This is a genomic window from Pseudomonas sp. TSO6 (assembly GCF_056098905.1).
Window position 1 is genome coordinate 1 of record NZ_JBLZWV010000065.1, and the last position, 92302, is coordinate 92302.

Sequence of the window (92302 nt, forward strand, 5' to 3'; positions counted from 1 at the left end):
TGATCTGCTTTTGATCTTCGCTACTTCAGGAGGCCGAACGCAGGCGTTGCGATGGGAGGTGACGGGCATCCATGCCCGTCACCTCCCTACGCAAGCCCTGCGCTCGGCCTCCTGAAGTCGCAATCTGCGTCGCCTGACCTATCGCGCGCTGAGAAGCAAGAGCAAGAGCCGGAGCCCTGGGCATTGTGGCAAGCCTGGGGCGAACCCTGCGCGCGCTGCGCGGTCTGCATGTGCTAAGCATACGCTTCATACCTTCGCAGGTGGGTTTTGCCCCCGCGCTTGTGTCATCATGCTCCGACCGCCGGTGAGTCCTCCTATAAGCCTTTCTATGAACAAACCATACGCATTGCTGCTTGCCTTCGCCCTGCTCCAGGGCTGCCAGAGCCTGGCCCCGCAAAAGGCCGAGCCTCCCGTCGCCGAAACCGGCAAGGGCGAGGCGGAAAAGCCCGTGGTGTATGGCTCGTTCAAGCAGGACACGCTGTATAGCCTGCTGGTCGCGGAACTGGCCGGCCAGCGCAACCGCTTCGACATTGCCCTGGCCAACTACACCGACCAGGCAGCAAAAACCCAGGACCCCGCGGTTTCCGAGCGCGCCTACCGCATCGCCGAATACCTCGGCGCCGACGAGCCGTCGCTGGACAACGCACTGGTCTGGGCCCGCAACGACCCGCAGAACCTCGACGCCCAGCGCGCCGCCGCCATCCAGCTGGCCCGCGCCGGCCGCTATGACGACTCCATGGCCTACATGGAAAAGGTACTGCAGGGCCAGGGCGACACCCACTTCGACTTCCTCGCCCTGTCCGCCGCCGAAACCGACCAGAGCACCCGCGACGGCCTGCTGCAAAGCTTCGAGCGCCTGCTGGTGAAATACCCGGACAACGGCCAGCTGGTGTTCGGCAAGGCCCTGCTGCTGAACCAGGACGGCAAGGCCGAAGAGGCGCTGGAGCTGCTCGAATCGCACCCGGCGCACAACGGCGAAATTGCCCCGATCCTGCTGCGCGCCCGCCTGTTGCAAGCCCTGGACCGCGGCTCCGAGGCACTGCCCCTGCTGCGCGGTGCAATTCGCGACAACCCGGATGACAAGCGCCTGCGCCTGACCTACGCCCGCACCCTGGTCGAGCAGGACCGCATCGCTGATGCCAAGGGCGAGTTCCTCAGCCTGGTCCAGCAATACCCGGACGATGACGAACTGCGCTATTCCCTGGCCCTGGTGTGCCTGGAGAACAAAGACTGGGATGAAGCCGAAGGCTACCTGCAGGAACTGGTCGAGCGTGACAGCAACGTCGACGCCGCGCACCTGAACCTGGGCCGCATCCGCGAGGAACGCCACGACCCCGCTGGCGCCCTGCGCGAATACGCCCTGGTCGGCCCTGGCCCCGACTACCTGCCGGCGCAGCTGCGCCAGGCCGACATCCTGATTGCCAACGGCCGCGGCACCGAGGCCTCGCGCCTGCTCGCCGAGGCCCGCGAAGCCCAGCCGGACTATGCCATCCAGCTGTTCCTGATCGAATCGGAGAGCTACAGCAACAACAACAAGGACGCCCAGGCCAGCCAGGTATTGCAACAAGCCATCCAGCGCTACCCCGACGACCTCAACTTGCTGTACACCCGCGCCATGCTGGCCGAAAAACGCGACGACATGGTGCAGCTGGAAAAAGACCTGCGCGCCATCATCGCCCGCGAACCGGAAAACGCCATGGCGTTGAACGCCCTGGGCTACACCCTGGCCGACCGCACCACGCGCTACGCCGAAGCCAAGGCGCTGATCGACAAGGCCCACCAGTTGACCCCGGACGACCCGGCGGTGCTCGACAGCCTGGGCTGGGTCAACTACCGCCTGGGCAACCTCGACGAGGCTGAAACCTACCTGCGCCAAGCCTTTGCCAACTTCCCCGACCACGAAGTGGCCGCCCATCTGGGCGAAGTGCTGTGGGCCAACGGCAAGCGCCGCGAAGCCCGCCAGGTATGGGCCAAGGGCTTCGAAGCCCAGGCCGACAGCCCCATCCTGCGCAAGACCCTCCTGCGCCTGACCGGATCCGAGACCCTTTAACGCCATGTTTTTGCGCCATTGCATCACCTTCACCCTGATCGCCCTGCTGGCCGGCTGTGCCGGCTTTGGTAGCCGCGAGGCCCTGCAAGGTCACGGCGACCCACAACAGTGGCGGGCCCATAAAGAGCAGCTGAGCAGCCTTGATGGCTGGCAGATCAACGGCAAGGTCGGGATCCGCGCCCCGCGCGACTCCGGCAGCGGCACGCTGTTCTGGCTGCAGCGCCAGGACTATTACGACATTCGCCTGGCTGGCCCGCTCGGCCGTGGTGCCGCACGCCTGACCGGCCGCCCCGGCGGCGTGGTGCTGGAAGTGGCCAACCAAGGCCGCTTCGAGGCCTCCAGCCCGGAAGCCCTGCTGGAAGAGCAGCTTGGCTGGCAGCTGCCCGTGTCACACCTGGTCTGGTGGGTGCGCGGCCTGCCCGCCCCCGACAGCAAGAGCAAGCTGACCCTGGACGGCGACAGCCGCCTGGCCAGCCTCGAGCAGGATGGCTGGCAGGTACAGTACCTGAGCTACACCGAGCAGAATGGCTACTGGTTGCCCGAGCGCCTGAAACTGCACGGCAAGGACCTGGACGTGACCCTTGTGGTCAAGGACTGGCAGCCGCGCCAGCTGGGGCACTGATCACATGCAGAAAATCACCCTGCCCGCCCCGGCCAAGCTCAACCTGTGGCTGCATATCATCGGCCGTCGCGCGGATGGTTATCACGAGCTGGAAACCGTGTTCCAGTTTCTCGACCATGGCGACGAACTGAGTTTCGCCGTTCGTGACGATGGCGTGATCCGCCTGCACACCGAGATCGAGGCCGTACCGCACGACAGCAACCTGATCGTGCGCGCCGCACGCAAGTTGCAGGAACAGTCCGGCAGCCCGCTGGGCGCCGACATCTGGCTGACCAAGGTGCTGCCCATGGGTGGCGGCATCGGCGGCGGCAGCTCGGATGCCGCTACCACCCTGCTGGCCCTGGCCCACCTGTGGCAACTGGACTGGGACGAAGACCGCCTGGCCGCACTGGGCCTGAGCCTGGGCGCCGATGTACCGGTATTCGTGCGCGGCCATGCGGCGTTCGCCCAGGGCGTGGGCGAGCAACTGACCCCGGTCGACCCGCACGAGCCTTGGTATGTCGTGCTGGTGCCGCAAGTGTCTGTCAGTACAGTAGAAATTTTTTCACATCCGCAGTTGACACGTGATTCCCTCCCCCTTAATATGCGCCCCGTTCCCGAGGGAAACAGTCGAAATGACTGCCAACCGGTGGTAGAGCAGAGTTATCCAGAAGTTCGCAATGCGTTGAATTCACTGGGTAAATTCACTGAGGCTCGACTAACCGGCACTGGAAGTTGTGTGTTTGGGGCCTTCCCAAACAAAGCCGAAGCTGATAAAGTTCTGGCCCTTCTTTCAGCGACCCAAACAGGGTTTGTGGCGAAAGGAAGCAATATTTCGATGTTGCATCGCAAGCTACAAAGTCTGGTCAAGAAGTCGAGCGCATAAGCGTTCGCAGCAACAGATACAGGGGCGTCGCCAAGCGGTAAGGCAGCAGGTTTTGATCCTGCCATGCGTTGGTTCGAATCCAGCCGCCCCTGCCATTTTCCTTATACTCATCCAGGTATACCCTCAGCCTTCAGGTACTGCGCGTGTCCAAGATGATGGTCTTTACGGGGAACGCTAACCCCGATCTGGCTCGGCGTGTCGTACGTCAGCTGCATATCCCTCTCGGTGACGTCTCTGTCGGTAAATTCTCCGACGGCGAGATCAGCACTGAGATCAATGAAAATGTTCGCGGTAAAGACGTTTTCATTATTCAGCCGACTTGTGCCCCGACCAACGATAACCTGATGGAACTGGTAGTGATGGCCGACGCCTTCCGCCGCTCCTCAGCATCCCGAATCACCGCCGTGATTCCTTACTTCGGATATGCCCGCCAGGACCGCCGTCCGCGTTCGGCACGTGTAGCCATCAGCGCCAAAGTTGTCGCTGACATGCTCACTGTCGTAGGTATCGACCGTGTACTCACCGTCGACCTGCACGCTGACCAGATCCAAGGCTTCTTCGATATCCCCGTCGACAACATCTACGGCTCGCCCGTACTTGTCGATGACATCGAAGACCAGCGTTTCGAGAACCTGATGATCGTCTCCCCGGACATTGGTGGTGTCGTGCGCGCACGTGCCGTTGCCAAGTCCCTGGGCGTCGACCTGGGTATCATCGACAAACGCCGCGAGAAGGCTAACCACTCCGAGGTTATGCACATCATCGGCGACGTCGAAGGGCGCACCTGCATCCTGGTAGACGACATGGTCGACACCGCCGGCACCCTGTGCCACGCGGCCAAAGCCCTGAAAGAGCACGGCGCTGCCAAGGTTTACGCCTACTGCACGCACCCTGTCCTGTCGGGCCGCGCGATCGAGAACATCGAGAAGTCGGTACTGGACGAGCTGGTGGTGACCAACACCGTTCCGCTGTCCGCCGCTGCTCAAGCCTGTGACCGTATCCGCCAGCTGGATATCGCACCGGTTGTGGCTGAAGCGGTCCGCCGCATCAGCAATGAAGAATCGATCAGCGCGATGTTCCGCTAAGCGGAACGCGTGTTGATGTGAAGCGCCCCGCCCCAACATGTGTTGGGGCGGGGCTTTTTTGCCATCCCCGTTGGCGCTGGTCGCAAACGCCTTCGGGGGGCTATTTTGGAGAAACAAAATGACTGATTTTATTCTGAACGCCCAAGCGCGTACTGACCTGGGGAAAGGTGCGAGCCGCCGCCTGCGTCATGCGCTGAGCATCCCGGCCGTTGTCTACGGTGGTGATAAAGAAGCTCAATCCCTGACCATCGTGGCCAAGGAAATCACCAAGCTGTTCGAAAACGAAGCTGCTTTCAGCCACGTTATCGAGCTGAATGTTGACGGCGTCAAGCAGAACGTCATCATCAAGGCTATGCAGCGCCACCCAGCCAAGCAGTTCATCATGCACGCCGACTTCGTTCGCGTTGTTGCTGGCCAGAAACTGACCGCTGTTGTTCCAGTGCACTTCATCAACGAAGAAGCACCGGCCAAGAAAGGCGGCGAGATCTCCCACGTTGTTGCCGAGATCGAAGTTTCCTGCGAAGCCAAAGACCTGCCTGAGTTCATCGAAGTTGACCTGGCCAACGCCGAAGTCGGCACCATCATCCACCTGTCGGACCTGAAAGCTCCGAAAGGCGTAGAGTTCGTAGCTCTGGCCCACGGTGATGACAAAGCTGTTGCCAACGTTCACGCTCCACGCGTTGCTCCAGAAGCAGAAGGCGCTGCCGAGTAATCCACTCGCACGCCGGCGTTGATCGGGTTACAGTGCCGCGCGCACTGTGACCCACCAACTCCAAGGAAGAGCCCCTGACGTGACCGCCATCCAGTTGATCGTCGGCCTGGGTAACCCCGGCCCCGAATACGAACAGACCCGGCATAACGCAGGGGCTCTTTTCGTTGAACGCATTGCCAGCGCCCAGCGTATTTCGCTTACCGCTGACAAAAAGTATTTCGGCCTGACGGCTAAATTCAGCCATCAGGGCAACGACGTTCGTTTGTTGATCCCCACCACCTACATGAACCGCAGCGGCCAGTCCGTAGCGGCCTTGGCCAATTTCTTCCGCATCAAGCCGGAAGCAATCCTGGTGGCACACGACGAACTCGACCTGCCTCCGGGCGTTGCCAAGCTCAAGCGCGGCGGCGGCCATGGTGGGCACAACGGCCTGCGCGACATCATCGCGCAGCTCGGCAACCAGAACGACTTCCACCGCCTGCGGCTTGGCATTGGCCACCCGGGCGACGCCAAACTGGTCTCCAACTTCGTCCTGGGCCGCGCGCCGCGCGCCGAGCAGGAGAAGCTCGACGCCAGCATCGATTTTGCCCTCGGCGTGCTGCCGGACGTGCTTGCCGGCGACTTTGCCAAGGCGATGCGCGAACTGCACAGCCAGAAGGCCTGATTTCCTTTAGAGAGGGGAATACCCATGGGTTTCAATTGCGGCATCGTCGGCCTGCCCAACGTCGGCAAGTCCACCCTGTTCAACGCCCTGACCAAGTCTGGCATCGCGGCGGAGAACTTCCCTTTCTGCACCATCGAGCCAAACAGCGGCATCGTGCCGATGCCCGACGCTCGTCTGGCTGCGCTGGCTGAGATCGTCAAGCCAAACCGCATCCTGCCGACCACCATGGAATTCGTCGACATCGCCGGCCTGGTTGCCGGTGCCTCGAAAGGCGAAGGCCTGGGTAACAAGTTCCTCGCCAACATCCGCGAGACCGACGCCATTGCCCACGTGGTGCGCTGCTTCGAAGACGAGAACGTGATTCACGTTTCCAATAGCGTCGACCCCAAGCGTGACATCGAGATCATCGACCTCGAACTGATCTTCGCCGACCTCGATAGCTGCGAGAAGCAACTGCAGAAGGTTACCCGCAACGCCAAAGGCGGCGACAAGGAAGCCTTGGCGCAAAAGGCCATTCTGGAAAAGCTGATCCCGCACTTCACCGAAGGCAAGCCTGCGCGCAGCCTTATGAAGAACATGGCTGAGGACGAAAAAGCCGTCATCCGTGGCTTCCACCTGCTGACCAGCAAGCCGGTGATGTACATCGCCAACGTCGCTGAAGACGGCTTCGACAACAACCCGCACCTGGACGTGGTCAAGGCCATTGCCGAGGAAGAAGGCGCGGTGGTTGTACCGGTGTGCAACAAGATCGAAGCAGAAATCGCCGAGCTGGACGACGGCGAAGAGAAGGACATGTTCCTCGAGGCCTTGGGCCTGGAAGAGCCTGGCCTGAACCGCGTGATCCGCGCCGGTTACGAGCTGCTGAACCTGCAGACCTACTTCACTGCCGGCGTGCAGGAAGTGCGTGCCTGGACCGTTCGCATCGGTGCCACCGCACCGCAAGCGGCCGGGGTTATCCACACCGACTTCGAAAAAGGCTTCATCCGCGCTGAAGTGGTGGCCTATGACGACTTCATCCAGTTCAAGGGTGAAAGCGGTGCCAAGGAAGCCGGTAAATGGCGCCTGGAAGGCAAGGACTACATCGTCAAAGACGGCGACGTGATGCACTTCCGCTTCAACGTCTGATGGGCGCCGTGGAACTCCACGGTACTTGAAAGACTTCAAAACCCCCGTAATCGCCAAGCGATACGGGGGTTTTGTGTTTAAGGGCCATCCATTTGCAGCACCGGCCGAGAAAAAGCCGGGGCCAGGGTGTTGCTTGGTCAGCGATGGGCCGCAAAGCGGCCCCTGATGTCAGCATCTAAGCTGTGATGGAGCACCCTCCTCCCCCAGAGCCCGCGCCATGCCCGAACCACCGCGCTTCCACTGGCAACGCTGGCTGCCCGGCCTGGTCACCCTGCTCCACTACCAACGCGCCTGGCTAGCCAAGGACATCGCCGCCGGCCTGGTGCTGACCACCATGCTGGTACCCGTGGGCATCGCCTACGCCGAAGCGTCCGGCGTACCCGGTATCTACGGCCTGTACGCCACCATCATCCCGTTGCTGGCCTACGCCCTGTTCGGCCCTAGCCGCATCCTTGTGCTGGGCCCGGACTCGGCACTGGCCGCGCCGATCCTGGCGGTGGTGGTGCAGTACGCTGCCAGCGACCCACAGCGGGCAATCGCCATCGCCAGCATGATGGCGATGGTCGCCGGGGCGTTCTGTGTGATTGCCGGGCTGCTGCGCCTGGGCTTCATCACCGAGTTGCTGTCCAAGCCGATCCGCTATGGCTACATGAACGGCATCGCCCTGACGGTGTTGATCAGCCAGCTGCCCAAACTGTTCGGTTTGTCCGTGGACAGCCAAGGCCCACTGCGGGATATCTGGAACCTGATTCAGGCCTTGCTCGCCGGCCAGGGGCATTGGCCAAGCTTCATGGTCGGTGGCGCCAGTTTGGCGCTGATCCTGCTGCTCAAGCCATTCAAGCGCCTGCCAGGCATCCTCATTGCCGTGGTACTGGCCACGCTGGCGGTGAGCCTGCTGGGGCTAGACCAGCAAGGCGTGAAAGTGCTCGGCAAGTTGCCGCAAGGGCTGCCCAGCTTTGCCTTGCCCTGGGTCAGCGATATCGACCTGGTGGAGGTGCTGCTTGGCGGCATCGCGGTGGCGCTGGTGTCGTTCGCCGATACCAGTGTGCTGTCACGTTCCTATGCCGCACGGCTGAAAATGCCGGTCAACCCGAACCAGGAAATGTTTGGCCTGGGCGTAGCCAACCTCGCCTCGGGGCTGTTTCAGGGCATCCCCATCAGCAGCAGCTCGTCGCGCACACCGGTGGCCGAAGCTGCCGGTTCGCAAACCCAGCTCACCGGCATTATCGGTGCACTGGCGGTCACCCTGTTGCTGCTGGTGGCGCCCAACCTGATGCAGCACCTGCCCAACAGCGCCCTGGCGGCTGTGGTGATTGCCGCAGCAGTGGGGCTGTTCGAGTTCGCCGACCTCAAACGTATATTTCGCATGCAGCAGTGGGAGTTCTGGCTGTCGTTCACCTGCTTCGTCGGCGTGGCGGTGTTTGGCGCCATTCCCGGTATCTGCATTGCGGTGGCAATAGCGGTGATCGAGTTTCTGTGGGACGGCTGGCGGCCGCACCATGCAGTGCTGGGCCGGGTGGATGGCACCCGGGGGTACCACGATGTGCAGCGTTATCCACAGGCCCGACGCATTCCGGGGCTGGTATTGCTGCGTTGGGACGCGCCGCTTTTCTTTGCCAATGCCGAGCAGTTCCAGAGCACAGTGATGGCGGCCGTGGACGAGTCGCCGACGCCGGTGCAGCGGCTGCTGATAGCGGCGGAACCGGTGACCAGTATCGACATCACCTCGGCGGACATGCTGGCCGAGCTGGACCGGGCACTGGAGGCACGCGGGGTGGAATTGCAATTTGCCGAGATGAAGGACCCGGTGAAGGACAAGATGCGGCGGTTCGGGTTGTTTCAGCATATGGGGGAGAAGGCCTTTCACCCCACGGTGGGTGCCGCTGTGGATGCCTATCTGGAAGAAAGTGGGGTTGATTGGCAGCCCTAGGTTCTCTGTGCTGGCTGCTTCGCGTACTCACCCGCGAAGCAGCGCACGCCGAACCCGAAGCCGGTCAATCCAGATCAACATGGCACTGGCATACACCGAGACCGCCAGAAACAAGGCCATGCGCACCGCAAAGGCCTTGTACACATCCTGCCCACCCGCACTGTCCTGCACCGACTGCCCCAGCAAGATCAGCAGGGTGGTCAGGCAACTGACCCAGTACGCCGGGCTCTGCCGGTTGGGCACCGCCTGATACAGCCGCCGCGCCTGCCACAGGACGAACAGCAGCACCCAGAGGAAGAACATCCACAGGTGCACGAACAGGCTCAACGCGCCCCACATCAGTATCGCCAGCAGGCCGGCAAGCAAGGTCGAACCAATCAGCTCTCGGCTGGCATGCCGTGCGCGGGTTTCCCCGGCCTGCTGCCCCAGGCTTACCGCCTTCATGATCAGCGGCATGTACTGGTCCGGGGCAATCAGCGCCAGCAGAAACGCAGGCATCACGATCAGCGTGGCGCGCAATGCCACCCAGCTGACATGCTCGCTGCCCAGCAGCGGTGGTACCGGTTGCGCCGGTGCTCCCGCAGGTTCGGGAAACAGCACATGCGCCAGCGCCGTGCCCAGCACTGCCAGCAGCATGCCTTTGGCCAGCGCTTCGACCACCGACAGCGCCAAGGTGAAGTCGCTGGTGCCGGCGGCGGCGATCATGGTCAGGCCGACCACCAGCAAGTTGGCCAGCAGGCCGTTGCCGCCCTCAAGGGCGTAGCGCAAGGTGAGAAAAACGCCTACGCCCACCAGCAACACCCCGCTCAGCGGTGCGTGGCGCAACAGCGGAATCAGCAACAGCCCGCTGCCACAGGCGAGCAGTACCAGCACCGCCAGGGCCGGCGCCGCTCGCAGGGGCAGTGGCTGGCTGCGCATGGCCAGCAACAGCACGGCGAACACCGGTGCCAGGATCGGCACCGGCAAGCCAATGCCAAAACTCACCGCCAGGCACAGCGCCACACCCCAGGCCAGGCGCAGGGCGCGCAGGCGGCGCAATTCAATAGGCATAGGACAACCAGCTCATCAGCCACATGAACAGCCGGCCCAGCAGGTTCAGCGGGTTACCTTCGCTGGGCAGCGCCATGACCTCGGCCTGCCCGCCTACCCGCAGCCCGCGCTTGTCCGGCAGCTGATCACGCTCCAGCTCGACAATCACCGGAAAGCGCTGGGCCGAACGCAGCCACTCGCGGCTGTTCTGCACGGTGGGCAATGTGCCCGGCGGGGTGCCCTGGCCCACGCTCACGCCGTAGCCGATGCTGCGAATACGCCCCTTCAACACGGTACCGGGCAATGCATCAAGCACCACCAGCACCGGGATGTCGGGGCGCAGGCGGCCGAGGTTGTTCTCGGTCATGTCGGCACTTATCCACACGTCATGGATACTGATCAGGGTCATCATCGGGCTACCCGCCCCGACATAGTGGCCAACGTCGGTGCGCAGGTCGGTGATGAGCCCGTTGGCATCGGCGCGCACCACGGTGCGAGCAAGGTCCAGGCGAGCCTTTTCCACGTTGGCTGCGGCACTGCGCAACTGGGCGTTGTCATCTTGCGCCCCGCCCTGCTGCTCGCGGGCGCGCTGCACTTCGGCACGGGCCGCCGCCACCTGGCTGATGGCTTGGTCGCGGGTAGCCTGGGCGCCTTCCAGGCGGCGCACCGATACCGTGCCGGGGTCCTCATCGATCAGGCGCTTGAGCCGCTCGGCATCCTGCCGCGCCTTGCGCTCGTTGGCCTGGGCTGCCACCAGCGCCGCCTGCGCCGAATCGATGCCGGCGGTACTGGCGCCGATCTGCCGGCGCACCGTATCGAGGTCTGCTTCGGCGCGGGCCAAGGCAATGCGGTACTGCTCCTGGTCGAGTTCGAACAGCACATCGCCCTGGCGCACTTCCTGGTTGTTGCCTACTGCCACGCGCTTGATCTGCCCTGCCACCTCGGCGGCCACCGGTACCACGTAGGCCTGCAGGCGGGCCTGCTGGGTGTATGGCGTGAAGCGGTCGGCCAACAGGTACCAGAGCAGGCTCACGGCGATCAGCAGCAGCACCCAGCGCATGCCGCGATCAGGGGCTGACGGGGGCGTGGCGTCGCTCATTGGCTTTCACCTTGTGCATGTGCGGTGGGGGCTGGCGGGTCGAGCAAGTCGCCCCAGTCGGTACGTTGTTGCATCTGCTGACGCGTGGCTGGGTCGATCGGTGCGCGGCTGGTGTCCCAGCCACCGCCCAAGGCCTTGTACAAGGTCACCAGGCTGCTGACGGCATTACCGCGGCTGACCAGGTAGCCGTCCTGTTGCTGCAATAGCAGTTGCTGGGCGTCGAGCACGCGCTGGAAGTCGGCGAAGCCTTCGCGGTACTGCGAGCTGGCCAGGTTCAGCGAGCGTTGCGCAGCCTGGGAGGCCTGGTCGCGAATGGCTGCACTCTGCAGCGAGCGCACCAGCCCGCTGGCAGCATCGTCGGCCTCGCGGGCGGCTTCGCGCACGCCCTGGTGGTACAGCTCGATCAGTTGCTGCAAGCGGGCATCCTCTACCCGCACCGCGTTCTTGCGCCGGCCGTAGTCGAACGGGTTCCAGATCAGGCTGGGCCCGGCGGCGATGTCGAAGGTATTGGGCAGGTGGCTGGCCGATAAAAAGGTCCAGCCGATACTGCCCAGCAGGCTCAGCTGTGGATAAAGATCAGCCTCGGCCACACCGACCAACGCCGACTGCGCCGCCACCGCCTGCTCGGCCGCGCGGATATCCGGGCGGCGCTGTAGCAGGCTGGCAGGTACGCCCTGCAGCACTGCGCGGTCTGGTAAAGGCAGCTGGCCATGGCCGGCCTCCAGCTGCGCCAGCGGCCCGGGTGGGCGGCCCAGCAATGAACACAGCACGTTGCGCAGGGCGTTGAGCTGGTTCTCGAATTCAGGGATGGTGGCCAGGGTCGCCAGGTATTGAGTGCGCGCTTGCTGCCAGTCGAGTTCGTCATTCTCGCCATGGCGGAACAGCCGTTCGGTAATCTCCAGGCTGCGCGCCTGGCGCTTGCCGTTCTCTTGCGCGATCGCCAGCCGTGCCTCGGCAGTACGCAGGGCAAAGTAGGTGTCGGCCACTTGTGCACGCAGCAACAGCATGGCATCGGCATAGTTGGCCTGAGAGGCGAAGTACAAGGCGTCGGCGCTTTCGATGGCGCGACTGAAGCGGCCCCAGAAGTCGATTTCCCAGCCAATGTCGAAGCCGACGCTGGATTGCCAGAACACCGAATCGCGCGCAGTGGCCGTGCCGGACTGGTTTTGCTTCAGGTACAGGCTCTGCGCACCCAGCTGCTGCAGCTGTGGATAACGCCCGGTCTGCACGATAGCCAGCTGGGCGCGGGCTTCAGCAATGCGCAGGCCAGCCACACGCAGGTTGGTGTTATTGGCGTCGGCCTCGGCAATCAGCGCGTCCAGCATCGGGTCGGCAAACACCGCCCACCACTGGCGCAGGTCGGGTGTTGCGGCGCTACGCCCTGCCTGTTCCAGCAATGGCGTGCTCCAGCCGTCCAGCCACGGCACCTGGGGCTTTTCGAAATCCGGGCCGACCTGGGTGCAGCCGGCCAGCACCATCAGCAGGCCCAGGCCACAGCGGCGGTTGGCCATGGCTCAGGCAGCAGGTGGTGCCGGTTGCTCCGGCACCTGCAGCGCAACCCATTGCCAGAACAACACGTAGGTCACGCCAAGGATCACCGGGCCGATGAACAAGCCGATGATGCCTTTGACCACCATGCCGCCCAGTGCCCCGATCAGCACCACCGGCATCGGTACGTCCACCCCGCGCCCCAGCAGGAGTGGTTTGAGCACGTTGTCGGCCAGCCCGGCGACAAAGGTGTAGATGGCGAAGATGACAGTCGCCACAGTGAAGCCTTCGACGTTGAACACGTAGATGATCACCGGCAGCGTGACCAGGGTGGCGGGGGCCTGGGCAATCCCCAGCATGAGGATGACGATGGCCAGCATGCCGGCCCCGGGCACCCCTTTGACCACAAAGCCAACGCCGATCAGCAGCATCTGGATGAAGGCGATACCGATCACGCCCTGCGCCACGGCGCGAATGGTGGCGGTACACAACTTGGCCAAGGGTTTGCCGCGCTCTTCGCCCGATACCCGCATGGCGATACGCTGCGCGGCGACTTCGCCGCGGTCACCGAAGGCCATGATGACTCCGGAAATGATGATGGCACCGATGAACAGAAAAAAGGCCGCACCGGCGCTGGCCGCAGCGCCTAACACCGTAAGCCCGGCACCCTTGATTTGCGGCATCCACTGATTCAGTACGCTGGCCATGTTTTCGGAGGCCGCTAACCATAGCGCGTGCACCTTCGGCCCGATCAGTGGCCAGGCGGCCACAGACTCAGGTGGCGTCGGCACGCTCCAGGCCCCGCTCTTGAGCAACGTCACCAGGCTGTCCACCGACTCGCCGATTGACATTACCACCAGGTAGATCGGCACCAGCAGCACCACCAATACCAGTAACACCACCAGCGTCGCCGCATAGCCATGCTTGAGCCCGGTACGGCGCTGAAGGCGGCAATGCAACGGGTACAAGGTAACAGCCAGGATCACCGCCCACAGCATCAGCTCAAGGAACGGCTGGAACACCTCGAACGCGAATATCACCAAGGCAGCCACCAGGCCAGCCTTGATCAACACATCGAGCAAGCCCCGCGACAGCGCACTGTCCAGCTTGATACCCGGTTGCATGCTGCACCTCCGAACATTCAGTTCGCGTGTGTCTCGATTCAGGGGTCCGTTTCCGGGGTTGCCTGCGCGGGGGGGACGTCGCGCAGCCGCCGCGCCAGGGCCATCATCACCAACGGCACCACGGCCATCGACAGGGTGATGGCCAGTACCAGCAAGTCATGCACCTGTGGTGACAACACCTGATGGTCCCGCGCCAGCTTGAACACCACGAAGGCAAACTCGCCCCCAGAGGCCAGCACCACGCCCAGGCACAGCGCCTGGGACGGGTTGAGGCCTCCGGCCATGCGCCCCAGGCCATACAGCAACGGCAGCTTGATACCCACCAGCAGCAGCGTCACCCCCAACACCGCCAGCGGCATGCCCAACAGCAGGTGCAGGTCGGCGCTCATCCCCACGCCCACGAAGAACAGCCCCAGCAGCAAGCCCTTGATCGGTTCGATCTGGGTTTCCAGTTCGTGGCGAAACGGCGACTCGGCCATCAGCACGCCGGCCAGAAATGCCCCTAGCGCCATCGATACGCCCACGTGCTCCATCAACCAGGCAGTGCCCAGCACCACCAGCAAAGCCGTGGCGGTCGACAGCTCGGGCAGGCCCGAACCCACCGTCCACTTGAAAACCGGGGTCAACAGATAGCGACCAAAGATAATCAGCACACCAATGCCCACAGCCACAGCCAGCAACGGCCAGGCCCCTTCGTCGGCGGTGCTGACATTGCCACCGAGCAGCGGCACCACGGCAATCAAAGGAATGGCTGCGATGTCCTGGAACAACAGGATGGCCACAGCCAAGCGGCCGTGGGGTTTGCCCAGGTCCTTGCGCTCGGCCAGTACCTGCAGGCCAAACGCGGTGGAAGACAGCGCCAGGCCCACGCCCAGCACGATGGCGGCCGGCCGCGACTGGTCGAACAGCCAATAGGCCAGGAGCCCAAGCACCACGGCGCTCAGCCCCACTTGCAGCGTACCCACACCGAACAGCGCCCGGCGCATGGTCCACAAGCGCCGGGGCGATAGCTCCAGGCCAATGACGAACAGCAGCATCACCACGCCCATCTCTGACAGACGCGCCACGTTATCGGGGTTGTTCAGCAGGCCGAGCACCGAGGGGCCGATGAGCATGCCGGCCAGCAGATACCCAGGCACAGCGCCCATCCGCAAACGCTGCGCCAGTGGCACCAGAAGCACCACGGCCAACAGGAACACCACTGTGGCCTGCAACAGGCTGCCGTCATGTGGCATGAGCTCTTACCCTCGCAGCTCCCCGCAGGGAGGGGTTCAGAAGCGTTCTTCGACGACCTTGAACGGGTAGGCCACAGCCTTGTACTTGCCGATCTTGCCGCGCTTGGGCAGCTTCACCACCTGGTCACGGGTGATGTCCTTGTACGGAATCCGGCTGAGCAGATGGCTGATGATGTTCAGGCGGGCGCGGCGTTTATCGTTGGAATGGGCCATGAACCACGGCGCCCAGGCGGTATCCGACGCGGCGAACATGTCGTCACGCGCCTGGGTGTAGTCATCCCAGCGGGTATACGACTTGAGGTCCATGGGCGAAAGCTTCCACAGCTTGCGGCCATCGTTGATGCGATCCTGCAGGCGGACGGTCTGCTCCTCGGCGCTGACCTCGAGCCAGTACTTGATGAGGATGATCCCCGACTCGACCATGACCTTTTCGAACACGGGCACACCGGTGAGGAACTTGTCGACGAGTTCGTCGGAGCAAAAGCCCATTACCCGCTCGACGCCCGCTCGGTTGTACCAGCTGCGGTCGAAGATCACCACCTCGCCCGCTGCGGGCAAATGCCCCAGGTAGCGCTGCAGGTACATCTGGGTTTTTTCCCGCTCGGTCGGTGCCGGCAGCGCCACCACGCGAAACACCCGCGGGCTGACGCGCTCGGTAATGGCCTTGATGGTGCCGCCCTTGCCGGCGCCATCGCGGCCTTCGAAGACGATGCATACCTTCAGCCCCTTGGCCACCACCCACTCCTGCAACTTCACCAGCTCCACATGCAGGTGCTTGAGCGCTTTCTCGTACGCCTTGCCGCCCAGTTTTTCTGGCTGTTCCTGGGTGGGTTTCTTCCTGGACGGCTTCGACATGACACTCTCCTGAAGGCGAATGAAGAGTCAGTATGGTCGATCCATGACGGTTTGCCGCTTCGCTTGCAGATTGGTGAAGGGCTGCCTCGCAGCCCCCACGAGGCGCTATTTGGCCAGCTTGTTGTAACTGGTCATCAGGTTGCGATAGTCCGGGATATGGTTGGAGAACAGGGTACCCAACCCCTCGACGTCGTTACGCCAGTCCCGGTGCAGCTCGCAGGCCACGCCGAACCAGGTCATCAGCTGCGCCCCGGCCGCCTCCATGCGCCGCCACGCCGAGTCACGGGTCAGTTCATTAAAGGTCCCAGAGGCGTCGGTGACGACGAACACCTCAAAGCCCTCCTCCAGCGCCGACAAGGCCGGGAAGGCCACGCACACCTCGGTGACCACACCAGCAATAAGCAGCTGCTTCTTGCCAGTGGCTTTTACCGCTTTTACGAAATCTTCGTTGTCCCAGGCGTTGATGTTGCCGGGGCGTGCGATGTAGGGGGCGTCGGGGAACTGCTCTTTCAGCTCCGGCACCAGCGGGCCGTTGGGGCCGGTCTCGAAGCTGGTGGTGAGAATGGTCGGCAGCTTGAAGTACTTGGCCAGGTCGGCCAGCGCCAGTACGTTGTTCTTGAAACGGTCGGGGTCGATGTCCCTTACCAGCGAGAGCAGACCGGCCTGGTGGTCGACCAGCAGGACGGCGGCGTTGTTCTTGTCCAGACGCTTGTATTGGAAGGTCACGGTGAACTCCTTGCTTCAGCGGGTTGGGAGTATCAGCGTAGGCAAGGATCAAGGGTGGGACAGACCGTCAGTCGGTTCGCTTGTTGCTGCCTGTACCGGCCTCATCGCCGGCAAGCCAGCTCCCACAAGGTACTTTGTCTTCCTTGGGCATCAGGCACGGGGAGATGGCAGAAATGTGGCTGAACATTCGCTGCTGTGAGATGACAGTTGGATAACTGAGGCAGATCTCAATGGGAGCGGGACGTAGCCTACTTGGCAACCCGACGATACTGCTGCTTGGGACTGCGAGGTGAATCGGGATCTGTCATTTCGATCAAGCCAGCAGCCAAGGCCGGGTGCAAATAACTCTTACGGAATGTGGCACGGTGCGAGAGACCCAGCTGATGCATGAGATCACTTGTCTTCAAAGCAACACCAGCGGGCAGCACCTTGAGAAGATTCGCTACTTGGTCGGTTACTTGGACGGTTACTTGGTCGCTCTCTTTGGCTTCTACAAGCGCACTTAGCAACGCTTCAAGCATGTACTCGACAAACGGGGTAGCTTCAGCAGCCTGGTCAGCCGCAGCCAGCGCTGCGTAGTAAGCGTCCTGCTGCTCACGGATAACGGTTTCGACCGGCAGGTAGGCCATCGCTGGTCGCCACCGGCTAAGCAGCAGGGTTTGCCATAGCCGTCCCATGCGCCCGTTGCCGTCAGCAAACGGGTGGATGAATTCGAATTCGTAGTGGAATACACAGCTGGTAATCAGCGGATGCCAATCGTTGTTCGAGAGCCAATCCAATAAATCGTGCACCAGTGTCGCCACCCGGCTGGCCGGTGGTGCCATATGTAGCAGGCGAGAACCCCAACAAATGCCCACACCACCGCGCCGGTAACGCCCAGCGTCGTCTATCAGGCCATGCATCAGCATCCCATGCGCGGCAAGCAGGTCGCTCGGGGACTCGGCACGCCAGTCAGGCATCGCATCGTAGGTAGCAAATGCATTGCGGACCTCCTGAATTTCACGCGGCAGACCTAGAACACGCTTGCCATCCAGCAGCGCGGTTACCTGCTCGACGCTCAGGGTGTTGTTTTCAATGGCAAGCGATGCCTGAATGGTACGAATCCGGTTCCCTCGCCGAAGTTGCGGCGTAAGCGCTGCATTGCGATAGGCAGTCAATAACCCCACTTGCTCACTGACTTCGGCAACCAGAGCCAGAATCCGGGGGGTCACCGTCAGCGGTGGTTGGTAATTGCTCATTGCCTGCAACCTGAAGGGGTGGTGAACGACGCCGGCCATGGAAGGGATCGTCCAAATGCGGGATGCCACAGCTGCAGACACCTTAATCGACACGTTACGCGAGGGTAAAGGAAGCATTGCCATCACTTCACAAATTCCTGAACTGATTATTTGCCTCCAGCGATTTGTCCCCTCTTCAACCACCACCAGAATCGCTTCACCATAATCACAAAAACCGTGAGGCCACTCCCGTGGACCAGACCCTTCAGGTGCGCCAAGCCGCCGCCGACCTCGTTGCGGCGTTTGCCAGCAACGACACCGCCCGCTATTTCGCCTGTTTCAGCGAAGACGCCACGTTCCTTTTCCACACCTTGCCGCAACCGCTGCTGTCGCGCCGTGCCTACGAAGACCTCTGGGCGCAGTGGCAGGCCGATGGTTTTGCCGTGCTTGCCTGCGAGTCGGGCAATGCCCAGGTGAGCCTGCAAGGTGATGTGGCGATCTTCATGCACGATGTGGCCACGCATATCCGCATCGCCGGCGAAGAACACCAGTTGAGCGAGCGCGAGACCATCGTCTTCCGCCGCAAGGGTGACCAGTGGCTGGCCTGCCACGAGCACCTGTCGGTCGTCTCGCCGGCCTGATCACCTTTTTACGCGGCCCTGCCGCCCTGCCATCGCACCCACAAGAAGGCCCGCGCACGCGCAGGCCCACAACAACCGCGCTGGAGCATCACCATGAGCCACTCGACCGGTATCGAGACCAACGGCGTCGAACAGATCCCCGACGATCAACGCGACGCCTCCCCGCTGGACCTGTTCCGCCTGATTTTCGGCGGCGCCAATACCTTCGCCACCGCCGTGCTGGGCAGCTTCTCCGTGCTTTTTGGCCTGTCCTTTCAGGCGGGCGTGTGGGCCATTCTGCTCGGCGTTGGCGTGGGCGCGCTGATTCTTGCGCCGATGGGGTTGTTCGGCGCGCTTAACGGCACCAACAACGCCGTGTCGTCGGGCGCGCACTTTGGTGTGCACGGGCGTATCGTCGGCTCGTTCCTGTCGCTGCTAACGGCGGTGGCGTTCTTCTCGCTGTCGGTGTGGAGCTCGGGCGATGCCCTGGTCGGCGGCGCCAAGCGCCTGGCCGGCCTGCCGGAAACCGACCTCACCCTGGGCCTGGCCTACGGCCTGTTCGCGGTGCTGGTGCTGGTGGTGTGCATCTTCGGCTTCCGCTTCATGCTGTGGGTCAACAAGATTGCCGTGTGGGCTTCAAGCCTGCTGTTCCTGCTGGGCATCGTTGCCTTTGCCGGGCCGTTCGACGCCAGCTACGCAGGTAGCGTCAACCACGGCCAGGCGGGCTTCTGGGCGGCGTTCGTCGGCGCGGCGATCCTGGCCATGAGCAACCCGGTGTCGTTCGGCGCCTTCCTGGGCGACTGGTCGCGCTATATCCCGCGTGCAACACCCAAGACGCGCATCATCCTGGCGGTGATTGCCGCCCAGGGCGCAACGCTGATTCCGTTCCTGTTCGGCCTGTGCACCGCCACCTTGGTCGCGACCCAGGCACCGGACTACATTGCCGCCAACAACTATGTGGGTGGCCTGCTGGCGGTGGCGCCAAGCTGGTTCTTCCTGCCGGTGTGCCTGATTGCGGTGATCGGCGGCATGTCCACCGGCACCACTGCGCTGTATGGCACCGGCTTGGACATGTCCAGCGTGTTCCCGCGCCTGCTCAGCCGCGCCGGCGCCACGCTGCTGATCGGCGTGCTGGCGATCGGCTTCATCTTCATCGGCCGTTTCACCTTCAACCTGGTGCAGAGCGTGTCGACCTTTGCGGTACTCATCATCACCTGCACCAGCCCGTGGATGGTGATCATGATCCTCGGCCTGATCACTCGCCGCGGCTTCTACCACGCCGATGACCTGCAGGTATTCACCCGCGGCCAGCGTGGCGGCCATTACTGGTTCCTGCATGGCTGGAACTGGCGCGGCATGGGGGCGTGGCTCCCCAGCGCGGCGGTCGGCCTGTGTTTCGTCAACCTGCCGGGGCAGTTCGTCGGCCCGCTGGGCGACCTGGCTGGCGGCATCGACCTGAGCCTGCCGGTCACCCTGGGGCTGGCCGGCGTGTTGTACCTGGTACTGCTCAACCTGTTCCCTGAACCTGCTGGCGTGTATGGCCCCCGGGGCCCGCGTTGGGTGCGTTGCAAAAGCACCGCGCACACGCCTGTGACCACTGCCGAAATGGCCTGACTGGAAACCGACCATGACCAATTCCCACTACATCGCCGGCCGCTGGGTCGAAGGCCAAGGCAGCGACTGCATCAGCGTCAACGACCCTGCGCTGGGGCAACCGTTCGCCGAGTTCATGGCTGCCAGCGTGGCCCAGGTCGACCAGGCCGTAACCGCTGCCCGCAGCGCCCTGCCCGCCTGGAAAACCACCAGCGCCAGCGAACGCGCGGCCTACCTGCGCGGCTTTGCCGAACAGCTCGGGCAACGCCGCGAAGCGTTGATCACCTTGCAGATGCGCAACAACGGCAAGCCGCGCCACGAAGCCGAGATCGACCTGGACGACGCCATCGCCACCTTCGGCTACTACGCCGAGCTGGCCGAGCAACTGCCTGCCAAGAATCGCGACGTGCCACTGGCCGCCCCAGGCTTCACCGCGCGCACTCGCCTTGAGCCGGTGGGTGTGGTCGGCCTGATCGTGCCGTGGAACTTCCCGCTGGTGACCAGCGCCTGGAAGCTAGCCCCGGCGCTGGCTGCCGGCTGCACCGTGGTGCTCAAGCCATCGGAAGTCACCCCGCTGATCGAACAGGCCTACGGCCAGATCGCCGACGCCCTGGGCCTGCCGGCCGGGGTGCTGAACATCGTCAACGGCAAGGCCGAGACCGGCGCCGCACTGAGCAACCACAACGGCCTGGACAAACTGTCGTTCACCGGCAGCAACAGCGTCGGCAGCCAGGTAATGCGCAGCGCGTCGGCACAGTGCCGGCCGGTGACGCTGGAGCTGGGCGGCAAGTCGGCCATCGTGGTGTTTGACGATTGCGATGTCGACCAGGCGGTCGAGTGGATTGTCGCCGGTATCAGCTGGAACGCGGGGCAGATGTGTTCGGCCACCTCGCGGCTGCTGGTGCAGGACGGTATTGCCGATGCGCTGCTGCCACGCTTGCAGGCGGCACTGGAAAACCTGCGGGTTGGCAACCCGCTGACCGAAGAGGTCGACATGGGCCCGCTGACCAGCCAGGCCCAGTGGCTGAAGGTGGCCAGCTACTTTGCCACGGCGCGGGAAGAAGGCTTGCAGTGCCTGGCCGGTGGCAAGGCGTTGGACCGCGACGGCTGGTTCGTCAGCCCTACGCTGTATACCGATGTGCCGAAACACAGCCGCCTGTGGACCGAGGAAATCTTTGGCCCGGTGCTGTGCGCACGCCGGTTTGCCAGTGAAGAGCAGGCGATTGCCGAGGCCAATGACAGCCGCTTCGGGCTGGTGGCGACCGTGTGCTCTGCCGATTTGCAACGCGCCGAGCGTGTGGCCGATGCGCTGGAGGTTGGCCATGTGTGGATCAACTCGGTGCAGGCGGTGTTCGTCGAAACCTCGTGGGGCGGTACCAAGGGTAGCGGCATCGGCCGTGAGCTGGGGCCTTGGGGGTTGTCGGCCTACCAATCGGTCAAGCATGTGACGCGGTGTTTGGGGTGATGGTCGCCAGGTGCCTGTCACAACATTTTCAGCGCCTGTGAAATCGAGCGCCGCCCGCGCGGCGCATCGCGACGCAAGGCCGCTCCCACATCTGTTTCGGGCCAATCACTCCTGTGGCATTGGCGCGCGCCCCCCCTTGTTTGTTCCATTCGATAGCGATAGGTGATCATTTGCTCTTCTGCTATCGCCAGCCATGCACCAAGGGTGCGCGCGCCAAAGGAGCAGGAGTAACTGGCCCGAAACAGATGTGGGAGCGGCCTTGCGTCGCGATGCGCCGCGCGGGCGGCGCTCGATCCAACAGGCGCTGAACTACTCATGGCGAACACATGGTGGCCCTCACCCAATCTCCCACAGGGGCCCTGCTAACTCGAAGAGTTATATACAGTCCTGTGAGAGCGGCGATCCAACTTACCCCGAGAGGCCCTTACGCCGATTCATCAGCGGGGCGCGTACCCTCTTGCACCAGCACCATGCTCTGCGGCGAAGACAGCGGAATGCCTTCATCACGCAGGCGACCAAGAATGGTGAACAGCAGGTCGCTACGGGTGCCTGACACCTGCCGCGGCCCCGCCACGTAACCACTGACACCGATCACCATGCCACTGGTAGTCAGGTCCTTGAACGACACCGAAGTGGCGGGCGCATCCAGAATCGCCTCATGCTCGTGGTACGCCGCCAACAACAGTTCGCGTACCCGGTTGGCATCGGTCTCCAAGGGCAAGGTCAGGGTAATGCCGACCACGCCCAGCGCATTGCCCATGGTCACGTTGCGCACGTTCTGCGAAATGAATTGCGAATTGGGCACGATCACCGTCGAGCGGTCGGACATCTGAATTTCAGTGGCGCGCACATTGATGCGGCGGATATCACCCTCGACACCCGCCAGGCTGACCCAGTCGCCCACCTTGACGGGGCGCTCGGTGAGCAGGATCAGGCCGGATATGAAGTTCTGCACGATCTGCTGCAAGCCAAAACCGATACCCACCGACAGCGCACTGACTACCCAGGTGAGGCTGGTGAGGTTGATGCGCAGGGTCGACATGACCAGCATGGCCAGGAACAGGAAGCCCAGGTAACCCACCAGGGTCACCAGCGAGGCCCGCATGCCGGCGTCCATGTCGGTTTCCGGCAGCAGGCGATCACTCAGCCAGCGCTTGACCACGCGAATGGCGAACAGCCCGCCGAAGAAAATCGCCAGCGCCAGCAGGATGTCCTGCGGCACGATGTTGAGGTTGCCAAGCAGCTTGCCGCCGGTGCCGTCCCAGTCGCCCAGGCTCATCAGCAGCTCGCTGGGGCTGGTGCCCGACGGCATCAGCGTCAGCAATAGTGCCAGGAACAGCACGATGGTACGGCCGATGCCGGCCAGGATGGTGCTGGCCTGCGCCTGGTGGCGAGGCGCCAGGCCCAAGGTTGAGGCCAGCGCCAAACCACCTGGCTGACGTGGCGACAGCAAGGTTTCGCACAGGTCACCGAAGAAGGTGGTCAGCAAGTACGCACAGGTGACCACCAGGCTGACCCATAGCAATTTGGCGGTGAGGAAGTAGGCGAGCGTCAGGTAGCCGGCGAGCAGAGCCAGCAAGATCAGCGTCAGCCAGATGACCATCACGAACGGGATAAGCCCGGCGAGGCCCGTGGGGCGCTCCAGGTCATGCTTGCGCAAGGTTCGGCGATAACGCAGCAGCGCGCCGGCAAAGATGAATGCCACGACCAGCGCGGTGAGGCCATTGACCGCCACGGTCAGCGCCAGACTGGCGCCGATGACGCTGTTGATGCGCTCCAGGGTCATCATCACCATCAGCGCCAAGGCCAGTACCTTGGGGAACCAACCGAGCGCACTGGCCACTTCGTCATGGATCGACGGCAGGCGCCAGGACGGACGCTGCAGCATCAGCATGGCGCGGCCCAAGCCGGTAATGAAGGCGCTGAACACCACCAGGGTGAGAATGTGGTTGGTGAGGCTGGCGATATCAGAACCTAGATCGGCACTGCTCTCCAGCCCCCAGCGCAGCAGCGATACAGAACCGGCAATGGTACCCAGGGTTGCCAGGCTGACGCCCAGGGCCAAGGCGCTGCGGCGCAAGCGGCCTTCGGGCAACCAGCCGACCATGGCACTGGCCAGCAAACGCTCGAGCACGCGCCGCACCAAGGTCCAGACCAGAATCGCCGCCACCAGGCTGGTAATGAACAGCCAGCGGTTTTCGGCGCTGAAGGCACTGCCGATGGCGTCGGCCGCCTCGCCGCGCAGGTCACGCAGACGCGCCACGTCGTCCTGGGTGGGGCGGATGATGCTCTGCCAGAACGCCGGGGTCAGTGGCGAGGCCGCACGGCTGGTGATTTGCGAGTTGAACTGGCTACGGCGCAGGTTGACGATTTGCGTGGAAAGGTCGCGGGCCGACTGATTCAGCTTGGTGGCCTGGTCCTGCTGGGCTACCAGCGCTTTTTTCTCGGCCTCCAGCGCTTTGCGCTGCTGGGTCAGGGTGGCGGCCTCGTCCGGCTGCACCGGGCCGATGACCTTGAGCTTGTCCTCAAGCTTTTCTATGTCGGCGGTGCGCTGTGCACTCAATGCATCCGCCTGGCGCTGAACCTGCATCGCCGCCAGGCGCAACTGCGACAGCAAGTCGTCGTTGGCCTCGCTGGTGACGCCCTGGCGGATCAGGTCCAGCCGGTCGCTCAGCTGTTCGATGCTGGCGTTTTCATCCAGCGCTGGCGCTTCGGCAGCCGCCAGATTGGACAATGGCGTGGCCGGCGCCGACCAGGCCGGGCTGGCAATGGCCAGCATCAGGGCCAGCAGGACCATCAGGCCTGGGCAATAACGGGCAAGGCTGACACGCCTCATCGAAGTATCCTCTTTACAACTCGATTTGGCGGGGGATTCTACGCGGCTTCAGGCAATCAGGAGAGTGCCGTCTCTCGCTTGAGCAGTTGCTGTTTGCGCTCGACACCCCAACGGTAGCCGCTGACGTCGCCGTCCCGACGCACCACCCTATGGCAGGGGATGGCCACGGCGATGTGGTTGGCCGCACAGGCCATGGCCACTGCGCGCACCGCTTTGGGCGCACCGATACGCTCGGCAATATCGGTGTAGCTGACCCGGCTGCCGGCCGGCACCTCGCGCAACGCCTGCCACACCCGCTCCTGAAACGCCGTACCTTGCACATCCAGCGGCAGCGCCAGGCCCAACGCCGGGGCTTCGACAAAGCCCACCACTTCGGCGACCAACTGTTCGTAGGCGCTATCGCCACCGATCAAGCGGGCCTTGGGGAACTGGTCCTGCAGGTCGTGCAGCAGGCCCTCAGGGTCGTCGCCCAGCAAAATCGCGCAAATGCCCTTCTCGCTCTGGGCCACCAGGATCGCCCCCAGCGAACACTGGCCGAGGGCAAAGTGGATGGTGGCCCCTGCGCCGCCGGCACGGTACTGCCGCGGGCGCATGCCCAGGCGCTGATCGGCGCTTTCGTAGAAGCGGCTGTTGGAGTTGAAGCCGGCATCGTAGATGGCGTCGGTGACTGAACGCTGGCCATCTTCCAGGTGCTCACGCAGGCGCCGGGCACGGAAGGCGGTGGCATAGGCCTTGGGGGTTACGCCGGTTTCGGCCTTGAACAGGCGGTGCAGGTGGAAGGGGCTTACGGCCAGTTGCGCACTGAGCTGGTCGAGGCTGGGCGCAGGGTCGATGGTTTCGATCAGGCGGCAGGCGCGGGTGACCAGTTGGCTATGGCGGGTGGTGCTGGCCTTGCTGATACAACGCTTGCAGGCACGGTAACCCGCCGCTTCGGCGGCAGCGGGGGTGTCGTAGAACTCGACATTGGTGCGCTTGGCCATGCGTGATTTGCAGCCGGGGTGGCAGTAGACGCCGGTGGTGCGTACGGCGTAGACAAAGTGCCCTGTGGCGGTGGAGTCCCGGGATTCCACGGCTTGCCAGCGTTGGTCGGGGGTGGTGTAGAGATTCATGGGTTAGCATCCAGATAAGTTGTCGCCTGTACCGGCCCTTTCGCGGGTAAACCCGCTCCCACAGGGACTGCGCAAGGCTCGAACCCGGCAGAGGTACCTGTGGGAGCGGGTTTACCCGCGAAAGGGCCAGTACAGGCGATGCAAAAACCTCAGGCCCGCCACAGGTACCAGGCCGCCACGGTTCGAAACGGCCGCCAGCCGCCGCCCAGCGAGCGCATCTGCGCAGGTGTCGGCGCCTTGTCCAGCCCCTTCAGCCGTCGGTAACCCTCGCGCACGCCAAAATCATCTACTGGCAGAATGTCCGAACGCTCCAGGCTATAGATCAGCAGCATCTCCACCGTCCATCGCCCTACCCCGCGCAAGGCTACCAGGCGTTCGATCAGTGCTTCGTCGGCCATGGCCAATGCCTCTTCCCGCGTCGGCACCAGGCCTTCCAGCCGTGCCTGGGCAATGCCTTGCACAGTGGCCATCTTGCTTGCCGAGAACCCACAGGCGCGCAGGGTTTCTGGGCTGACCGTCAATAGCTGCTGTGGCGTCGGAAACGCATCCTCCGGGAACAACGCCAGCAGCCGGCCAAGGATTGCTTCGGCAGCACGGGCATGCAGTTGCTGGTAGGCGATGGCCCGCACCAATGCCTCGTAGGGCTCACGCCCCGGCGTGGCCTGGTGCAGGCAAGGCCCGATTGCAGCAATGTGCCGCGACCAGTCCGGGTCGAGTGCTGCCAGGTATTCAGTGGCCTCGCAGTAGGCCTCGGGCGAAAGGTCGGCCAGAATCATGACGCCTCCAACAGGTTGAGTGCAGGGCCCAGCTTAGCTCAGCCGTTCATCGGGTAAACGCCGGTTCTTGCGCGGCGAATTCCTGGCATACCATTGCCCTGCGCCGCGTTCCCCGCATAGAATTGAGAACTATTCACAATCGCACAGTTCACAGGGCCGGGTCTTCGCTACGATGCAGATCAACGACACGCTCAAGCCGACCGAGGTCGCTCTGCTCTACCAGGCCCACCACAGCTGGCTGCGCGGCTGGTTGCGCAACCGGGTAGGTTGCAGCGAGCATGCCGCCGACCTGGCCCAGGATACCTTCGTGCGGCTGTTGCGGGCCCGCCAGGCTTCACCACTGAAAGAGCCACGCGCCTATCTCAGCAGCATCGCCCGTGGCCTGATGATCGACCAGTTCCGCCGTCGCGCACTGGAACACGCCTACCAGCAAAGCCTGGCCCACCTGCCCGAAGCCGAGGTACCCAGCGAAGAGCACCGCCTGGTCATTCTCGATGCCCTAGGCCGCCTCGACCGTGCCCTGCACCAGCTCAAGCCGCGTGTGCGCCAGGCGTTTCTGCTGGCTCAACTGGACGGCTTGAGCATCGTGCAGATTGCTCAGCAGCTGGAAGTGTCGCGGGCCACCGTCGAGCGCGACCTGGCCAAAGCCCTGGGCGTCTGCTACCGGTTACGTTATGCCGATGCATGAGCCCGCGCCAGCGCAGGCGCAGGTCGACCAAGCCATCGACTGGCTGGTGAAGCTGCGCTTCGACCGCCCCAGCCCACGTACCGAGCAGCAATTCCAGCACTGGCTGGCCAGCCACCCGCACAACCCGCTGGCCTGGCAACGGGTCAGCCAACTCGGCGACGAACTGGCCGGGCTGCCCAAGGACCTGAGCCGGCGCACCCTGGACGGCAGCCAGCGCCAGCGCAGCAGCCGCCGTGACCACCTCAAGTTACTGAGCCTGCTGGCCGTGGGCGGCAGCCTGGGCTGGGCCACGCGCGAACCTCTGGGCCTGCCGCAACTGCTGGCCGACAGCAGCACCGCCACGGGTGAACGGCGCCAGTGGCAAGTCAGCGATGGCAGCCACATACTGCTAAACACTGCCAGCGCCATCGACCTGCATTACAGCGCCGAGCAACGCCAGTTGGAACTGGTACGTGGCGAGGTCAGCCTGGACAGCAACCCCAACGATACCCGCCCGTTCTACATCGACACCCGCATCGGCCCGCTGACCACCCTTAACGGCCAGTTGCTGCTGCGTGAAAACAACCAAGGCCTGCTGCTGGCAGTGCGACGTGGTGAAGTTACGCTGTTTCCCACGTCGGCCTCACCGCGTCAGGTGCATTCGGGCGAAACGGTACAGGTTGGGGCCAATGGCAGTGTCCACGCGGTGGCGCTGCACAGCGACCCTTGGGGCTGGACCGACGGCGTGCTCAGCGTGCAGCAGATGCCACTGGGCGAGTTTGTCGCAGAGCTCGCCCGCTACCGCCCGGGCCTGTTGCGCTGCGCCCCTGAGGTGGCGAACTTGAAGGTGTCAGGCACCTATCAGTTGGCCGATACCGCTCAGATCCTGCAGTTGCTCACCCGCAGCCTGCCGGTGCGTGTCGACTACAAAACGCGCTACTGGGTAAGCATTGGCGCAGCCTGAAAAGCACATCACTCCGCCACGGCGCGCATCCGGCCCGCGCGTCGGTACGATTGCCGGGCAAAACACACGAACAACCCGGCCATCAGCGCCAGCGCCATGGGCAGGCCATGCGGGGCCACATCCATCGCCGCACCACTCACCAGCGGGCCGATCAAGCTACCAACGCCCCACAACAACCCCACGCTGGCATTGGCAGTGACCAGATCCTGGCCTTTGAAACGTTGCCCGATCAGCACCAACGCCAGGGTATAAATGCCCCCCGCAACCGCGCCCAGCACCACCAGCAGCGGCCACAGCAGCCAGGTCATGTTCAGCAGCCACGGCAGGCCGATGCCAATCGACATCGCCACCAACCCGCACACCAGGTGCAGCCCGGTGCGCTCCACGCGGTCGGCCAGCCAACCCAACGGCAGCTGGAACAGCATGTCGCCGGCAAACACCACCGTCACCATCAGCGCCGCCACGCCCACGGCAAAGCCATGGCTGGTGGCGTACACCGGCAACAGCGACAGCACCACGGCATCGAAGAAGGAGAAGAACAGCACCGCCACGCACAACGCCGGTGCCACGCGGAAGAAGCCGGCCAGGCCGAAGCTCTTGTCGCCCTCTTCATGCTCGACATGGTCATTGGGTACGGTCAGCACGATGCACAGCAACGCCAGGCCATAGCAGGCGGTGACCACACCGGTGATCCACGGGCTGTTGGCGCCCAGCAGCGCGAGCATGGCCGGGCCCAGCACCTGGAAGCCGGTAAAGCTGGTGGCATAAAGGGCCATGATCTTGCCGCGATTGTGCTCAGGGCACAGCTCGTTGACCCACGACTCGCCGAGGATGATGGCGATGCCCATACCCAGCCCCAGGCCCAGGCGCAGCAGGGCCAGCAACCACATCGAGCCGAAGGCCGATTCGAGCAGGGCGATGCTGACGGTGCACAGGCTGAAACTCAGCAGGTAGATGGTGCGCCGGGTAAGGTGACGGCAGCAAGCGTCGACCAGAAACGCCGAGAGCATCATGCCCGCAGCGGGGATGGCCGAGATGATGCCGATTTCCAGGGTGCTGGCGCCGGCCTCATGCAGGCGCAACGACACCAGCGGCAGGCTGGCCCCCAGGCTGAAACCCACGACAGAAACGGCGAACAACAGGCCCGCCAGCAAACGCATGTTCATGTACCACTCCTTGCAAACCAGAAAGACGTGCAGACACAGGCGCGCACGCCGGGGCGGCGAGCGACGCAAAAGCGCAGATCAGTTCAGGCGAGGTGTGGCGAGAAGGTGAAGGCGAACAGCACGCTGCGGCGACGCTTGAGTACCGTATCGCTCGGCCACGCACGACGCAGGGCCTGGAGGGCAGGCTGGCGGGCATGTGGGAGGGACGGGTTACGGCGCATTGCTTTGGCTACTACGCAGGTGGTGGGTAAAAAGAGGCGGCACTCTAGCCACCTGAAGGAGGGTAGTCAACCGCCCTGGGGCCTCTACGAGGCCCATTCGCAGCACAAGGCTGCTCCTACAACGAGCGCGTGCTGCCTGTAGGAGCAGCCTTGTACTGCGAATGAGCTGCAAAGCAGCCCCCAGCGATTTCAGCGTTTACCTGTAGACGGCAAGAACACCGCCAATAACCCGAACAACGGCAGGAACGAGCACAGCCCGTACACATACTCGATACCGCGCAGGTCCGCCACATACCCCAGCAGCGCCGCGCCAATGCCGCCAAAGCCGAACATCAGCCCGAAGAAGATGCCGGCGATCATGCCCACGCTACCCGGCACCAGTTCCTGCGCATACACCACGATCGCGGAAAACGCCGAGGCCAGGATAAAGCCGATCACCACGCTCAGCACGGTGGTCCAGAACAGGTCGGCATATGGCAGCGCCAAGGTGAACGGCGTCACCCCCAGGATCGAGAACCAGATCACGGCCTTGCGCCCGATGCGGTCCCCGATCGGGCCGCCAAAGAACGTGCCCGCCGCCACTGCACCCAGGAACAGGAACAGGTGCAACTGCGAGCTGGCCACCGACACATCGAACTTCTCGATCAGGTAGAAGGTGAAGTAGCTGGTGAAGCTGGCCATGTAGAAGTACTTGGAGAACACCAGCAGGCCCAGCACGATCAGCGCCGCGATCACCCGATTGCGTGAAATGCCATGGGTGGCCTGCACCACCTTGCGCGCCTTGGCCTGGTTGAGGTGTTCCTTGTACCAGCCGCGCAGCATCAGGGTTACACCAAGAAAGAACAACGCGGCCAGGCCGAACCAGGCCACATGGGTCTGGCCGAACGGAATGACGATCGCCGCCGCCAGCAGTGGGCCCAGTGCGGAGCCGGTGTTGCCGCCCACCTGGAAGGTCGACTGGGCCAGGCCGAAGCGCCCGCCAGAGGCCAGGCGCGCAATACGCGAGGTTTCCGGGTGGAACGTCGACGAGCCGATGCCCACCAGCGCCGAAGCCAGCAGAATCATCGGGAAGCTGCCGACGAAGGCCAGCATCACGATCCCCACCAGCGTGCACAGGGTGCCCATCGGCAACAGATTCGGCGCTGGCCGGCGGTCAGTAAAAAAGCCGACCCAGGGTTGCAGCAGCGAAGCGGTGATCTGGAACGTCAGGGTGATCAGGCCGATCTGGGCGAAGCTCAGGTCGTAATTGGCCTTGAGCATGGGGTAGATCGCCGGCAGCACCGACTGGATCAGGTCGTTGATCAAGTGCGCCAGGGCGCAGAAGCCGATGATGCGCATTACCAGCGGCGTCGCTTGGGTCGCCGCTGCGCTGGTGGACGCCGTGGAGGCGCTACTGGTGGCCATGTGCCTGAATCTCCGTCCGCAGTTTGGGATCCGATTATCGGGAAACAAATAGATACATAGCTACCTTTTTTATCCCTCCGTCGCAACGTACTTGAAAATGGTTCTCAATATAATTAGCATCCTCGACCCATACCCCTGTCATCGTTGGGCGAAACGGCCCCTATCGTGAGCAGACTGAACCCATGAGCCCGATGCCCGCCAAGCAGCTGCAGCAGCCCGACCCACAGCAGGAAGCGCTGGAATGGTTTTCGCTGTTGCGCCAGCCCGGTTGCGACGAAACCCAGCGCCAGGCATTCGCAGCCTGGTGCCAGGTACCCGAAAACGCCCACGCCTACGCCGAGCTGGAAACGTTCTGGCAACAGCTGCAACCACCACCCGCCCGCCCTCGCCCACGGCACGTCACGGTACGCCGCAGCCACCTGGGCAAATGGCTGGCGCTGGTGTTCCTGGTCGGGTTGGGCGCCGCAACCTACCTGTACTGGCCGCTGCTGCAACGCCTGGCCAGCGAGCTGCACACCGACGTGGGCGAGCGGCGCAGCACACGCCTGGCGGATGGCACGACCCTGAACCTGGACAGCGCCAGCGCAATGAACATCGACCTGCGTGGCCGCACCCGCCAACTGCATTTGGTGCAGGGCCAGGTGTACCTGGAAGTCGTGCTCGACGGCCGGGCCATGGAAGTGGACGTGGGCAACGCACGCATCCAGGTGTTCGGCACCCGCCTGCAGGTAGCCCGCCATGCCGGTCATGATGAACTTGTCGTACTCAGTGGCAAGGCCATGGTTACCCAGGGGGGTGAACAGCGCATGGTCTCTGCAGGCGAGCGGGTCACCTTCAATGACACACGCATCGACCCGGTGCAGAAGGCTGACCTGAAAACCGCAGACAGCTGGCGCAACGGCCGTCTGAAAGCCACCGACATGCCATTGGGCCAGGTGCTGGAGCGCCTGGCCAGCTACCAAGGGCAGCGCGTGTGGATGGTGGATGAACAAATGGCCCATCGGCGCGTGAGCGGTGATTTCAACCTTGACCGCCCTGGCGAAAGCCTGCAATCCCTGGCGGCGGCCCAGCATCTGCAGCTTCAGGGCGTGCTCGGGCACTGGCTTGTGGTGCACTGAAAGCACGCCCGGCCGCTAAGTTTTTGAAAGCGTGCAAATTTTTTTTGAAATGAGTGTTGACAGAGGGTCCGTTCAAGAGAATAATGCGCGCCATCGGCTACATAGCTCAGTTGGTTAGAGCATAGCATTCATAATGCTGGGGTCCGGGGTTCAAGTCCCTGTGTAGCCACCAAACAAGACGAAGGGCTTACCGCAAGGTAAGCCCTTTTTCTTTGCCTGCGTAAAAGCTGCACGCTTTCAATTTGAGCAAGCAGCTACCCCCAACATGCAATCGCCCCTCAACGAATCCCCGTCACCGCCACTGCCAGCCCAAGCCCGATCAAAGCCAGCCCGATGACGCGGTCCACCAGCACTTGCCGGTCGATCATCGCCTTGCGCAACGCAGTACTGGAGAAAAACACTGCAACCAGGCTGAACCACAGCCAATGGGCAAAGGACATGAACGCGCCGTAGGCGAAATCCAGCGCCAGCGGGCTGCCCGGCTGCACCACCTGGGTGAAAGCGCTGATAACGAACAACATGGTCTTGGGGTTCAGGGCATTGGTCAGAAAGCCCGTGCGCAGAGCGCTCAGCACGCTGGCGGCGGGTTGACTGCCGCCCTCGAGGTGGATGGGCTGAGTGTTGGTCAGCGACTTGTAGCCCAGGTAGATCAGGTAACCCGCACCGAGCACTTTCATGACCAGGAACAGCGCCGGGCTCTGGCTGATGATCACGGCAATGCCCAGCACCGTGTACAGCACGTGCACCTGCACCCCCAACGCGATGCCGATCGCGGCGGCCAGCCCGGCCTTGCGGCCTTGTGCATAACTGCTGCGGGTGACCATGGCGAAGTCGGCGCCAGGGCTGATGACGGCGAGCAAGGTGAACAGGGCGACGGCGATGATTTCGGTCATGGTGATGGCTCTCGATAGGCGATGAAAATGCACAGGCCTGGGGATTATCGAGGGCTTATGAACCAGGAAAAATCGATTTATAGTGAGGCATATCTGATAGTTTTACTCACAGATATTTAGACCCTGCACCGGCCTCTTCGCGGGTAAACCCGCTCCCACAGGTAATGTGCTTTTCTCAGGTGTGATGAGATCCCTGTGGGAGCGGGTTCACCCGCGAAGAGGCCGGCCCAGGCAAAAAGAGATGCCATGAAACTGCCGCCGCTCAACGCCTTCCGCTACTTCGACATCGCCGCCCAGACCGAGAGCTTCGTGCGCGCCGCCGAGCATCTGCACGTCACCCACGGCGCGGTCAGCCGCCAAATACGCCTGCTTGAAGAAAGCCTTGGCGTGGCGCTGTTCGAGCGCCGTAACCGGGCCATTTTCCTCACCTCCGCCGGCCGTGCCCTGCAAGGCACCACCCAGGCGATTTTCGAACAGCTCGAAGGCGCCGTGCAGCGCTTGCAACAACAGGCCCGCGACAATGTGCTGGTGCTGTCCTGCGAGCCGACCATCGCCATGCGCTGGCTGATCCCGCGCCTGCCCCGCTTCCATGCCGACCACCCCGACCTGCAGTTGCACCTGGTGGCCGCCGGCGGGCCGCTGGACTTCGCCCGCAGCGGTGTCGACCTGGCCATCCGCCGCGACGACTTCCACTGGGACAACCAGCTGTTCAATCAAAAAATCTGCGACGAATGGATCGGCCCGGTGTGCCACCCCACCTCCCCCACCCAGCTCGACGGCCAACGCCTGCTGCACAGCACCACCCGCCCCGCTGCCTGGCCCACCTGGCTGCGCCTCAGCGGCCAGCAGGCGCGGCACAACGAACGCAGCGACTACGAACACTTCTACCTGACGATCCAGGCCGCCAGCGCCGGCCTGGGCCTGGCCATGGCCTCAGCCCTGATGGTGCGCGACGAACTCGACAGCGGGCAGTTGCAGGCACCGTTCGGCTTTGTGCGCGATGGCTCGGCTTATCACCTGCTTAGCCCACAGCCCCTGGACGACAGCGGTAAGCGCCAGCGCTTCGCAGAGTGGGTAATGGGCGAATGCCAGCGCTGCCTGGCTCACTTGGGTTTGACGCAAAACGACGACCCCGCGCTGCCATCGCCGCCCCAGGTGCGATAGCCCGCGGTATCCAGATGGATGCGCCCCGACGGGTAGCGCCCCAGGCCCATGCTCCACGCCTGGCCATGCTGCTGCCAGAAACGGCACAGCGGGTTAGGGTCGGCCCAGGCCGGCAACAGAATATCGACGGCGAAGGCGCGGGTATGGGCACTGTTGGCAGCACCGCCTGCGCACGTATTCAGACGAGGGTCGCGATAGGCCGAAACCACCTCGAACTGGCGCAGGATGCCTTGGCCGTCGAGCACCTTGATAAGCGAGAGGGTCGAGCGTACAGCCGGCCAGTTGCTGACAGGCGGCACGGCGAAGGGAGACGCGTGGCACAGCTTCCAGTCCGAGGCCGAACGCAGCAGTTGGTGGATAGGCACTACACCGTAAAGACGGGCATCCACCAGCATTTCACGGAAGGGACGGGTTTGCTGGTCGCCGGCCCACTGGGCGAACATCCACAGGTCGCGTTGGTCGGCGTGGGCAATACCCGCTATCAGCAGGCCTGCCGCCAGAAGCAGTTTTTTCATTCTTTATCCATCCCTGCATAGAGAACAAACAAAGCTACGCGGTGGATGCCGCCGACTGTGCGAGGTCAGTCCTCAAGCAGCGTGCAGGCCATCACCAGGGCATCTTCACGGCCCCCGGCAATCGGATAATAGTCGCGACGGCGGCCGATTTCGTTGAAACCGTAGCGCTCGTACAAACGATAGGCCGACTGGTTGCTGGCGCGCACTTCCAGGAAGCATTCGCGGCCATTGAGCTGGTAAGCCCGGGCCATCAGGTGCTCCAGCAGGCGCAGGCCCAGGCCGCGCCCCTGGTTTTCCGGTTTGACGGTGATATTGAGCAGGTGCGCCTCGTCGATGATCACATTGATCACCCCATGGCCAACCTGCTGCTGGCCATCGAACATCAGCCAGACTTCGTAGGACTTGAGCGCATCCTGAAAGATCCCGCGGGTCCAGGGGTGACTGAACGCGGCATATTCGATCTTAAGTACGGCTTCCAGATCCGCCTCGTTCATCGGGCGGAAACTGATCGATTCACTCATTCAACGCTCTTCCAGCGCGCCATCAGCTGGCGCATGGCTTTCCAGACGTCCGCCTTGCGCTGCGGCTCGTCCATCAACAATTCAAGGCCCGGCAGCGCCCAGGCATCGCCCAGGCCGTCCAGCTCAAGGGTTTGGTAATAGGCCTCGGCATCGGCATTGGCGGCAAAGCGCAGTGCCGGCAAGCCGATCAGCCACAGGCAGGTACTCGGGGCGTCTTCCAGGCGCGCCTGGACAAAGCCCTGGACGAAGTCGCGCGCGGCTTCGGGGCCCTGGTCCATGTTGCCGCGTACCAGCAACGGCCAGCGCACCGGTTCGCCGATGATCTGCGGGGCGTCAGGCAGGCCGGCAGCGCGCAGCATGTCCTTGAGCAGCAGGTAGGACGGGTCGCGGCTCTGGAACGGCTGGCCAGTGGTCAGTTCGACCAGCAGCAGGCAGCTGCCAGCGCGCAGCAACTGCAACGAGAAGCGCGGTGGCGGCACCGGGGCCGGGCGTGGCGGTGCGGGCTGCCCCTCGGCCTCGACGGGCTTGGCGACAGGCTTGGGCGCACTACCCGGGCGCGGGATCTCGATTTTCGGCCACTCACCGGAGCGGGCCTGGGGGCTGGCGGGCGTTTCGTTTGCAGCCGGTGCCGGCCTGACCTCGAAATCGATGTCCTCGACCGGCCCCACCGGCAGCAGCAGCTCGGGCCGCGACGGTGCGGCGAACGGCAGTTCGGCGCGCGGCAGCCAGTGCACCACTTGCATGGCGGAAAGGTAGGCGCGGCGACGGGGTTCGGTCAGCAAGGGGCGGATATCCGAGGGGCTCAAGACAGTTGGGCATTCTAACGTGTACGCCGTGGCTTTTGCAGCGCCTATCAGACCGAGCGCCGCCCGCGCGGCGCATCGCGACGCAAGGCCGCTCCCACATTTGTTTCGGGCCAGTCATGCCTGTGCCTTTGGCGCGCGTACCCTGGGTGCACGATGCGATATCGAAGGGGACAAGCAAGGGACCGCGCGCCAATGGATCAGGATTGATTGGCCCGAAACAAATGTGGGAGCGGCCTTGCGTCGCGATGCGCCGCGCGGGCGGCGCTCGATCTCCACACCACCACAAAAACAACGCCATACACCCACAAACAAAAAGGTTATCTCTCATTACAGACCAAGGGGTGAAAACCTCCCCCCCGGATGCAGTACAATCGCCCCCTTTTTCTTGGCAACGAGTCGAAGCCAATGATCGAACCCAAGCGCGTCCTGCGCGCCCTAGCCGAACACTGGGCCCTGATCGAGCCGCTGTGCGAGCGTTTCGACCAGGGCACCCTGAGCCTGGTCGAGTTGCGCCAGCATGTGGCCCGCCAGCAGCTCGAAAGCACCCCGCAGGACATCACCCAGCTACTCGACGTGTGGATCCGCCTGGACATCCTGGTCCCGGTGGCCAAGAGCCCGAACCGCTTCGAGCTCAACGCGCAGATCCACGACTTCCTCGCCTACCTGCGCCGCGAACACCGGCTGGGCCTGTGCCTGGAGATCGAAGCCTACCTGCGCCACCTCGAACGCCTCGCCGGCCATATCCAGGACGCCTTCGACAACCGCGACAGCGACGACCTGGCGCGCCAGCTGCGCCTGCTCGACATGCGCGTGCGCGATGTACTGAAAAAGCTCGATAACGACGAACAGGCACTGGTAGCCGTGGCCGAGCGGGCCAAGACCAGCAACCGCCAGATCCCGTTGCGCCAGCGTTACGCCGAAGTACTGGCCACCTGGGACGAATACGTCGAGCCGATGATCCAGCTGGTGAACGCCGACGGCGCCTTCGAACAAGGCGTGCGCAAGGTCGAGACCGTGCTGCTGAAGCTGCTGGGCGAACAGGCCCGCCTGGGCCACCTGGTCGACGACGACATGCTGCTGCGCACCCACGCACGCATCCTGGAAATGCAGACCAGCGCCCAGCTGACCCTGCGCCACGCCCGTGAACTGCTGCTGCCGCTGCGCGAAGAAGCCCGCCGTCACAACGCCGTAACCCGTGGCGCCGCGCTGGCCCTGTCGGTGATCCGGCGCAAGGGCATCGACGCCGTGCCGCAGGCGGCCATGCCGATGTTCACCCGCCCGCAGAGCACCTTCCTCGGCAGTGCCAGCCAGGTCGAGGCCTATGTGTACGCCCTGGCGCGCTTCGAGCCCAAGCCGGCGCGCTTCCCCAAGGCCCACAAGACCCAGTCCGGCGCCCTGCCCCGTGCACCACGCACGGTCAAGGAAATGGCCGAACGCTGCGAACAGGCCCTGCCGCTGCCCGACCTGATGGTCTGGCTGCTGGAGCAGGAGCCCGAAGGCGCCACCGACGAACTGCTGTACTGGTTCTCACGCCTGTCGCGGGAAAAGCGCTTCAAGCGCGAACGCCTCGACCGCCGCGAATACACCACCCAGGAACACCTGGTCAGCCTGCGCTCGTACGCCCTGACCTCCAGCCGCGAAGACGCCACCAGCGCGCCTACCGAACCCAACGCGAGCCCAGCCCATGCATCTTGATCTTTCCGAACTGTCCCAGCTCGCGCCGATCTTCCGCGAGCTGTTCAAAGGCTTCCACGTCAGCCGCCGCGATCCCGAATTGTACGCGCAGCTGTCGAACTTCCAGGACCAGTACCGCACTTTGTTCAAGGCCCTGGGCTTCGAGCTGGTGTGCGACACCCGCGGTTTCTATTACTTCGTGCCGGACATGACCGCCGCGCAGGTCAACAAGACCGCGCAGCGCCTGTCGCTGTTCACCTTCATCCTGGTCGAGCACCTGGCCGACCAGGGCCGTGACCCGATGGCCGTGCTGGACGGCGGCAGCATCGGCCGCGACGAACTCCCCTCGCTGCTGGACAAGTACCGCGACCTGTTCCTGCAGGCCGAAGTGCAGACCGTGGACGAGCTGGAAGAAAAAATCCTGCGCCGCATGACCCAGCTCGGCTTCGCCCATGAAGAAGGCGGCATCTACCGCTTCCTGCCGCCGATGCACCGCTTCCTAGATGTGTGCCTTTCGGTGCAGCAGGACCGCGACTTGGCCGCCACCCTGCACAGCGTCCTGCCGCTGCCGACCCCGGTACTGGTCGAGGAAGAAAGCCCCGAAGAACTCAACCGCACCGACGATCCGCTCGACCTCACGCCCTTCGAGGGCGAGGAAAGCGAAGAGGACGCCCTGGCCCGGGCCATCCGCGAAGAGCAACAGGAGATTGACGCATGAGCCAGGAACGCTACGGCATCCGCCGCTTTGCATTGCTCAACACCGCCGGCTACAGCCTTGGCCTGTTCCCGCTGGAACACCCGCTGTCGGTCTACGGTGCCAACAACCTGGGTAAGTCGGCGTCGATCAACGCCCTGCAGTTCCCGATCCTGGCGCGTATGTCGGACATGAGTTTCGGCAAATACAGCCTCGAGCAGTCGCGCCGTTTCTACTTCGCCAGCGACACCTCGTACATTCTCTGCGAACTGAGCCTGCCCCACGGCCCGCACGTGATCGGTGTGGTCGGCCGCGGCCCGGGCGGCGGCTTCGGCCACCAGTTCTTCGCCTACAAAGGCGAACTGGACCTGGCCCATTACCAGAAGAACGACACCTGCCTGCGCCAGAAAGAGCTGTTCACCAACCTGGAGCGGCTGGGCATCAAAGCCTACGAGCTGAAGCCGGACGAACTGCGCCGCCTGCTGGTTGGCGGCCACACCTCGGTGCCACTGGACCTGACCATGATCCCGCTGCGCTCCACCAGCGAGCAAAGCCTGAAAACCTTCCGCGCGCTGTTCATCAACCTGCTGCACATGCGCGAAATCACCGCGGCCAAGCTCAAGCAGCTGTTCCTGGACGCCTTCGAGCACAGCCTGCGTTCGGGCAGCGTCGACTACATCGCCGCGTGCGAGGAAGCCTTCCGCGACGTGCGCCGCATGGAGCAGGACTACAACGCCCTGGTCGCCGCCGGCCCGCTGGTCGAGGCCCTGGCCGGTGGTGTAGCCCAGCGCGACATCCTGCGCGGCAAGCTGCACCGCATTTCGCCGGTGCTCGATACCCTGCTGGGCACCTGGCAGGAATACGCCATGGCGCGCAAGGAAGAGCTGGTCATCCAGTCCGAGCACTATCGCGGCGAGCAGGACCGCCTGCAGAACGACCAGCGCGGTGGCACTCAGGAGCTGATGCGCCTGGAGCGTGAAATCACCGGTATCCAGCGCTGGCTGGGCGAGCTGTCGGTGCTCAAGCACCGCTTTGCCCTGGTCGATGACGTCAAGGTACTGGAGCAGCAACTGCTGGCAGCCAAGGATGCCCACGACGAACTGGCCGGCGCCCTGGCGCAGTCGCGCCAGTTCAGTGCCGAAGACCTGGACGAGCGCGTACGCGACCTGGAAAAACGCCTGAAGCAGGTCAAGCAGCAGCTGGACCACGCTGACAACAACAGCTACGCCCGCCTGCGCGAAGAGTTCTCGCAGCAGGACGTCGACCGCCTGATGCGCCTGTTCAACGGTGCACTGTTCAGCCTGCCGCTGGGCGACCGTGGCATCGAGCTGGACGACAGCGCCCTGTGGGTAAAATCGCTGGAAGCGGTGCTGGACGGTTTCAAGGGCGAGCGTTTCGAAGCCCCGGGCCTGTCCATCGACCTCACCCACATCGACCCACCGGCGCTGCAGGCCCTGGCCGACCGCGCCGCCCTGCGCGACCAGAAAGAACGCCTGGAAAAAGAGCTGAAGCAGCTCAAGACCCAGCAGGCTGTAACCGCCGACCGCACCGCCTCCAAGGCGCAGACCGAAACCCTGTACCAGCAAGTGCTGGACGCGCAGAAGGCGCTGGAAGACTTCCGCCGCAGCGAAACCCTGGCCGCCGAAGAGCCCGAGAAGCTGGAACAGCTGTCGCAACTGGAAGCCGCCCAGGACGAACTCAAACGCTCCAGTGATGCCTTCACCGAGCGCGTCCAGCAGCTGTCGGCCAAGCTGCAGCTGGTGGGCCGCCAGATCGGCGACCTCGAATCCAAGCAGCGCACCCTGGAAGACGCCCTGCGCCGCCGCCAGCTGCTGCCGGCCGACCTGCCTTACGGCACCCCGTTCATGGAAGCCATCGACGACTCGATGGACAACCTGCTGCCCCTGCTCAACGACTATCAAGACAGCTGGCAGGGCCTGCAACGGGTAGATAACCAGATCGAGGCGCTGTACGCCCAGGTGCGCCTGAAAGGCGTGGCCAAGTTCGACAGCGAAGACGACATGGAGCGCCGCCTGCAGCTGCTGGTGAACGCCTATGCGCACCGTACCGAAGAAGCCCTGACCCTGGCCAAGGCACGCCGCGCCGCGGTCACCGACATCGCCCGGACCCTGCGCAACATCCGCAGTGACTACGACAGCCTCGAGCACCAGCTTGCCCTGTTCAACCGCGAGATCAACAAGCGCCAGGTTTCCAACCTGGAGAGCTTCCGCGTGGTGCTGGCGCCGAACAAGGAAGCGCTCAAGCACATCGACCAGATCATCCACAGCGCCGGCCAGTACGAAGAAGGCGAAACCCTGTCGGTGTTCGACCTGACCCAGAGCGCCGAACAGGACAACAAGAACGAAGAGGCCAAGGAGTACCTGGCGCGCCTGGTGGCGGCCAACCACAACCAGCTGGGCCTGAAAGACCTGTTCGAGCTGGCGTTCGAGATCACCAAGGTCAACGGCCAGCCGATCATCCACGCCGACATCGACGGCGCTGCGTCCAACGGCACCACCATGACCATCAAGGCGCTGACCAACATGTACTTGTTGCTGCACCTGATGGACCGCGACCTGGCCGGGCGCATTCGCCTGCCGTACTACCTGGACGAAGCAGCGGACATCGACGAACGCAACCAGGCCGCACTGCTTGAGACCAGTTTGCAGCTGGGCTTCGTACCGATTCTGGCGAGTGTGAAGCCACAGGTATCGGCGCACGTGGCGATCGACCTGGAAGGCGGCAGCGGGCCGAACGGCATCTACATCGACGAGGCGGACTGGAAGTTCATCAGCCGGCTGGATGAGGTGAAGGCGGTTGTGCGCGAGGATAAGGCCGAGGAACTGGCCTGACATTTGTGTATGGGGCCGCGTTGCGGCCCAATCGCCGGCAAGCCAGCTCCCACAAGTACCGCACAAGGCTCAAGGTCTGCGCAGTACCTGTGGGAGCTGGCTTGCCGGCGGTTGGAGGCCGTAGGCCTCCCGCGATTCAACGGGCTATCAATGAGCCCAAGGCAGGATCGGGATCGCGGTCACTGCGTTCTGCGGGCTGCCTTCGATCATGCGGTCGCTGTACACCAGGTACACCAGCGTATTGCGCTTCTTGTCCAGGAAGCGCACCACCTGCATGGTCTTGAACACCAGCGAGGTGCGTTCCTTGAACACTTCCTCGCCGTCTTTCAACTCACCCTTGAAGTTGATCGGCCCGACCTGACGGCAGGCAATCGACGCCTCCGCACGGTCCTCCGCCAGCCCCAGGCCACCCTTCATGCCGCCAGTCTTGGCCCGCGACAGGTAGCAGGTCACGCCCTCCACCTTGGGGTCGTCAAACGCTTCGACCACGATGCGGTCGTTCGGCCCCAGGAACTTGAAGACAGTGGACACCTGGCCGACTTCCTCGGCCCCGGCCAGCATTGGCAGCGCCAGCGCCACCACGGCAATCACTCGCTTGAACAGGCTCATACCAGCACCAGATTGTCACGGTGTACCAGCTCGGGCTCAGCGCTATAGCCGAGGATCGACTCGATACCATCGGACGACTGACCGATGATCTTCTGCGCCTCCAGGGCGCTGTAGTTGGCCAACCCGCGGGCCACTTCAACACCGTCCGGGCCAACGCACACCACCATCTCGCCACGGCGGAAGCTGCCCTGCACGGTCTTCACGCCAACCGGCAACAGGCTCTTGTTGGCCTGGCGCAGCGCCTGCACGGCACCGGCATCCAGCACCAGGGTGCCACGGGTTTGCAGGTGGCCAGCCAACCACTGCTTGCGCGCGGCCAGCATGCCGCGCTCTGGCGACAGCAAGGTGCCCAGGCGCTCACCTGCCTTGAGGCGGTCCAGCACGCGCTCGATACGGCCACCGATGATGATGGTGTGGGCACCGGAACGGGCGGCCAGGCGCGCGGCACGCAGCTTGGTCTGCATGCCGCCACGGCCCAGGGCACCACCGGTACCGCCGGCCACGGCATCCAGCGTCGGGTCGTCGGCACGGGCTTCGTAGATCAGCTGGGCTTCGGGGTTGTTGCGCGGGTCGGCGTCGAACATGCCATCGCGGTCGGTGAGGATCACCAGCAGGTCGGCCTCGACCAGGTTGGCCACCAACGCCGCGAGGGTGTCGTTGTCGCCGAAGCGGATTTCGTCGGTGACCACGGTGTCGTTTTCGTTGATCACCGGCACCACGCCCAGGTCGACCAAGGTGCGCAGGGTGCTGCGGGCGTTCAAGTAACGCTTGCGGTCGGACAGGTCGTCATGGGTCAGCAGGATTTGCGCGGTGTGCTTGCCGTGTTCGCCGAAGCTCGACTCCCAGGCCTGCACCAGGCGCATCTGGCCGAGCGCGGCAGCGGCCTGCAGCTCGTTCATCGCGCTCGGTCGCGAAGTCCAACCCAGCTGGCTCATGCCGGCAGCCACGGCCCCGGAGGAGACCAGTACCAACTCCACGCCTGCCTCACGCAGCGCGACCATCTGCTCGACCCAAACGGCCATGGCACCGCGGTCGAGGCCCTTGCCATCGGCGGTCAGCAGAGCACTGCCAATCTTCACGACCCAGCGCTTGGCGCCCGTCACCTTGCTTCGCATCTTCTTCCAACCTATGTCGAATCTGTAGATACCGTGGATACAAAAACGCCGCTCCAGAGAGCGGCGTTTAGTGTACTGCAACCGGTCAGTCGCGCACGTAAATGATTTCCGGACCGTCTTCGTCGTCCTCGAAATCATCATCCCAAGCGTCATCGTCACCGATGTCGTGCACGCTCTTGACGCCAGTACGGCGCAGGGTACGCGCGTCGTCCAGGGCCTGCAGCTGGGCACGGGCTTCGTCTTCGATGCGCTGGTCGAGGTCGGCCAGCTCGGCGGCGTAGGCCGGGTCGTTGGCCAGGCGGTCGGCGCGGTCTTCGAGGTAGCGCATCAGGTCGTGGCTGAGCTTGTCGGTACCCTGCTTGGAGATCGCCGAGATCACGTAGACCGGGCCTTCCCACTCCAGGCGATCGATCACCTCCTGAACACGCTCATCGCGCTCGTCGTCCATGACCATGTCCGACTTGTTCAGTACCAGCCAACGCTCACGCTCGGCCAGCGACGGGCTGAAGCGGGTCAGCTCGTTGACGATCACTTCGGCAGCATCGGCCGGGCTGCTTTCGTCCAGCGGCGCAATGTCCACCAGGTGCAGCAGCACGCGGGTGCGCGCCAGGTGCTTGAGGAAGCGGATACCCAGGCCGGCACCGTCGGAAGCGCCTTCGATCAGGCCGGGGATGTCGGCGATGACGAAGCTCTTCCAGCGGTCGACGCTGACCACGCCCAGGTTTGGCACCAGGGTGGTGAACGGGTAGTCGGCCACTTTCGGCTTGGCGGCCGAGACCGAGCGGATGAAGGTACTCTTGCCGGCGTTCGGCAGGCCCAGCAGGCCAACGTCAGCCAACACCTTCATTTCCATCTTCAGGTCGCGCTGGTCACCGGGCTTGCCTGGCGTGGTCTGGCGCGGTGCACGGTTGGTGCTGGACTTGAAACGGGTGTTGCCCAGGCCGTGCCAGCCGCCTTGGGCGACCATCAGCTTCTGGCCAGGGGTGACCAGGTCACCGATCACTTCCTGAGTGGAAGCGTCAATCACGGTAGTGCCGACCGGCACGCGCAGGAACAGGTCTTCACCCTTCTTGCCGGTGCAGTCGGTGCTGCCGCCATTGGAGCCGCGCTGGGCTTCGTGGTGACGGGTGTAGCGGTAGTCGACCAGGGTGTTCAGGTTTTCGTCGGCGACCATGTACACCGAGCCGCCGTCACCGCCGTCACCGCCGTTAGGGCCACCGTTCTCGATGAACTTCTCGCGACGGAAGCTCATGCAACCGTTGCCGCCGTCACCGGCTTTGACCCGAATCGATACTTCGTCAACAAACTTCATTAAAACCGCCTCTCGTCGGTAGACGAGTTGAATGAATCAAAAACATGAGGCTCTTGCAAAAATGAGCGCGGCGGCCCCGTACGACCGTAGAAACCAACGCCGGCAACCCAGACAAACAGCTTTGCAAGAGGCTCACCACAAACGAAAAAGCCCCGTCGCATGACGGGGCTTCTGGAGCGACGTCGCGATTAAGCGGCGACGATGCTCACGTAACGGCGCATGAACTCGCCTTTCTTCTCGAACTTGATCACGCCTTCGATCTTGGCGAACAAGGTGTGGTCCTTGCCCATGCCAACGCCGTAGCCAGCGTGGAATTCAGTGCCGCGCTGACGGACGATGATGTTGCCTGGCTTGATAACCTGGCCGCCATACATCTTCACGCCAAGGCGTTTAGATTCTGAGTCGCGACCGTTACGAGTACTACCACCAGCCTTCTTGTGAGCCATGGTTCAATTCTCCAAATAAATTCAGGGGATCTAGGGGATTAAGCCTGGATGCCGGTGATTTTGATCTCGGTGAACCACTGGCGGTGGCCCATACGCTTCATGTGGTGCTTACGACGACGGAACTTGATGATGCGAACCTTGTCGTGGCGGCCTTGCGAAACGACTTCGGCCACTACTTTAGCGCCAGCAACAACTGGAGCACCGATGGTGACTTCTTCACCGTTGGCGACCAGCAGAACGCGATCGAAAGTCACGGATTCGCCAGTGGCGACTTCCAGTTTTTCGATCTTGAGGAATTCACCTTCAGCGACTTTGTACTGCTTGCCGCCGGTAACGATTACTGCGTAAGACATGGTATTTCTCCGATAATCCTGCTCACCCAGCGCTTTATATGATGAGTATTGGCTGGCATGGCTGCACAAGGCTGGAACGGCCCGGCGCAATTGCGTAAGGCAGGTGCTGCCCAGGAAGTTAGGGTGCGCGATTGTACGCAACCCTGGTTTTGCTTGCAAGTGCCGCCCCCGGCCCGCTGGCACCGCGCCTTGACACACCGGTACCCGCGACCTAGCATGCCGCGCAACCTCACTGGAGCAGCCGATGCAACCCCAAACCTTCTACCGCGCGGTGGCTGATGATTTCAGCGCCGTCGACGAGATCATCAAGAAGCAGCTGACCTCGCGCGTGCCGCTGGTATCGAAGATCGGCGACTATATCACGTCGGCCGGTGGCAAGCGCCTGCGTCCCCTGCTGGTACTGCTGTGTGGCAAGGCCCTGGGCCGCGAAGGCGACGACCTGCGCCTGCTGGCTGCCACCATCGAATTCCTGCACACCGCCACCCTGCTGCACGACGACGTGGTCGACATGTCCGGCATGCGCCGTGGTCGCTCCACCGCCAACGCCCTGTGGGGCAACGCGCCGAGCGTGCTGGTGGGCGACTTCCTTTATTCGCGCTCGTTCGAAATGATGGTCGAACTGGGTTCGATGCCGGTCATGCAGATCCTGTCCAAGGCCACCCGTGTGATTGCCGAAGGTGAAGTGCTGCAGTTGTCGCGGGTACGCGATGCCAGCACCACCGAGGAAATCTACATGGAGGTGATCCGCGGCAAGACCGCGATGCTGTTCGAAGCCTCGACCCACAGCGCCGCCGCGCTGGCCGAAGCCACCGACGAGCAGCGCGAAGCCCTGCGCACCTTCGGTGACCACCTGGGCGTGGCCTTCCAGCTCGTCGACGACCTGCTGGACTACAAGGGCGACTCGCAAACCCTGGGCAAGAACGTCGGTGACGACCTGGCCGAGGGCAAGCCTACCCTGCCGCTGATCTACACCATGCGCGAAGGCACTGCCGAGCAGGCTGCGCTGGTACGCCAGGCGATCCAGAAGGGCGGCCTTGAGGATCTGGAACAGATCCGCGTGGCGGTCGAAGCGTCGGGCGCGCTGAAGTACACCGCAGAGCTGGCGCGCGACTATGTGAAGCGCGCCATTGCATGCCTCGAAGTGCTGCCTGCCAGTGAGTACCGGGATGCCCTGGTTGAGCTGAGCGAGTTTGCGGTCGCGCGAACGCACTGACAGAACGAGTCGCCTTCATTCGCGGGCAAGCCCGCTCCTACAGGATTGCGTCGCCTGTAGGAGCGGGCTTGCCCGCGATGCGTTTTGTCCGGACATAATCACTTCTGGGAAAATACCTTTTACAATGTGGGTTTTTAACCGCCCGTCTGTTTGTTTGAGGAACCGAAGTGAGCACTCTGCCAGCCTGCCCAAAATGCAATTCCGAGTACACCTATGAGGATGGCACTCAGCTGATCTGCCCTGAATGCGCCCACGAGTGGTCTGCCAGTGGCGACGCCGAAGCGGCCAGCGACGAGGCGGTGAAGAAGGACTCGGTTGGCAATATCCTGCAGGACGGCGACACCGTCACCGTGATCAAGGACCTCAAGGTCAAGGGTTCGTCCCTGGTGGTCAAGGTCGGCACCAAGGTCAAGAACATCCGCCTGTGCGACGGCGACCACGATATCGACTGCAAGATCGACGGCATCGGCGCCATGAAGCTGAAGTCCGAGTTCGTTCGCAAAGTCTGATTACACAAAAAAAAGCCAATTGGCGCTTGCTATTCTGATAATAAGAATTATTCTCATTGGGACTGGTATCCAAGGAGAATAGCCATGACTTATCTGATTGACGCTTGGCTTGACCGCCCTCACCCCTACCTGCGCATTCTTCATCGCGAAACCGGCGAAGTGTGCGCGGTGCTTGAAGAAGAAGCGCTCGACGAACTGCGTGACCAAGGCGACCTGGACATGAGCGGGCTGAATTCGAGTGAACCGGGGGTGCTCAAGGAACTGGTGCGCAACCTGTTTCTGTTCTGCTATGCGCGGGCATTGCGCCCGATGGGAACAGACTGGAACTGAGGGCCCTGGCGAGGGCTTCGCCCTCGATCGCGGCGCAAGGCCGCTCCTACAGGGAACGCATCCCGCAGAGGGATCGCATATTCCTGCAGGAGCGGCCTTGTGCCGCGAATGGGCCGCAACGCGGCCCAAGCGGTATTACAGAACGTCGAGCAGCTCGACGTCGAACACCAGCACGCTGTGCGGCGGGATGCTGCCAACGCCTTGGGCGCCGTAGGCCAGCTCGCTCGGCACGTACAGGCGCCATTTGCTGCCGGCATTCATCAGCTGCAGGGCTTCGGTCCAGCCAGCAATCACGCCACCAACCGGGAATTCAGCCGGCTGGCCACGCTCGTAGGAGCTGTCGAACACGGTGCCGTCGATCAGGGTGCCGTGGTAGTGCGTACGCACGTTGTCTTCGCGAGTCGGCTTGGCGCCTTCACCTGCGGTCAGTACTTCGAACTGCAGGCCCGAAGCCAGGGTGGTGATGCCATCACGCTTGGCGTTTTCAGCAAGGAATTCCTTGCCAGCGCCAGCAGCGGCTTCAGCCTTGGCAGCCGCTTCGGCTTGCATGATGTCGCGGATCACTTTGAAGCTGGCCGACAGGTCGGCTTCGCTGACGCGGCTGTCGGCGCCGTTGAAGGCGTCGGTCAGGCCGGCCAGGATGGCTTCCAGGCTAACACCTGGTGGCGGGTTGTCGCGCAGCTGGCCGCCCAGCTGACGGCCGATACCGTAGCTTACGCGCGTTTCGTCGGTAGACAGATTGAGTTCGGACATTGTCGTGCTCCACTGCAGGGCGCAGTGCAGCCGCGCCCTTGATGAAAAGGGCGAGCAGCCTAGCACACTGATGAGCTGCGAGCAGCTACCAGGCCGAACGCTGGGAAATCGGCACCTTAAGGTCTTCTTCGGGGTGCGAACCCATGCCGCACATTTCATCCTGCACCGACCAGTGCACCAGGTTCATCGAGACCATGGGGATGGTTTGCAGCAACTTGCGGGCATCCTCCACCGAGTGCACGCGCAAGCGCTCGCCACGGGTGTCAGACAGCGGGTGGGCGCGGCCTTTGAGCCGGGCTTCAATGAGGTAATCGCCGCCTTCGATGGCGATCAGGTTCACTTCGTCGACATGGCCAGCCCTGGCCTCGAGATTGAGCTGATGCAGGTTCATGTAAGCACCTCGCGATGAGAACCACGCATGAGTGCTCATTTTTCGTACAGGCGAGCCTAAAGCACAAGCCAGAAACGACACCGCCCGTCCGTTTTGCAACAGACGGGCGGTGCAGGCAACAACCGGGCTCAGTGCTTGGTCAGCTTGTCCAGGTAGCCCATGCAGAACGCCGAAACCACAAAGGTCATGTGGATGATCACGTACCACATCAGGTAGTCGGTGGAGATGTTCTGCGCATCCATGAACACCCGCAGCAGGTGAATGGACGAAATCGCCACGATCGACGCAGCCACCTTCATCTTCAGCGACGAGGAGTCCATCTTGCCCAGCCAGTTGAGCTTTTCCTTGCTGTCGTCGATGTCCAGTTGCGAGACGAAGTTCTCGTAGCCGGAGATCATCACCATCACCAGCAGGCCACCCACCAGCGACATGTCGATCAGCGAGAGGATCACCAGGATCAGGTCAGCTTCGCTCAGGGCAAAGACGTTGGGCAGGACGTGGACCACTTCCTGGAAGAATTTCAGCGCCAGGGCCAGCAGGCCGAGGGACAGGCCGAAGTAGATGGGGGCGAGCAGCCAGCGCGAGGCATACATCGCGTTTTCGAGAATACGTTCCATGGAGGGTTTGGGACTCGTCAGGTGACTAAAAAAACGACAGCGAGTATAGCCAGCCACCTGTTACAGCAAAAGCCCGGTGAATGGGGGCTGCTTTGCAGCCCATTCGCAGCACAAGGCTGCTCCTACAACCGACCGCGATCTCCTGTAGGAGCAGCCTTGTGCTGCGAATGGGCCGCAAAGCGGCCCCCGGCATCAATCAGGTCTCAGGATGAAACTGATAATCCCCCAGATTCCGGCACCGCTCGCCATTGATCCGCCGCAACTGGGCCTGCAGGTGCAAGCACCAGATCTGCGGGTCTTCGGATACCTGGTAGCCATGCAAGGTCAGGCTGTCGACAATGGCGTTAAGCACCGATTCGGCCACCAACGGCCCATGAAACGGCCCTTGGGCCTTGATCGCGGAAGGTTGCTCACCGGCCATGCCGGCGGCGAACAGCAGCGTCCACATGCCGTTATCCCCGGCCAGTGGGCGAATGCTGCATTCGATGCGGGTCACCAGGCCCAGGCACTGGCGTGTGAGGCTGAGGTTGCGCATGGCCGCGTCCCCTCCAATAAGCCTTGTTCAGCCTGAACACCAGGCTGTTTCCATCCTGAACGCTGATGCTGTCCTTAAGTTCCAGCATAGAATAACAGCACAGAAAGATGGAAAACCGGCGCTGAACGGTAGCACATCGCCGCCAGCGCCGGTTTATTGACTCAGGCCGGTTTAGCCTGGGCAATCACCTCTTCCAGGCGTTCTTTTTCTGCCTTCTCGATGTCTTCCTCGCTGATCATTTCGGCGATTTCACGCAGGCGCTCCACCACCCGGGCGTTGACGCTGCCCTCGGTAAACAGGCCCTGGTCATCAAGCACCCCGGCCTCCTCGCCCACCAGCAGGCTCAGCGCCTCATCGGCCTGGCTGACCGCGTAAACGTGGAACATGCCGTTCTCCACAGCCTGCAGCACGCGCTCGTCGAGCATCAGCGTGGCGACATTGGCACGCGGAATGATCACCCCCTGCTCGCCGGTCAGGCCACGCGCCTCGCACAGGCGGAAGAAGCCCTCGATCTTCTCGTTGACCCCACCCACGGCCTGCACCTCACCAAACTGGTTGATGGAACCGGTGATGGCAAAGCACTGCTTGAGCGGCGTGCGCGACAAGGCCGAGATCAGCGTACAGGCTTCGCCCAGCGAGGCGCTGTCACCGTCCACATAGCCGTAGGACTGCTCCAGGGCGATACTCGCGGAAATCGCCAGCGGGAACTCCTGGGCATAGCGGCTGCCCAGGTATCCGGTGAGGATCATCACACCCTTGGAGTGGATCGGCTGGCCAAGGTTGACCTCGCGCTCGATGTCGACAATGCCGCTGCCGCCCGGGTACACCGTGGCAGAGATACGCGCCGGCATACCGAACGCCGAGTCGCCCACTTCCAGCACGGTCAGGCCGTTGCACTTGCCGATGGCCGCCCCTTCGGTATCGATCAGGATGATGCCGGCCAGCATGTCGTCCAGCACCCGCTGCGAAACACGCCCGGTGCGGGTGGCCTTGGCCTTGAGCGCACGTTCGATGTGCCCAGCGTCGGTCATTTCGTCACTGGCCAGCTGACGGATGAAATCGGCTTCGCTGACCAGCTGGAACAGGTCGCCGATACGCGCCGACAGGCGTGACTGGTTCTCTGCCAGGCGGGCGCTGTAGGTGGCCAGGCGTGCTACCGCGTCACTGGTCAGCGGCGCCATGCCCTCTTCGTTGGTACGGGTACGCAACAGCTGGGCGAACTGCTCCAGGTTCTCGTCGACCATGGGCATGTCTTCGTCGAAGTCCACCAGCACGCGGAACATCTCCTGGAAGTCCGGGTCGTGGTCCTGCAATGCGTAGTACAGCTGGCGCGAGCCGATAATCACCAGCTTCACGTTCAGCGGAATCATCTGCGGCTGAAGGCTGACGCTGGCCACACGGCCGAGTTCACCGATGGGTGACTCCATCTTCAGCTTGCGCGACTGCAGCGCACGCTTGAGCGCATCCCACACGAACGGCTCGCCGAGCATTTTCTCGGCTTCAAGAATCAGGAAGCCGCCGTTGGCACGGTGCAACGCGCCTGGGCGCAGCTGGCGGTACGAGGTGTACAGCGCGCCCTGGTCGGTGCTGTATTCGATGCGGCCGAACAGGTTGTCGTAAGTCGGGTGCGGCTCAAACACCACTGGCGCGCCACCGGCGGCATGGTGGCCGACCACCAGGCTTGGGGCGTACTGCTCTTCCAGCAGCTTGCGCGCGGCGGCGTCGGTCTTGCTGTCGTCGACCAGTTGCTCGACCACGGTGCGCAGCAGGTTGAGTTGCACCGACTGCAGGTAGGCGCACACCGCGGCGTTCTCGGCGTACTTTTCCGACAGCGGTGCCAGCAACGGCTGCAAGGCCAGGGTGATGGTTTCTTCGTTGAGCTGGCGCAGCTGGTTGTTCGACTCGCGCTTCCACTGCGGCAGGCTGGCCAGCTCTTCGTTCAGCTGTTCCTCGAGCGAGGCAATGTCTTCGTGGAACTGCTCGCGCACCGCTTCCGGCAACTGGGCGAACTCGGCTTCGTCCAGCGCCTTGCCGTCAGCCATCGGGGTGAAGGCGACGTTGCTGGCGTCGCGGTACAAGGCCACGTCCTTTTCCAGCGAGGCCCGCTCGATCACATCCAGGGCGCGGTCATAGCGCTGGTTGAAGGCACGGTCGATGGCGCCTTTCTTCTGTTGGTACGACGGGTGCTCGAACACTGCCGGGAAGGTGGACAGCAGGTTGTCGATCAATCCGCCCATGTCGCTGATGAACTCGGCGGCGCTGCCAGACGGCAGCTCCAGGGCGCGGGGCTCGCGGGTGTCATCGAAGTGGTTGACGTAGACCCAGTCGGCCGGGGTCTGCTGGCGCTTGCCCTCAGCCTTGAGGTAGCGCTTGACGAACGAGAAGCGCCCGGTGCCGGGCTCGCCCATCACGTATACGTTGTAACCGGGGCGGGGCATGGCCACGCCGAACTGCAGGGCCTCGACAGCACGTTCCTGGCCCAGGACTCCGCGAAACGGCTCCAGATCGTCGGTATGGGTAAAGGCAAACTGCTCGGGGGAGAAACGCCGGGTCAGGGCTTCAGGCGCGAGACGCAGGCGCGCAGCGACAGGATCGGGCATTGGGTTTCCTTACTTCGGCGGGGCAGATGAGCAGCATTCTGGCGCTGCCTCAGCGCGCCTTGCAAGGCTCTACGGGACTTTATATCGCGGCAGCTCGCAGCCCGTGCAGGTCATGTAACAGCAAATTTTTCGCAATCAACAACGCAACCTTTAGATCGTGCCTAAACTCCAAGCTGCGCGGGTGGGTGAAAAGCTTTCCCGACCTGGCAACCGAGTTGCCAGAAACCCTGACCCTTGGTTAAGACAAAGAGAACAAATGCTATGAAACGGATTCTTCTGGGTACTCTGTTCACCGTGGTCTCGCTCAACGCCATGGCCGAAGCGCCTGGCGGCCCGAACTGCGGCTGGGGCAACATGCTGTTCGAAGGCCAGCGCGGCACTCCGGCACACTTCCTGGCTTCAACCACCAACGGCACTTCCGGTAACGCCACCTTCGGCATGACCTCCGGCACCAACGGCTGCTCGACCAAGGCTTCGCTGACCTACGGCGGCAAGTCCTGGTTTGCCATGAACGGCATGATGAACGAGCTGTCCGAAGACATGGCCATGGGCCAGGGCGAAGCACTGACCACCTATGCTGTAGTGCTTGGCGTGGCCCCGGAAGACCGCGTCTACTTCAACTCGGTTACCCACCAGCACTTCAACCAGATCTTCAGCAGCGCCGATGTCACTGCCGAAACTGTCCACACCAACACCTTGGCCGTTCTGAAGAGCGACCCACGCCTGGCCAAATACGCTTCCGAGGCCTAAGCACTGCTGTTCCCGCCCCCCCACGGGGGCGGGTTTCGCCTTTTTCGGCATCGTGAAGAAGTAGTTGCCTGATATGCTCAAACGCCTCGCTTCCCTGGCGCTGTGTGCCTGCGCCCCTGTTCATGCCGCGCCCGTGCTGGATCAAGGCCGTCTCCAGCAACTGGCAAATACCCCTTACTGGCTCGCCATTGGTCACTACGAAACCGCCAAGCTTGGTGGCTGGCGCAGCTATGTGGACGATGACGCCTTCTTCCTCGCCGAGGACGGTGCGCACCACCCCGACCAAGAGCTGCAAGCCACGGTCAAAGCGCTGTATGCCCCGGCCAGCCTCGGCGACAAGCACGCCCAATGCGTATTCCCCGCCCGCACCCGCTGGCTGCGCGAACAGCTTGACCTGCAAGGCTTGCCGCAACCGGACTGCCAGGAGTTCAAGACCTGGTACAAGTCGATCGACCCGCACAGCGCCGCGTTGATCTTTCCGGCGGCCTACCTGAACAGCCCGTCGTCGATGTTCGGCCACACCCTGCTGCGCATCGACCAGTCCAGCACCCGCAGCGACGACACCACGCTGCTGAGCTACGCGATCAACTTCGGCGCCTACATCGAAGGCAGCGACAACAGCATCCTGTACGCCTGGAAGGGCCTGATGGGCGGCTACCCAGGGCTGTTCGCGCTGATGCCCTACCAGGAAAAACTGTCCGAATACCGCAGCCTGGAAAACCGCGACCTGTGGGAATACCAGCTGGACCTCACCCCCGAAGAAACCGGGCGCATGGTCGAGCATGTGTGGGAACTCAAGCAGATCCAGTTCGACTACTTCTTCTTCGACGAAAACTGCTCGTATCGCCTGCTGGAGCTGCTGCAAGTGGCCCGGCCGAGCCTGGACCTGACCTCGCAGTTCCCGCTGACCGCCATCCCGACCGATACGGTCAAGGCCGTAAAACAGTCCGGCCTGGTCGCCAGCGAGGTGTACCGCCCTTCCCGCGAACGTGAATTGCTGGCCCGGGCGGAGCCGCTTGACCACAACGAAAAGCGTCAGGTGCTGGCCGTGAGTGCCAACACCGCACAACTGCAAAGCACCGAATTCAAGGCCCTGCCCCGGGAACGCCAGGCGTTGGTACAAGACGCCGCCTATCGCCTGGAGCGCTACCGGGCCAATGGCCAGGAACGCGACCCCGGGCAGGCGAAACGCAGCTTCGAGCTGCTGCGGGCGATCAACAGCAACCCGCCGCCGCCCTTGCAGATCGAGCGCCCCGGCCTGCCCGAGGATGGCCATGACTCACGCACCTGGCAACTGGGCGTGGGCACCCGTGAAGACCGCGCCTACGCCGAGTACGGCCTGCGCATGGCCTACCACGACCTGAACGACAATGCCTACGGCTTCCCGCTGGGGGCACAAATCGAGATCCTGCAGCTGAAGGTGCGCCAGTACGAGGGTAATGACTGGCAGGTGCAGCGCCTGGACCTGGCCACCATTCGCTCGCTGACACCCCGTAACGAGCTGCTCAAACCCTGGTCGTGGCAGGTGGCCGGCGGCCTGGAGCGGGTGCCGGGCAAGCATGATGACGAGGTGCTGGTAAGCCACGTGAACGGCGGCGCCGGTGGCACCTGGCAACTGGCCGACGGGTTGCTGGGTTTTGCCCTGGGCACGGTGCGGGTCGAGCATCACAACGACTTCGCCCAGTTCATCGCCCCGGCGGCAGGGTTCAATGGCGGCCTGCTGTGGCGCAACGGCTTGGGCAACATGACGCTGGAGGCCAAGGGTGATTACTTCACCAACGGCGAAGTGCGGCGCAGCGTGAGCCTGAACCAGCAGTGGGAGCTCAGCCAGAACCTGGGGCTGCGGTTGAGTGCCTCGCGCGAGTTCAGCCACCTGGCTACCGCACAGAACGAGGTAATGCTCGAATTGAAGTGGTACCACTACTGAGCGATCCAATCGACTCTTTGACACTGTTTTGACAGCTCCTCGACAAATGGCCGCCTAGACTTTCCACTATCTACGGGAGGGTCTGGTGGTCATGTCGCGGTACTGGTTCGGCGTGTGCATTGCGTTGTTGCTGTCAGGTTGCGAAACCACTCACGAGCAGATGCTCAACCATGGTTATCCCCCTGCCTATGCCGATGGCTTTGAGGATGGCTGCAGCAGCGGCCGGCAGGCGGCCGGGCTGATGGTGGGCGGCTTCAGCAAGAACGTGCCGCGCTACCTGCACGAGCGCCAGTACGAAACCGGCTGGGACGACGGCTTCCGCCAGTGCCACGCCATGCAGAACAGTGAAGAACAGCGCGAGTACCACGAACGCTTCTGGGACCAGCGCGACCGCGATTGGGAACAGGAAAAGGACCGTGGCGCCGCCAAGGCTTATCGCCACAACTGAGTCGCAAACGGACATTCCTTGAAACCGGCGGCCTGACATGATGGTCTCCTGCACATAGGAGGCCCTACATGAGCCGAGCATTCGTCAACGAAGACCAGGCTGCCGCCCAGGCCGACCAGCCGGTCGAGCGTCGTGTCAGCGAACAACCCAACTACCTCACCGCCAACGGCCTGCGCCAGCTCCAGGCCCGCGTGGCCGAGCTGAATGCCTTGCGCAGCGAACTGCAGGCGCAGGGCGAACGTGGCGACAAGCAGCGGCTGGCCGATACCGAGCGGGACCTGCGTTACTTCAGTGCGCGAGTGCAGAGTGCCCAGGTGGTGCCCGCAGCCACCTCACACAGCAAGGTGCAGATTGGTAGCCGGGTGCGGTTTGTCGATGCGCAGGACCAGGAGCAGGTGGTGCAGCTGGTGGGCGAGGATGAAGCGAATGCCGGGCGGGGGTTGATCAACTGGGGTTCGCCACTGGGGCGGGCGTTGCTGGGCGCGGGGCCTGGGGATGAAGTGGTTTGGCGGCGACCGGTGGGGGATCAGGTGATTGAAGTGGTCGGGATCGAGGGTGAGCCCTGAGGAGGCCGCCGTGCGGCCCATCGCCGGCAAGCCAGCTCCCACAGGGACATCACAGCCCTCGAGCCCTGTGATGACCCTGTGGGAGCTGGCTTGCCGGCGATGGGCTGCAAAGCAGCCCCAAAAAACTTCAGGTCAGACTACGCCTTGGGCCAGCATCGCATCAGCCACTTTCACAAAGCCTGCGATGTTCGCACCTTTGACGTAGTTGATACGGCCATCCGCTTCTTCACCGTAGTGCACGCAAGCATGGTGAATCGACTGCATGATGTTGTGCAGCTTGCTGTCCACTTCACCGGCAGTCCACAGCAGGCGCATGGCGTTCTGCGACATCTCCAGGCCCGAAACGGCCACGCCGCCGGCGTTGGAGGCTTTGCCCGGGGCATACAGGAGGCCGGCGTCCAGGAAGATATCCACAGCTTCGAGGGTGGTCGGCATGTTGGCGCCTTCGGCCACGCAGATGCAGCCATTGCGCAGCAGCGTACGGGCGTCTTCGGCGCCCAGCTCGTTCTGCGTGGCGCACGGCAGGGCGATGTCGCACGGCAGGCTCCACGGGGTCTGGCCCTTGCGGAACTCCAGGCCGTACTGCCCGGCCAGTTCGCTCAGGCGGCCACGCTTGACGTTCTTCAGCTCCATCAAGGCGTCCCACTGGGCATCGGTCAGGCCGGCTTCGACGTACAGGGTGCCTTCGGAGTCGGACAGCGAGATCACCTTGCCGCCCAGGTCCATCACTTTACGCGCCGCATACTGGGCCACGTTGCCCGAGCCGGAAACTGCCACGCGGCGGCCGTCGATACGCTTGCCCTGGCGCTTGAGCATTTCTTCGGCGAAGTACACGCAGCCGAAGCCGGTGGCTTCCGGGCGGATCAGGCTGCCGCCGTAGGTCATGCCTTTACCGGTCAGCACCGACGTGAACTGGTTGGCCAGGCGCTTGTACTGGCCAAACATGAAGCCGATTTCGCGGGCACCCACGCCGATGTCGCCGGCCGGTACGTCGCAGTCAGCCCCGATGTGGCGGTACAGCTCGCTCATGAACGCCTGGCAGAAGCGCATCACTTCGGCGTCGCTCTTGCCTTTCGGGTCGAAGTCCGAGCCGCCCTTGCCGCCGCCCATGGGCAGCGAGGTCAGGGAGTTCTTGAAAACCTGCTCGAAAGCCAGGAACTTCAGCACGCTGAGGTTTACCGACGGGTGGAAGCGCAGGCCGCCCTTGTACGGGCCGATGGCGCTGCTCATCTGGATGCGGTAGCCGCGGTTGACCTGCACCTTGCCTTGGTCATCGACCCAGGAAACGCGGAACAGCACCGCGCGCTCAGGCTCGACCATACGCTCGAGAATGCCCGATTGCAGGTAGTGGGGGTTGGCTTCAAGGAACGGCCACAGGGTGCGCAGCACTTCTTCCACCGCCTGGTGGAATTCCGGTTGGCCGGGGTCACGCTGTTGCAGGCGTGCAAGGAAATGGTCGACAGATTCGATCATGGTAGACATCTCACCAAGAGGATTGGACTTATTGGTTTTTTTTCGAATGTACCAAGAAGCAATCGCACTGGAATAGGGCGAAATGTCGTTTTTTTGAAATTATTTGGTGCGTTTTATATAAGTGTATACAAAACACGCGCTTGATCAGCTGTTTTCCCGCTTGAGCCAGGCACAAAAATGGGGCCACCAAGGGCCCCATTCTTGTGCATCAGAAAACCGGCTTACTGGGCCAGTTTCTTGTGCCGTACACGGTGCGGCTGGGCAGCAGCATCGCCCAGGCGCTTCTTGCGGTCGGCTTCATACTCGGTGTAGTTGCCTTCGAAGAACACCACGTTCGAGTCGTCTTCGTACGCCAGGATGTGGGTAGCCACGCGGTCCAGGAACCAACGGTCGTGGGAAATCACGATCGCAGCGCCCGGGAAGTCCAGCAGGGCTTCTTCCAGCGAACGCAGGGTTTCGACGTCGAGGTCGTTGGACGGTTCGTCGAGCAGCAGGACGTTACCGCCCTCCTTCAGGGTCAGGGCCAGGTGCAGGCGGCCACGCTCACCACCGGACAGGTCCTTGACGAACTTCTGCTGGTCGCCACCCTTGAAGTTGAAGCGGCCAACGTAGGTACGCGACGGGATCTCGTAGTTGCCGATGCGGATCTGGTCGGAACCGTCGGAAATCTGCTGGAACACGGTCTTGGCGCCGTCCAGGTCTTCGCGGCTCTGGTCCACGCAGGCCAGTTGCACGGTTTCACCGATCTCGATGCTGCCCGAGTCCGGCTGTTCCTTGCCCATCAGCATGCGGAACAGGGTCGACTTACCGGCACCGTTACCACCGATCACGCCGACGATGGCGCCTTTAGGCATGGCGAACGACAGGTTGTCGATCAGCACGCGGTCGCCGTAGCCTTTGGAGACGTTCTTGAACTCGATGACCTTGTCGCCCAGGCGCGGGCCAGCCGGGATGTAGATCTCGTTGGTCTCGCTGCGTTTCTGGAATTCCTGCGACTGCATTTCTTCGAAGCGCTGCAGACGGGCCTTGGATTTGGACTGGCGAGCCTTGGCGCCTTTGCGCACCCACTCCAGTTCCTCTTTCATGGCCTTCTCGTGGGCGCTCTGCTGCTTGGACTCCTGCGCCAGACGGTCCGACTTGGCTTCCAGCCAGCCCGAGTAGTTGCCTTCGTACGGGATGCCGGCGCCGCGGTCCAGTTCCAGGATCCAGCCAGCGACGTTGTCGAGGAAGTAACGGTCGTGGGTAATGGCTACCACGGTGCCAGGGAAGTCGTGCAGGAAGCGCTCAAGCCACGCCACCGAATCGGCATCCAGGTGGTTGGTCGGTTCGTCGAGCAGCAGCATGTCGGGGGCCGACAGCAGCAGGCGGCACAGGGCCACACGGCGCTTTTCACCACCGGACAGGTGCTCGATTTTTGCGTCCCAGGCCGGCAGGCGCAGGGCGTCGGCGGCGACGTCCAGCTGACGCTCCAGGTTGTGGCCATCGGCGGCCTGCAGGATGGCTTCCAGCTTGGCCTGCTCGGCGGCCAGCTTGTCGAAGTCGGCATCCGGGTCGGCGTAGGCGGCGTAGACCTCGTCCAGGCGGGCCTGGGCGTCCTTGATCACGCTGACCGCTTCCTCGACCACTTCACGCACGGTCTTGGTCGGGTCCAGTTGTGGCTCCTGCGGCAGGTAGCCAACGTTGATGTCGGGCATCGGACGGGCTTCGCCGTCGAATTCCTTGTCGACGCCCGCCATGATCCGCAGCAGGGTCGATTTACCGGCACCGTTCAGGCCGAGCACGCCAATCTTGGCGCCCGGGAAGAACGACAGGGAAATGTTCTTGAGAATTTCCCGCTTCGGCGGCACGACCTTGCTCAGCCGATGCATGGTGTAGACGTATTGAGCCAAAACCAAGCCCTCTAATTCAGATAGGTAAAGACATCGACGATCGCCCAGGCAGCATGGCCAGGGGGATGCGTGTTCGGGTGTCATTGAACAAAGTCGACCATTCTACGCCAACGCGCGGCGTTGCATAGGAGGGGTCGAGAGTGGGGTGGGATCGGTGTTGTCCCTGGGGGGAATTTGTTGCCTTTGCCGGCCTCTTCGCGGCTAAAGCCGCTCCCACAGGTACTGCATTGCCCTTGAAGGCGGTGATATCCCTGTGGGAGCGGCTTTAGCCGCGAAGAGGCCGGCACAGCAGCCGAGATGGCTCAGACGTGGTGCTGTTTGGCCTTGCCCCGCGGCAACCGGCAACGGTCGCCCTGCCCGGCCAGGCGCGCGGCCCAGGCGGACTTCACGCTGAAGCCGCCGCTGCGGGCTGGTTGCTGCTCGGCCACATTGGCCGGTTTGGCCGGTTTGCCAGCCGCAGGCGCAGTGCTGACCAGCTTGGCAGCAGGCTTGACCGCCGCCTCTGCCGGCGCTGGCGCTGCCGCCTTGGCGGTCTTGCGCAGTTCAGCCAGCGATGGCGCTTTGCTCTTGGCGCTGGCGGCAGCGTCAGGTTTGACCAGCGAGCGCTGGCAAGACTTGCAGGATACGTCCTCGGTCACGGCAGTGCTGACAAGGGTCTGACTGCTGCGCCCACAGGCGGAATCGAGGCCATTGGAGGAAAAGTGAGTAACCAAAACCGAACATCTCCGATGCGTTGTCATGTATAGCGGGCGCTATTCTCGCACAGGTTGCAGGGGCTTGCCGAACCACCGGGCCGGCACCATCGGTCAACATGGCTGGCACTTTGCCATAATCCTAGGCATGCTAGCCGGTTTCGGGTGTCCGGCCTTATAGTGCGCCACCGTTGTGCGCCACCAGACACCGGCATACACCGTGCATGATGCTTCCCTGCCATCGCCAGCCCAATCGCAGGATCAACGCTTGACCAACCTTACTCATCCTTCGACATTGCGTACCGCGCCACAGGCGCCCGCCGCTACCCTGCGCGGGTCGGTCAAGGGTGCGCTGGCGATGCTTGCCTTGATCCTGCTGGGCCTGCTGCTGTGGCAGCTTTTCGCCCAGTTCAACCACACCCAGGCCGACCTGCGCAAACAAAGCCTGGACGCCACCGCGGAACTGGCCGACCACCTGAGCCTGAACATGGCGTTCAAGGCGCAGCAGGCGGTAAATGTGGTGCAGCCTTACGTCACTCCGCCGACGCCCGACGCCCTGCCGGGCCTTGTGCATACCTTGCGCGAGCGCCTGCCTGCCCTGCAGAGCGTGGCCTGGCTGGACAGCGCAGGGCAACTGCGCGGCGACAGCCTGGCCGGCAGCCCTGACCGGAAGTTGCTTGACGAGTTGCTGAAGCTGAACCAGGGCCGCCCCTACTTCTTCACCAATTCAGCCGACAACCGCACCCTCTACCTGCTGCTGCGCCAGTCCACCGAGCAGGACCGTGGCTACTGGCTGCTGCGCCTGTCGCCGGACTACTACAGCACCCTCACCGTCCACCTCGATGGCGCCGGCCACCCCCTGTGGCTGCTGGAAAACAGCCGCAGCGGCGAGGTACTGCAACGCCACGCGCCGGCCGACACCGGCAGCGAGCCGCTACAGAGCGTGATGCTGGCCTTTATCGACAACAGCACCTGGCAGCTGCGCGGCCTGTTCGACGCTCAGCTGACCCAGCAGAAACTGCTGCCGGCACTGATCGGCAAATGCCTGCTGGTGCTGTTCTGCGCCCTGCTGCCAGTGCTGGCCCTGATCAACATGCGCCGCCGCCAGCGCGCGCTGCAGGAAGACCGCCGGCGCTACCAGGAAATTTTCGAAGGCACCGGCGTGGCCTTGTGTGTGCTCGACCTGTCCAGCCTGCCCGGCCAGCTCGACCGCTACCACCTGCGCAACCGCGCCGCGCTCAAACACAGCCTGGCCCTGGACCCGAACCTGCGCCGCTCGCTGCTGCTGGAGCTGAAAATCACCGAGGTCAACCAGGTTGCCCGCCAGCTGCTGAACATCAACTGCCACGAAGGTGCCTGGCAGCGGCTGATCGACGGCACGGGCGATGGCCGCGACAGCATTGGCATGCAACTGATCGACGCGCTGATCGAACACCGCCCGCTGCTGGAGCTGGAAGTACGCCTGCCGGCGCCGCTGGGCGGCGAGCTGCACCTGTGGCTGATGGCACGCCTGCCGCAGCAGCGCAGCGACTACCAGGCGGTCATTCTCAGCATCAGCGACATCACCAGCCGCAAGCAGGTGGAGCTGTCGTTGCTGGAGCGCGAAAGCTTCTGGTCGGACGTGGTGCGCACCGTCCCCGACCAGTTGTACGTGCAGGACGTGCTCAGCCAGCGGATGATCTTCAGCAACCGCCACCTTGGCCAGACCCTGGGTTACGACCGCACCGAGCTCGCGCAAATGGGCGACCGCTTCTGGGAGCTGCTGCTGCACCCCGAAGATGCCGCGCACTATCAGGCCCTGCGCCAGCAACAGCGCGACAGCGGCCATGACCACCCGCTGCACTGCCAGTTACGCTTCCGCCACCGTGATGGCGGCTGGCGCTGCTATGACATCCGCGAGCAGGTGCTGACCCGTGACGCCGAAGGCCTGGTAACGCGCATCATCGGCGTGGGCAAGGACGTGACGGTGCAGATAGAGGCCAGCCAGTCGCTGCGCGACAGCGAACAGCGCTACCGCATGCTCGCCGAAAGCATCAGCGACGTGATCTTCTCCACCGACAGCCTGCTCAAGCTCAACTACGTCAGCCCTTCGGTGCAGAGCGTGCTGGGTTACCAGGCCGACTGGATCTTCGCCAACGGCTGGCAGTCGATCATCGCCAACCCGGCCCAGCTCACCGGCATCTACAGCCTGATGGAACGCGTCAGCAAGGCCATGGGCGACCCGGTCCAGCTGGCCCAACTGCGCAGCCAGCTGCCGACCCAGCTGTTCCTGTTCGACTGCCTGCGTGGCGATGGCCGCAAGATCCCCATCGAACTGCGCCTGGTGCTGGTGTGGGACGATGACCAGCGCTTTGAAGGCGTGCTTGGGGTGGGCCGTGACATCAGCCAGCAACGCCGCGCGGAAAAAGACCTGCGCATGGCCGCGACGGTATTCGAGCATTCCACTTCGGCCATTCTCATCACCGACCCGGCCGGCTATATCGTGCAGGCCAACGAGGCGTTCAGCCGTGTCAGTGGTTATGCCGTGAGTGAAGTGCTCGACCAATTGCCGGGCATGCTCACCGTCGACGAACAGCAGGAAGGCCACCTGCGCTATGTGGTCAAGCAACTGCACCAGCGCGGCAGCTGGGAAGGCGAGGTGTGGCTCAAGCGCCGTGACGGCGACCACTACCCGGCCTGGGTCGGCATTACTGCGGTACTGGACGACGAAGGCGACCTGGCCAGCTACGTGTGCTTTTTCACCGACATCAGCGAGCGCAAGGCCAGCGAACAGCGCATCCACCGCCTGGCCTACTACGACGCCCTCACCCACCTGCCCAACCGCACGCTGTTCCAGGACCGCCTGTACAACGCCCTGCAGCAGGCCGAGCGGCAGAAGGCGTGGGTAGTGTTGATGTTCCTCGACCTCGACCGTTTCAAGCCGATCAACGATTCCCTCGGCCATGCCGCCGGCGACCGCATGCTCAAAGACATGGCCCTGCGCCTGCTGGCCTGCGTGGATGACGACGATACTGTGGCGCGCATGGGCGGCGACGAGTTCACCCTGTTGCTGCAACCGCGCGCCAGCCGCGAACTGGCGCTGAACCGCGCCATCCACGTGGCCGAGAACATCCTCGGCAGCCTGGTGCGGCCGTTCGTGCTGGAAAACCGCGAGTTCTTCGTTACTGCCAGTATCGGCATCGCCCTCAGCCCGCAGGACGGCAGTGAGCTGAGCCAGCTGATGAAAAACGCCGACACCGCCATGTACCACGCCAAGGAACGCGGCAAGAACAACTTCCAGTTCTACCAGGCCGAGATGAACGCCAGCGCCCTGGAGCGCCTGGAGCTGGAAAGCGACCTGCGCCACGCCATGGAGCAGAACGAGTTCATCCTTTACTATCAGCCGCAGTTCAGCGGCGACGGCAAGCGCCTGACCGGCGCCGAAGCACTGCTGCGCTGGCGCCACCCCACCCGTGGCCTGGTGCCGCCGGGCGACTTCATCCCGGTGATCGAGGAACTGGGCCTGGTGGTGGACGTGGGCGACTGGGTGCTGCGCGAGGCCAGCCGCCAGCTCAAGGCCTGGCACAAGGCCAAGGTGCGGGTGCCGAAGGTGTCGGTGAACATTTCGGCACGGCAGTTCTCCGACGGCCAGCTGGGCACGCGGATTGCCAACATTCTTGAAGAAAGCGGCCTGCCACCGGCCTGCCTGGAGCTGGAGCTGACCGAAAGTATCCTGATGCGCGAGGTGAACGAGGCGCTGCAGATTCTGGCCAGCCTGAAAAACCTCGGCCTGAGCATTGCGGTGGATGACTTCGGCACCGGCTACTCATCGCTCAACTACCTCAAGCAGTTCCCCATCGACGTACTGAAGATCGACCGCACCTTCGTCGACGGCCTGCCCGAAGGCGAGCAGGACGCACAGATTGCCCGGGCGATCATCGCCATGGCCCACAGCCTCAACCTGGCGGTAATCGCAGAGGGCGTGGAAACCCACGAGCAGCTGGAGTTCCTGCGCGAGCATGGCTGCGACGAAGTGCAGGGCTACCTGTTCGGCCGACCGATGCCGGCACACCAGTTCGAGGCGCAGTTCTCCAACGAAACGCTGTTCATGTTCCATTGATGCGGTACCTGCACTGGCCTCATCGCCGGCCAGCCCGCTCCCACAAGTGATGCATCAGCCTCAAGGCCAGCGCCAATCCTGTGGGAGCTGGCTTGCCGGCGATGGGGCCATATGCGCCCCAAAAAATGGACCTGAGAGTCAGCTCCGGAACCCACCCAGCCCAGACACGGCGCGGGATGCAACATGAGCCCCATTGGTCCGCGACTTGATGCCACTTCATATGCCAGCCGCGAATCAATCGGTTAGAATGCCCACCCAAACTACCCCGATCCTTGAGGACCGCCATGTTCAGCCGTGATTTGACCATTGCCAAGTACGACGCCGAGCTCTTCGAAGCCATGCAGCAAGAAGCCCTGCGCCAGGAAGAGCATATCGAGCTGATCGCTTCGGAAAACTACACCAGCCCGGCAGTCATGGAAGCTCAGGGCTCGGTCCTGACCAACAAGTACGCCGAAGGCTACCCGGGCAAGCGTTACTACGGTGGTTGCGAGTACGTCGACATCGTCGAGCAGCTGGCCATCGACCGTGCCAAGGAACTGTTCGGCGCCGATTACGCCAACGTCCAGCCGCACGCTGGCTCCCAGGCCAACGCCGCTGTTTACCTGGCCCTGCTGTCGGCCGGTGACACCATCCTGGGCATGAGCCTGGCCCACGGTGGCCACCTGACCCACGGTGCTTCGGTAAGCTCGTCGGGCAAGCTGTACAACGCCATCCAGTACGGCATCGACGGCAACGGCCTGATCGACTATGACGAAGTCGAGCGCCTGGCTGTCGAGCACAAGCCGAAAATGATCGTTGCCGGCTTCTCGGCCTACTCGCAGGTTCTGGACTTCGCCCGCTTCCGCGCCATCGCCGACAAGGTCGGTGCCTACCTGTTCGTCGACATGGCCCACGTTGCCGGCCTGGTTGCCGCTGGCGTATACCCGAACCCTGTTCCGTTCGCCGACGTGGTCACCACCACCACCCACAAGACCCTGCGCGGTCCACGTGGCGGCCTGATCCTGGCCCGTGCCAACGCCGACATCGAGAAGAAGCTGAACTCCGCTGTCTTCCCAGGCGCCCAAGGCGGCCCGCTGGAGCACGTCATCGCCGCCAAGGCCATCTGCTTCAAGGAAGCCCTGCAGCCTGAGTTCAAGACTTACCAGCAGCAAGTCGTGAAAAACGCCCAGGCCATGGCCAGCGTATTCATCGAGCGTGGCTTCGACGTGGTGTCCGGTGGCACCCAGAACCACCTGTTCCTGCTGTCGCTGATCAAGCAGGAAATCTCCGGTAAGGACGCTGACGCCGCTTTGGGCAAGGCCTTCATCACCGTCAACAAGAACTCGGTACCGAACGACCCACGTTCGCCGTTCGTCACCTCGGGCCTGCGTTTCGGCACCCCAGCCGTCACCACCCGTGGTTTCAAGGAAGCCGAGTGCAAGGAACTGGCTGGCTGGATCTGCGACATCCTGGCTGACCTGAACAACGAAGCGGTGATCGACGCCGTACGTGAGAAGGTCAAGGCTATCTGCAAGAAGCTGCCGGTTTACGGCAACTGACTGGCGCCAGCCTGAAGTGAAAAAGCCCGGCCCAGTGCCGGGCTTTTTCGTGAGCGGACCATGAAACACGTTCGCAGGCCTGATACACATCCTGTGGGAGCGGGCGTGCCCGCGAAGAAAGCTACGCGGTGGATGGCACCGGCTGCGCCGGTGTTCGCGGGCACGCCCGCTCCCACAGGGAATGATTTCGAGCAGCCACGTGCCATCACGTATTACCCTGTTTGACACCACCTACCACAGGCCACACCTTGACCAGAGAACAACTCGAGACCCACCAGATCCCGATCTACTTCGCTGCCGTGCTCGCAGCCGTTGCCTTCGGCTTGATGGCCAGCGACAGCGCGCGACACCTGGAAGCCCTGGTCACCCCTGCCATCGCCGTGTTGATGTACGCGATGTTTCTGCAAATCCCTTTCCTCGACCTGCGCCAGGGCCTGGGTAATCGCCGTTTCATGGGCGCCCTGCTGCTCGCCAACTTCATTCTTGTGCCGCTGTTGGTCTGGGCGATCACCCGCGGGTTAGTCGAGCACCCGGCGATCCTTGTCGGCGCCCTGCTGGTACTGCTTACACCCTGCATCGACTACGTGGTGGTGTTCACCCACATCGGCAAAGGCGACTCGCGCCTGACCCTGGCCGCCACCCCCGTGCTATTGCTGGTGCAATTGGCACTGCTGCCGATCTACCTGGCCCTGATGCTGGGAGACAGCAACAACGTGGCCATTTCCATCACCCCGTTCGTGGAAGCCTTCTTACTGCTGATCGTGGTGCCCATGCTGCTTGCGGTGCTGACCAGCGCCGGTGCCCGCCACTCGCGCACAGTCGCGACCTGGAACGACGCCTGGGCGTGGTTGCCCGTGCCGGCGATGGCCTTGGTGCTGGTGGTTGTGATCGCTTCGCAGATTGCCACGGTACTGCGTGGTTTCGACCGCTTGCTGCCGGTGATTCCGGTGTACATCGGCTTCATGCTGCTGGCGCCAGCGCTCGGCTTCATCGCGGCGCGGCTGCTACGCCTGCCGGCCACCGCAGCACGCTCGGTAACTTTCAGCGCCGCCACGCGTAATTCGCTGGTGGTGTTGCCGCTGGCGTTAGCTTTGCCGGAGGACATTCGCGGCCTGGCCGCAGCGGCAGTGATTACCCAGACGCTGGTGGAACTGTTGAGTGAGCTGGTTTATGTGCGCGTAGTCCCCGCATTAGTGCGAGGCTGATGAATAAAGGCAGATTGAGGGAAGCTGAACCTTTTGCTTGTACGCGCGCGAACCTATCCTGATAGAATGCGATGAATTCTCATTAACATTCATTCTATCCCGTGCAATCTAGTAAACCGCCCCCAGCATCAGGCCATCGACCAACTCTACAGCCACCATCACAGTTGGCTGCAGAGTTGGTTGCGCAAGCGCTTGGGCAGTGCCGCCGATGCCGCAGACCTGGCCCAGGACACGTTCGTGCGGCTTCTCTGCAGTGCGGCTGGCGAACCGCTGAACTGCTCGGCTCCACGCGCCTATCTGGCCACCATTGCCAATCGCCTGACCATCAACTTCTATCGCCGCCGGTCACTGGAGCAAGCCTATCTGGCCGCGCTGGCGGAAACACCGGAAGCACTGGCACCGTCGTTGGAACATCAGGCGCTGGTGCTCGAAGCCCTCGACGAAGTTGACCAGGTACTTGCGCTGCTGCCAGCCCAAAGCCGGCAAGCGTTTCTGATGGCGCAGCTTGAAGGTTATACCCAAGAAGAGATCGCCAGCCGCCTCAAGCTCAGCGTACGCACGGTACAACGTCACCTTGCGCGGGCGTTTGAGGAATGCATAGTGCTCGCCAGCCTGTGCGTGCAACATGAGTAATACGCCCATCGACCGGCGCATTGCCCGTGAAGCGGCCAGTTGGTTCGTGCGCTTGCAGAACAGCAGCGCCGGCGCCGCAGAGCATGCGGCCGGTGCCGAGTGGCGAGCGCGGCACACTGACCACGAACGCGCCTGGCAACTGGCCGAGCGCTTCAGCAGCCGGGCCCAGCAGCTTTCCGGTGAACCCGCACGGGCGGCCCTGGAGCGCCCGCGCAGCCTGGAACGCCGGAATGCGCTCAAAACCCTTGCGCTGCTGATCGCCGCCGCTCCGCTTGGCCTCGCCGCCTACCGAGGGCTGCCGTGGCGCGAATGGCGGGCGGACGCGCGTACCGCCGTCGGGGAGCTACGCACCGTGCACCTGCCGGATGGCGGGCAGATTCGTCTGAATACCGGCAGCGCCGTCGATATCGCCTACGGCGACAGTGCTCGCCGCGTGCACCTTATCACCGGTGAGATGCTGGTCGAGGTGCTGAGCGAGCCTGCAAGGCGCCCATTCATCGTCGATACCGCCGAAGCGCAAATCACCACGCTCGGTAGCCGTTTGCTAGTGCGTCATTACCCAGGCAGCACGTTCCTCGCCGCACTGGAGGGCGCTGTCGAGGTGCGCCCGCGGTTGTCACCGGGTGATGATGGCCTGGTGCGCCTGGCTGCCGGCCAGCAAACCCATGTCAGCATCCAGGCTGCACAGCCCCCCATGCCGCTGGCCCAGAATCATCTCGACTGGCTCAGCCATGTGCTGCGGGTAGAAAAGACGCGCCTGGATGACTTCATCAGCGAGCTGGGGCGCTATCGACCCGGCCTGTTGCGATGCGATCCGGCCGTGGCCGGGCTGCTGATTTCCGGCACCTTCCAGTTGCGCGACACCGATCAGATTCTGCGCGCCCTGAGCCAGACATTGCCGGTGGATGTCCACTACCGGACGCCTTACTGGGTCACCCTCACCGCGCGTGCCAACGCGTAGAAAAAATCGTTGTCGTGTTTTCCTCAAGCTGCGTGTCCCTTCCGTAAGCACATCACTTTCACAGGGCGGGGACGAACACATGGCGACGACACAGGGCATGCAACCATTGGCGCGGGCAGTGCATGCTGCTGCACTGGGCCTGATCATCTCAGGTGGCAGCCTGGCGGCAGTTGGGGCGCAAGCCGCCGGGCAGACCGCGCAGCAGAGCCGTACCTTTCAGGTACCAGCCGGTAACCTGAGCAGCGTCCTCGCCGAGTTCGCCAGCCAGGCGGATATCACCCTTCCCATCGAACCGGGGCTGGTGGAAGGTTTGCGCAGCCCTGGCCTGGACGCCGCCATCAGCGTGCAAGACGGCCTGCACCAACTGCTGCAGGGCACAGGCCTGCAAGCTTCACCACAAGGCAATGGTCTGTACCTGCTGACACCGCAGGTTACAGGCACAGGCATGGAGCTGGGCGCTACCAGCATTACCGGGCAGGGCCTGTCGGCAACTACCGAAAACAGCGGTTCCTACACCACCGGCACGATGCAGACTGCCACCAAGCTGCCCCTGAGCCTGCGCGAAACGCCGCAGTCGGTCAGCGTGGTTACGCGCAAGCGCATGGACGACAAGGCCATGACGACTATCAGCGACGTGGTCAAAAGTGCGCCGGGGATTTTTCTCAGTAACTCCGGTGGCGCTGGGCGGCCTTCTTTCAGCGCCCGCGGTTTTGACGTCGACAACATCATGTACGACGGGTTTCCCACCAGCTTTCTGACCTACCTGCCCAGTGGGGAAGCAAACCTGGCCATGTATGACCGGGTGGAGATCGTACGCGGGGCCACCGGGCTGGCCCAAGGCGCCGGCAACCCCGGTGGTGCAATCAACCTGGTTCGCAAGCGCCCCACCCATGAATTTCAGGGCACGCTCACCGGCAGTGCTGGTAGTTGGGACGATTACACCGGCACGCTGGATGTCGGCGGCCCGCTCAATGAAAACGACACCCTGCGTGCCCGTACCGTGGTATCGCGGCAGGACGCCAAAAGCTTCCGTGATTCGGTAGAGAGTGGCCACGACCTGTTCTACGGCGTGGTCGACGCCGACCTGAGCGAAAGCACCACCCTGACCCTGGGGGCCTACCGTCAGAAGAACCATACCAACTACATCTGGGGCGGGTTGCCCATGGCCCGGGGCGGCGGTCACCTCGGGCTGCCGCGCGACACCTTCCTGGGCCATGACTGGGAATATTCGGACAATCGCACCACCGGCTATTTCGCCACCCTGGAGCATGCCTTCGCCAACGACTGGTCGCTTCGCCTGGCGGCCATGCAGACGAAAACCGACACCGACGTATTGGCCTCCTCGGTATGGGAATACGATCGCCACTATCTATGGACAGAAGCCATGGAGCAAAAGGAAAAAGGCTACGACCTGGCACTCAGCGGCCCCTTCCAGTTGCTCGGCCAGACACATGACCTGACCCTGGGCGTCAGCAAGCGCCAGCTGGACTATCGCTCTGGCAAGGCCTGGAGCGACTACATCGACACGGGTAGCAACCCCTTCGAATGGAACCCCCGTGGTCATGCCAAACCGGATTACGTTACCGGCCCTGACGGCCTGCCCGAGACCACCACGCAGGACAGCGTTTATGCCAGCAGCCGCCTGCGCCTGACTGAACCACTGTCGCTGATTCTGGGTGGCCGTCTCGACTGGTATGAATTCGATGACAGCGAAAACAGTGAAGGCAACTACAAGATCACGCGTAACCTGACCCGCTATGCCGGCCTGATCTACGACCTGGACTCCCATCACTCGGTCTATGTCAGCTACACAGATATTTTCAAGCCGCAGACCAGCAAGGGCATGGACAGAAAAGTGCTCGACCCTGTGGTGGGTGAGAACTACGAGGTGGGCATCAAGGGCGAATACTTTGGTGGCGCACTGAACGCCAGCCTGGCTGTTTTTCAAATTGACCAGAAGAACCGCGCCCAGGAGTTACCTGACAACAAGGGTTGCGGTTCAGGCGCCGCCAGCGCCTGCTACGAGGCGGCCGGCCTGGTACGCAGCAAGGGCATCGACCTGGAAATTCAAGGCGCCCTGACCGACAACTGGCAGCTGGCTGCCGGCTACACCTACACCCAGACCAAGTACGTCAGCGACGCCAACAAGGCCCGCGAAGGCGAAGACTTCGACCGCGCCAAACCGCGCCAGCTATTCAAGCTGTCCACGATCTACAACCTGCCCGGCGAGCTGCAGCGCTGGCGCATTGGCGGTGATATCTACCAACAGAGCCGCATCCGTACCTCTGGGGGCGCCGGTGCTACTGCATGGCAAAACCAGCAGGGCTCGTACACGGTGGTCGGCCTGGTGGCAGGCTACAAGGCCAGCGAGCAGCTAGACATGCAGGTGAACGTCAACAACCTGTTCGACCGTACCTACTACAGTAGCGTGGCCAACGGTGGGTGGAGCCCATACGACATCTACGGTGACCCACGTAACGTGAAACTGACTGCCCGGTACAGTTTCTAGTAGCCGGTTAATCGCCGCCGCCCGCGTGGGCGGCGCTTGATCGCATAGGCGCCAAAAACGTTGTGGCGGACGCGTTGAGACCGCGCCCTCTCACTTACAACGCCTTCATCTCGGCAATATCCCGCGCCACCTGATCCGCAGAATGGTCGAACATCGCCTGCTCCTGCGCATCCAGCGGCAACTCGATCACCCGCGCCAGCCCTTGGTCTGCCAGTACACAGGGCACGCCCATGGCAATGTCCGTGCGCCCGTATTCACCCTCCAGAATCGCCACCGCCGGCAAGATGCGGTTCCGGCCATTGGCGATGGCATCCACCATCTGCGCAATGGCCACGCCCGGCGCATCGCAGGCGCTGCCCAGCTTCTTCAAGCCCAGAATCTCGCCGCCACCCTTGCGTGTGCGCTCGACAATCTGCTCGATCTGTTCACTGGACAGGAAGTGCGACAGCGGCACCGAGCCGATCTGGCAGTAGCGCATCAGCGGCACCATGCTGTCGCCATGGCCGCCCAGCACCAGCGCGGTGATATCCCGGGCAGAAAACCCGGTTTGTTCGGCGATGAAACACTTCATGCGCGCGGTATCCAGCACCCCCGCCTGCCCGAACACCTTGTCGCGCCCAAGGCCGCTGACGCTCCAGGCGCGGTAGGTGAGCACGTCGACCGGGTTGGACACCACCAGCACCGTGGCTGCCGGCGCATGGTGCCTGATGTCGGCCATGATGCTGTCGAGGATTGGCAGGTTGATGCTCAGTACATCCTGGCGCGACTGGCCGGGCTTGCGCGGCACGCCTGCGGTAATTACCACCAGCTCGGAGCCGTCCAGCATGTCGGCTTTGCCCCCGCCGTAAACACGGGTATCGGAGCCTGATTCCACGGCTGCCTGCCACACATCCAGCGCCTTGCCCTGCGCCAGCTCACCCTGCACGTCCATCAGCACCAGCTCACGGCACAACTCGTCCCGGGCGATGATCTGCGCCGCCGCCTCGCCGACCAAGCCGGCACCCACGATTGTTAGCTTGTTCACCTGACACCTCCCAGCGGCGCGTGCCACCAGGAACACGCCTGCGTATACAGGGAAGTATTGACCGCTGAAGCGAAAAGACCACCCAAGATGATGCCTGGCTGAATCCGAGCCTCAACCTGGCTTTGCTGGCCTTGTCCTTCACCATCCCGAAGCCGCGGAACCCGTTCCGGATGGGCGCACCATTCAGGTCAGCTTAGGCTGTCCGTCTTGCTCACCAACCGGAAAACACCATGGCCGATCACAAGAACCTGTCATTCACCGCAATCCTGCAAATTGCCGGCAGCCCCCTGAATACCCTGGACAGCATGTGCACAGGGCCCATTATTCTCAGCAGTCCCATCCACGGTTTGGGTCCTGTGATGGATGGCGGCCGTGCCATTGGCATGCTCAATTGCTCAGATGAAGACTGGCACCTAGGTAGGGACAGCGGGCTGATTACCTTTGACAGGGGTGCCAGTGCGCAATCGCTGCTGCTGTATTTCCGCCATTTTGATGGCGGCTATCGGCTTTACCTACGCAGCGGCGAGCATCTGGGCGAAGGCGTGTTCACCAATGCCAATGGCTTGATAACTGTGCAGCCCATAACAGCCAGTGATCCTTCCCTATGGAGCATTATCGATGCCCAAACCGGTCAACCTTTCGACCTGACGCAGTGCGAAGGCACTGATTGTGATATCAAGCTGACAAGCGCCGACGGGCACCCAGTCGAAGGTCATTACCTGTACCCAGTCGGCGCATTCCTGGCTTGTTACTCCGCCGCCCATCAAAGTGACCTGAGCTTGATCATTCAGGAGCGGGAAGTCGACTGGCTCAACGCAGACTGACAAGCCTCGGCCAGTATCCAAGCGGGCCCCATTCCAGGCCCAGACATACTACCCTGTGCCCTTTCCAACAACCGGTAGATCCTGCTCTACTTCACTGGTCACGGCAGGGGTGGCCCACTGCCATCCCTACCCTACGGATTCCTTCTGCATTTCTACTTACATGCCTGGGCTCATGGCCGCCCCCGCTTAATCGACCAGAGCGTCCGCCGCTTCGATTTCAACGTAGTTTGACTCCCCACCACCCTGTGCCCCCGACAACCAACCCCATACAAAATGGAGCGTAGTACGCCCCGCATCATCGACCCCCACCCTGCCACGTGACCAACCGGCGAGCATTTCGCCGTCGTTAGTGATGCAGTGGTAAAGCAGCTCGATGGTATCGGGGCCAGTTGCTCGACCCACCTGATGGCCGGTCCGAATCCGGCCACCCTGGTAGGTGCTGGTGATCGCAACACCATCGACCTGGTAATGGAAAACCGTGCCAGTGCCAGACAGGCCCTGGGAATTGTTGGCGACTGCAAAACGACGATTGTGCAGCCGGTCTTCGACTTGGGCGAAAGTGCTTTCCATAGCGATGTATTCTCGATGTTGGATGGAACTGGGAGCAGCTAGCTGCCGGTAAATCAACGGAGCAAGCTACGAACCACAACAAACAGTACTACCAGGCCCACAAGCCCAGAAGCAACCAGCCACCCGGTCGAGGCCATTGCCTGGAAAAACCCCGGGAAGAAAGGAACCCTCCCAAGCTTGACCAGCGCCAGGCAAAGCCATGGCATCAGGAGGATGTAAAGCAGCGGGATATAAACGATTGCCTGAAGGACTAGCGTCAGTCCGCCGGCCCAGTCATTCCAGTGGTGGTTGGACATGGTGATTTCCTTATCTTGAACGTGATGGGGAATCGTCCGCCTCTTGGTACCGCATACCGCCGGTAGTACACAAGGCATGAGGTCGATGCGGCCGGTGTGGGAGCTGGCTTGCCTGCGATGGGCTGCGCAGCAGCCCCATACCCCGGCCTGGCAGGATTAACCCACCATCGGCCTTCAACAGAAGGAGCCAGCTGCAACCCCCGACACCTGGCCCCCACTCATCAACGACCTCCCCTATCCCTCCAACTCATGGCCGTTCCGCTCCATCACCTTCCCACACTGCTCACTGGCCAACCGGCTGATAATCCGAATCGCCTGATGGATACCGGCCGTGTTGCGAAAGCTCAATTGCGGGTTGTGTTCGCACTCCAGCATTTCATCGTGCTGGACCAAGGCCTCGCCTAGTAGTTCGAGGGTCCAGGCATAGCTTTGGATGGTGGAGAGGCGTTCTTGGTCAGTCATGGCGTGCCTCCGATTGGGCGGAGACGGAGCTGGATTTGCTGACGGTGAAGTAGCCGGGGACTGTCGAGGTACGACGGTGGAGAACGAATGCGAGGATCATGGATGGACTTGCGGTTGACATGCATGCGGTCCTTTTCGATTGAAGCACCACGCTAACCGTCGCCAAACGATTAGGGTGGCAGCTGTACGCAGGTTGGCGAACCGAGGAAAAGGAACTCGGCAGACCCGAAGGTCTCCCACGCACAGCCGCCATTACACGAAACTGCGGACGCAAAAAAAGCGCCTGCAATCGTGGTCGGGGGCGCCGATGCGCCTTTTCGTTCGGGTCGCCAAACCCGGTCGCGGAATTGGCCGCGACTTGAGTACGGTATCGCTACTGGGGTTAGAGTTCAAGGTTCGGGGCTATGCGAATGGCCGCTGAGTGTCGTAGGAAAAGTCAGGGAGCATGGCGTCTGATGTCACGCAGCAGAACCAAGTTCAGCAGACGGAGATCGTGATGAGAAGATGTGGCCATCTAAAGATTATCTGTAATCGGCAAACGCACTATCTCTAAATTTTCTGAAAAACACCCTGTAATCATTGGACTAAATGCAGTTAGCAGCTAAGCACTATCTCAAAAACCGTGCATCCCTAAGTGGAAATTCGCTTACAGCCAAGTCGAAAAAGTCACGGTAAGTGATTGGATGGAGGGCGTAGCTGCGAATGAAGCAGAAACAAAAATGCCCGCGCTGGGCGGGCATTTTTGGGGAGGGCAGTATGCAACCAAAGCTGCATCAAACCTGCTGAACTGGTGCCGGAGACAGGAATCGAAACATGGCCTATATGACCAATAAAACCTGGACCATGCAACCTACCTAAACGCCACGTATCCCTAAACGTATCCCAAAATCACAATCCACCCTCCCAGATTAACTTCGTGCCGTGCACTGCACGCCTGCCTAACAACCTCCAATCTAGACATCATGCGCTACCCACAGTCGAAAAAAGCTGAGCAACTACAGCAAATGACTCAATGTGTTAAGTAGCTACGCCGCAGCAGAGTCCGGGCAGTCACTAAAACCAGGTGCAGCCTGAAGGTGCAATGGTCCTCATCCGATAGCCCAGGGTGAGCCCCCTCAGAGTGGAGCATCCTGAATAGTCCTCCTACGAAGCTTTTTCCATCCGGCGCCCATTCACCCCGGCTCTGTGACAAGTAACCCTTACTACCAAGCAGTTGAAGTCGATTGTTTAGATTGCTCAGTGCACTGTTTTCAGTCCCGTAATGCAGACTAGCAACGTCGTCAACAAGCTGTTCAAGGAACGTTCTGTACTGAGCATTGGCGGCCGCCCAGTGCCCTCGGGCGTGAGCATCTATGGCCTGATCCAGATGTCGGCTTGCGGTATTGAACCCGAAATGTGCCAACAATCGATGGACCTCATCATCATTCTGAGGCATGTGAATGCTGGTTGGCATGGAGCGCCTAAGCCAAGGTGGAGAACCGGCACCGCAGTTCCCTTCTTCCCAGGAAACCGAAAATCCATCAGCGGCCAAACTGCGCCGGAAAATCTCCTGAGGTTCGTCAACTCGGTGCTCGCTCATCACCGCGACAGCCTCACGGACCAACGCTTCACCTAACGGCATCAGCCCGTCTTTTGCTTGCACCAGGAGCTGCGGTTGAAGCAAAACCTGCGTGCTTAAAACCACCACCTTCTTAGGCACACTGACCTGGTCCCCCTGAGTAACGACGTGGTTCAGCCCTAGGCGCAGGACCATTTGGTCAAACTTAGCCCCTGTCAGGCGCTCCAGTAGGACAGCGGCAGCAAGCATGGTTTGGCGAGTGAAGTGCAATTCAGCGGTCATGTTGATTCCCTTCCTAACGTTTCACGACGATATCAGAAGTAGCGGGAGGCGGCAGAGGATTGAGAAGACCTACCAGAAACAAGAGTCGACCAGACCGGTAGGTCTTTGAAAAAGGCTGCATAGCGTGTGTCATTACGCCAACGGTAACAAACGGGCTCTGTGTCCAAGAAACTGCACAGTTCACCGGGGTTCACACTGTTCACCAGTTCACTAAGGTGGAGGAGTAGCCGCTAACAAAGAACCGCGGGTTCCCTGCCCCGTATCTGGCCACATCTCTCAGGGTCCCCGGCGGCTCCTAGATCCGGGACGTGGGAAATGCCTCAGCCGCTGAGGGCACGACCAGATAGGGGGCATGGGGTCGCTAGATGACTACGAATCCAAAGCGGTGTAACAGGTGTAATGGGTGTAACGAATACGCACAAGCCATTGTTATTAAAGGAAAAAATATCGTTACACTTTCATGCCTTCGCTTTGCCCTAGCAGTGTAACAACAGATCCGGTGTAACCATGGTAGGCCCCTATCGACCCATTGCTGACCTTCGTGGAGAGGCAGCTAACGGCCAGAAGCGGACGGTCACCCAGTAAATAAATCTGTCCCCTTTTCCGTCCAATGGGTCGAACGCGGCGAGTCGTGGGCGACTGCTAACGACCCAAAGCTGCCGATGACCACAAGCACAGATCTGCCGAGGCCGGGCAGTGCTCGGCTCTAGCGTTACAACAACGCCATGGGAGTGGAAAGGAGACACCAAACTGCAGAATCGCTTCTATCTTTTCTAGCCCCCCTCAACACCTCTGTGGATGAGAGGGGACACAATCAGAGGCAATATTTGCCTTATGAACCAATTGTCGCAAATGTGTTTACAATTATTCTATTGGCTGCTTAGCCAAGTTTTCGAGGTTTGCTCGTATAATACCAGTGGCTTGTTTTAAACCTCGCTCCCAGAGCAAGGTTGGCTCGTGAATGATTGCCTTCCATGTAATAGACGAATACTCCCATTTTATTTCGCTATTCTCCAAAGTTTTCTTGCCCCATCCTTTCTGGGTAAGAGATGCAGTAGCAGTTAGAATCATAGCCTCGGTATTAGAGTGTATTACTCCTATATAGGTTCGATAGGAAGGTAGCGAAGGGTTGTTTGCATTCAATGCAATTTCAATGGCTTCGACTGGTAGGGCTTCAGTTGACAATATATATGCAGGGCGTGTTTTCTCTATGGTGTGTTCCCTAGCAGAACCAAAACCTAAAACAGAAAGCGGATTAGGAGCGTTATAGGTTTCTTCTTGAATGTCAATAAAATACTTTTTTGCCCACCCCTGATTGCTTCCGAACTCAGCAAAGCTACGAGCGCGTGGTAATCCACTTAGCTTTAAATCGGAGTTTACCGATTTTTTATAAAATTCGCTAACCAATGAGTCTTGGATACTTGCTTCGTTTAGCAGTTGTATACTCTTATTCAGAGTGTCGGCAACCTTTTCAAGCTCAACAAACTGCGAATCGTTTTTTGATATCTGTTGCCTGAGAATTTCGCTAATGCTTTTTTCCGACTTTTGTTCAGGATTACTGCTTCTAGCAGCGTGCAGGGATACCATCTCTTCTGTGACTATGCTGAATACTTCAAGGGCAGATCCCTGATTTACAAAAAAGGGTGTCTGACCTGGAGATGATGAAAACGTATCCGCGAGTGAAGCTTGTATGTCTCTATACAAGATGCTACCGGTTGTTTTGGAAAGCGCGGCATCAACCCAAGCAGCAGTGAAATGACTAGTTAAGTTAGAGGCGTAGGAATATTGGTCGTGTTGGCTGGATGCCATGCAAATAAAAGAGGATAGCCGACTTGTTTTAATTGATTTTAAAAACCCACTGTCTACGTCTTTTATGTAGGGGGCTCCAGACTGGCAGGCATCAATAACTTTTACGGCGACTTTTGGGCCGGCACTTCTCAGCAAATCGTCAAGTTCTGCATTACTTATTGAAGTCGTTGCCGCACGCTTTGCGTCAAAATCGGCGCAGCAAAATAATGCATCATCTTGAAAGGCTCCGTGGCCAGAGAAATAAACGAAGATTTCTTCAATATTGGGTGTGTTGTTATGACTTGCAAAAAAGTTGCGGAGCTTTTCCTTAGCGCTTTCGGCGCTAGCGTTAGCAATTAACTCAATGTGATGGTACTTACTGGTGGCTTTCAAGGTCTGGTGCATGATCGCTAAATCATTTGCGCATGCAGGAAGAGCCGGTAGGCGGTCGTACGTATCAATACCAATCAGAAGCGCTAAGTTCATTCGTCCCTCGATAATTGCGCTTGGAAGGCCTGATAGAGTAGCGTTGTGCTGCCGTCCTTCCAAGGGGGTATTGAAAGACTATAACTGATCGCCAGAGGGCATCTGTGTAGTCAGGGAGAAATGCCTCCAGGTTCGTCCCTTCAAGCGCAGACTAAGCTTATTCTGTGGCCCAAAGGGGGGCTACTGCGCCAAAGCATTGCTTGGGACCGGCTGCTTTCGGCCCGAAGCGGACGTTTGCGAATTGCTGCTTCACGATAGATGAGCTAGTCGAAACGCTTAACGTAACTTGACTCCCTCCAAACATCTCACCGGATAAGCATCCGCATACAAAGTGAAGCGTCGTGCGCCCATGATGGTCTTGGCCTGTCTTGCCACGCGACCAGCTGCACGGATCCCGCCATGGCCCGGGAAGGCTCGATCCCGGAGTGATGGATTGGGACGCACTCATCTCAAGGTCTTTGATTTCAATGACCTTTTAGCCCTACAAGACCGGCTACTACAGTTTTCGTATTAGCGACCTCGGCTTACACCAAGATGGATGGAGCGCAATGCGCCAGCCACTTGAGACACGGCAGCAAGTGTGGCAAATTGACAGCAGTCATCACTGTCTCAGGGAAAGACATGAGAACGATACTTAAGGAAATTACCTTCGACGGCTTCCAAGCTGAAAATCGACGTGCTTCTGTTGAGTTGTCCGGTTTGCAAACATCCATTTTGTTTGGGGACAATGGTTGCGGCAAGACCACCTTCCTCAAACTAATGCACGCCGTGCTTAGTAAAAACAGTGCCGCACTTGTAAAAAACAACGTTTACTCTGTATCAATAGTATATGTAAGCGCTGACGACTTAGAGAAAACAGTCACGGTATCAAGATACACATTGGCGACGGAAGATGAGTCTCCAGAATTTCTAGAAGATTTTGATTGGACAGAATTTGACGAGTCCCCACTAAATGATATTTCGTCTCTTTCCCTAGGGGTAGAGCGCGGTGTGCCTACCCAAACTCTCTCTATCGAAACTTTTGATGTGGTTCGCTTTTTTAGCACGCACAACGACACTATCAAAATGCCTAGGCAGGCAATGCAAGATTTGTCCGAACGCTTAGCGCTATATTTAAATCGCCAGAGCGCAATGCGAAGTAAACAGTCATTCCTGCGATCGAAGAGCAGAAATAGCGAGTTGCAGCTAGAGCAGCAGCACTCGATGCTGCAAAACATAAATATAGCAAATATTGAAGGCCTTCTTTTAGATCGCTATCGGATTGCCAAAAGCTACGCATCCGAAAAAATTCAGAATGCTTTATTTGATACTTTGGCGTTAGCTATCGATACACGCGGAGATGCTAACTCACTATCCTCAATCCCGGACGATCTCGATACGCAAATTATCGCCGGCAAAGAGCGAATAATTGAAGCGCTAATTGATGGCCCGGAAAACAATTTCAAGCAAAGGATTATCAATATATTAAGCAGCATCTCGAACAAAGATGACGTCAAGCAAATAACTAATAACAACATGCTTTGTCAGTTGATCTGGAATATGCTTAAGGAGCTCAAGCTCGAAAAGCAGCTGCTCAACTCCATCAATATTTTCACCGATACATTCAATGACTTCCTAGGCCCAGAAAAAGAGCTCAGCATTACACAAGATGGGGTGCGGGTAAGTACTTATGGTGTATCACACGACCTTGAGTCAATGTCCAGTGGCGAGCGGCATTTGTTCACCTTCCTCGCCCTCGTCGTCATTGTGGCTCGTGAGCGAGACCTGCTTATAATCGACGAGCCGGAGATCTCACTTAATCCCACATGGCAAAGAAATCTGATCTCACTTTTGGAAGATCTAGCTCCTGAAACGCAAATCATCGTCGCATCTCATAGCCCGATGCTTGCTAAAGGGAGACCAAAACTTTTGGTAAAACTGAGCCCGACCCGACTCTGTAAAATGGACTGAGCCATGAGTCAAACGCCATTAGAATACGCTGCAGACGAACTCTTAAGTCTTTCCATTATCATGGGGTCACCAATCATTATCGTTGAGGGCTTCGATGACGTGCCAATCTACGAGCGCCTTTCAGACAGCATTTCGCTGAACTGTGAGGTGTACGCGAGCGAAAATATACTTTGCAATGAAGCAGGCTGCGCCGGCGTTATAAAAAACATTGAAATAATCCGTGAGTCTTCTGATGATCTGCCGGTGGAGAAATACATCTTAGGCATTATTGACAGAGATGCGCGCTTCTATCGCGGCGAGGTGCCAGCCGACCCGGCTATCCTGATGCTCGCACATTATTCAATTGAGAGTCATTACACGTCAGCTGAGGTTGTCCGATACCTGCTACCTCAGTTTACCCGCGCCACGAACCGACTAATCTCGCCCGAGCTTCCTGAAGAAATATTCAATCGAGTTCGCTCCTCGATAATGTGGATGTATTTAACTTCGCTAGAGGCTCTGCGCAACGCTTGCGAGAGCGACTATGAAGCACTATTCGGATACGGAGCCTCGATAAAATCAATTCTTCAACAGAATTTTCACCAAGCGTTGGAGGACAAAAAAGAATCACTGGAAGACTTCGGTAGCTCTCTTGGGCTCAACGAGTGCTGGAATGATCTTCTAAGGATTTGCAAGGGGAAGTGGTTGCTGGAGATCTTCTGTGAAGAGGTAATCAAAGAGCTTGGGGAGCTACCTAATTTGTGTGCCGCCAGGGCTATCCCGCAGTGCCAATTCTGCACAAACCATGAGCCTGGCAAGTGCTTATACAAGAAGCCTACATTTTTGAATCACAGTATACTGGCCTACAGTGCTTCATTGGAAACCTCCTTCTCAAGTCTAGACTATATTAAAGAACGCATGACTACTCTTCTCCATTAGCAACCAACAGTTTACATCATAACCTACACTGGGCTACACGAGCGACGAGCCCTTGCGCACTCCGATTGTGCTGGAGTAGTAACGAAAAAACGCCCAAGCCCTATATGCAAATGGCTTGGGCGCTTTTTGTGTCTGCGGGTAAGGCACAAGTTTGACAACTAACCCCACAAAAATCATCGCGTTTCGCTACCAATGGGCGACATTAGATCACTTGTTAATACGGTGAACCGCGCAACTGTGTGCTGACGCTCAAGGGTAGTTTCTGACGGATCAAGTTAGGCGCAGGCCCTGCGGGGTCCGTGTCAGGTTCGCTGGGATGACCCTGCTCAGGATCGGGGAGGCCTCAACGGGTCCGTTCGCAAGTGGTTTCGTAGATACTCGACAGCAATTGGCCGAGAGCGGTCCGTCGTGGCTGGCTGTTCTCGAACCCTATTTGACATCCGCGAGCTTGGCCAAGCTGATTTATGACGTGATCAACGTAAGCATAGCAATAACAAACAGCCCGCATCTGCGGGCTGTTTCGGGGTTACGCTTCGATCAGGTCTATTAGGGTGATGCCTTTAGCTCCCTTTAGCACGTCGTCGCGGTCGAGCCCACTGGCTGAGGGGCCGAAGAGCGGGATCAACAGATCTGACAACATCATGCCCCCGCTACCTCGATGATGGTCTGCGGCGAGAATTCGAGAGCCCACAGCGACAAGTTGCTTGGCCAAGCGATTCCATTCATCGCCGAGGGCCAAAGCAGCTGCGCATAGGGCGCTGTCCTGAGCTTGGCTAGACTCCTGTTTAGCCTTGGAGATTTGAGCATCGAGCGCCTCAATTTCCGCCTGCAATGCAGCGACAATCAGTTCTTGGCGCCTTGCATGTTCATAAGCCTCAATGAGCAAGATGCTAGCTCTCTCCATCGCGGTGCTTGCAGCCTTTTCACCCTCACTGTCACCGATAGCAACGTTGCGGGCGTAGAGGTTCGCAGCCTCAATCTCAGCTTGCTGCGCCTTCTCGATGGCTAGATTTGATTCTTTTTGGATCGCTTGCAGGCGCTCAAGAATAAGCGTGCGAGTGCTCTCCAGTGAAGTTACCGTGTCAACTGAATCTGACATGACTTGACGAGCCTTTGCCTTGGCCTGCTTCGTATTCGCCAAACTTTCCTGATAGCTGATCTCGCGTTCAATTCGCTCAATAGCACCAGGAATACTGCGCAAACGAGCTTCTGCGCTGGAAAGCTTATTCATAGCCGCCGTTCCTTCAGGGCTGCCAATGCAATTGCCATGATGGTTCCAGTTACTCGGTATTGCCTTCCACGCGGCTCGAAGGTCCGGAATACTGTCTTCAAGAGAGTCACGCTCTGCAATCAATTCGTCGCGCTGCTTTTTCAGTTCTTTCATGATCAACACCTAATGATTGGAAGTGGTTATGTGCGCGGCTGGCAAGGCCATATGTTGCCGACACTACCTCGTGGTTTAAGAGGTAGTGGTTCAGGCGGCCTGTGCTTCGTTCTCAGCCGATTCAGGGATCGTCACGACGACGTAACAGCGCTGAAGTCCGAGGCCGGGCAGGCGCACAGAGGTGGAGGCCTTGCCATCTTTGCCTGGCTCTAATACCCGACGCCTCAGCAGCTCTTTGTTCACGGCATTGAGGTTCATGCCTCGGAAGATTTCAGAGCGCCAAGCTTCGGGGAGTACGTAATAGGTCGTCGTCGTGTGCGACGTGTCACCCATGCCGTGCTCCATCGACTTGCGAAAGCCGAGCCGGTCAATAGTGCGGGGGCCGTGTTCATCTACCTTGGCAGCGGTCGATTCCCAGCGTGTAAAGCGGCTCTCTCCAAAACGCTCAATCACCTGGCGCAGGCGTGCGAGAATCGCATCGCCTTCCATGTTTCCAGCGCCACCCCGCTCAGCCAACCAGGCATTCAGGCATACGCGAGCGGAGTCGAGCGCCAAACCATCCGGCCACCCCGTAACGCCCAGGGCGGTGGCCAGCTCTCCCGCAGCCGCTGCCAAACCGAAGCGGGTTGCGGCCCGCTGGGCCTGGCCGCTAGCACTGGCAGGGAGCGCTTCAGCAGTGAAACGCTCCACAGTGCTGCGTACCATGGCTGTATAGGCGCGCAACTTGGTCGGGTCGCAGAGGGCCGACAGGAAGGCAAGGGCAGGCGAGCCGTAAAACTTGGTCACCCGAGCCTTGAGCGCGTCTGACAGAGCGGCGGCATCGTCGAAGCCATGCAGTTCCTCGAACAGTCCAAGCCCTTTGCTGGCATCAGCAGGGACAGCAAGCAGACGTACCTCCATACCTGCTTTCAGATCCTTATTTGCCTCGGCCATGTGCTGAGCAAGGGTCTTTTCTCCGGTGGAGAGAAACAGCAAGCGCCACTCTTGAACTTGGCGCCCGCTCATGCCCCGATCATTGGCCCTCGCCTTGCCGGTGCCGTTGCCGAGCATGTAGACCGTTTCACCGATGATTCGTGGGTCGCACATCCCAATCTCATCGAGCACCAGCAACCCGTCCGAGTGCGCCGCCGCGATACTTTCCAGGGCGTTGTCCGTAGAGCGCCAGGAGCGCACCAAACGCGGCCCACCCCAAACCGAGGCCGCCACCTGCAAATGGGTGGTCTTTCCGCCCGAGCTATCACCGTACAGGTGGAAACCGCCCGATTCATGCCCAAGCAGGTGCAGTACCGCTCCAGCAAAAGCCACGCACACGACGAACGCCAAGCGGTTGTTCCCAACGCACAACGTGCCAATTTGCTGCTGCCACTGCTCGAGTGTTCCAGCTTGGGTAATGGGCGGGAGCTGGGCGCCAGCTTCGTAGAAGTGCAGGTATTCAGTGCTGGCACCAATTTGCCGATCCGGCACTAGATAAGCATCCCCATGCCAGCCCAGACGAGTGACCAATCGGGCACGCTCGGAGCCGTCGTAGCCTTGTAGGTAGCTCTGTAGGTCGTTGCGCGAATTGCGAGCAGTGCGCACAGGCGCCAGGCGCAGCCCCATATCGACGAGTGGCGCGAGCACTTCTTTGCCAAAGTCGCCCGCCATCGCCCTGGCCGGAATGTTGAGGCGCTTGCTTGCCCCATCCGGATCATCGAACTCCACAAGCAGGCCCCAGCCATGGCCCTTTTCGTCACGGGTGCGAGCCAATATCTCTAGCCGTGAACAAACTGGGCGTGCTTCGCCATCCTCACCGGCATAGAACACCCCATCCTTTGTGAGACGGAAACCGCTGGGGGCCGGGGCGGTTTTCTTCTCGGGTTGCGGCTTGGCCTGGGCAATGGCCTTGCTCTGCTTGATGGGGGTGTGGGTGACTGCAGATGCGAGGGTGAGGCAGAACAGTTCCCCGGTGCGTTGCAGCTCTGCCAAGTGTTGGGCAGTCCACCCTTTGGATTGGGCGTCAGCCGCATCGTCACCTTCGCGCCACTCGCCGCCTGGGGCGAAGATGGGATGCCCACCATCCATACGAGGGAGTTGCCCGAACGCCGTCAAGGCTACCGTCTGCACCGTGGCAGCTCCGAGCTTCCGCAGATGGTCGGCCAAGGCATTCATGCACTTCAAGCCTGGAACATCGTTGTCAGGCCACAGCAGCACGTCACGCCCGACTAGTGCCGCGAAATCAGCCTTTTGCCAAGAGTTCGTCCCGTTGGGCCAGCAGGTGGCAACATGTTCGGGCAACAGCTCGGCAGCCGCATCGGCGGCCTTCTCACCTTCACACAGCACTACTGGTGCCGCTGGGCGTTTAGCCAGCTCATCAAGATTCAATAGCGGACGTAGTTCAGGTAAGCCCTGCCAGCGCCAAGCAAGCGAGCCATTGCCCGAGTGTTTGCACCAGGTAAGTGGCGCAAACACTTTGCGCGCCGAGCCGGTCTCATCCGGCACCAAGTCGAAGCGATACAGCACCATGAGGGGCTGACCACTGGCATCGCGGTAGATCCAGACTTTTGAGGGCTTACCGTGCTGACTGTGCGTATGCATTACCTTCTGCATCGCCTGCTCAGGAATGGGAAGCACTGGGGTCCAGTCCTGTTTCGTGACTTTTGTACTGGGCGGCTTGGTGCTTGTGCTGCCTGGCTCGATGCAGAGAAAGGCCGCAAGTTTGTTGCAGGCGTCTATGTCAGTGACGCGATCCAGGTAGCGGACCAGGTCAATCAGATCGCCGCCTTTGTCACCCGTGGCAAAGTCACACCAAGTGCCTTTAGCCAAGTTGACCTTTAGCGAACCTGCGTGCTTGTCAGTTCGCGTAGGGTTTGGAGCGGTGTACTCCTTACCGCCATCCACCCGTTTACCGCCTGGCAACCAGTTAGAAAGGACTTGCTCGATTGACCTGAGGGAAGCGTGTTTGACTTCGGAAAAGCTGGGGCGCTTGCTCATTGGCGATCCCCTTGCACTAGGTGATAAGTGGACTTGTCGCCGTGCAAGGCCAATGACCGAATCAGTGCTACGGTGCCTTGGACGTCCCAAATAACATTCGCTATTACTGAGTCAGACAGCCTCTCAACATCCGGACCAGAATTGAACTGTGCCATGAGCAAGTGCAAAACGGCGTCGACGCGGGAACAAGCCGCAGTGATGGCATCAATTGGCACACCGACAGCATTTGTGGCGCATACGGATAGAAGGTCTTCGGGGAGACGCCCCTCAAGTCCCTTGGATTCAGATTTCATTGCACTCCCCCGACGTTTTCCAGGGAACGGGCAATGCTCATATGTCGGTTGTAGCGTGCGAGGCGGGTAGCAAGGCTGGAGTTTGCGTGTAGAGCGGCGAGAGCCATTGCCCGGTGGGCGGCGGCGCGGATTTTGGACGGATTGAGGGCGGGCATGTGTGGTACTCCAAGTTAGCTGGAGCTGCCACTGATCGTCGCCAAACGATTTTGGGTGGCAGCTGTGCGCAGGTTGGCGAACCGGGAACTTGGAACCCGGCAGGCCCGAAGGCCTCCCACGCACAGCCGCCATAACACGAAACGGCAGACACAAAAAAAGCGCCTGCTGTCGGATGGGGCGCCTATGCGCCAAGTATATCGGGTCGCCAAACCCGGTCACTGAATTTGCAGCGACGGACGGAGCATAGCGTCTCGATTTGATAAGAGCAATACGCGAGGCTTGCGCGATCACGCATGTCGTCATAGATTGAGGGGGCATACGAATGTACCTCTAACGCCTCCGGTTGCAGCCGGGGGCGTTTTCGTTAGTGCTTAGCGACGACGGGGCGGACCAGAGACAGCCAACTTAGATGCTGGCCATTGCGAGACTCTGAACGCATGTGCTCCAAGGCAGCGGGATTGGCCAGCAGATTGGGTATTAGTTGCCGCGCGTCTTCGATTACTACGCCCGATGGCACTTCGACGGCCAGCATCACCCATTCCAGCGACGGCCAGGCCAAGAGCAAAACGTGCGCGCCCTCAGAAATGGCACGATCACGCAAGGCGCGTAGGCGATCACGCCCCATGGCCACTGCAGGCCGGGCGCCTTCAAGTACTCCGACCGCGTCAAGGACGGTGTGTGGCAGGAAGATTGGAGTCATGCCGCCACCTTGTCGCGAGCGGCAATGCGGGCGCGGGTCCAGTCCAAAACTTCAGACAAGACCCAAGCGACAGGCGCACCGCGAGCGGTGCTATCCGTAAGTTTGACTGGCTGGGGAAAACCGCTTTCAGGCTGGCTCATCAGCTTATAGATCGTCGGACGCGCAAGACCTACCAGGGCGACCACATCTGTTATCCGGATCAGTCGTGTTGCTGGATCAAAACCGAGTGGGTTCGTGTCACCGAGGTCAGCTCTTGGAATTGACGGTGCAAGAGGGGTGGCGCTTGAATTGCTACGTGTAGTCATAGCTAGTTCCCTGTATTGGTATGAACAGGGCCAACTATTTATGCCGATTCACTGGGGAAAGAAACAGAGAAATTTCTAGCCGACTGGAGTTATCCCCATTTCGCTTCTTCGTAGCACCTTCGTCACATCTATACGACATTCGACCCCGACGAACGGTAGTAGTCGTCTACAACCCGCTGCACAGTGGTAAGGGGGTCAATTGCCCCCTTGATCGAGCCAGCTAGCCAAGTCATGAAGGTATACCACCCGTTGCATGCGTCCGCCCCACTCACCCTTCACTACGCGCAACGATATCCTCCCTTTACCAAACTCCCTGAGAAGCGCCGGCATCCCCATGTGCGAAAGATAGTGCTGTCGCACGAGCTCAAGCGGTAAGCACGTGCTGCCGTAACGTTTCAAAAGCATGTCGTATGTTTGGCTATCAATCATTTGCCCCCCCCCCCCGCGCCCCATGGCTGTGGGCTGAATTCCGCGCCGTTTAGATGTTTTGTGTCCGAACGAAAGAGCGACCGGCAGGAAAAGCTGGGCATTCCGGCTGTTACACTTTCTCGCTGTGTTACACCCGGGTGTAAGCCGACACCGCATAAGGTGTAAACACGTTTTCCTCAATAATTTCAATACGTTGCACCCTAGCGTTACACTGGTTACACCTGATACACCGGCCTTGAGGAGGCTGAGCATCTCCAACCAGATTTACCCAAATGTCCCTGTTCGATATTTCCCACCCAATCTGCTTCATGAATGAGGCAACCGCCCATGGGCAAAATCGTAGGGGGTGATCGCCTCCTTGCGATTAGCATCCAAGTAATCAGCCCACCACTGCACCATGAGCCTACGCTCTTGTATGTGCTCAGCCTTGTGGATGTAGGCAGCACGCACCGTGTTTCTCTCCTGGTGGCTCATTTGCCGTTCGACAGCGTCCTTACTCCAAAGCCCAGACTCAACCAGTGCAGAGCAGGCCATAGTCCGAAAACCATGGCCGCATACCTCTGCTTTGGTGTCATACCCCATACGCCGCAGCGATTTGTTCACGGTGTTCTCGCTCATGGGCTTCCAGTGATTGTGGTCACCCGCAAACACCAGATCGAAACGACCAGTGAGGTTACGAATTCTCTCCAGCATCTCTACAGCCTGTCGGCTGAGCGGCACCAGGTGTGGCGTGCTCATCTTGGAGCCTCGATGGGAGTTCTTCACACCCTCAATAGCCACTCTTTCGCCAGGGATTTCCCACATGAGCCTCCCCATGTCTATCTCTCCCCAGCGAGCGAAGCGGAGCTCGCTGGAGCGGATGAACACCAACATGGTCAGTTGCACCGCGAGCTTGGTCAGGCCGCGCCCGCTGTCGGCATCTATCCGCTGGAGAAGCTCAGGTAAGCGCTCGAATGGCAAAGCAGGCCGGTGCGCTGTTTTGCGGGTAGCCGTGGCGCCTTGCAGATCGATCGCAGGGTTGAAATCTAGATGGCCATGCTGAACCGCCATACGGAGGATGCCCGTCATGTATTGGCGTAGGCGTGCAGCCGTATCCAAGGTATCCCGTTTTTCCGCTGCTTTCAGCGGAACAAGCAGATCCCGTGTTTTGAGCTCCGCGACCGGACGATCACCGAGAGTGGGCAACAGGTGGGATTCAATGCGTCGCCACACGGTGGAAGCATGACCAGGTGTCCACTTACGAGCGCAAGCCGCATGCCATTCCTGAGCAAGCAAACGGAATGTATTCGACCGGGCGTTTACCGCTTCCTGTTTGTCCAAGCGCGCCTGCTCGATGGGGTCTTTCCCAGCAGCAAGAAGCTCAAGCGCCTGGGCGCGTCGCTCCCTGGCCGCTTTCAAGCCGAGCGCCGGATAGTTGCCAAACGTGGCTAAACCATCACGGCCATCAGGTTTGGTGTACTTCATACGCCAGGTCTTGACCCCTGACGGCTTCACCAGCAGATAGAGGCCTTTGCCATCGAACAGCTTGTAATCCTTCTCCCGAGGCTTGGCCGCATCACATTTGGGATCGGTGAGAGGCACCACTGTACGCGCCATAGGGATACGTTTCCTTGTCGAACCGAAATATCCCTAACCATATCCCTAAATCGCGTAGATGCCCAGAGACAAAACGAGACAAGCAGAAACAACAAAGCCCGCGCTAGGCGGGCTTTTCTGGGTGTTCCGTAGACAGTCATAGACTTCTGGAAACTAGTCTCTGGTGCCGGAGACAGGAATCGAACCTGCGACCTTCGCGTTACGAGTGCGCTGCTCTACCGACTGAGCTACACCGGCGTGTAGCGCAACGTACCACTGCTCACACCCGCAACGCAAACCCCTGTTTCCGCTGGTTTATTGCCCTACCCTCAAGCCCCCTTGCACCCCTTGGGCGCCAGGTCTTCCTCGATGTCGGTGGTGCACGCCCAGCCGCTGGCCGATCGGGTCAGGGTCAGCGCCTTGCCCAGCACGTTGGCCGGCGCATCCACCAGCGTGCAAGCAATGCTGGCGCTGCCATCCGCCGCCTTGCCACTAGCGGTGATCGCACAATGAGCGGTTGCCGGCTGGCCACCCAGTTCGGCCACGGCCGCTACGTCTTTCCCGTCATTCAACCGCAGGTCCATCGCCGTCTTCAGCGCGCTGATTTCCAGCAGGCCGGCCGCGGCCTTGGAGCGTGCCTGGTGGTTGGTGTACATCGGTAAGGCGATGGTCGCCAGAATGCCGATGATCGCGACAACGATCATCAGTTCGATCAGGGTGATACCGCGTTGCCCTTTCATGAACATCTTTCCTTTTTGATTCGCTTACACATTGAGGTGGGTTGCGCCCCAACCGGCAGCGGCGCAGTAGGCCTGAACAGACACCTTTTGTCACCCCTGCCCGCTTGGGCGTCATCTTCGCCGAACTACTCTAGTGAGCATCACGGACGCGCGCCCTTGCATGGACGCGGCAAGCTGTTTCCAGGCTTGTCGCGGGGGCAGAAAAAGGACCTTTGCATGACTTCAACTTCACTGCTTTACAGCTGGCACGGCATCGACGCCAACGGCACGCCGGTCAGCGGCCAAACGCCTGGGCGCAGCCCGGCTTATGTACGCGCCGGGCTGATTCGCCAGGGCATCACGGTGGCCAGTTTGCGGCCGGCCAGCGGGCTGGCGTTCAGTTTTCCGAAGCCGCGGGCGAAGGCGGACCCGGCGGGGTTCAGCCGGCAGTTGGCGACCTTGCTCAAGGCCGGGGTGCCGCTATTGCAGGCGTTCGAGGTGATGGGGCGCAGTGGTTGCGATGCGGCGCAGGCGGCGTTGCTGAGTAGGTTGAAACAGGATGTGGCCTCGGGCCTGGGGCTGGCGGATGCGTTGCAGCGTCACCCGGGATGGTTTGATGCGTTGTACTGCAACCTGGTGCGGGTAGGTGAGCAGTCCGGCACGCTGGACCGGCAGCTGGAGCAACTGGCGGGCATGCTGGAACAGCACCGGGCGCTGCACAAGAAGGTGCGCAAGGCGATGGTCTATCCGCTGCTGCTGTTGCTGACGGGGCTGGGGGTGTCGGCGATCTTGTTGCTGGAGGTGATCCCGAAATTCGAAAGCATGTTCTCGGGCATGGGCGCGGCGTTGCCGGCATTTACCCAATGGGTGATCGACTTGTCCACAGGGCTGAGCCGGTTTGCGCCGCTGTTGCTGGTGATAGGGGTGGTGCTGGGTTTGGCCGTGCGCCAGCTGTATCGCCAGCATGCGCCAGCGCGCCTGTGGATATCTCGGCGGGTGCTGGGCTTGCCGGTGTTCGGCAAGTTGCTGAGGGAGGCGGCGCTGGCGCGGTTTGCGCGTAGCCTGGCAACGTCGTACGGCGCCGGGGTGCCGTTGCTGGATGCGCTGGGCACGGTGGCCAGGGTGACGGGGGGCGAGCTGCATGAGCAGGCGGTGTTGCGGCTGCGCCAAGGCATGGCCAATGGGCAGGGGCTGAACCAGGCGATGGCGGGCGAGTTGCTGTTTCCACCGCTGCTGGTACAGCTGACGGCCATTGGTGAGTCCAGCGGCACGCTGGACCAGATGCTGGAAAAAGCCGCCAGCCATTACGAGGAACAGGTCAGCCAGGCGCTGGACCAGTTGACCAGCCTGCTGGAGCCGGCCATCGTGCTGATCCTGGGCCTGCTGGTGGGTGGCCTGGTGGTGGCGATGTACCTGCCAATCTTCCAGTTGGGTAGCCTGATCTGAACATGACTTTATGGACTTTGCTGGCTGAGCAGCCGGCGTACTTCCTCACCCTGGCCACGGTGCTCGGCTTGCTGGTGGGCAGCTTTCTCAACGTGCTGGTGTATCGCCTGCCGATCATGCTGGAGCGGCAATGGCAACGTGAGGCGCAAGAAGTATTAGGGCTGCCGCTTGCGCAACACGAACGATTCGACCTGTGCCTGCCGGCATCCCGCTGCCCGCACTGCGCGCATCAGATTCGCGCGTGGGAGAATATTCCGGTGCTCAGCTACCTGGCCTTGCGCGGGCGGTGCTCAGCCTGCCAAACGCGTATCAGCCCGCGCTACCCGCTGGTCGAGATAGCCAGCGCGCTGCTGTCGCTGGTGGTGGCCTGGCGTTTTGGCGCTTCGGTCGAGGCGTTGCTGGCACTGCCGCTCACGTGGTGCCTGTTGGCCCTGAGCCTGATCGATGCGGACCACCAATTGCTGCCGGATGTGCTGGTGCTGCCGATGCTGTGGCTTGGGCTGATCGTGAACGCCTTTGGCCTGTATGTGCCACTGGCCGACGCGTTGTGGGGCGCAGTGGCCGGGTACCTCAGCCTGTGGACGGTGTACTGGGTGTTCAAGCTGGTCACCGGCAAGGAAGGCATGGGCTACGGCGACTTCAAGCTGATGGCGCTGATCGGGGCCTGGGGCGGTTGGCAGGTGCTGCCGTTGACGCTGCTGCTGTCGTCGGTGGTGGGGGCGCTGGTTGGCCTGTGCCTGCTGCGTTTGCGCCGGTATGCGATGGGCACGGCGATACCGTTTGGCCCTTATCTGGCGATTGCGGGGTGGATTGCTGTGCTCTGGGGTGATGAAATATACGCCTCTTACATGCAACTGCTTGGATACTGATGGCCACTGCAGCCTTTACCCCCTGGATTCTCGGCCTGACCGGCGGCATTGGTAGCGGCAAGAGCGCTGCTGCCGAGCGCTTCGTCGAGCTTGGCGTGCACCTGGTCGACGCCGACCAGGCGGCACGCTGGGTTGTCGAACCTGGCCGCCCGGCCCTGGCCAGCATCGTCGAGCGCTTCGGCCCGGGTGTGTTGCAGGCGGACGGCCAGCTTGATCGCGGCGCCTTGCGCCAGCTGATCTTCGCCGACCCGGCGCAGCGCAAATGGCTGGAGCAACTGCTGCACCCGCTGATCGGGCAAGAGATTTTCAGCTACCTGGCCAAGGCGCAGTCGCCGTATGCGGTGTACGTGTCGCCGCTGCTGATCGAATCGGGGCAGTACCAAAAGACCCAGCGCGTGCTGGTGATCGATGCGCCGCAGGAGCTGCAAATAGCCCGTACCCTGGCGCGGGACAACACCAGTGCCGAACAGGTGCAGGCGATTCTGCAGGCCCAGCTGGCCCGTGAGGAACGCCTGCGCCATGCCGATGATGTGGTGGTCAACGACGGCGACCTGGCCGCGCTGCATGAGCAGATTGACCGCCTGCACCACTTTTACCTGACTTTGAAAGGAGGCCAGCCATGAGCCAGCCGTTGACCGTCGATTGCCCTACTTGTGGCGCACCTGTGGAATGGGCCGAGAAAAGCGCGTTCCGGCCGTTTTGTTCGGACCGCTGCAAACTGATCGACCTGGGGGCCTGGGCAGCAGAGGAGCACAAGATTGCGGGGTCGGAAGAGTCCGAAGATGAGCTGTACTCGGGGGACCTGGAGCCGCGGCACTGAGCTGATTGCAAGGCGGCTGTGCCGGCCTGTGGGAGCGGCCTTGTGTCGCGAAAGGGCTGTGAAGCAGCCCCAGATTCGGTGGTAACTCAAAAAATGCCGGGGCTGCTTCGCAGCCCTGTCG

General features: G+C 61.5%; 82 protein-coding genes and 3 tRNA genes. 40 read left to right on the plus strand and 45 right to left on the minus strand.

The features are described from left to right. Positions 1 to 328: 328 nt before the first annotated feature. The 9 genes from ACN6NG_RS25380 to ACN6NG_RS25420 all read left to right on the plus strand — a co-directional run bounded on the left by ACN6NG_RS25380 (position 329) and on the right by ACN6NG_RS25420 (position 9053). On the plus strand, positions 329 to 2050 hold the full coding sequence (locus ACN6NG_RS25380) for a tetratricopeptide repeat protein (protein WP_063423721.1): 1722 nt from the start codon (positions 329 to 331) through the stop codon (positions 2048 to 2050). Between the two features lie 4 nt (positions 2051 to 2054). After that, on the plus strand, positions 2055 to 2672 hold the full coding sequence (gene lolB, locus ACN6NG_RS25385) for a lipoprotein insertase outer membrane protein LolB (RefSeq protein WP_016501508.1): 618 nt from the start codon (positions 2055 to 2057) through the stop codon (positions 2670 to 2672). A 4-nt stretch (positions 2673 to 2676) separates the two neighbouring features. Then, positions 2677 to 3537: a 4-(cytidine 5'-diphospho)-2-C-methyl-D-erythritol kinase gene (gene ispE / locus ACN6NG_RS25390; protein WP_016501509.1), complete on the plus strand. Its 861-nt coding sequence runs from the start codon at positions 2677 to 2679 to the stop codon at positions 3535 to 3537. A gap of 20 nt (positions 3538 to 3557) precedes the next feature. Then, positions 3558 to 3632: transfer RNA gene (locus tag ACN6NG_RS25395), tRNA-Gln, on the plus strand. A gap of 48 nt (positions 3633 to 3680) precedes the next feature. Beyond that, on the plus strand, positions 3681 to 4622 hold the full coding sequence (locus ACN6NG_RS25400; RefSeq protein WP_003247410.1) for a ribose-phosphate pyrophosphokinase: 942 nt from the start codon (positions 3681 to 3683) through the stop codon (positions 4620 to 4622). Between the two features lie 118 nt (positions 4623 to 4740). Beyond that, complete coding sequence (locus ACN6NG_RS25405) at positions 4741 to 5334, plus strand: 50S ribosomal protein L25/general stress protein Ctc (RefSeq protein WP_063423720.1); 594 nt, start codon at positions 4741 to 4743, stop codon at positions 5332 to 5334. A 79-nt stretch (positions 5335 to 5413) separates the two neighbouring features. Continuing rightward, the gene (gene pth / locus ACN6NG_RS25410) at positions 5414 to 5998 is read left to right on the plus strand and encodes an aminoacyl-tRNA hydrolase (protein ID WP_016501511.1); all 585 of its coding nucleotides are present in this window, start codon (positions 5414 to 5416) and stop codon (positions 5996 to 5998) included. A gap of 24 nt (positions 5999 to 6022) precedes the next feature. Beyond that, on the plus strand, positions 6023 to 7123 hold the full coding sequence (gene ychF, locus ACN6NG_RS25415) for a redox-regulated ATPase YchF (protein ID WP_063423719.1): 1101 nt from the start codon (positions 6023 to 6025) through the stop codon (positions 7121 to 7123). A gap of 217 nt (positions 7124 to 7340) precedes the next feature. Further along, on the plus strand, positions 7341 to 9053 hold the full coding sequence (locus tag ACN6NG_RS25420; protein WP_474316799.1) for a SulP family inorganic anion transporter: 1713 nt from the start codon (positions 7341 to 7343) through the stop codon (positions 9051 to 9053). 27 nt (positions 9054 to 9080) lie between these two features. Here ACN6NG_RS25420 and ACN6NG_RS25425 read toward each other — a convergent pair whose 3' ends face one another. The 8 genes from ACN6NG_RS25425 to ACN6NG_RS25460 form a co-directional block, all read right to left on the minus strand. Beyond that, on the minus strand, positions 9081 to 10103 hold the full coding sequence (locus ACN6NG_RS25425; RefSeq protein ID WP_063423717.1) for a DUF2955 domain-containing protein: 1023 nt from the start codon (positions 10101 to 10103) through the stop codon (positions 9081 to 9083). Then, positions 10093 to 11181 carry an HlyD family secretion protein gene (locus tag ACN6NG_RS25430; protein ID WP_063423716.1) on the minus strand — a complete coding sequence of 363 codons (1089 nt, stop codon included), beginning with the start codon at positions 11179 to 11181 and terminating at the stop codon, positions 10093 to 10095. The genes ACN6NG_RS25425 and ACN6NG_RS25430 overlap by 11 nt, the downstream gene beginning before the upstream one ends. Further along, on the minus strand, positions 11178 to 12692 hold the full coding sequence (locus tag ACN6NG_RS25435; RefSeq protein WP_063423715.1) for an efflux transporter outer membrane subunit: 1515 nt from the start codon (positions 12690 to 12692) through the stop codon (positions 11178 to 11180). Before ACN6NG_RS25435 ends, ACN6NG_RS25430 begins: the two co-directional genes overlap by 4 nt. A gap of 3 nt (positions 12693 to 12695) precedes the next feature. Continuing rightward, positions 12696 to 13793 carry an AI-2E family transporter gene (locus ACN6NG_RS25440; protein WP_063423714.1) on the minus strand — a complete coding sequence of 366 codons (1098 nt, stop codon included), beginning with the start codon at positions 13791 to 13793 and terminating at the stop codon, positions 12696 to 12698. A gap of 38 nt (positions 13794 to 13831) precedes the next feature. Continuing rightward, positions 13832 to 15028: a monovalent cation:proton antiporter-2 (CPA2) family protein gene (locus ACN6NG_RS25445; protein ID WP_063423713.1), complete on the minus strand. Its 1197-nt coding sequence runs from the start codon at positions 15026 to 15028 to the stop codon at positions 13832 to 13834. Between the two features lie 36 nt (positions 15029 to 15064). Continuing rightward, the gene (ppk2, locus tag ACN6NG_RS25450; RefSeq protein ID WP_063423712.1) at positions 15065 to 15883 is read right to left on the minus strand and encodes a polyphosphate kinase 2; all 819 of its coding nucleotides are present in this window, start codon (positions 15881 to 15883) and stop codon (positions 15065 to 15067) included. A gap of 105 nt (positions 15884 to 15988) precedes the next feature. Further along, entirely contained in the window at positions 15989 to 16609 is a 621-nt protein-coding gene (gene ycaC, locus ACN6NG_RS25455; RefSeq protein WP_016484856.1) for an isochorismate family cysteine hydrolase YcaC, read from the minus strand. A gap of 248 nt (positions 16610 to 16857) precedes the next feature. Next, positions 16858 to 17847, minus strand: a complete 990-nt coding sequence (locus ACN6NG_RS25460) for a Fic family protein (RefSeq protein ID WP_474316804.1) — start codon at positions 17845 to 17847, stop codon at positions 16858 to 16860. Positions 17848 to 18077: 230 nt separating this feature from the next. On the opposite strand from ACN6NG_RS25460, the gene ACN6NG_RS25465 reads away from it, so the two are divergent. The 3 genes from ACN6NG_RS25465 to ACN6NG_RS25475 all read left to right on the plus strand — a co-directional run bounded on the left by ACN6NG_RS25465 (position 18078) and on the right by ACN6NG_RS25475 (position 21504). Beyond that, positions 18078 to 18467, plus strand: a complete 390-nt coding sequence (locus ACN6NG_RS25465) for a YybH family protein (protein ID WP_474316807.1) — start codon at positions 18078 to 18080, stop codon at positions 18465 to 18467. 93 nt (positions 18468 to 18560) lie between these two features. Beyond that, a complete protein-coding gene (locus ACN6NG_RS25470) occupies positions 18561 to 20060 on the plus strand; it encodes a purine-cytosine permease family protein (RefSeq protein WP_474316810.1) in 1500 nt (499 codons plus the stop codon). Positions 20061 to 20073: 13 nt separating this feature from the next. Next, the gene (locus ACN6NG_RS25475; RefSeq protein WP_197864628.1) at positions 20074 to 21504 is read left to right on the plus strand and encodes an aldehyde dehydrogenase family protein; all 1431 of its coding nucleotides are present in this window, start codon (positions 20074 to 20076) and stop codon (positions 21502 to 21504) included. A gap of 424 nt (positions 21505 to 21928) precedes the next feature. On the opposite strand, the gene ACN6NG_RS25480 is transcribed toward ACN6NG_RS25475, so the two are convergent. The 3 genes from ACN6NG_RS25480 to ACN6NG_RS25490 form a co-directional block, all read right to left on the minus strand. Further along, on the minus strand, positions 21929 to 24340 hold the full coding sequence (locus tag ACN6NG_RS25480) for a DUF3772 domain-containing protein (RefSeq protein WP_063423708.1): 2412 nt from the start codon (positions 24338 to 24340) through the stop codon (positions 21929 to 21931). 56 nt (positions 24341 to 24396) lie between these two features. Continuing rightward, positions 24397 to 25449: a bifunctional DNA-binding transcriptional regulator/O6-methylguanine-DNA methyltransferase Ada gene (gene ada, locus ACN6NG_RS25485; RefSeq protein WP_063423707.1), complete on the minus strand. Its 1053-nt coding sequence runs from the start codon at positions 25447 to 25449 to the stop codon at positions 24397 to 24399. A gap of 149 nt (positions 25450 to 25598) precedes the next feature. Further along, a complete protein-coding gene (locus tag ACN6NG_RS25490; RefSeq protein ID WP_019471005.1) occupies positions 25599 to 26225 on the minus strand; it encodes a DNA-3-methyladenine glycosylase family protein in 627 nt (208 codons plus the stop codon). A gap of 172 nt (positions 26226 to 26397) precedes the next feature. Here ACN6NG_RS25490 and ACN6NG_RS25495 point away from each other — a divergent pair, with 172 nt between their 5' ends. Continuing rightward, positions 26398 to 26913: a sigma-70 family RNA polymerase sigma factor gene (locus ACN6NG_RS25495; protein ID WP_019471006.1), complete on the plus strand. Its 516-nt coding sequence runs from the start codon at positions 26398 to 26400 to the stop codon at positions 26911 to 26913. Beyond that, the gene (locus ACN6NG_RS25500) at positions 26900 to 27856 is read left to right on the plus strand and encodes a FecR domain-containing protein (protein ID WP_063423706.1); all 957 of its coding nucleotides are present in this window, start codon (positions 26900 to 26902) and stop codon (positions 27854 to 27856) included. The genes ACN6NG_RS25495 and ACN6NG_RS25500 overlap by 14 nt, the downstream gene beginning before the upstream one ends. An 8-nt stretch (positions 27857 to 27864) precedes the next feature. Here the strand turns inward: ACN6NG_RS25500 and ACN6NG_RS25505 are convergent, their stop codons facing one another. The 3 genes from ACN6NG_RS25505 to ACN6NG_RS25515 all read right to left on the minus strand — a co-directional run bounded on the left by ACN6NG_RS25505 (position 27865) and on the right by ACN6NG_RS25515 (position 30647). After that, the gene (locus ACN6NG_RS25505; protein ID WP_019471008.1) at positions 27865 to 29022 is read right to left on the minus strand and encodes an MFS transporter; all 1158 of its coding nucleotides are present in this window, start codon (positions 29020 to 29022) and stop codon (positions 27865 to 27867) included. 83 nt (positions 29023 to 29105) lie between these two features. Then, a complete protein-coding gene (locus tag ACN6NG_RS25510) occupies positions 29106 to 29243 on the minus strand; it encodes a hypothetical protein (protein WP_016484845.1) in 138 nt (45 codons plus the stop codon). A 189-nt stretch (positions 29244 to 29432) separates the two neighbouring features. Continuing rightward, complete coding sequence (locus ACN6NG_RS25515) at positions 29433 to 30647, minus strand: MFS transporter (RefSeq protein WP_474316815.1); 1215 nt, start codon at positions 30645 to 30647, stop codon at positions 29433 to 29435. Between the two features lie 191 nt (positions 30648 to 30838). Here ACN6NG_RS25515 and ACN6NG_RS25520 point away from each other — a divergent pair, with 191 nt between their 5' ends. Together ACN6NG_RS25520 and ACN6NG_RS25525 are read left to right on the plus strand one after the other, a co-directional pair. Beyond that, a complete protein-coding gene (locus ACN6NG_RS25520; protein ID WP_059396026.1) occupies positions 30839 to 31765 on the plus strand; it encodes a FecR family protein in 927 nt (308 codons plus the stop codon). A gap of 95 nt (positions 31766 to 31860) precedes the next feature. After that, positions 31861 to 31937, plus strand: a tRNA-Met gene (locus ACN6NG_RS25525). A gap of 106 nt (positions 31938 to 32043) precedes the next feature. Here the strand turns inward: ACN6NG_RS25525 and ACN6NG_RS25530 are convergent. Next, positions 32044 to 32658, minus strand: coding sequence for a LysE family translocator (locus ACN6NG_RS25530; RefSeq protein ID WP_063423704.1), 615 nt, complete (start codon positions 32656 to 32658; stop codon positions 32044 to 32046). Positions 32659 to 32904: 246 nt separating this feature from the next. Here ACN6NG_RS25530 and ACN6NG_RS25535 point away from each other — a divergent pair, with 246 nt between their 5' ends. Beyond that, positions 32905 to 33822, plus strand: a complete 918-nt coding sequence (locus ACN6NG_RS25535; protein ID WP_063423703.1) for a LysR substrate-binding domain-containing protein — start codon at positions 32905 to 32907, stop codon at positions 33820 to 33822. On the opposite strand, the gene ACN6NG_RS25540 is transcribed toward ACN6NG_RS25535, so the two are convergent. The 3 genes from ACN6NG_RS25540 to ACN6NG_RS25550 all read right to left on the minus strand — a co-directional run bounded on the left by ACN6NG_RS25540 (position 33762) and on the right by ACN6NG_RS25550 (position 35640). Further along, positions 33762 to 34337 carry a D-Ala-D-Ala carboxypeptidase family metallohydrolase gene (locus ACN6NG_RS25540; RefSeq protein WP_353456529.1) on the minus strand — a complete coding sequence of 192 codons (576 nt, stop codon included), beginning with the start codon at positions 34335 to 34337 and terminating at the stop codon, positions 33762 to 33764. The two genes, ACN6NG_RS25535 and ACN6NG_RS25540, sit on opposite strands and share 61 nt — an antisense overlap. A gap of 65 nt (positions 34338 to 34402) precedes the next feature. Then, positions 34403 to 34858, minus strand: a complete 456-nt coding sequence (gene rimI, locus ACN6NG_RS25545; protein WP_016501536.1) for a ribosomal protein S18-alanine N-acetyltransferase — start codon at positions 34856 to 34858, stop codon at positions 34403 to 34405. After that, positions 34855 to 35640: an energy transducer TonB gene (locus ACN6NG_RS25550; RefSeq protein ID WP_474316821.1), complete on the minus strand. Its 786-nt coding sequence runs from the start codon at positions 35638 to 35640 to the stop codon at positions 34855 to 34857. Before ACN6NG_RS25550 ends, rimI begins: the two co-directional genes overlap by 4 nt. A 429-nt stretch (positions 35641 to 36069) precedes the next feature. On the opposite strand from ACN6NG_RS25550, the gene mksB reads away from it, so the two are divergent. The 3 genes from mksB to mksF are packed head-to-tail and all read left to right on the plus strand — an operon-like array spanning position 36070 to position 40884. Beyond that, positions 36070 to 37359: an Mks condensin complex protein MksB gene (mksB, locus tag ACN6NG_RS25555; protein ID WP_063423700.1), complete on the plus strand. Its 1290-nt coding sequence runs from the start codon at positions 36070 to 36072 to the stop codon at positions 37357 to 37359. Further along, positions 37349 to 38056 (plus strand): Mks condensin complex protein MksE, encoded by a 708-nt coding sequence (mksE, locus tag ACN6NG_RS25560; RefSeq protein ID WP_016484836.1) that lies wholly within the window; start codon positions 37349 to 37351, stop codon positions 38054 to 38056. Before mksB ends, mksE begins: the two co-directional genes overlap by 11 nt. Beyond that, positions 38053 to 40884 (plus strand): Mks condensin complex protein MksF, encoded by a 2832-nt coding sequence (mksF, locus tag ACN6NG_RS25565; protein WP_341797523.1) that lies wholly within the window; start codon positions 38053 to 38055, stop codon positions 40882 to 40884. Before mksE ends, mksF begins: the two co-directional genes overlap by 4 nt. Positions 40885 to 41031: 147 nt before the next feature. Here mksF and ACN6NG_RS25570 read toward each other — a convergent pair whose 3' ends face one another. From ACN6NG_RS25570 to rplU, 5 genes are all read right to left on the minus strand, one after another. Beyond that, positions 41032 to 41493: a CreA family protein gene (locus tag ACN6NG_RS25570; protein ID WP_049278050.1), complete on the minus strand. Its 462-nt coding sequence runs from the start codon at positions 41491 to 41493 to the stop codon at positions 41032 to 41034. Continuing rightward, positions 41490 to 42608 (minus strand): glutamate 5-kinase, encoded by a 1119-nt coding sequence (gene proB, locus ACN6NG_RS25575; RefSeq protein ID WP_016501542.1) that lies wholly within the window; start codon positions 42606 to 42608, stop codon positions 41490 to 41492. The genes ACN6NG_RS25570 and proB overlap by 4 nt, the downstream gene beginning before the upstream one ends. An 85-nt stretch (positions 42609 to 42693) precedes the next feature. Further along, positions 42694 to 43920: an Obg family GTPase CgtA gene (cgtA, locus tag ACN6NG_RS25580; protein ID WP_016501543.1), complete on the minus strand. Its 1227-nt coding sequence runs from the start codon at positions 43918 to 43920 to the stop codon at positions 42694 to 42696. Positions 43921 to 44108: 188 nt separating this feature from the next. Beyond that, entirely contained in the window at positions 44109 to 44366 is a 258-nt protein-coding gene (gene rpmA / locus ACN6NG_RS25585) for a 50S ribosomal protein L27 (protein ID WP_003247464.1), read from the minus strand. 38 nt (positions 44367 to 44404) lie between these two features. Continuing rightward, on the minus strand, positions 44405 to 44719 hold the full coding sequence (gene rplU, locus ACN6NG_RS25590) for a 50S ribosomal protein L21 (RefSeq protein ID WP_003247466.1): 315 nt from the start codon (positions 44717 to 44719) through the stop codon (positions 44405 to 44407). 244 nt (positions 44720 to 44963) lie between these two features. Between rplU and ACN6NG_RS25595 the strand changes: the two genes are divergently transcribed. The 3 genes from ACN6NG_RS25595 to ACN6NG_RS25605 all read left to right on the plus strand — a co-directional run bounded on the left by ACN6NG_RS25595 (position 44964) and on the right by ACN6NG_RS25605 (position 46771). After that, complete coding sequence (locus ACN6NG_RS25595; RefSeq protein ID WP_016501544.1) at positions 44964 to 45932, plus strand: polyprenyl synthetase family protein; 969 nt, start codon at positions 44964 to 44966, stop codon at positions 45930 to 45932. Between the two features lie 167 nt (positions 45933 to 46099). Continuing rightward, on the plus strand, positions 46100 to 46441 hold the full coding sequence (locus tag ACN6NG_RS25600) for a zinc ribbon domain-containing protein YjdM (RefSeq protein ID WP_043198767.1): 342 nt from the start codon (positions 46100 to 46102) through the stop codon (positions 46439 to 46441). A gap of 84 nt (positions 46442 to 46525) precedes the next feature. Then, the gene (locus ACN6NG_RS25605; protein ID WP_016484829.1) at positions 46526 to 46771 is read left to right on the plus strand and encodes a PA4570 family protein; all 246 of its coding nucleotides are present in this window, start codon (positions 46526 to 46528) and stop codon (positions 46769 to 46771) included. A gap of 135 nt (positions 46772 to 46906) precedes the next feature. Here the strand turns inward: ACN6NG_RS25605 and ACN6NG_RS25610 are convergent, their stop codons facing one another. The 5 genes from ACN6NG_RS25610 to ACN6NG_RS25630 all read right to left on the minus strand — a co-directional run bounded on the left by ACN6NG_RS25610 (position 46907) and on the right by ACN6NG_RS25630 (position 51667). Then, positions 46907 to 47524, minus strand: coding sequence for an FKBP-type peptidyl-prolyl cis-trans isomerase (locus tag ACN6NG_RS25610; RefSeq protein WP_016484828.1), 618 nt, complete (start codon positions 47522 to 47524; stop codon positions 46907 to 46909). A gap of 85 nt (positions 47525 to 47609) precedes the next feature. Further along, complete coding sequence (locus ACN6NG_RS25615) at positions 47610 to 47915, minus strand: DUF6482 family protein (RefSeq protein ID WP_016501545.1); 306 nt, start codon at positions 47913 to 47915, stop codon at positions 47610 to 47612. Positions 47916 to 48043: 128 nt separating this feature from the next. Continuing rightward, positions 48044 to 48532, minus strand: a complete 489-nt coding sequence (locus tag ACN6NG_RS25620) for a TIGR00645 family protein (protein WP_016501546.1) — start codon at positions 48530 to 48532, stop codon at positions 48044 to 48046. A gap of 196 nt (positions 48533 to 48728) precedes the next feature. Continuing rightward, positions 48729 to 49067, minus strand: coding sequence for a PA4575 family protein (locus ACN6NG_RS25625; protein WP_016484826.1), 339 nt, complete (start codon positions 49065 to 49067; stop codon positions 48729 to 48731). 161 nt (positions 49068 to 49228) lie between these two features. After that, positions 49229 to 51667: a Lon protease family protein gene (locus tag ACN6NG_RS25630; protein WP_197863234.1), complete on the minus strand. Its 2439-nt coding sequence runs from the start codon at positions 51665 to 51667 to the stop codon at positions 49229 to 49231. Positions 51668 to 51928: 261 nt separating this feature from the next. Between ACN6NG_RS25630 and ACN6NG_RS25635 the strand changes: the two genes are divergently transcribed. The 4 genes from ACN6NG_RS25635 (at position 51929) to ACN6NG_RS25650 (ending at position 55358) form a co-directional block, all read left to right on the plus strand. Next, positions 51929 to 52417: a DUF3015 domain-containing protein gene (locus tag ACN6NG_RS25635; RefSeq protein ID WP_086978232.1), complete on the plus strand. Its 489-nt coding sequence runs from the start codon at positions 51929 to 51931 to the stop codon at positions 52415 to 52417. A 73-nt stretch (positions 52418 to 52490) separates the two neighbouring features. Then, positions 52491 to 54344: an Lnb N-terminal periplasmic domain-containing protein gene (locus ACN6NG_RS25640; protein WP_063423696.1), complete on the plus strand. Its 1854-nt coding sequence runs from the start codon at positions 52491 to 52493 to the stop codon at positions 54342 to 54344. Positions 54345 to 54435: 91 nt separating this feature from the next. After that, positions 54436 to 54792, plus strand: coding sequence for a lipoprotein (locus tag ACN6NG_RS25645; RefSeq protein ID WP_041167873.1), 357 nt, complete (start codon positions 54436 to 54438; stop codon positions 54790 to 54792). A 68-nt stretch (positions 54793 to 54860) separates the two neighbouring features. Then, a complete protein-coding gene (locus ACN6NG_RS25650; RefSeq protein WP_474316828.1) occupies positions 54861 to 55358 on the plus strand; it encodes a GreA/GreB family elongation factor in 498 nt (165 codons plus the stop codon). Positions 55359 to 55490: 132 nt separating this feature from the next. On the opposite strand, the gene gdhA is transcribed toward ACN6NG_RS25650, so the two are convergent. The 3 genes from gdhA to ACN6NG_RS25665 all read right to left on the minus strand — a co-directional run bounded on the left by gdhA (position 55491) and on the right by ACN6NG_RS25665 (position 59433). Beyond that, on the minus strand, positions 55491 to 56831 hold the full coding sequence (gdhA, locus tag ACN6NG_RS25655) for an NADP-specific glutamate dehydrogenase (protein ID WP_474316830.1): 1341 nt from the start codon (positions 56829 to 56831) through the stop codon (positions 55491 to 55493). Positions 56832 to 57052: 221 nt separating this feature from the next. Beyond that, entirely contained in the window at positions 57053 to 58720 is a 1668-nt protein-coding gene (gene ettA, locus ACN6NG_RS25660) for an energy-dependent translational throttle protein EttA (RefSeq protein WP_016501553.1), read from the minus strand. A 302-nt stretch (positions 58721 to 59022) separates the two neighbouring features. Continuing rightward, the gene (locus ACN6NG_RS25665) at positions 59023 to 59433 is read right to left on the minus strand and encodes a hypothetical protein (protein ID WP_474316832.1); all 411 of its coding nucleotides are present in this window, start codon (positions 59431 to 59433) and stop codon (positions 59023 to 59025) included. 247 nt (positions 59434 to 59680) lie between these two features. Here ACN6NG_RS25665 and ACN6NG_RS25670 point away from each other — a divergent pair, with 247 nt between their 5' ends. The 6 genes from ACN6NG_RS25670 to ACN6NG_RS25695 all read left to right on the plus strand — a co-directional run bounded on the left by ACN6NG_RS25670 (position 59681) and on the right by ACN6NG_RS25695 (position 70357). After that, a complete protein-coding gene (locus tag ACN6NG_RS25670) occupies positions 59681 to 63511 on the plus strand; it encodes a sensor domain-containing protein (RefSeq protein WP_474316834.1) in 3831 nt (1276 codons plus the stop codon). A 284-nt stretch (positions 63512 to 63795) separates the two neighbouring features. Next, positions 63796 to 65049, plus strand: coding sequence for a serine hydroxymethyltransferase (gene glyA / locus ACN6NG_RS25675; RefSeq protein ID WP_063423692.1), 1254 nt, complete (start codon positions 63796 to 63798; stop codon positions 65047 to 65049). Between the two features lie 248 nt (positions 65050 to 65297). Continuing rightward, positions 65298 to 66254, plus strand: a complete 957-nt coding sequence (locus ACN6NG_RS25680) for an arsenic resistance protein (RefSeq protein ID WP_474316836.1) — start codon at positions 65298 to 65300, stop codon at positions 66252 to 66254. Positions 66255 to 66350: 96 nt separating this feature from the next. Beyond that, the gene (locus ACN6NG_RS25685; RefSeq protein WP_474316874.1) at positions 66351 to 66887 is read left to right on the plus strand and encodes a sigma-70 family RNA polymerase sigma factor; all 537 of its coding nucleotides are present in this window, start codon (positions 66351 to 66353) and stop codon (positions 66885 to 66887) included. After that, a complete protein-coding gene (locus tag ACN6NG_RS25690; RefSeq protein WP_474316838.1) occupies positions 66880 to 67848 on the plus strand; it encodes a FecR domain-containing protein in 969 nt (322 codons plus the stop codon). The genes ACN6NG_RS25685 and ACN6NG_RS25690 overlap by 8 nt, the downstream gene beginning before the upstream one ends. A gap of 79 nt (positions 67849 to 67927) precedes the next feature. Beyond that, positions 67928 to 70357, plus strand: coding sequence for a TonB-dependent siderophore receptor (locus ACN6NG_RS25695; protein ID WP_474316840.1), 2430 nt, complete (start codon positions 67928 to 67930; stop codon positions 70355 to 70357). 94 nt (positions 70358 to 70451) lie between these two features. Here the strand turns inward: ACN6NG_RS25695 and ACN6NG_RS25700 are convergent, their stop codons facing one another. Then, a complete protein-coding gene (locus ACN6NG_RS25700; RefSeq protein WP_063423688.1) occupies positions 70452 to 71381 on the minus strand; it encodes a malate dehydrogenase in 930 nt (309 codons plus the stop codon). A gap of 230 nt (positions 71382 to 71611) precedes the next feature. On the opposite strand from ACN6NG_RS25700, the gene ACN6NG_RS25705 reads away from it, so the two are divergent. Next, positions 71612 to 72205 carry a hypothetical protein gene (locus tag ACN6NG_RS25705; protein WP_336203499.1) on the plus strand — a complete coding sequence of 198 codons (594 nt, stop codon included), beginning with the start codon at positions 71612 to 71614 and terminating at the stop codon, positions 72203 to 72205. Positions 72206 to 72391: 186 nt separating this feature from the next. Here the strand turns inward: ACN6NG_RS25705 and ACN6NG_RS25710 are convergent, their stop codons facing one another. The 5 genes from ACN6NG_RS25710 to ACN6NG_RS25730 all read right to left on the minus strand — a co-directional run bounded on the left by ACN6NG_RS25710 (position 72392) and on the right by ACN6NG_RS25730 (position 77647). After that, positions 72392 to 72775: an avidin-fold protein gene (locus ACN6NG_RS25710; RefSeq protein WP_474316842.1), complete on the minus strand. Its 384-nt coding sequence runs from the start codon at positions 72773 to 72775 to the stop codon at positions 72392 to 72394. A gap of 53 nt (positions 72776 to 72828) precedes the next feature. Then, a complete protein-coding gene (locus ACN6NG_RS25715) occupies positions 72829 to 73071 on the minus strand; it encodes a hypothetical protein (RefSeq protein WP_063423685.1) in 243 nt (80 codons plus the stop codon). A 234-nt stretch (positions 73072 to 73305) separates the two neighbouring features. Continuing rightward, on the minus strand, positions 73306 to 73533 hold the full coding sequence (locus ACN6NG_RS25720) for a hypothetical protein (RefSeq protein ID WP_019471225.1): 228 nt from the start codon (positions 73531 to 73533) through the stop codon (positions 73306 to 73308). Positions 73534 to 74542: 1009 nt separating this feature from the next. Continuing rightward, positions 74543 to 75373, minus strand: a complete 831-nt coding sequence (locus ACN6NG_RS25725; protein ID WP_474316844.1) for a hypothetical protein — start codon at positions 75371 to 75373, stop codon at positions 74543 to 74545. Positions 75374 to 76237: 864 nt separating this feature from the next. Continuing rightward, the gene (locus ACN6NG_RS25730) at positions 76238 to 77647 is read right to left on the minus strand and encodes a caspase family protein (RefSeq protein ID WP_474316847.1); all 1410 of its coding nucleotides are present in this window, start codon (positions 77645 to 77647) and stop codon (positions 76238 to 76240) included. 621 nt (positions 77648 to 78268) lie between these two features. Between ACN6NG_RS25730 and ACN6NG_RS25735 the strand changes: the two genes are divergently transcribed. Both ACN6NG_RS25735 and ACN6NG_RS25740 read left to right on the plus strand, forming a co-directional pair. After that, on the plus strand, positions 78269 to 79597 hold the full coding sequence (locus ACN6NG_RS25735; protein ID WP_474316849.1) for an AAA family ATPase: 1329 nt from the start codon (positions 78269 to 78271) through the stop codon (positions 79595 to 79597). Positions 79598 to 79600: 3 nt separating this feature from the next. Then, positions 79601 to 80515 carry a hypothetical protein gene (locus ACN6NG_RS25740; RefSeq protein WP_474316851.1) on the plus strand — a complete coding sequence of 305 codons (915 nt, stop codon included), beginning with the start codon at positions 79601 to 79603 and terminating at the stop codon, positions 80513 to 80515. A gap of 526 nt (positions 80516 to 81041) precedes the next feature. Here the strand turns inward: ACN6NG_RS25740 and ACN6NG_RS25745 are convergent. The 8 genes from ACN6NG_RS25745 to ACN6NG_RS25780 form a co-directional block, all read right to left on the minus strand. Next, positions 81042 to 81899 (minus strand): hypothetical protein, encoded by an 858-nt coding sequence (locus ACN6NG_RS25745; protein ID WP_474316853.1) that lies wholly within the window; start codon positions 81897 to 81899, stop codon positions 81042 to 81044. Positions 81900 to 81989: 90 nt separating this feature from the next. Beyond that, positions 81990 to 84869 carry a DUF927 domain-containing protein gene (locus ACN6NG_RS25750; RefSeq protein WP_474316856.1) on the minus strand — a complete coding sequence of 960 codons (2880 nt, stop codon included), beginning with the start codon at positions 84867 to 84869 and terminating at the stop codon, positions 81990 to 81992. Positions 84870 to 85682: 813 nt separating this feature from the next. Next, complete coding sequence (locus tag ACN6NG_RS25755; protein WP_474316857.1) at positions 85683 to 86018, minus strand: hypothetical protein; 336 nt, start codon at positions 86016 to 86018, stop codon at positions 85683 to 85685. Next, positions 86015 to 86323, minus strand: coding sequence for a helix-turn-helix transcriptional regulator (locus tag ACN6NG_RS25760; protein WP_474316860.1), 309 nt, complete (start codon positions 86321 to 86323; stop codon positions 86015 to 86017). Before ACN6NG_RS25760 ends, ACN6NG_RS25755 begins: the two co-directional genes overlap by 4 nt. Positions 86324 to 86518: 195 nt before the next feature. Then, the gene (locus ACN6NG_RS25765; protein WP_474316863.1) at positions 86519 to 87004 is read right to left on the minus strand and encodes a pyocin activator PrtN family protein; all 486 of its coding nucleotides are present in this window, start codon (positions 87002 to 87004) and stop codon (positions 86519 to 86521) included. A gap of 54 nt (positions 87005 to 87058) precedes the next feature. Next, entirely contained in the window at positions 87059 to 88348 is a 1290-nt protein-coding gene (locus tag ACN6NG_RS25770) for a tyrosine-type recombinase/integrase (protein WP_474316865.1), read from the minus strand. A 161-nt stretch (positions 88349 to 88509) separates the two neighbouring features. Further along, positions 88510 to 88585 (minus strand) — tRNA-Thr (locus tag ACN6NG_RS25775). Positions 88586 to 88656: 71 nt separating this feature from the next. Then, on the minus strand, positions 88657 to 89067 hold the full coding sequence (locus ACN6NG_RS25780; RefSeq protein WP_132847062.1) for a pilin: 411 nt from the start codon (positions 89065 to 89067) through the stop codon (positions 88657 to 88659). A 216-nt stretch (positions 89068 to 89283) separates the two neighbouring features. On the opposite strand from ACN6NG_RS25780, the gene ACN6NG_RS25785 reads away from it, so the two are divergent. From ACN6NG_RS25785 to yacG, 4 genes are read left to right on the plus strand one after another with little or no spacing between them, the layout of a single operon-like run. Beyond that, positions 89284 to 90492 (plus strand): type II secretion system F family protein, encoded by a 1209-nt coding sequence (locus tag ACN6NG_RS25785; RefSeq protein ID WP_474316867.1) that lies wholly within the window; start codon positions 89284 to 89286, stop codon positions 90490 to 90492. Between the two features lie 2 nt (positions 90493 to 90494). After that, entirely contained in the window at positions 90495 to 91361 is an 867-nt protein-coding gene (locus tag ACN6NG_RS25790) for a prepilin peptidase (protein WP_474316869.1), read from the plus strand. Then, complete coding sequence (coaE, locus tag ACN6NG_RS25795) at positions 91361 to 91984, plus strand: dephospho-CoA kinase (protein ID WP_063425480.1); 624 nt, start codon at positions 91361 to 91363, stop codon at positions 91982 to 91984. The genes ACN6NG_RS25790 and coaE overlap by 1 nt, the downstream gene beginning before the upstream one ends. Beyond that, positions 91981 to 92181, plus strand: a complete 201-nt coding sequence (gene yacG, locus ACN6NG_RS25800) for a DNA gyrase inhibitor YacG (protein ID WP_016501579.1) — start codon at positions 91981 to 91983, stop codon at positions 92179 to 92181. The genes coaE and yacG overlap by 4 nt, the downstream gene beginning before the upstream one ends. The last annotated feature ends 121 nt before the right edge of the window (positions 92182 to 92302 follow it).

Coding starts and splice junctions, on each gene's coding strand:
- ACN6NG_RS25380 (WP_063423721.1), top strand. CDS start 329: ATGAACAAACCATACGCATTGCTGCTTGCCTTCGCCCTGCTCCAGGGC.
- lolB (WP_016501508.1), top strand. CDS start 2,055: ATGTTTTTGCGCCATTGCATCACCTTCACCCTGATCGCCCTGCTGGCC.
- ispE (WP_016501509.1), top strand. CDS start 2,677: ATGCAGAAAATCACCCTGCCCGCCCCGGCCAAGCTCAACCTGTGGCTG.
- ACN6NG_RS25405 (WP_063423720.1), top strand. CDS start 4,741: ATGACTGATTTTATTCTGAACGCCCAAGCGCGTACTGACCTGGGGAAA.
- ychF (WP_063423719.1), top strand. CDS start 6,023: ATGGGTTTCAATTGCGGCATCGTCGGCCTGCCCAACGTCGGCAAGTCC.
- ACN6NG_RS25420 (WP_474316799.1), top strand. CDS start 7,341: ATGCCCGAACCACCGCGCTTCCACTGGCAACGCTGGCTGCCCGGCCTG.
- ACN6NG_RS25425 (WP_063423717.1), bottom strand. CDS start 10,103: ATGCCTATTGAATTGCGCCGCCTGCGCGCCCTGCGCCTGGCCTGGGGT.
- ACN6NG_RS25430 (WP_063423716.1), bottom strand. CDS start 11,181: ATGAGCGACGCCACGCCCCCGTCAGCCCCTGATCGCGGCATGCGCTGG.
- ACN6NG_RS25435 (WP_063423715.1), bottom strand. CDS start 12,692: ATGGCCAACCGCCGCTGTGGCCTGGGCCTGCTGATGGTGCTGGCCGGC.
- ACN6NG_RS25440 (WP_063423714.1), bottom strand. CDS start 13,793: ATGCAACCGGGTATCAAGCTGGACAGTGCGCTGTCGCGGGGCTTGCTC.
- ACN6NG_RS25445 (WP_063423713.1), bottom strand. CDS start 15,028: ATGCCACATGACGGCAGCCTGTTGCAGGCCACAGTGGTGTTCCTGTTG.
- ppk2 (WP_063423712.1), bottom strand. CDS start 15,883: ATGTCGAAGCCGTCCAGGAAGAAACCCACCCAGGAACAGCCAGAAAAA.
- ACN6NG_RS25460 (WP_474316804.1), bottom strand. CDS start 17,847: ATGAGCAATTACCAACCACCGCTGACGGTGACCCCCCGGATTCTGGCT.
- ACN6NG_RS25470 (WP_474316810.1), top strand. CDS start 18,561: ATGAGCCACTCGACCGGTATCGAGACCAACGGCGTCGAACAGATCCCC.
- ACN6NG_RS25475 (WP_197864628.1), top strand. CDS start 20,074: ATGACCAATTCCCACTACATCGCCGGCCGCTGGGTCGAAGGCCAAGGC.
- ACN6NG_RS25480 (WP_063423708.1), bottom strand. CDS start 24,340: ATGAGGCGTGTCAGCCTTGCCCGTTATTGCCCAGGCCTGATGGTCCTG.
- ada (WP_063423707.1), bottom strand. CDS start 25,449: ATGAATCTCTACACCACCCCCGACCAACGCTGGCAAGCCGTGGAATCC.
- ACN6NG_RS25490 (WP_019471005.1), bottom strand. CDS start 26,225: ATGATTCTGGCCGACCTTTCGCCCGAGGCCTACTGCGAGGCCACTGAA.
- ACN6NG_RS25495 (WP_019471006.1), top strand. CDS start 26,398: ATGCAGATCAACGACACGCTCAAGCCGACCGAGGTCGCTCTGCTCTAC.
- ACN6NG_RS25500 (WP_063423706.1), top strand. CDS start 26,900: ATGCCGATGCATGAGCCCGCGCCAGCGCAGGCGCAGGTCGACCAAGCC.
- ACN6NG_RS25505 (WP_019471008.1), bottom strand. CDS start 29,022: ATGAACATGCGTTTGCTGGCGGGCCTGTTGTTCGCCGTTTCTGTCGTG.
- ACN6NG_RS25510 (WP_016484845.1), bottom strand. CDS start 29,243: ATGCGCCGTAACCCGTCCCTCCCACATGCCCGCCAGCCTGCCCTCCAG.
- ACN6NG_RS25515 (WP_474316815.1), bottom strand. CDS start 30,647: ATGGCCACCAGTAGCGCCTCCACGGCGTCCACCAGCGCAGCGGCGACC.
- ACN6NG_RS25520 (WP_059396026.1), top strand. CDS start 30,839: ATGCCCGCCAAGCAGCTGCAGCAGCCCGACCCACAGCAGGAAGCGCTG.
- ACN6NG_RS25530 (WP_063423704.1), bottom strand. CDS start 32,658: ATGACCGAAATCATCGCCGTCGCCCTGTTCACCTTGCTCGCCGTCATC.
- ACN6NG_RS25535 (WP_063423703.1), top strand. CDS start 32,905: ATGAAACTGCCGCCGCTCAACGCCTTCCGCTACTTCGACATCGCCGCC.
- ACN6NG_RS25540 (WP_353456529.1), bottom strand. CDS start 34,337: ATGAAAAAACTGCTTCTGGCGGCAGGCCTGCTGATAGCGGGTATTGCC.
- rimI (WP_016501536.1), bottom strand. CDS start 34,858: ATGAGTGAATCGATCAGTTTCCGCCCGATGAACGAGGCGGATCTGGAA.
- mksB (WP_063423700.1), top strand. CDS start 36,070: ATGATCGAACCCAAGCGCGTCCTGCGCGCCCTAGCCGAACACTGGGCC.
- mksE (WP_016484836.1), top strand. CDS start 37,349: ATGCATCTTGATCTTTCCGAACTGTCCCAGCTCGCGCCGATCTTCCGC.
- mksF (WP_341797523.1), top strand. CDS start 38,053: ATGAGCCAGGAACGCTACGGCATCCGCCGCTTTGCATTGCTCAACACC.
- ACN6NG_RS25570 (WP_049278050.1), bottom strand. CDS start 41,493: ATGAGCCTGTTCAAGCGAGTGATTGCCGTGGTGGCGCTGGCGCTGCCA.
- proB (WP_016501542.1), bottom strand. CDS start 42,608: ATGCGAAGCAAGGTGACGGGCGCCAAGCGCTGGGTCGTGAAGATTGGC.
- cgtA (WP_016501543.1), bottom strand. CDS start 43,920: ATGAAGTTTGTTGACGAAGTATCGATTCGGGTCAAAGCCGGTGACGGC.
- rpmA (WP_003247464.1), bottom strand. CDS start 44,366: ATGGCTCACAAGAAGGCTGGTGGTAGTACTCGTAACGGTCGCGACTCA.
- rplU (WP_003247466.1), bottom strand. CDS start 44,719: ATGTCTTACGCAGTAATCGTTACCGGCGGCAAGCAGTACAAAGTCGCT.
- ACN6NG_RS25595 (WP_016501544.1), top strand. CDS start 44,964: ATGCAACCCCAAACCTTCTACCGCGCGGTGGCTGATGATTTCAGCGCC.
- ACN6NG_RS25605 (WP_016484829.1), top strand. CDS start 46,526: ATGACTTATCTGATTGACGCTTGGCTTGACCGCCCTCACCCCTACCTG.
- ACN6NG_RS25610 (WP_016484828.1), bottom strand. CDS start 47,524: ATGTCCGAACTCAATCTGTCTACCGACGAAACGCGCGTAAGCTACGGT.
- ACN6NG_RS25615 (WP_016501545.1), bottom strand. CDS start 47,915: ATGAACCTGCATCAGCTCAATCTCGAGGCCAGGGCTGGCCATGTCGAC.
- ACN6NG_RS25620 (WP_016501546.1), bottom strand. CDS start 48,532: ATGGAACGTATTCTCGAAAACGCGATGTATGCCTCGCGCTGGCTGCTC.
- ACN6NG_RS25625 (WP_016484826.1), bottom strand. CDS start 49,067: ATGCGCAACCTCAGCCTCACACGCCAGTGCCTGGGCCTGGTGACCCGC.
- ACN6NG_RS25630 (WP_197863234.1), bottom strand. CDS start 51,667: ATGCCCGATCCTGTCGCTGCGCGCCTGCGTCTCGCGCCTGAAGCCCTG.
- ACN6NG_RS25635 (WP_086978232.1), top strand. CDS start 51,929: ATGAAACGGATTCTTCTGGGTACTCTGTTCACCGTGGTCTCGCTCAAC.
- ACN6NG_RS25640 (WP_063423696.1), top strand. CDS start 52,491: ATGCTCAAACGCCTCGCTTCCCTGGCGCTGTGTGCCTGCGCCCCTGTT.
- ACN6NG_RS25645 (WP_041167873.1), top strand. CDS start 54,436: ATGTCGCGGTACTGGTTCGGCGTGTGCATTGCGTTGTTGCTGTCAGGT.
- ACN6NG_RS25650 (WP_474316828.1), top strand. CDS start 54,861: ATGAGCCGAGCATTCGTCAACGAAGACCAGGCTGCCGCCCAGGCCGAC.
- gdhA (WP_474316830.1), bottom strand. CDS start 56,831: ATGATCGAATCTGTCGACCATTTCCTTGCACGCCTGCAACAGCGTGAC.
- glyA (WP_063423692.1), top strand. CDS start 63,796: ATGTTCAGCCGTGATTTGACCATTGCCAAGTACGACGCCGAGCTCTTC.
- ACN6NG_RS25690 (WP_474316838.1), top strand. CDS start 66,880: ATGAGTAATACGCCCATCGACCGGCGCATTGCCCGTGAAGCGGCCAGT.
- ACN6NG_RS25695 (WP_474316840.1), top strand. CDS start 67,928: ATGGCGACGACACAGGGCATGCAACCATTGGCGCGGGCAGTGCATGCT.
- ACN6NG_RS25705 (WP_336203499.1), top strand. CDS start 71,612: ATGGCCGATCACAAGAACCTGTCATTCACCGCAATCCTGCAAATTGCC.
- ACN6NG_RS25710 (WP_474316842.1), bottom strand. CDS start 72,775: ATGGAAAGCACTTTCGCCCAAGTCGAAGACCGGCTGCACAATCGTCGT.
- ACN6NG_RS25715 (WP_063423685.1), bottom strand. CDS start 73,071: ATGTCCAACCACCACTGGAATGACTGGGCCGGCGGACTGACGCTAGTC.
- ACN6NG_RS25720 (WP_019471225.1), bottom strand. CDS start 73,533: ATGACTGACCAAGAACGCCTCTCCACCATCCAAAGCTATGCCTGGACC.
- ACN6NG_RS25725 (WP_474316844.1), bottom strand. CDS start 75,373: ATGACCGCTGAATTGCACTTCACTCGCCAAACCATGCTTGCTGCCGCT.
- ACN6NG_RS25730 (WP_474316847.1), bottom strand. CDS start 77,647: ATGAACTTAGCGCTTCTGATTGGTATTGATACGTACGACCGCCTACCG.
- ACN6NG_RS25735 (WP_474316849.1), top strand. CDS start 78,269: ATGAGAACGATACTTAAGGAAATTACCTTCGACGGCTTCCAAGCTGAA.
- ACN6NG_RS25740 (WP_474316851.1), top strand. CDS start 79,601: ATGAGTCAAACGCCATTAGAATACGCTGCAGACGAACTCTTAAGTCTT.
- ACN6NG_RS25745 (WP_474316853.1), bottom strand. CDS start 81,899: ATGAAAGAACTGAAAAAGCAGCGCGACGAATTGATTGCAGAGCGTGAC.
- ACN6NG_RS25750 (WP_474316856.1), bottom strand. CDS start 84,869: ATGAGCAAGCGCCCCAGCTTTTCCGAAGTCAAACACGCTTCCCTCAGG.
- ACN6NG_RS25755 (WP_474316857.1), bottom strand. CDS start 86,018: ATGACTCCAATCTTCCTGCCACACACCGTCCTTGACGCGGTCGGAGTA.
- ACN6NG_RS25760 (WP_474316860.1), bottom strand. CDS start 86,323: ATGACTACACGTAGCAATTCAAGCGCCACCCCTCTTGCACCGTCAATT.
- ACN6NG_RS25765 (WP_474316863.1), bottom strand. CDS start 87,004: ATGCTCAGCCTCCTCAAGGCCGGTGTATCAGGTGTAACCAGTGTAACG.
- ACN6NG_RS25770 (WP_474316865.1), bottom strand. CDS start 88,348: ATGGCGCGTACAGTGGTGCCTCTCACCGATCCCAAATGTGATGCGGCC.
- ACN6NG_RS25780 (WP_132847062.1), bottom strand. CDS start 89,067: ATGAAAGGGCAACGCGGTATCACCCTGATCGAACTGATGATCGTTGTC.
- ACN6NG_RS25785 (WP_474316867.1), top strand. CDS start 89,284: ATGACTTCAACTTCACTGCTTTACAGCTGGCACGGCATCGACGCCAAC.
- ACN6NG_RS25790 (WP_474316869.1), top strand. CDS start 90,495: ATGACTTTATGGACTTTGCTGGCTGAGCAGCCGGCGTACTTCCTCACC.
- coaE (WP_063425480.1), top strand. CDS start 91,361: ATGGCCACTGCAGCCTTTACCCCCTGGATTCTCGGCCTGACCGGCGGC.
- yacG (WP_016501579.1), top strand. CDS start 91,981: ATGAGCCAGCCGTTGACCGTCGATTGCCCTACTTGTGGCGCACCTGTG.